Source organism: Amycolatopsis mongoliensis, from assembly GCF_030285665.1.
In the GTDB taxonomy this organism is placed as follows: Bacteria; Actinomycetota; Actinomycetes; order Mycobacteriales; family Pseudonocardiaceae; genus Amycolatopsis; species Amycolatopsis mongoliensis.
In genome coordinates, this window is the sequence record NZ_CP127295.1 from 5,053,456 (window position 1) to 5,165,017 (window position 111,562).

General features: G+C 72.0%; 115 protein-coding genes and 1 pseudogene (1 of these 116 cut by a window edge). 74 read left to right on the plus strand and 42 right to left on the minus strand.

Going from position 1 to position 111,562, the window contains the following annotated elements:
• Positions 1-78: 78 nt before the first annotated feature.
• Entirely contained in the window at positions 79-726 is a 648-nt protein-coding gene (locus QRX60_RS24675) for a DUF3043 domain-containing protein (RefSeq protein WP_286003146.1), read from the minus strand.
• Between the two features lie 146 nt (positions 727-872).
• Between QRX60_RS24675 and QRX60_RS24680 the strand changes: the two genes are divergently transcribed.
• Positions 873-1,250, plus strand: coding sequence for a HesB/IscA family protein (locus QRX60_RS24680; RefSeq protein ID WP_004562664.1), 378 nt, complete (start codon positions 873-875; stop codon positions 1,248-1,250).
• An 82-nt stretch (positions 1,251-1,332) separates the two neighbouring features.
• Here QRX60_RS24680 and QRX60_RS24685 read toward each other — a convergent pair whose 3' ends face one another.
• On the minus strand, positions 1,333-1,503 hold the full coding sequence (locus QRX60_RS24685) for a hypothetical protein (RefSeq protein ID WP_286003147.1): 171 nt from the start codon (positions 1,501-1,503) through the stop codon (positions 1,333-1,335).
• Positions 1,504-1,651: 148 nt separating this feature from the next.
• Here QRX60_RS24685 and QRX60_RS24690 point away from each other — a divergent pair, with 148 nt between their 5' ends.
• A complete protein-coding gene (locus tag QRX60_RS24690; protein ID WP_286003148.1) occupies positions 1,652-2,641 on the plus strand; it encodes a carbohydrate kinase family protein in 990 nt (329 codons plus the stop codon).
• Between the two features lie 55 nt (positions 2,642-2,696).
• Here the strand turns inward: QRX60_RS24690 and QRX60_RS24695 are convergent, their stop codons facing one another.
• Positions 2,697-3,236: an alpha/beta hydrolase gene (locus QRX60_RS24695; RefSeq protein WP_286003149.1), complete on the minus strand. Its 540-nt coding sequence runs from the start codon at positions 3,234-3,236 to the stop codon at positions 2,697-2,699.
• A gap of 67 nt (positions 3,237-3,303) precedes the next feature.
• Positions 3,304-5,238: an asparagine synthase (glutamine-hydrolyzing) gene (gene asnB / locus QRX60_RS24700; RefSeq protein WP_286003150.1), complete on the minus strand. Its 1,935-nt coding sequence runs from the start codon at positions 5,236-5,238 to the stop codon at positions 3,304-3,306.
• Positions 5,239-5,422: 184 nt separating this feature from the next.
• On the opposite strand from asnB, the gene ctaC reads away from it, so the two are divergent.
• Together ctaC and QRX60_RS24710 are read left to right on the plus strand one after the other, a co-directional pair.
• Positions 5,423-6,367, plus strand: coding sequence for an aa3-type cytochrome oxidase subunit II (ctaC, locus tag QRX60_RS24705; RefSeq protein ID WP_286003151.1), 945 nt, complete (start codon positions 5,423-5,425; stop codon positions 6,365-6,367).
• A gap of 32 nt (positions 6,368-6,399) precedes the next feature.
• Positions 6,400-6,825, plus strand: a complete 426-nt coding sequence (locus tag QRX60_RS24710; RefSeq protein ID WP_286003152.1) for a cytochrome c oxidase subunit 4 — start codon at positions 6,400-6,402, stop codon at positions 6,823-6,825.
• Here the strand turns inward: QRX60_RS24710 and QRX60_RS24715 are convergent.
• Positions 6,773-7,705, minus strand: a complete 933-nt coding sequence (locus tag QRX60_RS24715) for a DMT family transporter (RefSeq protein ID WP_286003153.1) — start codon at positions 7,703-7,705, stop codon at positions 6,773-6,775. The two genes, QRX60_RS24710 and QRX60_RS24715, sit on opposite strands and share 53 nt — an antisense overlap.
• Before the next feature lie 83 nt (positions 7,706-7,788).
• On the opposite strand from QRX60_RS24715, the gene QRX60_RS24720 reads away from it, so the two are divergent.
• Entirely contained in the window at positions 7,789-8,742 is a 954-nt protein-coding gene (locus QRX60_RS24720) for a GlxA family transcriptional regulator (protein WP_286003684.1), read from the plus strand.
• Positions 8,743-9,094: 352 nt separating this feature from the next.
• On the opposite strand, the gene trpD is transcribed toward QRX60_RS24720, so the two are convergent.
• From trpD to QRX60_RS24735, 3 genes are all read right to left on the minus strand, one after another.
• Entirely contained in the window at positions 9,095-10,129 is a 1,035-nt protein-coding gene (gene trpD / locus QRX60_RS24725; RefSeq protein WP_286003154.1) for an anthranilate phosphoribosyltransferase, read from the minus strand.
• Positions 10,130-10,134: 5 nt separating this feature from the next.
• A complete protein-coding gene (locus QRX60_RS24730; RefSeq protein WP_286003155.1) occupies positions 10,135-10,545 on the minus strand; it encodes a hypothetical protein in 411 nt (136 codons plus the stop codon).
• Between the two features lie 63 nt (positions 10,546-10,608).
• Positions 10,609-11,022, minus strand: coding sequence for a hypothetical protein (locus QRX60_RS24735; RefSeq protein ID WP_286003156.1), 414 nt, complete (start codon positions 11,020-11,022; stop codon positions 10,609-10,611).
• Between the two features lie 95 nt (positions 11,023-11,117).
• On the opposite strand from QRX60_RS24735, the gene ctaE reads away from it, so the two are divergent.
• The 4 genes from ctaE to qcrB all read left to right on the plus strand — a co-directional run bounded on the left by ctaE (position 11,118) and on the right by qcrB (position 15,442).
• On the plus strand, positions 11,118-11,741 hold the full coding sequence (gene ctaE / locus QRX60_RS24740) for an aa3-type cytochrome oxidase subunit III (protein ID WP_086681061.1): 624 nt from the start codon (positions 11,118-11,120) through the stop codon (positions 11,739-11,741).
• A gap of 61 nt (positions 11,742-11,802) precedes the next feature.
• On the plus strand, positions 11,803-12,621 hold the full coding sequence (gene qcrC / locus QRX60_RS24745) for a cytochrome bc1 complex diheme cytochrome c subunit (protein ID WP_286003157.1): 819 nt from the start codon (positions 11,803-11,805) through the stop codon (positions 12,619-12,621).
• Positions 12,618-13,772, plus strand: coding sequence for a cytochrome bc1 complex Rieske iron-sulfur subunit (gene qcrA, locus QRX60_RS24750; protein ID WP_286003158.1), 1,155 nt, complete (start codon positions 12,618-12,620; stop codon positions 13,770-13,772). The genes qcrC and qcrA overlap by 4 nt, the downstream gene beginning before the upstream one ends.
• Positions 13,769-15,442, plus strand: coding sequence for a cytochrome bc1 complex cytochrome b subunit (gene qcrB, locus QRX60_RS24755; RefSeq protein ID WP_286003159.1), 1,674 nt, complete (start codon positions 13,769-13,771; stop codon positions 15,440-15,442). Before qcrA ends, qcrB begins: the two co-directional genes overlap by 4 nt.
• A gap of 51 nt (positions 15,443-15,493) precedes the next feature.
• Here the strand turns inward: qcrB and QRX60_RS24760 are convergent, their stop codons facing one another.
• From QRX60_RS24760 to QRX60_RS24770, 3 genes are read right to left on the minus strand one after another with little or no spacing between them, the layout of a single operon-like run.
• Positions 15,494-15,679 carry a YdeI/OmpD-associated family protein gene (locus tag QRX60_RS24760; protein WP_286003160.1) on the minus strand — a complete coding sequence of 62 codons (186 nt, stop codon included), beginning with the start codon at positions 15,677-15,679 and terminating at the stop codon, positions 15,494-15,496.
• On the minus strand, positions 15,676-15,957 hold the full coding sequence (locus QRX60_RS24765; protein ID WP_284750247.1) for an Lrp/AsnC family transcriptional regulator: 282 nt from the start codon (positions 15,955-15,957) through the stop codon (positions 15,676-15,678). The genes QRX60_RS24760 and QRX60_RS24765 overlap by 4 nt, the downstream gene beginning before the upstream one ends.
• 41 nt (positions 15,958-15,998) lie before the next feature.
• Positions 15,999-16,736, minus strand: coding sequence for a maleylpyruvate isomerase family mycothiol-dependent enzyme (locus QRX60_RS24770; RefSeq protein ID WP_286003161.1), 738 nt, complete (start codon positions 16,734-16,736; stop codon positions 15,999-16,001).
• A 44-nt stretch (positions 16,737-16,780) separates the two neighbouring features.
• On the opposite strand from QRX60_RS24770, the gene QRX60_RS24775 reads away from it, so the two are divergent.
• Positions 16,781-17,686 (plus strand): MerR family transcriptional regulator, encoded by a 906-nt coding sequence (locus QRX60_RS24775; protein ID WP_286003162.1) that lies wholly within the window; start codon positions 16,781-16,783, stop codon positions 17,684-17,686.
• 399 nt (positions 17,687-18,085) lie between these two features.
• Here QRX60_RS24775 and QRX60_RS24780 read toward each other — a convergent pair whose 3' ends face one another.
• On the minus strand, positions 18,086-19,789 hold the full coding sequence (locus tag QRX60_RS24780) for a DEDD exonuclease domain-containing protein (RefSeq protein WP_286003163.1): 1,704 nt from the start codon (positions 19,787-19,789) through the stop codon (positions 18,086-18,088).
• A gap of 120 nt (positions 19,790-19,909) precedes the next feature.
• Between QRX60_RS24780 and QRX60_RS24785 the strand changes: the two genes are divergently transcribed.
• From QRX60_RS24785 to QRX60_RS24800, 4 genes are all read left to right on the plus strand, one after another.
• Positions 19,910-21,310, plus strand: coding sequence for an NYN domain-containing protein (locus QRX60_RS24785; protein WP_286003164.1), 1,401 nt, complete (start codon positions 19,910-19,912; stop codon positions 21,308-21,310).
• A 67-nt stretch (positions 21,311-21,377) separates the two neighbouring features.
• On the plus strand, positions 21,378-21,635 hold the full coding sequence (locus QRX60_RS24790; RefSeq protein WP_286003165.1) for a hypothetical protein: 258 nt from the start codon (positions 21,378-21,380) through the stop codon (positions 21,633-21,635).
• 425 nt (positions 21,636-22,060) lie between these two features.
• Positions 22,061-23,113, plus strand: coding sequence for a C40 family peptidase (locus tag QRX60_RS24795; RefSeq protein WP_286003166.1), 1,053 nt, complete (start codon positions 22,061-22,063; stop codon positions 23,111-23,113).
• 143 nt (positions 23,114-23,256) lie between these two features.
• A complete protein-coding gene (locus QRX60_RS24800; protein ID WP_286003167.1) occupies positions 23,257-24,414 on the plus strand; it encodes a glycosyltransferase family 4 protein in 1,158 nt (385 codons plus the stop codon).
• Positions 24,415-24,418: 4 nt separating this feature from the next.
• Here the strand turns inward: QRX60_RS24800 and QRX60_RS24805 are convergent, their stop codons facing one another.
• Positions 24,419-25,042 (minus strand): nucleoside/nucleotide kinase family protein, encoded by a 624-nt coding sequence (locus QRX60_RS24805; RefSeq protein ID WP_286003168.1) that lies wholly within the window; start codon positions 25,040-25,042, stop codon positions 24,419-24,421.
• A gap of 64 nt (positions 25,043-25,106) precedes the next feature.
• On the opposite strand from QRX60_RS24805, the gene QRX60_RS24810 reads away from it, so the two are divergent.
• The 11 genes from QRX60_RS24810 (at position 25,107) to QRX60_RS24860 (ending at position 38,549) form a co-directional block, all read left to right on the plus strand.
• A complete protein-coding gene (locus tag QRX60_RS24810) occupies positions 25,107-25,520 on the plus strand; it encodes an SRPBCC family protein (RefSeq protein WP_286003169.1) in 414 nt (137 codons plus the stop codon).
• A gap of 21 nt (positions 25,521-25,541) precedes the next feature.
• Positions 25,542-26,741: a cytochrome P450 family protein gene (locus QRX60_RS24815; protein ID WP_286003170.1), complete on the plus strand. Its 1,200-nt coding sequence runs from the start codon at positions 25,542-25,544 to the stop codon at positions 26,739-26,741.
• 92 nt (positions 26,742-26,833) lie between these two features.
• Positions 26,834-28,174, plus strand: coding sequence for a carboxypeptidase regulatory-like domain-containing protein (locus QRX60_RS24820; protein ID WP_286003171.1), 1,341 nt, complete (start codon positions 26,834-26,836; stop codon positions 28,172-28,174).
• A 73-nt stretch (positions 28,175-28,247) separates the two neighbouring features.
• Entirely contained in the window at positions 28,248-29,528 is a 1,281-nt protein-coding gene (locus tag QRX60_RS24825) for an adenosylmethionine--8-amino-7-oxononanoate transaminase (RefSeq protein ID WP_286003172.1), read from the plus strand.
• A gap of 217 nt (positions 29,529-29,745) precedes the next feature.
• Complete coding sequence (locus QRX60_RS24830) at positions 29,746-31,977, plus strand: bifunctional SulP family inorganic anion transporter/carbonic anhydrase (protein WP_286003173.1); 2,232 nt, start codon at positions 29,746-29,748, stop codon at positions 31,975-31,977.
• Positions 31,978-32,249: 272 nt separating this feature from the next.
• Positions 32,250-34,424: a bifunctional SulP family inorganic anion transporter/carbonic anhydrase gene (locus tag QRX60_RS24835; protein ID WP_286003174.1), complete on the plus strand. Its 2,175-nt coding sequence runs from the start codon at positions 32,250-32,252 to the stop codon at positions 34,422-34,424.
• Positions 34,425-34,666: 242 nt separating this feature from the next.
• Entirely contained in the window at positions 34,667-35,392 is a 726-nt protein-coding gene (gene bioD / locus QRX60_RS24840) for a dethiobiotin synthase (RefSeq protein WP_286003175.1), read from the plus strand.
• A 72-nt stretch (positions 35,393-35,464) separates the two neighbouring features.
• Entirely contained in the window at positions 35,465-36,478 is a 1,014-nt protein-coding gene (gene bioB / locus QRX60_RS24845) for a biotin synthase BioB (RefSeq protein ID WP_286003176.1), read from the plus strand.
• Entirely contained in the window at positions 36,465-36,671 is a 207-nt protein-coding gene (gene bsaP / locus QRX60_RS24850; RefSeq protein WP_286003177.1) for a biotin synthase auxiliary protein BsaP, read from the plus strand. The genes bioB and bsaP overlap by 14 nt, the downstream gene beginning before the upstream one ends.
• 209 nt (positions 36,672-36,880) lie before the next feature.
• On the plus strand, positions 36,881-37,477 hold the full coding sequence (locus QRX60_RS24855; protein WP_286003178.1) for a DUF2567 domain-containing protein: 597 nt from the start codon (positions 36,881-36,883) through the stop codon (positions 37,475-37,477).
• A gap of 43 nt (positions 37,478-37,520) precedes the next feature.
• Positions 37,521-38,549 (plus strand): M48 family metallopeptidase, encoded by a 1,029-nt coding sequence (locus QRX60_RS24860; protein ID WP_286003179.1) that lies wholly within the window; start codon positions 37,521-37,523, stop codon positions 38,547-38,549.
• A 1-nt stretch (position 38,550) separates the two neighbouring features.
• Here the strand turns inward: QRX60_RS24860 and QRX60_RS24865 are convergent, their stop codons facing one another.
• Positions 38,551-39,267 carry an LON peptidase substrate-binding domain-containing protein gene (locus tag QRX60_RS24865; protein ID WP_286003180.1) on the minus strand — a complete coding sequence of 239 codons (717 nt, stop codon included), beginning with the start codon at positions 39,265-39,267 and terminating at the stop codon, positions 38,551-38,553.
• Between the two features lie 40 nt (positions 39,268-39,307).
• Entirely contained in the window at positions 39,308-39,940 is a 633-nt protein-coding gene (locus tag QRX60_RS24870; protein WP_286003181.1) for an NUDIX hydrolase, read from the minus strand.
• Positions 39,941-40,051: 111 nt separating this feature from the next.
• Between QRX60_RS24870 and nadA the strand changes: the two genes are divergently transcribed.
• The 4 genes from nadA (at position 40,052) to QRX60_RS24890 (ending at position 44,855) form a co-directional block, all read left to right on the plus strand.
• Entirely contained in the window at positions 40,052-41,065 is a 1,014-nt protein-coding gene (gene nadA / locus QRX60_RS24875) for a quinolinate synthase NadA (protein ID WP_286003182.1), read from the plus strand.
• A complete protein-coding gene (locus QRX60_RS24880) occupies positions 41,062-42,711 on the plus strand; it encodes an L-aspartate oxidase (protein WP_286003183.1) in 1,650 nt (549 codons plus the stop codon). The genes nadA and QRX60_RS24880 overlap by 4 nt, the downstream gene beginning before the upstream one ends.
• On the plus strand, positions 42,708-43,601 hold the full coding sequence (nadC, locus tag QRX60_RS24885) for a carboxylating nicotinate-nucleotide diphosphorylase (protein ID WP_286003184.1): 894 nt from the start codon (positions 42,708-42,710) through the stop codon (positions 43,599-43,601). Before QRX60_RS24880 ends, nadC begins: the two co-directional genes overlap by 4 nt.
• A 78-nt stretch (positions 43,602-43,679) precedes the next feature.
• Positions 43,680-44,855, plus strand: a complete 1,176-nt coding sequence (locus tag QRX60_RS24890) for a S8 family serine peptidase (protein WP_408630245.1) — start codon at positions 43,680-43,682, stop codon at positions 44,853-44,855.
• Positions 44,856-45,167: 312 nt separating this feature from the next.
• Here QRX60_RS24890 and QRX60_RS24895 read toward each other — a convergent pair whose 3' ends face one another.
• The 6 genes from QRX60_RS24895 to QRX60_RS24920 form a co-directional block, all read right to left on the minus strand.
• Positions 45,168-45,542, minus strand: a complete 375-nt coding sequence (locus QRX60_RS24895) for a hypothetical protein (RefSeq protein ID WP_286003185.1) — start codon at positions 45,540-45,542, stop codon at positions 45,168-45,170.
• Positions 45,539-46,879 carry an alpha/beta hydrolase gene (locus QRX60_RS24900; RefSeq protein ID WP_286003186.1) on the minus strand — a complete coding sequence of 447 codons (1,341 nt, stop codon included), beginning with the start codon at positions 46,877-46,879 and terminating at the stop codon, positions 45,539-45,541. The genes QRX60_RS24895 and QRX60_RS24900 overlap by 4 nt, the downstream gene beginning before the upstream one ends.
• Before the next feature lie 74 nt (positions 46,880-46,953).
• Positions 46,954-48,255 carry a WXG100 family type VII secretion target gene (locus QRX60_RS24905; protein ID WP_286003187.1) on the minus strand — a complete coding sequence of 434 codons (1,302 nt, stop codon included), beginning with the start codon at positions 48,253-48,255 and terminating at the stop codon, positions 46,954-46,956.
• Positions 48,252-48,638 (minus strand): hypothetical protein, encoded by a 387-nt coding sequence (locus QRX60_RS24910; protein ID WP_284750598.1) that lies wholly within the window; start codon positions 48,636-48,638, stop codon positions 48,252-48,254. Before QRX60_RS24910 ends, QRX60_RS24905 begins: the two co-directional genes overlap by 4 nt.
• Before the next feature lie 98 nt (positions 48,639-48,736).
• Entirely contained in the window at positions 48,737-49,039 is a 303-nt protein-coding gene (locus tag QRX60_RS24915; protein ID WP_020644701.1) for a hypothetical protein, read from the minus strand.
• A gap of 17 nt (positions 49,040-49,056) precedes the next feature.
• Entirely contained in the window at positions 49,057-49,401 is a 345-nt protein-coding gene (locus QRX60_RS24920) for a WXG100 family type VII secretion target (protein ID WP_332845841.1), read from the minus strand.
• 216 nt (positions 49,402-49,617) lie between these two features.
• Here QRX60_RS24920 and QRX60_RS24925 point away from each other — a divergent pair, with 216 nt between their 5' ends.
• Positions 49,618-50,592 (plus strand): hypothetical protein, encoded by a 975-nt coding sequence (locus tag QRX60_RS24925; RefSeq protein ID WP_286003189.1) that lies wholly within the window; start codon positions 49,618-49,620, stop codon positions 50,590-50,592.
• A 31-nt stretch (positions 50,593-50,623) separates the two neighbouring features.
• Positions 50,624-52,087, plus strand: coding sequence for a class I adenylate-forming enzyme family protein (locus tag QRX60_RS24930; protein ID WP_286003190.1), 1,464 nt, complete (start codon positions 50,624-50,626; stop codon positions 52,085-52,087).
• Here QRX60_RS24930 and QRX60_RS24935 read toward each other — a convergent pair.
• Positions 52,084-52,560, minus strand: coding sequence for a nucleotidyltransferase domain-containing protein (locus tag QRX60_RS24935; RefSeq protein ID WP_286003191.1), 477 nt, complete (start codon positions 52,558-52,560; stop codon positions 52,084-52,086). The genes QRX60_RS24930 and QRX60_RS24935 overlap by 4 nt on opposite strands.
• Before the next feature lie 182 nt (positions 52,561-52,742).
• A complete protein-coding gene (locus tag QRX60_RS24940) occupies positions 52,743-53,447 on the minus strand; it encodes a S1 family peptidase (RefSeq protein WP_408630246.1) in 705 nt (234 codons plus the stop codon).
• 173 nt (positions 53,448-53,620) lie between these two features.
• Between QRX60_RS24940 and QRX60_RS24945 the strand changes: the two genes are divergently transcribed.
• Positions 53,621-54,112 carry a hypothetical protein gene (locus QRX60_RS24945; RefSeq protein ID WP_286003193.1) on the plus strand — a complete coding sequence of 164 codons (492 nt, stop codon included), beginning with the start codon at positions 53,621-53,623 and terminating at the stop codon, positions 54,110-54,112.
• On the opposite strand, the gene eccCa is transcribed toward QRX60_RS24945, so the two are convergent.
• A complete protein-coding gene (gene eccCa, locus QRX60_RS24950) occupies positions 54,113-58,039 on the minus strand; it encodes a type VII secretion protein EccCa (RefSeq protein ID WP_286003194.1) in 3,927 nt (1,308 codons plus the stop codon). It abuts the gene before it with no gap.
• 143 nt (positions 58,040-58,182) lie between these two features.
• Here eccCa and QRX60_RS24955 point away from each other — a divergent pair, with 143 nt between their 5' ends.
• The 6 genes from QRX60_RS24955 to eccD are packed head-to-tail and all read left to right on the plus strand — an operon-like array spanning position 58,183 to position 63,565.
• Positions 58,183-58,956 (plus strand): WXG100 family type VII secretion target, encoded by a 774-nt coding sequence (locus QRX60_RS24955; RefSeq protein WP_286003195.1) that lies wholly within the window; start codon positions 58,183-58,185, stop codon positions 58,954-58,956.
• Between the two features lie 31 nt (positions 58,957-58,987).
• Positions 58,988-60,043 carry a WXG100 family type VII secretion target gene (locus QRX60_RS24960; protein WP_286003196.1) on the plus strand — a complete coding sequence of 352 codons (1,056 nt, stop codon included), beginning with the start codon at positions 58,988-58,990 and terminating at the stop codon, positions 60,041-60,043.
• A gap of 3 nt (positions 60,044-60,046) precedes the next feature.
• A complete protein-coding gene (locus QRX60_RS24965) occupies positions 60,047-61,408 on the plus strand; it encodes a WXG100 family type VII secretion target (RefSeq protein ID WP_286003197.1) in 1,362 nt (453 codons plus the stop codon).
• Positions 61,408-61,878 (plus strand): hypothetical protein, encoded by a 471-nt coding sequence (locus tag QRX60_RS24970; RefSeq protein WP_286003198.1) that lies wholly within the window; start codon positions 61,408-61,410, stop codon positions 61,876-61,878. The genes QRX60_RS24965 and QRX60_RS24970 overlap by 1 nt, the downstream gene beginning before the upstream one ends.
• On the plus strand, positions 61,875-62,195 hold the full coding sequence (locus QRX60_RS24975) for a YbaB/EbfC family nucleoid-associated protein (protein ID WP_286003199.1): 321 nt from the start codon (positions 61,875-61,877) through the stop codon (positions 62,193-62,195). The genes QRX60_RS24970 and QRX60_RS24975 overlap by 4 nt, the downstream gene beginning before the upstream one ends.
• A complete protein-coding gene (gene eccD / locus QRX60_RS24980; RefSeq protein ID WP_286003200.1) occupies positions 62,195-63,565 on the plus strand; it encodes a type VII secretion integral membrane protein EccD in 1,371 nt (456 codons plus the stop codon). Before QRX60_RS24975 ends, eccD begins: the two co-directional genes overlap by 1 nt.
• A gap of 66 nt (positions 63,566-63,631) precedes the next feature.
• On the opposite strand, the gene QRX60_RS24985 is transcribed toward eccD, so the two are convergent.
• Positions 63,632-64,678: a type VII secretion protein EccE gene (locus QRX60_RS24985; protein ID WP_286003201.1), complete on the minus strand. Its 1,047-nt coding sequence runs from the start codon at positions 64,676-64,678 to the stop codon at positions 63,632-63,634.
• 142 nt (positions 64,679-64,820) lie between these two features.
• Between QRX60_RS24985 and eccB the strand changes: the two genes are divergently transcribed.
• The 3 genes from eccB to QRX60_RS25000 are packed head-to-tail and all read left to right on the plus strand — an operon-like array spanning position 64,821 to position 67,608.
• Positions 64,821-66,242, plus strand: a complete 1,422-nt coding sequence (gene eccB / locus QRX60_RS24990; protein WP_286003202.1) for a type VII secretion protein EccB — start codon at positions 64,821-64,823, stop codon at positions 66,240-66,242.
• A gap of 11 nt (positions 66,243-66,253) precedes the next feature.
• Positions 66,254-66,952 (plus strand): response regulator transcription factor, encoded by a 699-nt coding sequence (locus tag QRX60_RS24995; protein WP_286003203.1) that lies wholly within the window; start codon positions 66,254-66,256, stop codon positions 66,950-66,952.
• Positions 66,949-67,608, plus strand: coding sequence for a response regulator (locus QRX60_RS25000; protein ID WP_286003204.1), 660 nt, complete (start codon positions 66,949-66,951; stop codon positions 67,606-67,608). The genes QRX60_RS24995 and QRX60_RS25000 overlap by 4 nt, the downstream gene beginning before the upstream one ends.
• Positions 67,609-67,694: 86 nt before the next feature.
• Here the strand turns inward: QRX60_RS25000 and QRX60_RS25005 are convergent, their stop codons facing one another.
• Complete coding sequence (locus QRX60_RS25005; RefSeq protein ID WP_286003205.1) at positions 67,695-68,489, minus strand: carbon-nitrogen hydrolase family protein; 795 nt, start codon at positions 68,487-68,489, stop codon at positions 67,695-67,697.
• Between the two features lie 83 nt (positions 68,490-68,572).
• Between QRX60_RS25005 and hisD the strand changes: the two genes are divergently transcribed.
• From hisD to QRX60_RS25030, 5 genes and pseudogenes are all read left to right on the plus strand, one after another.
• The gene (hisD, locus tag QRX60_RS25010; protein WP_286003206.1) at positions 68,573-69,898 is read left to right on the plus strand and encodes a histidinol dehydrogenase; all 1,326 of its coding nucleotides are present in this window, start codon (positions 68,573-68,575) and stop codon (positions 69,896-69,898) included.
• Entirely contained in the window at positions 69,895-70,995 is a 1,101-nt protein-coding gene (locus QRX60_RS25015) for a histidinol-phosphate transaminase (RefSeq protein WP_286003207.1), read from the plus strand. Before hisD ends, QRX60_RS25015 begins: the two co-directional genes overlap by 4 nt.
• Positions 70,992-71,591, plus strand: a complete 600-nt coding sequence (hisB, locus tag QRX60_RS25020) for an imidazoleglycerol-phosphate dehydratase HisB (protein WP_286003208.1) — start codon at positions 70,992-70,994, stop codon at positions 71,589-71,591. Before QRX60_RS25015 ends, hisB begins: the two co-directional genes overlap by 4 nt.
• On the plus strand, positions 71,588-71,746 hold the full coding sequence (locus tag QRX60_RS25025; RefSeq protein ID WP_286003209.1) for a hypothetical protein: 159 nt from the start codon (positions 71,588-71,590) through the stop codon (positions 71,744-71,746). The genes hisB and QRX60_RS25025 overlap by 4 nt, the downstream gene beginning before the upstream one ends.
• Positions 71,747-71,964: 218 nt before the next feature.
• Positions 71,965-72,268: pseudogene (locus QRX60_RS25030) on the plus strand (nitroreductase/quinone reductase family protein).
• Between the two features lie 46 nt (positions 72,269-72,314).
• On the opposite strand, the gene QRX60_RS25035 reads toward QRX60_RS25030, so the two are convergent.
• A complete protein-coding gene (locus QRX60_RS25035; RefSeq protein WP_286003210.1) occupies positions 72,315-74,507 on the minus strand; it encodes an MMPL family transporter in 2,193 nt (730 codons plus the stop codon).
• Between the two features lie 205 nt (positions 74,508-74,712).
• On the opposite strand from QRX60_RS25035, the gene QRX60_RS25040 reads away from it, so the two are divergent.
• On the plus strand, positions 74,713-75,306 hold the full coding sequence (locus QRX60_RS25040) for a TetR/AcrR family transcriptional regulator (RefSeq protein ID WP_286003211.1): 594 nt from the start codon (positions 74,713-74,715) through the stop codon (positions 75,304-75,306).
• 173 nt (positions 75,307-75,479) lie between these two features.
• On the opposite strand, the gene QRX60_RS25045 is transcribed toward QRX60_RS25040, so the two are convergent.
• Together QRX60_RS25045 and soxR are read right to left on the minus strand one after the other, a co-directional pair.
• Entirely contained in the window at positions 75,480-76,013 is a 534-nt protein-coding gene (locus QRX60_RS25045; RefSeq protein WP_286003212.1) for an RNA 2'-phosphotransferase, read from the minus strand.
• Positions 76,014-76,046: 33 nt separating this feature from the next.
• Positions 76,047-76,508: a redox-sensitive transcriptional activator SoxR gene (gene soxR, locus QRX60_RS25050; protein WP_286003213.1), complete on the minus strand. Its 462-nt coding sequence runs from the start codon at positions 76,506-76,508 to the stop codon at positions 76,047-76,049.
• Between the two features lie 52 nt (positions 76,509-76,560).
• Between soxR and QRX60_RS25055 the strand changes: the two genes are divergently transcribed.
• Complete coding sequence (locus tag QRX60_RS25055; RefSeq protein ID WP_286003214.1) at positions 76,561-77,250, plus strand: thiamine pyrophosphate-dependent enzyme; 690 nt, start codon at positions 76,561-76,563, stop codon at positions 77,248-77,250.
• Positions 77,250-78,140, plus strand: coding sequence for a transketolase family protein (locus QRX60_RS25060; RefSeq protein ID WP_286003686.1), 891 nt, complete (start codon positions 77,250-77,252; stop codon positions 78,138-78,140). The genes QRX60_RS25055 and QRX60_RS25060 overlap by 1 nt, the downstream gene beginning before the upstream one ends.
• Here QRX60_RS25060 and QRX60_RS25065 read toward each other — a convergent pair.
• Complete coding sequence (locus QRX60_RS25065; protein WP_286003215.1) at positions 78,118-79,227, minus strand: hypothetical protein; 1,110 nt, start codon at positions 79,225-79,227, stop codon at positions 78,118-78,120. The genes QRX60_RS25060 and QRX60_RS25065 overlap by 23 nt on opposite strands.
• Positions 79,228-79,557: 330 nt before the next feature.
• Here QRX60_RS25065 and QRX60_RS25070 point away from each other — a divergent pair, with 330 nt between their 5' ends.
• Positions 79,558-80,127 carry an NUDIX hydrolase gene (locus QRX60_RS25070; RefSeq protein WP_286003216.1) on the plus strand — a complete coding sequence of 190 codons (570 nt, stop codon included), beginning with the start codon at positions 79,558-79,560 and terminating at the stop codon, positions 80,125-80,127.
• Here QRX60_RS25070 and QRX60_RS25075 read toward each other — a convergent pair.
• From QRX60_RS25075 to QRX60_RS25085, 3 genes are read right to left on the minus strand one after another with little or no spacing between them, the layout of a single operon-like run.
• Positions 80,113-80,643 (minus strand): NIPSNAP family protein, encoded by a 531-nt coding sequence (locus tag QRX60_RS25075; RefSeq protein WP_286003217.1) that lies wholly within the window; start codon positions 80,641-80,643, stop codon positions 80,113-80,115. The two genes, QRX60_RS25070 and QRX60_RS25075, sit on opposite strands and share 15 nt — an antisense overlap.
• A gap of 36 nt (positions 80,644-80,679) precedes the next feature.
• Complete coding sequence (locus tag QRX60_RS25080; protein ID WP_286003218.1) at positions 80,680-81,852, minus strand: acyl-CoA dehydrogenase family protein; 1,173 nt, start codon at positions 81,850-81,852, stop codon at positions 80,680-80,682.
• Positions 81,853-81,900: 48 nt separating this feature from the next.
• A complete protein-coding gene (locus tag QRX60_RS25085; protein ID WP_286003219.1) occupies positions 81,901-82,077 on the minus strand; it encodes a hypothetical protein in 177 nt (58 codons plus the stop codon).
• 171 nt (positions 82,078-82,248) lie between these two features.
• Here QRX60_RS25085 and QRX60_RS25090 point away from each other — a divergent pair, with 171 nt between their 5' ends.
• From QRX60_RS25090 to QRX60_RS25110, 5 genes are all read left to right on the plus strand, one after another.
• Complete coding sequence (locus QRX60_RS25090; RefSeq protein WP_286003220.1) at positions 82,249-83,112, plus strand: hypothetical protein; 864 nt, start codon at positions 82,249-82,251, stop codon at positions 83,110-83,112.
• Positions 83,113-83,144: 32 nt separating this feature from the next.
• Positions 83,145-83,762, plus strand: a complete 618-nt coding sequence (gene hisH / locus QRX60_RS25095; RefSeq protein WP_286003687.1) for an imidazole glycerol phosphate synthase subunit HisH — start codon at positions 83,145-83,147, stop codon at positions 83,760-83,762.
• 36 nt (positions 83,763-83,798) lie between these two features.
• Complete coding sequence (priA, locus tag QRX60_RS25100) at positions 83,799-84,536, plus strand: bifunctional 1-(5-phosphoribosyl)-5-((5-phosphoribosylamino)methylideneamino)imidazole-4-carboxamide isomerase/phosphoribosylanthranilate isomerase PriA (RefSeq protein ID WP_286003221.1); 738 nt, start codon at positions 83,799-83,801, stop codon at positions 84,534-84,536.
• A 73-nt stretch (positions 84,537-84,609) separates the two neighbouring features.
• The gene (locus QRX60_RS25105; RefSeq protein WP_286003222.1) at positions 84,610-84,960 is read left to right on the plus strand and encodes a DUF1330 domain-containing protein; all 351 of its coding nucleotides are present in this window, start codon (positions 84,610-84,612) and stop codon (positions 84,958-84,960) included.
• A gap of 40 nt (positions 84,961-85,000) precedes the next feature.
• A complete protein-coding gene (locus tag QRX60_RS25110) occupies positions 85,001-85,477 on the plus strand; it encodes a GNAT family N-acetyltransferase (RefSeq protein ID WP_286003223.1) in 477 nt (158 codons plus the stop codon).
• Here QRX60_RS25110 and QRX60_RS25115 read toward each other — a convergent pair.
• A complete protein-coding gene (locus QRX60_RS25115) occupies positions 85,461-85,847 on the minus strand; it encodes a PPOX class F420-dependent oxidoreductase (protein ID WP_286003224.1) in 387 nt (128 codons plus the stop codon). The two genes, QRX60_RS25110 and QRX60_RS25115, sit on opposite strands and share 17 nt — an antisense overlap.
• 13 nt (positions 85,848-85,860) lie before the next feature.
• The gene (locus QRX60_RS25120) at positions 85,861-86,004 is read right to left on the minus strand and encodes a hypothetical protein (RefSeq protein WP_286003225.1); all 144 of its coding nucleotides are present in this window, start codon (positions 86,002-86,004) and stop codon (positions 85,861-85,863) included.
• A gap of 155 nt (positions 86,005-86,159) precedes the next feature.
• On the opposite strand from QRX60_RS25120, the gene QRX60_RS25125 reads away from it, so the two are divergent.
• Positions 86,160-87,107, plus strand: a complete 948-nt coding sequence (locus QRX60_RS25125; protein WP_286003226.1) for a hypothetical protein — start codon at positions 86,160-86,162, stop codon at positions 87,105-87,107.
• On the opposite strand, the gene QRX60_RS25130 is transcribed toward QRX60_RS25125, so the two are convergent.
• Together QRX60_RS25130 and QRX60_RS25135 are read right to left on the minus strand one after the other, a co-directional pair.
• Entirely contained in the window at positions 87,097-88,077 is a 981-nt protein-coding gene (locus QRX60_RS25130; protein WP_286003227.1) for a hypothetical protein, read from the minus strand. The two genes, QRX60_RS25125 and QRX60_RS25130, sit on opposite strands and share 11 nt — an antisense overlap.
• Positions 88,074-88,571, minus strand: coding sequence for a SigE family RNA polymerase sigma factor (locus QRX60_RS25135; protein ID WP_286003228.1), 498 nt, complete (start codon positions 88,569-88,571; stop codon positions 88,074-88,076). The genes QRX60_RS25130 and QRX60_RS25135 overlap by 4 nt, the downstream gene beginning before the upstream one ends.
• A 304-nt stretch (positions 88,572-88,875) precedes the next feature.
• On the opposite strand from QRX60_RS25135, the gene QRX60_RS25140 reads away from it, so the two are divergent.
• Positions 88,876-90,507, plus strand: a complete 1,632-nt coding sequence (locus QRX60_RS25140; protein ID WP_286003229.1) for a hypothetical protein — start codon at positions 88,876-88,878, stop codon at positions 90,505-90,507.
• Between the two features lie 87 nt (positions 90,508-90,594).
• Here QRX60_RS25140 and QRX60_RS25145 read toward each other — a convergent pair whose 3' ends face one another.
• Positions 90,595-91,737: a phytase gene (locus QRX60_RS25145; RefSeq protein WP_286003688.1), complete on the minus strand. Its 1,143-nt coding sequence runs from the start codon at positions 91,735-91,737 to the stop codon at positions 90,595-90,597.
• Between the two features lie 256 nt (positions 91,738-91,993).
• On the opposite strand from QRX60_RS25145, the gene hisF reads away from it, so the two are divergent.
• The 5 genes from hisF (at position 91,994) to QRX60_RS25170 (ending at position 95,107) form a co-directional block, all read left to right on the plus strand.
• Positions 91,994-92,767 (plus strand): imidazole glycerol phosphate synthase subunit HisF, encoded by a 774-nt coding sequence (hisF, locus tag QRX60_RS25150; protein ID WP_286003230.1) that lies wholly within the window; start codon positions 91,994-91,996, stop codon positions 92,765-92,767.
• Entirely contained in the window at positions 92,764-93,141 is a 378-nt protein-coding gene (locus QRX60_RS25155; protein WP_286003231.1) for a hypothetical protein, read from the plus strand. The genes hisF and QRX60_RS25155 overlap by 4 nt, the downstream gene beginning before the upstream one ends.
• Complete coding sequence (gene hisI / locus QRX60_RS25160) at positions 93,138-93,500, plus strand: phosphoribosyl-AMP cyclohydrolase (RefSeq protein ID WP_286003232.1); 363 nt, start codon at positions 93,138-93,140, stop codon at positions 93,498-93,500. Before QRX60_RS25155 ends, hisI begins: the two co-directional genes overlap by 4 nt.
• The gene (locus tag QRX60_RS25165; protein WP_286003233.1) at positions 93,497-93,859 is read left to right on the plus strand and encodes a DUF1304 domain-containing protein; all 363 of its coding nucleotides are present in this window, start codon (positions 93,497-93,499) and stop codon (positions 93,857-93,859) included. Before hisI ends, QRX60_RS25165 begins: the two co-directional genes overlap by 4 nt.
• Positions 93,860-94,066: 207 nt before the next feature.
• Positions 94,067-95,107, plus strand: coding sequence for a DUF3592 domain-containing protein (locus tag QRX60_RS25170; RefSeq protein WP_286003234.1), 1,041 nt, complete (start codon positions 94,067-94,069; stop codon positions 95,105-95,107).
• Here the strand turns inward: QRX60_RS25170 and QRX60_RS25175 are convergent.
• On the minus strand, positions 95,083-95,688 hold the full coding sequence (locus QRX60_RS25175; protein ID WP_286003235.1) for a TetR/AcrR family transcriptional regulator: 606 nt from the start codon (positions 95,686-95,688) through the stop codon (positions 95,083-95,085). The two genes, QRX60_RS25170 and QRX60_RS25175, sit on opposite strands and share 25 nt — an antisense overlap.
• Positions 95,689-95,782: 94 nt before the next feature.
• On the opposite strand from QRX60_RS25175, the gene QRX60_RS25180 reads away from it, so the two are divergent.
• The 7 genes from QRX60_RS25180 (at position 95,783) to QRX60_RS25210 (ending at position 101,961) form a co-directional block, all read left to right on the plus strand.
• On the plus strand, positions 95,783-97,342 hold the full coding sequence (locus tag QRX60_RS25180) for an anthranilate synthase component I (protein ID WP_286003236.1): 1,560 nt from the start codon (positions 95,783-95,785) through the stop codon (positions 97,340-97,342).
• Between the two features lie 34 nt (positions 97,343-97,376).
• Positions 97,377-97,904 carry a Trp biosynthesis-associated membrane protein gene (locus QRX60_RS25185; protein WP_286003689.1) on the plus strand — a complete coding sequence of 176 codons (528 nt, stop codon included), beginning with the start codon at positions 97,377-97,379 and terminating at the stop codon, positions 97,902-97,904.
• A gap of 124 nt (positions 97,905-98,028) precedes the next feature.
• A complete protein-coding gene (trpC, locus tag QRX60_RS25190) occupies positions 98,029-98,838 on the plus strand; it encodes an indole-3-glycerol phosphate synthase TrpC (RefSeq protein WP_286003237.1) in 810 nt (269 codons plus the stop codon).
• A complete protein-coding gene (gene trpB / locus QRX60_RS25195) occupies positions 98,835-100,046 on the plus strand; it encodes a tryptophan synthase subunit beta (protein WP_286003238.1) in 1,212 nt (403 codons plus the stop codon). The genes trpC and trpB overlap by 4 nt, the downstream gene beginning before the upstream one ends.
• Complete coding sequence (trpA, locus tag QRX60_RS25200) at positions 100,043-100,834, plus strand: tryptophan synthase subunit alpha (RefSeq protein ID WP_286003239.1); 792 nt, start codon at positions 100,043-100,045, stop codon at positions 100,832-100,834. Before trpB ends, trpA begins: the two co-directional genes overlap by 4 nt.
• Before the next feature lie 33 nt (positions 100,835-100,867).
• The gene (locus QRX60_RS25205; RefSeq protein ID WP_286003240.1) at positions 100,868-101,245 is read left to right on the plus strand and encodes a MerR family transcriptional regulator; all 378 of its coding nucleotides are present in this window, start codon (positions 100,868-100,870) and stop codon (positions 101,243-101,245) included.
• Positions 101,246-101,304: 59 nt separating this feature from the next.
• Positions 101,305-101,961, plus strand: a complete 657-nt coding sequence (locus QRX60_RS25210; protein WP_286003241.1) for a peptidoglycan recognition protein family protein — start codon at positions 101,305-101,307, stop codon at positions 101,959-101,961.
• Positions 101,962-101,971: 10 nt separating this feature from the next.
• On the opposite strand, the gene QRX60_RS25215 is transcribed toward QRX60_RS25210, so the two are convergent.
• Together QRX60_RS25215 and QRX60_RS25220 are read right to left on the minus strand one after the other, a co-directional pair.
• Positions 101,972-103,204 (minus strand): hypothetical protein, encoded by a 1,233-nt coding sequence (locus tag QRX60_RS25215; RefSeq protein WP_286003242.1) that lies wholly within the window; start codon positions 103,202-103,204, stop codon positions 101,972-101,974.
• Between the two features lie 186 nt (positions 103,205-103,390).
• Complete coding sequence (locus QRX60_RS25220; protein WP_286003243.1) at positions 103,391-104,749, minus strand: type I glutamate--ammonia ligase; 1,359 nt, start codon at positions 104,747-104,749, stop codon at positions 103,391-103,393.
• 70 nt (positions 104,750-104,819) lie between these two features.
• On the opposite strand from QRX60_RS25220, the gene QRX60_RS25225 reads away from it, so the two are divergent.
• From QRX60_RS25225 to lgt, 4 genes are read left to right on the plus strand one after another with little or no spacing between them, the layout of a single operon-like run.
• A complete protein-coding gene (locus QRX60_RS25225) occupies positions 104,820-106,259 on the plus strand; it encodes an APC family permease (RefSeq protein ID WP_286003244.1) in 1,440 nt (479 codons plus the stop codon).
• Positions 106,256-107,392 (plus strand): amidohydrolase family protein, encoded by a 1,137-nt coding sequence (locus QRX60_RS25230; protein WP_286003245.1) that lies wholly within the window; start codon positions 106,256-106,258, stop codon positions 107,390-107,392. Before QRX60_RS25225 ends, QRX60_RS25230 begins: the two co-directional genes overlap by 4 nt.
• Complete coding sequence (locus tag QRX60_RS25235) at positions 107,389-108,561, plus strand: M20 metallopeptidase family protein (protein WP_286003246.1); 1,173 nt, start codon at positions 107,389-107,391, stop codon at positions 108,559-108,561. The genes QRX60_RS25230 and QRX60_RS25235 overlap by 4 nt, the downstream gene beginning before the upstream one ends.
• 15 nt (positions 108,562-108,576) lie before the next feature.
• A complete protein-coding gene (gene lgt / locus QRX60_RS25240; protein ID WP_286003247.1) occupies positions 108,577-109,617 on the plus strand; it encodes a prolipoprotein diacylglyceryl transferase in 1,041 nt (346 codons plus the stop codon).
• Positions 109,618-109,842: 225 nt separating this feature from the next.
• Here the strand turns inward: lgt and QRX60_RS25245 are convergent, their stop codons facing one another.
• On the minus strand, positions 109,843-110,631 hold the full coding sequence (locus tag QRX60_RS25245) for an SDR family oxidoreductase (RefSeq protein WP_286003248.1): 789 nt from the start codon (positions 110,629-110,631) through the stop codon (positions 109,843-109,845).
• A 311-nt stretch (positions 110,632-110,942) separates the two neighbouring features.
• On the opposite strand from QRX60_RS25245, the gene gltB reads away from it, so the two are divergent.
• Positions 110,943-111,562, plus strand: the 5' portion of a protein-coding gene (gene gltB / locus QRX60_RS25250) for a glutamate synthase large subunit (RefSeq protein ID WP_286003249.1). It continues 3,934 nt past the right edge of the window; only the first 620 of its 4,554 coding nucleotides appear in the window; the start codon lies at positions 110,943-110,945; its stop codon lies beyond the right edge, outside the window.

Here is a 111,562-nt window from a genome sequence, read left to right on the forward strand (position 1 = left end):
TCTGACGCAACGGATATCGCGGCCCGGACAGCAAGAAGCCGGGTGGAGGCTCGCTCCACCCGGCTTCTCGAAAACCGCTCAGTTCGGGATCGGATCGCCCGGCTTCAGCCGCGGCTTCGGCACCCGCAACCGCCGGATCTGGGACGCCCGGACGAACGCGTACCAGCCGATCGACCGGCCGCTCACCGCTTCCTTCGGGAACTTCTCCCGCGCCAGCTTCGCGATCTTGCGCCCGTTCACGAAGCCCTCGATCGCCATCACCAGCAGCATCGCCGTGCACAGCAGCGTGATGTACGACTGCACCTGGGGCAGCGGCACCAGCAGCGCCAGGAACACCAGGATCGCCAGCGGCATGAACAGGCCGAGCAGGTTGCGCCGCGTGTCGACCAGGTCGCGGACGTACGCCTTGACCGGCCCCCGGTCGCGCGGGAGCAGGTACTTGTCGTCGCCGGCCATCATGCGATCGCGGCGGAGCTTGGCCGCCGCACGGCGGTCTTCCTTCGTCTGGGGGTTCGACTTGCGCAGTTCCTTGTTGCGCTTCATCGCCTCGCGCATGGTGGTGGGCGGCGGCGCCACCGGGCCGCGCCGCTTCGCCTCCGCGTCACGCCGCTTCGGCGTAGCTTTGCCCTTACCGGGCGTGTACGACTTGCCGCTGACGTCGACGGCTTCGGTCGTCTCCGGCTCGTCGGCGGCGGTGTCTGTGGTGCTTCGGCGCAGGAACCTCACCTCACCAGGGTATTGCAGGCGTCACGCCGCCGTTCACCAGGTCGATCGATGTGCGACCATGGTGGGGGAACAGAACGGGCGCTCCGGGTGTTGAAGACGTCAGCACGAGGAGTATCCGCAGTGAGTTCGAACTTAGAGGGAGTGCCATGACGACCGCTGAGCACGCCGGCGCGACGCAGGCCGAGACCGCCGAAGAGACCCATGGCGTCACGCTGACCGACGCCGCGGCTTCCAAGGCGAAGGCCCTGCTCGAGCAGGAGGGCCGCGACGACATGCACCTGCGTATCGCCGTCCAGCCCGGTGGCTGCGCGGGCCTGCGCTACCAACTGTTCTTCGACGAGCGCACGCTCGACGGCGACCTGTTCCGCGACTTCGACGGCCTCAAGGTCGCCGTGGACCGGATGAGCGCGCCGTACGTGTCGGAAGCCGTCATCGACTTCGTGGACACGATCGAGAAGCAGGGCTTCACGATCGACAACCCGAACGCCACCGGCTCCTGCGCCTGTGGCGACTCGTTCCACTGAGTCCTCGGCAGCACGGCCCCAGCGCCACGTGAGAAGGCCCCGCCTCCGTTCGGAGGGCGGGGCCTTCTTCGTCGCTGCGGACCTACACGTAGGCGTCGAGCTCCGCCACCTGGGCGTGGCACGCCTCGTCGACCTCCCACGGCCGGGCCGTGACGGGGACGGGCGGGCGGCTCTCGGCCTGGAGCGTCGCCGGGATGAGCGCGCAGTCGGCGATCAGCTCGGACAGGGTCTCGGGTTCGGTGACGGCGTTCACGATTCGTAACGCTATTGATCCGCTCTCGACTGGAGAAGGAGTACCAGCCGGTAGTGTCGGCTGGGCGCGCGCGAACTACCCGGTTGGGTCATGACCCGGGGGTAACTTCGCGCCTTTTGCCGTGAGGTCGAGCACAAAGGAGCAGCCGGTGGCAGACAAAGCCAGGATCGCGGTGTCCGGCAGTATCGCGACCGACCACCTCATGCATTTCCCGGGCAGGTTCGCGGAGCAGCTGGTCGCCGAGCAGCTGCACCGGGTCTCGCTGAGCTTCCTCGCCGACGACCTGGTGGTCCGGCGCGGCGGCATCGGCGCGAACATCGCCTTCGGCCTCGGGGTGCTCGGCGTGCAGCCGGTGCTCGTGGGCGCGGTGGGCGCCGACTTCGCGGACTACCGGTCCTGGCTGGAGCGGCACGGCGTCGACACGTCCGGGGTGCACGTCTCGGAGGTCGCGCACACCGCGCGGTTCGTCTGCACGACCGACGAGGACCTCTGCCAGATCGCGACGTTCTACGCCGGGGCGATGGCCGAGTCCCGCAACATCGAGCTGCAGCCGATCGCCGAGCGCGCCGGCGCGCTGAGCCTGGTGCTGATCAGCCCGGACGACCCGGAGGGCATGGTCCGCCACGCCGAGGAGTGCCGCCAGCGCGGCTACCCCTTCGCCGTCGACCCGTCGCAGCAGCTGGCCCGGATGAGCGGTGAGCAGGCGCGTGCGTTCGTGGCCGGCGCGAAGTACCTGTTCAGCAACGACTACGAGTGGGAGCTGCTGCTCCAGAAGACCGGCTGGACCGAGGCCGACGTGCTCGACCAGGTCGGCCTGCGGATCACGACGCTGGGGGAGAAGGGCGTCGAGATCGTCGGCAAGGACTTCGTCGCCCTGCAGATCGGCGCGGTCCCCGAGCGCGCGAAGGCCGACCCGACGGGCGTCGGCGACGGCTTCCGCGCCGGCTTCCTGGCGGGTCTCGACGGCGGCCTCGCCGTGGAGCGCGCGGCCCAGCTCGGCTCGCTGATCGCGGTGCTGGTGCTGGAGACGGTGGGCACCCAGGAGTGGGTGTTCGACCGCGCGGACGCGCTGGCCCGCATCGGCGAGGCCTTCGGCCCGGACGCGGCGGAGGAGATCTCGGCGGTCCTGCCCGCCTGATCCCGGAAAGCCGTGAATGGCACATTGAGGGACTTAGTGTCCCTGAATGTGCCATTCACGGCTTTGGCCGGCCGCGAGGATCAGCCGGGCCAGTTCGGCCGGGCGGGACACGTGCGGGGGCCGGTCCCGCCGGCCGGGCGGGCAGCTCGGGCGGGTGGAACAACCGCAGCGTGCCGTGCGCCCAGGCGCGCACTTCGGCGGTGCAGTCGTGGAAGAGGAACCGGTCGGCCGGCGCCGGGTCGCGAGTGGGGTCGACGCCGATCCAGCCGGGGTGGACCAGCTCCGCGGCGCCGTCCGCGACCTCCTCGGCCAGGCTCCGGCCGCCCGTGAAGTCGGGGATGTACGCGCCCACCCACACCAGCCGGGACGCGCCGAGCGCCGCGCCGATCGCCGGGAGCAGCACCCCGGCGCCGGAGTGCGCGACGACCACCGGCCGCTCCAGCTCCGGCAGCTGCCGCCGCACCAGCGCGGGGAAGTCGGGTCCGTCGCCGTCGAGGAGGTGGACCGGATGCGTCCGGTGACCGGCCAGCTCCCGCTCCAGCAGCGCCCAGCCGCCGGGTCCCTGCGTCGTTCCGTGCACCAGCACGAAGTCCACTTCGACCACCCCCGCAAAGCGTCGAAGCCACCCTACGGACGCAGGGTGGCTTCGACGGGGAGTTCGCTCAGAGCTTGACCGGGTACACCGGCTCCGGGATCTCGGGTTTGATCCGGTGCTCGACGAAGATGCCGTGCCACAGCATGAACACGATCAGCGCCCACAGCTGGCGGCTGCGGTCCAGCTGCCCCGCCTTGTGCTCCTCCAGCAGGGCCAGGATCGCCTTCTTGTCGAGCAGCTCCTCGGTCTTCGAATCGGTGATGATGCCCTTGGCCCAGTCGTACATCTCGTTGCGCAGCCAGAGCCGGATCGGCACCGGGAAGCCGAGCTTGCGGCGGTTCAGCACGTGCGCCGGGATGATCTTGGCCAGGGCCTGGCGCAGCGCGTACTTCGTCGTGCCGTGCGCCAGCTTCTGGTCCAGCGGGATCGACGCCGCGACCTTGAACACCTCGGCGTCCAGGAACGGCACCCGCAGCTCCAGCGAGTTCGCCATGGTGACCTTGTCGGCCTTGACCAGGATGTCGCCGCGCAGCCAGGTGTAGAGGTCGACGTGCTGCATGCGGGCGACCGGGTCCCAGCCGCGCGAGACGTCGTACCAGGGCGCCGTGACGTCCTTGAAGCCGACGCCCTCCTGGTAGGTCTTCAGGACGTGGCGCAGCTGGTCGTCGCGGAAGTTGCGGGCGTTGCCGTAGTAGCGGTCCTCCAGCGGGAGCGCGCCGCGGCGCAGCAGGTCCTTGCCGCGGGTGCCCTCCGGGATCTTCGTGGACACCTTGCCGATCAGCTTCCGCATGCCGCCCGGGATCTTCTCGAACGGCGCCAGCGAGATCGGCTCGTTGTAGATCGTGTAGCCGCCGAACAGCTCGTCGGCGCCCTCGCCGGACAGCACCGCCTTGACGTACTTGCGGGCCTCGCGGGCGATGAACCACAGCGGGACCAGCGCCGGGTCGGCCACCGGGTCGTCGAGGTACCAGACGATGAGCGGCAGGACCTCCATCATCTCGTCCGCCGTCACCGTCCGGACCACGTGCTTCACGCCGATCGCGGCGGCCGACTCGGCGGCGACGTCGACCTCGGAGTAGCCCTCGCGCTCGAACCCGGTGGTGAACGCGATCAGGTTCGGGTTGTGCTCCTTGGCCAGCGTGGCGGTGGCCGTGGAGTCGATGCCGCCCGAGAGGAAGGCGCCCACGGTGACGTCGGGGTCGGAGATCATGTGCTTGCCGACCGAGTCGCGCATCACATCGGCGATGCGCTGGTGCAGCTCCTCGGCCTCGGCCTGGGTGTTCACCGGCTTCGCGGTGAACTGCGGGTGGAAGTAGCGGGTGAACGCCACCTCGCCGCCGGGGACCACCTCGAACGACGTCCCGGACTCGACGCGGCGGATCGCGGTGTGCAGCGACTCGGGCTCGGGCACGTACTGCAGGACCAGGTAGTGCTGCAGCGCCTTGCGGTCCAGCTCCTGCGCGACGCCGAGCGTGTCCGACAGCTCCAGCAGGCTCTTCTTCTCGCTGGAGAACGCCACCCCGCCGGGGCCGGCCGAGTAGAAGAGCGGCTTGATCCCGAACGGGTCGCGCGCGCCGAAGACCCGCTTCTCCTGGGAGTCCCAGATCATGAAGGCGAACATGCCGCGCAGCCGCTTGACCCAGTCGGCGCCCAGGTAGTGGAAGCCGGCGACGATGGCTTCGCCGTCACCCTCGGTCTCGAACTTCGCGCCGTGCTTCTCCGCCAGCTCGGCCCGCAGCTCCAGGTAGTTGTAGATCTCGCCGTTGAAGTTCATCGTGTAGCGGCCCGGCGCCTCCGGCGGCCCCCAGACCAGCGGCTGGTGGGAGTGCTCGACGTCGATGAGGGCGAGCCGGTTGAAGCCGTAGACGACCTCGGCGTCGGCCCAGGTGTCCTGCTCGTCGGGGCCGCGGTGGCGCTGGCAGCGCATGGCCGCGCCGACGGCGTCACGCGCGTTCGCCGCGCCGGTCTCGGTCGCGCAGATCAGTCCAAGCAGGCCGCACACGGGTACTCACACACCTTCAGGGTCTTCGCGGGGCTGGGAAGCGCCCAGTATGCCGGGCCGGCCGTGGCGAGTACCACGCGCGTCGAGGGTTACCCCTTGGTCAGCGCCGAGCGTGAACTCGGCTAGGCTCCGGCCTGTCACAAAGATCTGTCGTAGGAGGCTCTGGGTGAAAGGGCGAGGCGCAGTGGGACAACCCAAGCGCACCCTGGGGAAGCGGACCGTGCGCGTCGCCGCGCTGGCCGTGCTGGTCGCGCTGACCGCGACGGGCTGCTCCGGCGACGAGATCCTGCGGTTCGGCTGGCCGGTGGGCGTCACCCACCAGGCCGACCAGATGCGCACGCTGTGGACCTGGACCGTGGTGGCCGCGCTGGTCGTCGGCGCCATCGTGTGGGCCCTGATCTTCTGGACCGCGGCGTTCCACCGCAAGAAGAAGACCGCCGACGGCGAGCCGGAGGAGCTGCCCCGGCAGTTCCAGTACAACATCCCGCTCGAGCTGTTCACGGTCGTCGTCCCGACGATCATGGTCTGCGTCCTGTTCTTCTTCACCGCGACGACGGAGGACAGCGTCCTGAAGAAGGTCGACAACCCGGACGTCAAGGTCCAGGTCGTGGCCTTCCAGTGGAACTGGGAGTTCAAGTACGAGGACGCCAACGCGGCGAAGCCCGACGGCAGCGGCCAGGTCAGCACCGTCGGCTCCTCCGGCGAGATCCCGCTGCTGGTGCTCCCGGTCGGCAAGGTCATCCAGTACGACCTGCTCTCCACCGACGTCATCCACTCCTTCTGGGTGCCCGAGTTCCACTTCAAGCGGGACGTCTTCCCGAACCCGGACAAGAACAACCAGGACAGTTCCTTCCAGAACACGATCGACCGCGAAGGCTCCTTCGTCGGCCGGTGCGCGGAACTGTGCGGTACCTACCACTCGGTGATGAACTTCGAGGTCCGCGCGCTGTCGCCGGACAAGTACGACGCGTACATCGCGCTGCGCAAGCAGGTGAACCCGGCCACGGGCCAGACGTTCACCGCGTCCGAGGCGCTTTCGAAGATGAACTGCGGCGAGCTGTGCACCCCGCACGCGGTGACCACCCGGCCGTTCAACACCGACCGCACGGCGCGGACCGCGTCCAACTGACGCCGCAGCCACACAGGGAGTAGGAAAGACCCATGAAGGTCGAAGCGCGCATCTTCTTCATCGTGGCGGTCTTCGCCGTGATCATGGCGGGCGTGTACTGGGCGTGGGCCGTGCTGGACCCCCGCTTCGGAGGCAAGCCCGAGCCGGTGGGCATCGTCGCGCTGGTCCTGACCGGCGGCCTCGCGTTCCTCGCGGGCAGCTACATGCAGTTCGTCGCCCGCCGCATCGAGCCGCGTCCGGAGGACCGCGAGGACGCCGAGATCAGCGACGGCGCAGGCGAGCTGGGCTTCTTCAGCCCGGGCAGCTACTGGCCGGTCGGCATGGCCGCCACCGCGGCCCTCGCCGCGCTGGCCCTGGCGTTCTTCCACATCTGGCTGCTCGTCATCGCGCTGGTCGCGCTGCTCATCACGATCGGCGGGCTGGTGTTCGAGTACCACACGGGTCCGTCGCACGACTGATCGTCGTTTCCTTCCTTGACTGGCCGCGGCGCTGAGGACTCAGCGCCGCGGCCAGTACTGCGAGCATGCCCAGTGCCTCCGGCCAGGTCGGGCGGTGGCCGTAGAAGGCGACGTCCACCAGCACCGCGACCACCGGGTAGAGGTAGGACAGCAGCGCCACCGTCGTGGTCGGCAGCTTGCCGATGCTCGCGTACATCAGCACGTACATCAGTGCGGTGTGGACCGTGCCCAGCAGCACCAGCCACAGCAGCTCGCGCGGGGCCGTCGGCAGGGGCGTGACGAGTAACACGGGCGCCAGCAGCACCGCGCCCACCGTCGTCTGCACAGCCGCGAGCAGGTGGGGCCGGATGTGCTTCAGCTGCTTCGCGACGAAGGACGCGCCGGCGTAGAGCAGGGCCGCGCCGAGCGCCAGCCCGATCCCGGCGAGCTGCACGGGCTTGCCGTCCTCACCGTGGGCGGACAGCGAGATCAGGGTCACACCGCCGAACGCGATCGCGGCCCGGACCAGGTGGCTCTTGGCGACCTTCTCACCGAGGAACGCCGCCGCCAGGCCGACCAGGATCAGCGGCTGCGTGTGGTAGACGACCGTGCTGACCGAAATCGACGACAGCGCGTACGACGCGAACAGCAGCACCCAGTTGCCGACGAGGAACAGCCCGCCGAGGACGGCCAGGCCCAGGTCGCGCTTCGTGGGCCGCCAGGCAGGCAGCCAGCCGCGGGCGAGGCACCAGAGCACCAGCAGGGTCCCGCCGACGAAGCAGCGGGCGAATGCCACAGCCGGCGCGGCCGCGCCGCTCTCGAGGACGACGGCGCCGATCGTGCCGGACATCGCCATCGCTGCGGACCACTGGAGCAGCGGGCGGGTTTCGGAGTTCGTCATGGCGTCCAGGTTCGTCTCGGTTGCCGGCGCCAACCAGTGTCAGAGATGACAACGGCCGCAAAACTTGTGACATGCTGGCCGGCATGGACGTCAACCGGGTCGCGGTGGTGCTCGCGGAGCACGTTTCGCCGTTCGAGCTGGGCGTCGCGTGCGAGGTCTTCGGCACCGACCGCAGCGCCGACGGCATCGAGGGCTGGGAGTTCGGGGTCTGCTCGCCCGCGGGCGCTCCGGTGTCCAGCTGGTCGGGCTTCGGACTGTCCGGGCTGCGCGGGCTGGACTTCGCGGCGTCGGCGGACCTGCTGATCGTGCCGACGTGCGCGCCCCGGACGGCGCCACCGCCGTCTCCGGTGCTGGACGTCCTGCGGGACGCGGCGGAGCGGGGCGCGTGGGTGGCGGGGTTCTGCGCGGGCGTGTTCACGCTGGGCTACGCGGGCCTGCTCGACGGCCGCCGCTGCACGGTCCACTGGGTGTACGAGGCGGAGTTCCGCGACCGCTTCCCGACGGCGTCCGTGGACACCCAGGCGCTGTACGTGGACGACGGCGGGGTGCTGACGAGCGCGGGCACGGTGGCGGCGGTGGACCTGTGCCTGCACCTGGTGCGGCGGCTGCGCGGCGTCACGGCGGCGACGACCCTGGCGCGCCGGATGGTGGCGGCGCCGTTCCGGGCGGGCGGGCAGGCGCAGTTCGTCCAGGCCCCGGTCCCGTCGGTCCCGGACGATTCGGTGGTGGCGGAGGCGCTGGAGTGGGTGGAGCGCCGGCTGGACCAGCCGTTCACGGTGGCCGAGCTGGCCCGGCGGAGCGGAGTGGGAGAACGAACGTTCCTTCGCCGGTTCTCGGCGGCGACGGGGACGACACCGCACCGGTGGTTGACGGAGCGGCGCCTCGACCGCGCGCAGGTGCTGCTGGAGGAGGGGCGGCTGTCGGTGGAGGACATCGCGGTGGCGTGCGGATACGCCTCGGCGGCGGCGCTGCGGCACCAGTTCACCCGGCTGCGGGGGACGAGCCCGTCGTCGTACCGGACAGCGTTCCGCGGCTGAGGTTTACCAGCGCCCCAAGGCGGCCTTCGGTGCGTTCACCGCACCCAAGGCGGCCTTCGGTGCGTTAGACGCAACCAAGGCCGCCTTGGGGCGCTGGCGACTTGCCAATGACTGGGAGGGAGCGCACCGAACGCCACTTTGGGTGCGTGGCACGCACCGAACGCCACATTGGGGTGCTGGCGGCTTGCCAATGGCTGAGCCGAGCGCACCGAACGCCACATTGGGTGCGTGGCACGCACCGAACGCCACATTGGGGTGCTGGCGGCTTGCCAATGGCTGAGCCGAGCGCACCGAACGCCACATTGGGTGCGTCACACGCAACCAACGCCACATTGGGGCGCTCGGGTCGTGATCAGCTGAAGGCGATCCAGCGGTCCAGCAACGCCGCGGCAGCACCGGAATCGATGGCCTCGGCCGCGCGCGCCAGGCCGCCGCGCAGATCGTCCTCAAGGGCCCCCGAGAAGCCCGTGAACGCCGCCAAAGCCGCGGCCGCGTTGATCAGCACCGCATCCCGCACCGGCCCCGGCTTCCCGCCCACCAGTTCGCGCACCACTTCCGCGTTCGCCGCCGCGTCGCCGCCGCGCAGGTCCGCCGCCGTCGCGCGCGGGATGCCCAACGAAGCCGGGTCGAACGCCGTGCGGGTCACCTTTCCGTCCGACACCACCCACACCGACGACGTCGTGGTCGTCGTGATCTCGTCCAGGCCGTCGTCACCACGGACGATCATTGCGCGAGTCCCCCGGCGGGCGAACACCTCCGCCAGCACGTGCGTCTTGTCCTCGTACGCGCAGCCGATCAGGGCGCTGCCCGGCTGGGCCGGGTTCGTCAGCGGCCCCAGCAGGTTGAACGTCGTCGGGATGCCGAGCTCGCCGCGGACCGGGCCCGCGTGCCGCAACGCCGGGTGGAACGCCGACGCCAGGAAGAACCCCACGCCGACCTCGGTGAGGCTGCGCTGGACCTCTTCCGGCGGCAGGGAAATCGTGATGCCGAGCGCCTCCAGCACGTCCGCCGCGCCGGACTTCGACGACGCGCTGCGGTTACCGTGCTTGGCGACCGGGGCGCCGGCCGCCGCCGTGACGATCGTCGCCATCGTCGAGATGTTCACCGAGTTCGAGCCGTCGCCGCCGGTACCGACGATGTCGACGGCCGGGCGGTCCAGCTCGACCCGCCGGGCGTGCGCCAGCATCGTCGCCGCCATGCCCGCGATCTCCGAAGGCGTCTCGCCCTTCGCGCGCAGCGCCACCGCGAACCCGGCGATCCGGGCCGGGCTCGCCGCGCCGCTCATGATCTGGTCCATCGCCCACGCCGTGTCCTCCTCGGACAGGTCGACGCGTGCGACGAGCTGCTTGAGCAGCGGCGGCCAGGTGCGGGGGACCGGGGTGGTCACCGGGCTCAGCCGTTCACGACGGGGACCCGTCGCGCGCGCAGCACGTCGGCGACGGTCTCCGCGGCGGTCAGCGGGTCCAGCGGGTGCACCAGCACGGCGTCCGCCTGCGACCAGGTGGCCAGCCACCGGTCGTCCCGCCGCCGCACCGCCACCACGATCGGCGGGCAGTCGGTGATCTCCGCCTTGAGCTGGCGGCAGAGGCCGATGCCGCCGGTCGGCTGCGCCTCGCCGTCGAGGATCGCCAGGTCGACGTTCCCGGCGTCCACCTCGGACAGCACGTCCGCGATCCCGGCCGCCTCGACGTAGTCCACGCGCCCCAGGTCGGCGGCGGGCCGCCGGCCGACGGCGTTCACGATCGCTTCGCGCACCTCCGCCTTGTGGCTGAACACCAGGACCCGCATCGACCGCTCGCCCATTTGAGCACGCCTCCGTCTCGTCACCGCACGACTAGGGCCCGATCGTATCGGCAGAGACCGACATCACGCGGGCGCCTCCGGCTGGAGCGCGTCCCAGCCCAGTGCGTCGCCCCCGAGCCGCTGCGCCAGGCCCGCCATCCGGGACCGTTCCTGGGCGCAGTGCAGGGCGTCGAGGACCTGGACGCGGACGGCGTGCACCCGGGCCAGGTCGCCCGAAACCTCCTGTTCCCGCAGGTCGTAGCCGTCCTGGGCGAGGATCGACGCCGCTTCGGCGACCTTTCCCGGCGGCAGGAGCAGGTGGTGCCGCAGGACGGCCGGTGCCGTGCTGACCCAGGTGGGTGAACCGGCGAGCACGGCGGAGTCCGCGACGACCGGGTCGAAGGCCTCGGCGACGATCTCCAGTCCGGGCGAATCAGGCGTCAGACCGGGGGTTTCGCGCTTCTTGACCAGGTCAAGCAGCCGGTCGAGTAAACCCATGAGTAGCTCTCACCTTCCCGGGCATCCGGTGTGATCGGTTACGCAGACGGCTCGCCGTGGACCCACCCGGCGGAGCGGCGGTGCGAGAGGACATAATGCGACGCGTGACAACGGCAGCTCCCACCATCAGTCAGCGGGTCCACTCGCTGAACCGGCCGAACATGGTCAGTGTCGGCACCATCGTGTGGCTTTCCAGCGAGCTGATGTTCTTCGCCGGACTGTTCGCGATGTTCTTCACCGTCAAGGCGCAGAACTCGTCCGGCCAGTGGCCGCCGCCGCTGCACGGCGAGGAGTTCCACCTCAACGTGGCGTACGCGATCCCGTTCACGGTGATCCTCGTGCTGTCCTCGCTGACCTGCCAGTTCGGCGTGTTCGCCGCCGAGCGCGGCGACGTCTACGGCCTCCGCCGCTGGTACATCATCACGTTGATCATGGGCGCGATCTTCGTCGGCGGCCAGGCCAACGAGTACCACAACCTGGTCGAAGAGGGGATGACGATCCCGTCCGGGCCGTTCGGCACGGTCTTCTACCTCGCCACCGGTTTCCACGGCCTGCACGTCATCGGCGGGCTCATCGCCTTCGTGTACCTGCTCATCCGCACGAAACTGAGCAAGTTCACGCCCGCCCAGGCCACGTCGGCGATCGTCGTGTCCTACTACTGGCACTTCGTCGACATCGTGTGGGTCGGCCTGTTCGGTGTGATCTACCTCCTTCCGTAGACCCGCCCAGCCGCCACCACCTTCACCATCGGCCTGAACTGACAGCAAGGGTTGCCGCAAGATGACCACCAGCACCAAGTCCTCGGAGCGCCGCTACCGCGCGCGGTCGAAGCTGCGGAGGCGGTTCGCCGGCCTGCTCGCGCTCGGTATCGCGCTGGTGGGCGCCGGCGCCCTGTACGCCGTGTTCGCCCCGGAGCCGCAGACCGCGCAGGCCCAGGGCACGCCGGCGCAGCTGCGCCTCGGCGAGCAGGTCTACAACAACACCTGCATCGCGTGCCACGGCGCGAACCTCGAGGGCGTGCAGGACCGCGGGCCGAGCCTGATCGGCATCGGCGACGCCGCGGTGTACTTCCAGACCTCTTCGGGCCGCATGCCCGCCTCGCGCCAGGAGGCGCAGGTCGAGCGCAAGCCGCCGAAGCTGACCGAGGCCGAGATCGACGCGGTCGGCGCGTACATCCAGGCCCACGGCGGCGGCGTCCAGCGCCCCGCCGAGAAGGGCGAGGCCCTGCGCGGCTCCGACCCGGCCCGCGGTGGCGAGCTGTTCCGCCTCAACTGCGCTTCGTGCCACAACTTCACCGGCCGCGGCGGCGCGCTGTCCGCCGGCAAGTACGCGCCGAACCTGGACCCGGCCAGCGAAGAGCAGATCTACACGGCCATGCTCACCGGGCCGCAGAACATGCCGAAGTTCTCCGACCGGCAGCTGTCGCCGGAGGAGAAGAAGGACATCGTCGCCTACGTGAAGTCGGTGTCGGACGGCAACAACAACCCGGGTGGTAACGGCCTCGGCGGGGTCGGTCCCGCTTCGGAGGGCGTCATCGCCTTTATCGTCGGGATCGCCGCGCTGATCGGCGTGACGTTGTGGATTGGATCGAAGGCATGAGTGCCGAGGGGCCTAAGCCGCCGACGGAGGCGGAGCTGGCTGAGATGGACCGGGACCAGCTGGTGAAGCTGGGCGGCGAGCTCGACGGCGTCGAGATCGTCGAGTACCCGACCCCGTGGCCCGTGGAGGGCACCCGCGCGGAGAAGCGGGCCGAGCGCCTGGTCGCGTTCTGGTTCGGCCTGTCCGCGCTGGCCGGGATCGGCTTCGTCGTCTCGCTCATCTGGTGGCCGTGGCAGTACGAGGCGCCGGACAACGAGAGCGGCCACTTCTGGTACAGCCTCTACACCCCGATGCTCGGCATCACGCTCGGCCTGGCCATCCTCGGCCTCGGCATCGGCGTGATCCTGTACACGAAGAAGTTCGTCCCCGCCGAGGTCGCGGTGCAGCAGCGGCACGACGGCGACGGGCAGGGGTCGGCCGAGGTCGACCGCGCGACGATCCTCGCGCACCTGGCCGACGCCGGGAGCCGCAGCACCATCGCCCGCCGGTCGCTGATCAAGCGCTCGGCGATCGCCGGGGCCGGCGCGCTGGGCCTCGCGGCCGCGGCGCTGCCGCTGGCGTCCTTCATCAAGAACCCGTGGAAGGACACCGACAACCGGGCGTCGCTCTGGCACACCGGCTGGCAGCCGAACTTCCCGGGCGAGAAGGTCTACCTGCGCCGCGACACCGGCAAGCCGCTGGAGGAGGGCGAGGAGGTCAGCCTGGTCAAGGCCGAGGACCTCGACGCCGGTGCCATGGAGACGGTGTTCCCGTACCGCGACTCCGAGAAGGGCAAGCCGGAGCTGCTGGCCGCCGCGCTGACCCGGATCGACAACCCGGTCATGCTGATCCGCCTGCGCCCGACCGACGCTTCCAAGGTGGTCAAGCGGTCCGGCCAGGAGGACTTCAACTTCGGCGACCTGTACGCGTACACGAAGATCTGCAGCCACGTCGGCTGCCCGACCTCCCTGTACGAGCAGCGGACCAACCGCATCCTGTGCCCGTGCCACCAGTCGCAGTTCGACGCCCTCCACTACGCCAAGCCGATTTTCGGCCCGGCGACCCGTCCGCTGGCCCAGCTACCGATCACGGTGGACGAAGAGGGATACTTGATCGCGCGAGGCGACTTCATCGAGGCCATCGGTCCGGCCTTTTGGGAGCGTAAGTCATGAGTTCACTCACCACGCCGACCAAGGGCGCGAGTGCCGTGGAGCGGCACCTGGGCCAGGCCGTGGACAACGCCGACCAGCGGTACAAGCTGGCCAAGGGCCTGCGGCACCAGATGAACAAGGTGTTCCCGACCCACTGGTCGTTCCTGCTGGGCGAGATCGCGCTCTACAGCTTCATCATCCTGCTGCTGACCGGTGTGTACCTGACGCTGTTCTTCGACCCCTCCATGCAGGAGGTCGTCTACCAGGGCAGCTTCAAGAACATGCAGGGCCTGGAGATGTCGCGGGCCTTCGCCACCACCCTCGACCTGTCCTTCGACGTGCGCGGCGGCCTGTTCATGCGGCAGCTGCACCACTGGGCCGCGCTGATCTTCGTCGCGGCCATGGCCGTGCACATGCTGCGCATCTTCTTCACCGGCGCGTTCCGGCGCCCGCGTGAGGCCAACTGGGTGATCGGCGGCCTGCTGCTGATCCTGGGCTGCTTCGAGGGCTTCTTCGGTTACTCCCTGCCGGACGACCTGCTCTCCGGTACCGGTATCCGCGCGACGCTCTCGGGCATCGTGCTGTCGGTGCCGGTGATCGGCACCTGGATCCACTGGGCGCTGTTCGGCGGGGAGTTCCCCGGCGACCAGATCATCCCGCGCCTGTACACGCTGCACATCCTGCTGCTGCCGGGCATCATGCTCGCCCTGGTCGGGGCGCACCTGGCGCTGGTCTGGTACCAGAAGCACACGCAGTTCCCGGGCGTGCGCCGCAAGGAGACCAACGTCGTCGGCGTCCGGATCATGCCGTACTTCGCGCTCAAGGGCGGGGCGTTCTTCACGCTGGTCATCGGCGTGCTGGCGCTGATGTCGGGCCTGTTCCAGATCAACCCGGTGTGGAACTTCGGCCCGTACAACCCGGCGCAGGTGTCGGCGGGCTCGCAGCCCGACTGGTACATGGCCTGGGCCGACGGCATGCTCCGGATCTGGCCGGCCTGGGAGGTCTACCTCGGGAACTACACGATCCCGGCGGTGTTCTTCCCCGGCGCGATCGGCATGCCGATCCTGTTCGGCCTGCTGCTGGGCTACCCGTTCATCGAGCGGAAGCTCTCCAAGGACACCGCGCACCACAACCTGCTCCAGCGGCCCCGGGACGCACCGGTCCGCACGGCGCTGGGCGCGATGGCGCTGGGCTTCTTCATGGTCATCGAGCTGTCGGGCTTCAACGACATCATCGCCGACCAGTTCGACATCTCCCTGAACGCGACGACGTGGGCTGGCCGCATCGGCGTGCTCATCGTGCCGCCGATCGCCTACTACCTGACCTACCGGCTCTGCCTGGGCCTGCAGCGGGCCGACCGCGAGGTGCTGGAGCACGGCGTCGAGACCGGCATCATCAAGCGGCTGCCGCACGGTGAGTTCATCGAGATCCACCAGCCGCTCGGTGGCGTCGACAGCCACGGCCACGCGATCCCGCTCGAGTACCAGGGCGCCTCGGTGCCGAAGAAGATGAACAAGCTGGGTTCGGCCGGTCAGGCCGTGCCGGGCACGTTCTGGTCGCCGGACCCGGCCGAGGAGACCGTCGCGCTGCAGCGGGCCCACGGCAACGGGCACGGGAACGGGCACTCGATCACCCAGGGCGAACCGGGTGAGATCGAGAGCGTCGAGACCGCCAAGGGCTCGGACCACTAGCTCCACCCACGACGAAGGCCACCTCCTCCGGGAGGTGGCCTTCGTCGTGTTTCAGGCTTTGTCGCGCAGCCGGGCGACGGTCTTCTGAGCCCGTGAGACGCGCGTTTCGGGCTTCTTGGCTTCCACCACCCACCGGACGTATTCGCGCCGGTGTGAGGGCGGCAGGGCCTCGAACGCGGCCCGGGCGTCCGGCGCCGCGGCGAGGGCGTCGGCCAGCTCTCCGGGGAGCTCGCTCAATCCTCGGCGCCGATCGCGAAGGCCTGCTCGGTGTCGGCGCGGGAGTAGGACCGGAACGCGATGTGCGTGACGGTGTCCAGCACCCCCGGGACCTTCCCGATCCGGCCGGGGATGAGGTCGGCCAGCTCCTCGTGCGCGGACACCTTGACGGTGGCGATGAGGTCGACGTCCCCGGCGCACGAGTAGACCTCGCCGACGCCGTCGATGTCGGCGATCGCCTGCGCCGCGTCCGGGATCGCGTCCGCCTCTACCTGGATCAACACGATCGCGGTGATCACCTGGGTCCTCCAAGACTCGTCTGCGGGTGTCGCCCGCGATCCTAGGCCGCGGTGTGCGCCAGCCAATGGTCAGCCAGGGCGCGGTCACCGGTGATGGTGACGTCCTCGGCGGGCCGCCGCCGGGTGAGGACGAGCAGCAGGTCCTGGACGGGGCCGGCCAGCGTGACGTCGGCGGCGGTCGTTCCCCGGGCCCACCGGACGCCGCCGGGCTCGCGGGTGATCAGCCAGCCTTCGCCGTGTCCGGCACGGAGCTGGAGGGTCTGGCCGGTGCCGCACAGCTCGGCGAAGTCCGGCCGGAGGCTCGCCGTGACCGGGTTGGCCAGCATCTCGAGCCACTCGCTGATCGCGTCGGCCGCGAGGTCAGGGGCCACTTCGATGGTGGTTCCGGTGGTCAGCGCCGCGTCGGCGTGGTGGATCGTGGTGTCGTGGAGCATCCGGCGCAGCCAGAACCTCGCCGGCTGCTCGCCGAAGAACGTCCAGACCGGCGATTCGCCCGCGTCCAGGACGGATTTGGTGAGGTCGTCGGCGCCCTGGCGGAGCCAGTCGGTCCAGGTCGCCGGGGCGCCGGGGTCGGCGTCGAGCGGGTCGGGGACCGGCGACGGCCCGGACCGGACGATGTCGGCGGACCAGCGGTGGGCCTGGCCGATGTGGCCGACGAGCACCCGCAGCGGCCAGTCCGGGCAGGTGGGGACGCGGGCGTCCGGGTCGGCGCCGGTGACGGTCTCCGCGAACGCGGCGGTGCGGGCGTGCAGTGCCTCGGCGAGGCTGGTGGTGTCCATGGCCGTACCGTAGGAATTCCACCCGGCTGGAGGTTCGACGGAAGGTGACCGAAGACACACTCGGCATCGGCGACCTCGCGCGGCGGACGGGGGTGCCCGTCCGCACGATCCGCTTCTACTGCGACGAGGGGCTGCTGGAGCCCGCCCGCAGCGTCGGCGGCCACCGCCGGTTCGACGGGGAGGCGATCACCCGCCTGAACCTGGTGCGGCGGCTGCGCGGGCTCGGGCTGGGGCTGCGGTCGATCACCGACGTCCTCACGGGCCGCAGCTCGCTGGACGAGGCGGTGACCGCCGAGCGTGCGGCACTGGACCGCGAGGTGGCGACGCTGGCCTGGCGGCGTTCGGTGCTGCGCGCGGTGGAGGAGTCGCCGCCGGCGGACCGGGCGGCCCGGCTCGAGCTGCTGTCGGCGGTGCAGGACGGGTTCTCGGCGCACGAGGCGCTGGTCCGCCTCTGGCACCCGATGACGACGGGACCGATCCCGCCGGACACGGCCCGCATGTTCCTGGACATCAGCGCGCCGCGGCCGCCGGAGCAGCCGTCGACGGGGCAGGTGGTGGCGTACGCGTCGCTGGTGGTGCTGGCGGCGGACCGGACGCTGGCGGCGCACGTGCGGGCGAGCACGCTGGCCGGCCACGAGCGGGTAGCGGATTTGGGCTCGCTTCACGCGGAAGTGGGGGCGGCGTGCGAGCTGGCGTTCCCTTCGGTGGCCGCGGGGGATCCGCCATCGCCCGGGGCGGCGCTGGACCACTTCGTGGCGGCGCACGCGGCGGCGGTGGGAGCGGGGGACACCCCGGAGTTCCGCCGGACGCTGAACCTCCGGACGGCGCCGGACCGGGATGCGAGGGTGCGGCGGTACTGGCAGCTGGCGGGGGAGGTCACCGGCGAGCCCGCGCCGATGGGGGTCACGCACACGTGGCTGCTGGACGCTTTGGACCGCTCGGTCGCCTGAGCTGCCGCTCGGCCCGCCGGACTGGTTCCGGCGGCCCCAGCGCTCGACTCAGCCCGCCCGGGTCTGCGGCGGGTCCGGCCATATCTGGCGGGGGTGCCGTCGGAGCCGGCCCCGATCACACGAGTTGGGGCCCGGATCACGCGAGTTCCGGCCTCGCTAACGCGAGTTCTGCTTCGCTCACGCGAGTTCCGGCCCCGATCACGTGAGTTGCGGCCCTGAGCACGTGAGATCCGGCTCGGATCTCGTGAGATCCGGCCCTGATCACTCGAGTTCCGGCTTGGATCACGTGAGTTGCGGCCCTGATGACTCGTGTTCCGGTTTGGATCACGCGAGTTCCGTGGTCAGGTGGGCGGGGTGGGGCGGGGCAAGAGCCACCTGCCGTCGCCGACCCGGCCTGTCTCACCCCACGTGCTCCAGTGAATGCGCGGTCGCGACCAGGTCCAGCCATCCCCGCCACCCGGCCACCGCCGCCGGCTCCGCCCATGGCCTCGTGGTCCTCACCAGCCGGACCCCCGGGCGGGCCAGCCAGCGCAGCAACACCCCCACCTCTTCCGGTGGCGCGCCGTTCAGCGGGCCCGGGTCCGGCAGCACCGTCTCCGCCGAGGCCACCAGCGCCTCCACCACCGGCATCGGCGGCACTCCGCGCCGGGCCACTCCCGCCGAGGCCAGGCGGCCGTAGCGGATCACCGCCAGCTCCCAGCCGCCGTTGCCGTCCGGGGCCGCCGCGATCAGCTCCGCGATCGAGGCCAGCGCCGTCTGCCGGTGGGCCCGGCCCAGTGCGCGGATCAGGCCCGCCAGCTCGTCCCGGTGCCGGGCCGCCTGCTCGTAGTGCCTGCCCTCCGCCAGGCGCTCGACCTGGGCCGCCGCCACGTGCAGGGGACGGGGGTCGAGGCCCGCGATCAGCCCCGACACCGACTCGACCGCCGGGACGTACGCCTCCACGCTCTGCCGCCCCGCGCACGGCGCTCCGCAGCGCCCCAGCTCCGCGAGCACGCACGGGGTCCCGTTCGCCGTCCGGGGCGAGATCCGCTGCGTGCACGTCCGCAGCCCCGACGCCCCGGCCAGCGTGTCCGCCGTCGCCTTCGCGTCCGCCTGGTTGCGGAACGGGCCCAGCACCCCCGGCCGCGGCAGCCGGACCACCGACAGCCGCGGGAACGCCTCCTCCGTCAGGCCGATCCACCAGCCCTGGTGCCGGTTCTTCGACCGCCGGTTGTAGGCGGGCCGGTGCGCCGCGATCAGCCGCAGCTCCCGCACCTCAGCCTCCAGCGCGTGCGCGCACACCACGTGGTCGACGCGCTCGGCCAGCGCGACCATCTCGCGGATCCGGCTCCGCCCCTCCGAGCCCGTGAAGTACGTCCGCACGCGCCGCCGCAGGTCCTTCGCCGTGCCGACGTACAGGACCTCCTCCTTCGGCCCCTTGAAGAGGTAGACGCCCGGCGCCGACGGCAGGTCCGCCGCCAGGTGCCGCTTCGCCCGCTGGGCCACCGTGACCTCGGGCAGGTACCCCATCAGCTCCTCGAGCGAATGGACGCCGAGGTTGCCGACGCGCTCCAGCAGCCCGTGCAGCACGTCGACCGTCGCGCGCGCGTCGTCGAGCGCCCGGTGCGTCGGCCGGGTCCGCGCCCCGAACAGCAACGCCAGCGCCGTCAGGTTGTACCGGCCCACCTCGTCGCGCGGCACCACCCGCCGCGCCAGCCGCACCGTGCAGACGACCGTCAGCTTCGGCCACACGTACCCGTGCCCTTCGCACGCCGCCCGCATGTGCGACGTGTCGAACCCCGAGTTGTGCGCCACCAGCACCGCACCGCCGATGAACTCCAGGAACGCCGGCAGCACCTCCTGGATCGGCGGCGCGTCGTAGACCATCGCCTGCGTGATGCCCGTCAGCGACACGATCTGCGGCGGGATCACCATCCCGGGGTTCACGAGCGTCGCGAACTCGCCCAGCACCTCGCCCGCGCGCACCTTCACCGCGCCGATCTCCGTGATCCCCGACGGCCCCGGCGCGGCCCCGGTCGTCTCGAGGTCGAACACCACGAAAGTCGTGTCCCGCAAGGGAGTTCCGAGCTCGTCGAACGCGAGCTGTGCCTGGGTCGAACGCATGTGCGGGAGACTAGAGCCGACCACCGACATTTTCGGGTCCCGGGTGGCGGAGCCCCCGGTCGGGGCGCGGTCCGTGTGGCGCGCGGCGCGCGATACCGGGGTGGGGCCTACCCTGGACCAATGCACCCGCAGCCGCTCGTGCCGGAGCCGCCCGGGGACCACGATGGTCCCTCGGGTGTCGCGTCGCGCGCCGAGCCGGCGGAGGAGGCCGAGGACGCCGGGTCGGGGCGGCCCGAGCCCGCCACCTGGCCCGCGCTCCCCGAGCCCGTCCGAGACCGGATCGCCGAGCTCTCGGCGGCCGCCGTCGCCAAGCTGCCCGCCACCGACGTGCCCCGCCAGCTGCGGCCCGTCGCCAAGTTCGCCCCGGCCAAGCGGGCCAAGCTCGGCGGCGCCGCCCTGCTCACCGCGCTCGGCGAGTCGTCCCAGTTCCGCACCGCCGTCATCGAATGGCTGCGCGAGCACCGCACCGACGCGCTCGACCCCAACGCGGCCGACTCGGTCGCCGCGGCGGCCGCCGCCGTGCTGCTCGGCGAGTCCGGCGCCACCGGGCGGGTCCGGCTCGTCGCCAAGAACGCCGAGGAAAACGCCCTGCGCGCCGAACGCGACGCCGCACTGGCCCGCAGCCAGCGCCTCGAAGGCGAACTCACACAGCTGCGCCTCGAGCTCGCCGAGGCCAAGAAGGCCGCCGAGAACGCGCGGGGCGAGCGCGAGGGCGAAGTCGAGAAGCTCTTGAAGCGCCTTCGCGAGCAAGGCGTCCAGCTCCGCCAGGCCAAGGACGCGGCCGAAGCGGCGTCCGCCGAGACCGAACGCGGGTCCGCCGCCCGTGCCGAGGAGATCGCCGCCCTCACCGCCCAGCTCGACCGCGAACGCCAGCGCGTCGCGAACGAACGCGCCCGCGCCGAACGCGCGGTGGCCGACGCCGAAATCGCCCGCCAGTCCGCCCGCGAGGCCCGCGAGGCCGACGAAGTGCGGCTGGGGCTGCTCATCGACACCATCGACGGCGCGGTCACCGGCCTGCGCCGCGAGCTGGCCCTCGGCGCCCGCGGCGCCCGGCCCGCCGACATGGTCCGCGGCGCCAGCACCGGCACCGGCCAGGGCGGCAAGATCGCCGACGTGTCCACCTTGGACCGCTATCTGTCCCTGCCCAACGTGCACCTGATCGTCGACGGCTACAACGTCACCAAGACCGGCTACCCCGAGCTGGCGCTGGCCGACCAGCGCGACCGGCTGATCCACCAGCTGTCCGCACTGGCCGCGCGCACCTCGGCCGAGGTGACCGTCGTCTTCGACGGCGCGGGCGTGCTGTCGGTGCCGGCTTCGGTGCCCCGCGGCGTGCGGGTGCTGTTCTCCGACCGCGGGGTACTGGCCGACGACGTGATCCGCAACCTCGTCGCGGCCGAGCCCGCGGGCCGGCCGATGGTCGTCGCGACGTCCGACCGCGCGGTGGCGGACTCCGTGCGGGGCGGCGGTGCCCACCCGACGCCGTCCGCGGTGCTGGTCAGCCGCCTTTCCCGGGTGTGACCGACGGAAATTGTCGGTGGCGGCGCCTACCGTCCTCCTCAGTCAGTCACGACGTGAGGAGGAGCACATGAACGACACCCCCGAGCTGTCCGAAGTGGACGTCTCGCACATATCGGTTTCGGACATCGAAACCGTGGTGGTCGACTGCGACCGCTGCGTCGTCCGCGGCATCTCCTGCCACGACTGCGTCGTGAGCGTGCTGCTCGGCGCGCCGCCCGCCGTCGTGTGGGACGCGGCCGAGCGCCGCGCCCTGGACGCGTTCGCCGACGCGGGGATGGTGCCCCGGCTGCGGCTGGTCGAAGGACCCGTGCCGCGCACGGCCTGACGCGCCCGTTTCGTGTCGGCGCGCCGAGTGGTCGATCGGATCGGGTGAACGGTAGGTAGTCGAAACGGGCTCGGAAGAAACCCCAGCGTGTAACGCCCATCACATGTTTTCTCCGATGCTGGTCCGATGGTGTTTCGCGGCACTACGGAGAGTTTTTGCCCCCGGGGTGGTGGACGCGGTGGCGGTCTTTTCGTAACCTGTCCGAGATCTCGTGGCCCCCGGCCGTCGATGAGGCGGCGACGCGAGATCGCCGCCGGACGCAGCTTTGTCGGGAAGCTGGGAACCGGAACCACGACCGCATGCTGAACCTGTTGCAGAAGAACACGGCTCGCCTGCGGTGCGGGACAGCGGCGAAGAGGAAACCCCCGACCTCTTCGCGCCCCGGTCCCCTCGGCGGCCGAGACGCAAAGGAGACCCGCGCGACCGTGCAGTCGCATCCAGTAAGGCGCGTGGTTTCAGGTGCCCTCGCCGCGGCTTCGGTGATCACCCTCGTCACCTTGGCCCAGCCGTCGGCCACCGCCGCCCCCATCCCCGTCCTCCAGGCCCCGCCCACCGGTTCGGACGCCCTGGCCAAGTACCGCGACCTCGCGGCCCAAGCCGAAAAGCTCAACGAAGACCTGCTCAAGGCCCAGGACGACCTGAAGGCCAAGCAGGGTGAGCTCGACAAGGCCACCGGCGACGTCAACGCGGCGAAGGACCAGGCCGCCGTCGCGGCCGAGAACCAGAAGAAGTACCAGACCGAGGTCGACAAGTTCGCCGGCGCGTCGTTCACCAGCGGTGTCCAGCTGAACAAGCTGTCCGCCCTGCTGGCCGGGACGTCCACTCAGGACTTCCTCGACCGCTCCTCGGCGCTGGAGGTCATCGCGACCGAGAAGAACGGCGCGATGGGCAACCTCACCGGCGCCGTCCGGCAGGCCACCGATGCCGCCAACAAGGCTTCCGACGCGGCGAAGCGCGCGACCGACGCGCGTGACGCGGCGGCGAAGCTGACCGATGACATCAAGGCCAAGCAGAAGTCGCTGAACGACCAGATCGACCAGCTCAAAGCGGCCAACAAGAGCCTGAGCGCGATCGACAAGGCCGCCCAGAAGGACACCGGCGGCTCGCCCACCGGTCTCAAAGCGCCCACCGCGGCCGCCCAGACCGCCCTGGACGCGGCGCTGAGCAAGCTCGGCAGCGCGTACGTCTGGGGTGCCACCGGGCCGAGCACGTTCGACTGCTCGGGCCTGATGCTGTGGGCCTACAAGCAGGCCGGCATCACGCTGCCCCGGTCGAGCCGCGAGCAGTCCACCTTCGGCGCCGCGGTGCCGAGGGACCAGCTCCAGCCGGGCGACCTGGTGTTCTACTACTCGCCCGTTTCGCACGTCGGCATGTACATCGGCGACGGCAAGATGGTCCACGCGCCCGACACCGGGGACGTCGTGAAGATCTCGCCGCTGCAGAGCCAGTACGCGGGAGCGCGACGCCCGACGTCGTGACCCGCTGAGCAGCACGGGAAGGGGCGGTACCGCACACGCGGTGCCGCCCCTTCGCCGTGTCATCCGAGGCTCCGCCTCGGGCCGGGGGCTTCGCCACCCGGACCCCCGAACGAAGAGAGGTGGCGGCCGCTAGCCTCTGGGGCGTGCTCAAGACCCTGCTCGTGACCAACGACTTCCCGCCGCGGCCCGGGGGGATCCAGAACTACCTGAACTCCCTGGCCACCCGGCTGCCGGCGGACGACCTGGTCGTCTACGCGCCGTCGTGGGAGTCGCGGACGGGGTCGCACGAGGAGTTCGACGCCGAGGCGCCGTTCGAGGTCGTCCGGCACCCGACGTCGCTGATGCTGCCCACACCGGACGTTCTTCGCCGGGCGAAGCAGATCATGCGGACCCGGGACTGCGAAGCCGTCTGGTTCGGGGCCGCCGCACCGCTCGCGCTGCTGGGGCACGCGCTGCGCCAGGCCGGCGCGCGCCGCATCGTGGCGTCCACGCACGGCCACGAAGTCGGCTGGTCCATGCTCCCCGGTTCGCGGCAGGCGCTGCGGCGCATCGGGGACACCGTGGACGTCGTCACCTACGTCAGCCGCTACACCCGCGGCCGGTTCGCCGCCGCGTTCGGTCCGATGGCCGGGCTGGAGCTGCTGCCGTCCGGAGTGGACACCGAGCTGTACAAACCGGACCCCGCGGGCCGCGCGGAAATCCGCGCCCGGCACGGCCTGTCCGACCGCCCCACGATCGTCTGCGTATCCCGGCTCGTCCCGCGCAAGGGCCAGGACCAGCTGATCCGCGCGCTGCCGAAGATCCGCGAACGCGTGCCGGACGCGGCGCTGCTGATCGTCGGCGGCGGCCCCTACCGCAAGACGCTCGCCGGCCTGGTCACCAAGCTGGGACTCGACCGCGACGTCGTGCTCACCGGCTCCGTGCCGTGGGCCGAACTGCCGGCGCACTACGCCGCGGGCGACGTCTTCGCCATGCCGGCCCGCACCCGGGGCAAGGGCCTCGACGTCGAAGGGCTCGGCATCGTCTACCTCGAGGCCTCGGCGACCGGCCTGCCGGTGGTCGCGGGCAACTCCGGCGGCGCGCCCGAGGCGGTGCTCGACGAGGTCACCGGGCACGTCGTCGAGGGCCGGGACACCGGCCAGCTCGCCGAGACCGTGGCCAGCCTGCTGGCCGACCCGGTGCGCGCCCGGCGGATGGGCGAGGCGGGGCGGGCTTGGGTGACCGCGAACTGGCGCTGGGACACCATGGCCGGGCGGCTGTCCGGGCTGCTGGACGGCGACCCGGTGGCCGTCGTCCGCTGAGGCGTCACGGCGTGTAGAGCGCCGGGTGCCGCGGATCGTCGACGCGCACGACGACATCGGCCAGGGAGCTCGGGTCGACTTCCTCCTCGTAGCGCTCGTAGGCCGGCACCGCCCAGGCGTCCGGCACCCGGCGGCGCAGGGCGGCGGGGGAGAGCCACAGGTGCACGGCCAGGTCGAAGGCCAGGCCGGCGCCCAGCAGCAGCTCGCCGTCGAGGAGCACGACCCCACCCTCGGGGACCGGCACCCGCTCGGCGCGGGTCGCGCGGTCGCGCTCGGCGTCCCACAGCGAGGGCAGGACCTCGCCGGACCCGCTTTCCCCCAGCGGGTCGAGCACTTCGCGGCGGAGGGCGCCGACGTCGAGCCAGTCGGCGTAGCGGGCGTCGGGATCGGTGCGGCCGTGCTCGAAGCGCAGGGACGCGGGCCGCAGGAAGTCGCGCGCCGACACGCGCAGGGCCGCACGGCCGCGCAGGCGCAGCGGGTCGACCAGGGCATCGGCGAGTTCTGTGGTTTCCGTCGCACCCGCCGCGCCGTCGACGGCGACCGCGATCCGGTGCCGCCCGGTGAGCGCGTCGATGCGTTCGGTCAGCTCGTCGGCCAGGACTGCCGGGGAAATGGGGCGGTAGCGCACAGTCGGAGATCCTGCACCCGGGCCGGGGACGGGTTTTGTCGTACCCCGGTGGGAGGATGGGGACATGACTTCTTCAGTGGGGAAGACGGCCGATGTGGGGTGGAACATCGGGGTTTCGCGGACCTTGCCGTACGCGGCCGGCACGGTGTGGGACTTCCTGGTCAGCCGGGAGGGCGTCGCGATCTGGCTGGGGCCCGGCGTCGACCTGCCGAGGGAGACGGGCGCGGAGTACGAAACCGCGAACGGCACGGTCGGGGAGATCCGCAGCTTCGTCGAAGGTGACCGGGTGCGGCTGACGTGGCGGCCGAGCGACTGGGACCACGACTCGACGGTCCAGGTGCGCCTCAGCGGCTCGGGCGCGAAGACCACGCTGCGGTTCCACCAGGAATGGCTTTCGGGCGCGGAAGAACGCGAGGAACAGCGGGCATACTGGCAGGACGTGACCGAGCGCGTGGTGGCGGCACTCGCCGAGCGCTGAGGCTGACTGCAGGGGGCGGGTATGACGACGATCGAAGTGGCGGAGGATTTCGCGCAGGACGCGCACCTGTTCGCGGCGATGCTCCGCGCGGGCGGCCCGGTGCGGCGGGTCCGGATGCCGCGCGGCCTGGACTGCTACATCGTCACGGACTTCGCGCAGGCGCGGGCCCTGCTGGCGGATTCGCGGCTGCACAAGGACAACCGGCGCGCGTACGAGCTGTTCGAGGCGAAGCTCCCGGCCGGGGCGACGAACCAGGGCGGCTTCGGCGAAGCGCTCGGGCGGCACATGCTCAACACCGACCCGCCGGACCACTCGCGGCTGCGCAAGCTGGTCAACAAGGCGTTCACCGGGCGGACGGTGGCCCGGCTGCGGCCGCGGATCGAGGAGATCACCGCCGAGCTGCTCGACGCGCTGGCCGGGCGGGAGCGGGCCGACCTGCTGCCGTCGTTCGCCGCGCCGCTGCCGATCACGGTGATCTGCGAGCTGCTGGGCGTCGCCCCGGAGGACCGGAACGAGTTCTCCGCCTGGTCGAAGACGCTGCTGAGCTCGTCGACGCCGGAGGACGCGCAGCACGCGGCGCAGAGCATGCTCACCTACCTCACCGGCCTGGTCGCGCAGAAGCGCGCCGAGCCGGCCGAGGACCTGCTGTCGGACCTGGTGCACGCGAGCGACGACGGCGACTCGCTGTCGCAGGACGAGCTGATCGCGATGGCGTTCCTGCTGCTGGTGGCCGGGCACGAGACCACGGTCAACCTGATCGCCAACAGCGTCCTGGCGTTGCTGCGCGAGCCGGAGCAGCTGGCCCTGCTGCGCGCCGACCCGTCCCTGATGCCGGGTGCGGTCGAGGAGTTCCTGCGCTTCGACGGCCCGATCCACCTGGCCACGCTGCGGTTCACCGATGAGGCGGTCGAAGCGGGCGACGTGACGATCCCGGCGGGCGAGTTCGTGCTGATCTCGCTGCTGGGCGCGAACCGGGACGAAGAGCGGTTCCCGGAACCGGACCGCCTCGATGTCACGCGCGCCGCGGGCGGGCACCTCGCGTTCGGGCACGGCATCCACTACTGCGTCGGCGCACCGCTGGCCCGGCTGGAGGCGGAGATCGCGCTCGCCGGGCTGCTGGCGCGGTTCCCGGGCCTCGCGCTGGACGCGAAACCGGACGACCTCGTCTACCGGTCCAGCTCGCTGGTGCACGGATTGGAGGCGCTGCCGGTCCGGCTGTGACGTGCGTCACGTAGTAGCGGCCGGGAGGCTCCTTCGCGCGTGGAAGCGCCGAAGCCCGCGAAGGTGCGGGCCGGAGGTGAGGGGGAGTCACCTTGGGGATTCGACGCGCACTGGTGACACTGGCCGCGGTGCTCGTGGCGAGCGTGGGGTTCGCGGTCCCGGCGAGTGCGGCGGACTACGACCTGCGGGGCACCGCCGCGGTCGAAGGCGGGCCGTACCTGCCGGGGGAGCCGGTCACCGTGAAGTACACCGTGACCAACGCCGGCACCCGCGGGGTCTACTACTCGCACGGCATCGCCGATCACGTGGGCGGCACGCGCTTCTGGGTGGATTCGGGCTGGGGTGACCTCGGGCCGGGCGGGCTCGGGGCGAGCTTCGTGCCCGGCGAGACCCGGGAGTACCGGCTGACCGGTCACCTCACGGGCTCGCTCGACGGCGACTCCCGGTTCCGGCTGTCGGTGTCGCTGCTGGACGGCGTGACCCCGCCGCTGGCCCCGGTCGACGTGGTCGTGCCGGCGGCCGCGGGCACCACCACGATCGGCGGCCAGGCGTTCGCCGACGCGGACGAAGACGGCGTGGCCGACCCCGGTGAGGCGCTCGCCGGCGTGGACGTCCGGCTGAACGGGACCGAGACCCGCACGACCGACGCCGACGGCCGGTACTCGTTCGAGGACCTGCCGCCGGGGCGCTACGACGTCTACCCGGCCGGCGCGCCCGGAGGCTGGATCGTGGGCGGCGGCACGAGCGTGCGGGCCGACGGCACGACGCCGGTCGTCGAGGTGCCGCTGCGGGCGCTGCGCCCCTTGTCCGAGACGCTGCACGCGGAAGTCGCGCTGGACAAGGACACCTACCGCGTGGGCGACCCGGCGGTGCTGACGGTGCAGCTGGCCAACACGGGCTCACGCGTCATCTCGGGCGTGTACGGCGCTTGCGACCGCGGTGACATCGGCCGCGCCCTGGACATCACCCCGGCCGGCTGGGGCGAGCTCGACTACTTCGGCCCGGGCGCGACGATCCGGCCGGGGGAGACCCGGACGTTCCGGGTGTCGGGCACGGTCACCGAACGCGCGGGCCGCTGGGGCGTCCTCGAGCAGATCTGCGACTTCACCCGGGACGAGGCCTACCACGAGGGAACGCCCCAAGCCCGCGACACGGCGAAGATCCTCGGCCTGGACGGCACCAGCCGGGGCCGGATCGTCACCGAGACCGGCGAAGGCCTGGCCGGGCAGCCGGTGACGGCCACCGACATCGACACCGGCCAGGTGCTCACCGCGACGACCGACGCCGACGGGAACCTCACCATCGCCGGGCCCACCGGCCGCTACCGGCTGTCGGTGGCCGGTCCGTGGGTGCTGGTGGGGCAGCAGTGGGTGTACGTCGTGTCGGAGGCCATGAACCAGAACGGCTGGGTGTTCACGAGGCAGCCTGGCTGACCGAAGCGGGCTCCGCCTTCCTCCCCGCCACCGCCCTCACCGGAGGCGCTTCGCGCCCTGTTTTAATGCGGAGATGGACTCCGCCGGCCTGCTCGCCCTCGACGCCCAGCACGTCTGGCACCCGTACGCGCCGATGCCGGCGAAGGTGCCTTCGCTGCTGGTCACCGAGGCGAGCGGGGTCCGGCTGAAGCTCGCCGACGGCCGGGAGCTCGTCGACGGGATGTCGTCGTGGTGGTCGGCCGTGCACGGCTACCGGCACCCGGTGCTCGACGCGGCCCTCGCCGAGCAGGCCGGGCGGATGAGCCACGTCATGTTCGGCGGCCTGACCCACGAACCCGCGATCACGCTGGCGAAGAGCCTGGTGGACCTGACGCCCGAAGGCCTCGAGCACGTCTTCCTCTGCGACTCCGGCTCGGTTTCGGTCGAAGTCGCCGCGAAGATGTGCCTGCAGTACCAGCGTTCCCGTGGGTTGCCGGAGAAGCGCCGGCTGCTGACCTGGCGCGGCGGCTACCACGGCGACACGTTCACGCCGATGAGCGTGTGCGACCCCGACGGCGGCATGCATTCGCTGTGGCGCGGCGTGCTGCCCGAGCAGGTCTTCGTGCCGGCCCCGCCGTCCGGCTTCGACACCCCGCCCGATCAGGCCTATGTGGACACGCTGGCGGACGCGATCGCCGCCCACGCCGGGGAACTGGCCGCGGTGATCGTCGAGCCGGTGGTGCAGGGGGCCGGCGGGATGCGCTTCCACCACCCCGCCTACCTGCGCGCGCTGCGGGAGCTGACCGAGGCGCACGACGTGCTGCTGATCTTCGACGAGATCGCGACCGGCTTCGGCCGCACCGGCGCGTTCTTCGCCGCCGAGCACGCGGGCGTGACGCCGGACGTGCTCTGCCTCGGCAAGGCGCTGACCGGCGGCTACCTGAGCATGGCGGCGGCGCTGTGCACGCCGGAGGTCGCGGCGGGGATCTCCCGCGGCGCGCTGCCGGTCCTCGCGCACGGGCCGACGTTCATGGGCAACCCGCTCGCGTCGGCGGTGGCGAACGCGTCGCTCGGCCTGCTCGCCGGCGGCGCCTGGCGCCAGGACGTCAGCCGCCTCGAAAAGGGCCTGCTGGACGGCTTGGCGCCGGCCCGCGACCTCGGCTCGGTGGTGGACGTCCGGGTGCTCGGCGGCATCGGCGTGCTGCAGCTCGACCACCCCGTCGACATGGCGGTGGCCACCGACGTCGTCACCGCGCAGGGCGTCTGGCTGCGGCCGTTCCGGGACCTCGTCTACGCGATGCCGCCGTACGTTTCGACTGACGACGACCTGGTCGCGATCACCCGCGCGATGCTTGCCGTGGCGGAAAAGGCGTGAATTCAGCACATCGGGTGTGACCACGCGCACACCGAGACCCGAAGGTCTCTCATCGTCGCGCTCCGTGCCGGTGCGCGCTCCACACCACGCGATCGGCGGAGGTTCTCGAGCGACTTTCGCCTGAAAAGTCCGGGAAACCGAACCGGTCCGTACCGGGACAAACGCGAGAAATGCTTGCGTAGCGGACTTTTCGTCCGGTTTCGGCGATCCTGCGTCCATGATCGAGATCGTTCGCGGTGAACACGACACCGGACCCCCGAAGAACTTCCGCCCGTCCGAGAACCTCAAGCACGATGTCCTCGCCTCGATAGTCGTCTTCCTCGTCGCCGTCCCCCTGTCCCTCGGCGTGGCGTTCGCCGCCGGGGCGCCGCTGCTCTCCGGCCTGATCTCCGCCGTCGTCGGCGGGCTGGTCGCGAGCCTCTTCGGCGGATCGCCGCTGCAGGTCAGCGGCCCGTCCGCCGCTCTCACCGTGGTGCTGGCCGACACGATCGCCACCCACGGCTGGCCCGTCACCTGTGCGATCACCGTCGCCGCGGGCCTGCTCCAGATCCTCTTCGGCCTCACGCGCCTCGCCCGCGCCGCGCTCGCCGTGTCGCCGGCCATCGTGCACGGCCTGCTCGCCGGCATCGGCGTCACGCTCGTGCTCGGCCAGCTGCACGTCGTGCTCGGCGGCTCGGCGCAGGGCTCCGCGCTGGCCAACGTCCTCGCGTTGCCGCGGCAGATCGCCGCGCACCACGACCAGGCCGTGCTCGTCGGCGTCGTCACCCTCGCGGTGCTGCTGGCCTGGCCGCGGCTGCCGAAGGCCGTCCGCCGCGTGCCCGCGCCGCTGGCCGCCGTCGCGCTCGCCACCGGCCTGTCCGTCGCGACCGGCATGTCCCTGCCGCGCGTCGACCTCCCGGCCGGGCTGCCCACGCTGCACCTCGTCCCGCGGCTGCCCGACGGCGGCTGGGGCGGCTTCGCGGCCGCCGCGCTCACCATCGCGTTGATCGCCGGCCTGGAGAGCCTGCTGTCCGCGGTCTCGGTGGACAAGCTCCGCGGCGGCCCGCGCACCGACCTCGACCGCGAGCTCATCGGGCAGGGCGCGGCGAACGTCGCCGCCGGCGCGCTCGGCGGGTTCCCGGTCACCGGCGTCATCGTGCGCAGCATGACCAACTACGAAGCGGGGGCGCGCACCCGCGCGTCGGCGATCCTGCACTGCGTCTGGATCCTCGCCGCGTGCCTGCTGTTCACCGGCGTGCTGCGGCTGATCCCGCTGGCCGCGCTCGCCGCGTTGCTGGTCTACGTCGGCGCGAAGCTGGTGAACGTCAACGGGCTCAAGGAAGTCCGGCGCCACGGCGACCTGCCGGTGTACGCCGTCACGCTGGCCGGCGCGGTCGCCGTCAACCTGCTGACCGGCGTCGCGGCCGGAATACTGCTGGCGCTCGCGCTGATGCTGCGGCGGATGATCTTCTCCGGCATCCACGTCGAGAAGGACGGCGAACGCCACCGCGTCGTCATCGAAGGCGCGCTGACGTTCCTGTCCGTGCCGCGGCTGACCCGGGTGCTCGCCGAGGTGCCGCCGCACGCCGAAGTCCGGCTGGAGCTGCTCGTCGACTACCTCGACCACGCCGCGTTCGACTGCCTGCGCGGCTGGCAGCAGGCCCACGCCGGGCCCGTGACGGTCGACGAGATCGGGCACCCGTGGTTCGAACGCGGCAGCTCGGGCGCGCCGACCGTGCGCCGCAGCGTCGCCGCGCGGGTCGTGCCACGGTGGCTCGCGCCGTGGTCGGAGTGGCAGGCCGAGCACGTCGTGCTGCCCGCCCAGCGCACGGCCAGCTCCCTGCTGTGCCGCGGTGCTTCGGAGTTCCACCGCCGCACCGCGCCACTGCTGCGTGACACGTGGAGCGGGCTGGCGCACGGCCAGCAGCCGCACACGCTGTTCATCACCTGCGGCGACGCCCGGATCGTGCCGAACCTCATCACCACCAGCGGGCCGGGCGACCTGTTCACCGTGCGGAACATCGGCAACCTCGTGCCGCCGGCGGACGGCGACGACTCTTCGGTCGGCGCGGCGATCGAGTACGCGGTCGGCGTGCTCGGGGTCGCCGAGATCGTGGTGTGCGGGCATTCCGGGTGCGGGGCGATGAAGGCGCTGCTCGGCCAGGCGCCGGACGGCCTGGTCCAGCTCGGCAGCTGGCTGCGTCACGGCGAAGCGACCCTGCGGCGACGGAGCCGTGAGGCGCCGCTGCTGCTCGGCGGCGAACGGCCGGCGGCCGAGGCCGACCAGCTCGCGCTGCAGAACGTGGTGCAGCAGCTGGAAACCCTGCGCGGGTACCCGGTGGTCGCCGACGCGCTGGCCCGGGGCGGGCTCCGGCTGACCGGGATGTACTTCGACGTCGGCGCCGCGCAGGTGTCCCTGTTGGACGATGCGGCGCGCGGATTCGTCCCGGCGGGTGCGCTGGAGCACTGACGCCGAGAGCGCCCCAATGTGGCGTTGGTTGCGTCCGACGCACCCAATGTGGCGTTCGGTGCGTCTGACGCACCGAACGCCACATTGGGGCGCTGTGTCGGTGGGCGGAAAGCCTTGTGCCGTACGGGGTTTCACCTGTCACGCGACAGGTGGTTGATCTTGTGAACGGGACGTTAACGAGCTGTCCGATTTGTGACATCCGGGCTAAAAGTGGCGAGTTACTCACTCGAACGGGTGGTGCATAGCGGACATTTCACCTGATTTCCGGTTGCATGGTGATCATGAGACCCCTCGCCGTGCTCCGCCACGACCTGCCGGCCTCACTGGTCGTCTTCCTCGTCGCTGTCCCCCTGTCCCTCGGCATCGCGCTCGCTTCGGGCGCCCCGGTCGCCGCCGGGCTCGTCGCCGCCGTCGTCGGTGGCGTCGTCGCCGGTGCCCTCGGCGGCTCCGCGCTCCAGGTGAGCGGGCCCGCCGCCGGCCTGACCGTCGTCATGGCCGAAACCATCCAGACCTTCGGCTGGGCCGTCACCTGCGCGATCACCGTCGCCGCGGGTGCGCTGCAGATCCTGCTGGGGCTGAGCAGAATCGCCCGCGCCGCGCTCGCCATCTCGCCGGCCATCGTGCACGGCATGCTGGCCGGCATCGGCGTCACGATCGTGCTCGGCCAGCTGCACGTCATCCTCGGCGGCAAGGCCCAGAGCTCCGCGATCGAGAACATCGCCGAGCTGCCCGGCCAGATCGTCGCCCACCACGACTCGGCCACCCTGATCGGCCTGCTCACCATCGCGATCCTGCTGCTCTGGCCGAAGCTCCCGGCCGCCGTCCGGAAGGTGCCGGGGCCGCTGGCCGCGATCGCCACCGCGACGCTGGTCTCGGTGCTGGCCGGGATGACGCTGCCCCGCGTCGAACTGCCCGGTGACCTGCTCGACGTCCACCTCGTCCCGCAGCTGCCGGACGGCTGGGGCGGGTTCGCGCTCGCCGTCGTCACCATCGCCCTGATCGCCAGCGTGGAAAGCCTGCTCTCGGCGGTCGCGGTCGACCGCCTGCACACCGGGCCGCGCGCCAACCTGGACCGCGAGCTCGTCGGCCAGGGCGCGGCCAACATGGTTTCCGGTGCCCTGGGCGGGCTGCCGGTCACCGGCGTCATCGTCCGCAGCTCCACGAACGTCGCCGCCGGCGCGAAAACGCGGGCGTCGGCGGTGCTGCACGGCGTCTGGGTGCTGGTGTTCGTCGTCCTGCTCGCCGGGCTGATCCAGAACATCCCGCTGGCCGCGCTGGCCGGGCTGCTCGTCCACGTCGGCGCGAAACTGGTCAACCCCGAGCACCTGAGGACCGTGCTCACGCACGGCGACCTGCCCGTCTACCTGCTCACCCTCGGCGGCGTCGTCGTGTTCGACCTGCTCACCGGCGTCCTCGCCGGGATCGGGCTCTCGCTGGTGCTGATGCTGCGCCGCACGTTGTGGTCCGGCATCCACGTCGAAGCCGAAGGCGACAACTGGCGTGTGGTCGTCGAAGGCGTCCTGACGTTCCTCTCGGTGCCGCGCCTGTCGAAGGTGCTCGGCGCCATCCCGGCCGGGGTGCCGGTGCGGCTGGAGCTGGTCGTCGACTACCTCGACCACGCGGCGTTCGAAAGCCTCACCACGTGGCAGCAGGCGCACGAGCGCGCCGGCGGCACGGTGGACGTCGACGAGGTCGGCCACCCGTGGTTCGGCGAGGGCAAGGCGGGCCGCCCGACGCGGTCGCGGCTGGCCGCGAGCCGGGCGGTGCCGCGCTGGCTCGCTCCGTGGTCGGAATGGCAGGCCATGGAAGGCATCCCGGCCCAGCAGACCCGCCGCGGCGCGACCGAGTTCCACCGCCGCGCGGCCCCGCTGCTGCGCGACACGCTGTCCGGCCTCGCCGACGGCCAGCGCCCCCGCACCCTGTTCATCACCTGCGGCGACTCCCGGATCGTGCCGAACCTGATCACGACCAGCGGCCCGGGCGACCTGTTCACGATCCGCAACATCGGCAACCTCGTGCCGCCGGGGCAGGCCGACCCGTCGATGAACGCGTCGATCGAGTACGCGGTCGGCGTCCTGGGCATCGAGGAGATCGTGGTGTGCGGGCACTCGGGCTGCGGCGCGATGGCGGCCCTGGCCGACGGCCCGCCGCCGGGTCCCCTGGCGGTCTGGCTCCGGCACGCGGAGCCGAGCGCGCACCGCCTGGGCCCGGCCACCCTGGACGGAGCGGTCCCGGACCGCGACGGCGACCGCCTGGCGCTGCACAACGTGCTCCAGCAGCTGGAGCACCTGCGGGAGTACCCGTCGGTGGCGGCGGCCGAGGCGGCGGGGAAGGTGCAGCTGACCGGGATGTACTTCGCGGTGGGAACCGCGCAGGTGTACCTGTTCGACGCGGCGGAGCGGACGTTCCGCCCGGCCGGGGCGCCGGTGGTGGTGCCGGGCGCTTGAGGTTCGCTCGGGGCGGGCCGCGGATTGGGGTCGCGCTGCCGGCCCGGTCTGGCCTCGCTTGCTCGGCCCGCCCCCGCCCAGCGCCCCTCGGTGGGAGATTCGTCGTCCGGGGCCGTACCTGGGCCGGGCCCCACCGCCTCCCGCTGCAAACCCTCGCCGACCTGGGAGTCTTCGTCCGCCGACCCCGGTCATCCGGTGCCCGCGGTGCGCGGCCGTCCGTGGAGTCACTAAGTTGATGGCCCGTGACCATGCTGGTGATGACGGGGACCGGGACCGGGGTCGGCAAGACGATCACCACGGCGGCCATCGCCGCCCTGGCGGTGGCCGGCGGGCAGCGCGTCGCCGTCCTGAAACCCGCCCAGACCGGCGTCGGCCCCGATGAGCCCGGTGATCTGCAGGACGTTCTCCGGCTCGCCGGGGACCGCGTCACCACGCTCGAGCTGCGGCGGTATCCCGACCCCCTGTCGCCCGAGGCCGCCGCGCGCCGCAGTGGGCTTCCCGCGCTCGATCCCGGGGAGATCGCGCGGGCCGCGTCCGACCTCGACACCGCGCACGACCTCACCCTGATCGAAGGCGCCGGGGGCCTGCTCGTGCGCTTCGACAAGACCGGCTCCAGCCTCGCCGACGTCGCCTGGTCGCTCGGCTCGCTCGTGATCATCGTCGCCGAGGCGGGCCTCGGGACGCTCAACGCCACCGCGCTCACCGCCGAGGTCGCCACGAAACGCGGCCTCACCGTCGCCGGCGTGATCATCGGCTCGTGGCCGGCCGAACCGGACCTCGCGGCGCTGTCCAACCTCGAAGACCTGCCGGTCGCGGCCGGTGCGCCGCTGCTCGGCGTGCTGCCGGCCGGGCTCGGCGAGGTGTCCCGCGAGGAGTTCCTGTCCGCCGCGCGGGCCGGGCTCTCGCCGTGGTTCGGCGGCGAGTTCGACCCCGAGCTCTTCGCCGGCTGCGCTTCCGCCGGGAAGTGACCTGCGTCGCTGTCGCCCCCGGGCGCCTTCGTGCACGATGAGGGACGCTTCCACCACGACCAAGGAGACGCCGTGACCGCAGTCCCGGACACCGATGTCCTCGCCTACGCGCGCGAGCACGTCCTCGAGAACGGGGTCGGCCTGGGCGAAGCCGAAGTCCTCGAGGTGCTGCGGCTGCCCGACGACCGGCTGCCCGACCTGCTCGCCCTGGCGCACGACGTGCGGATGCGCTGGTGCGGGCCCGAGGTCGAGGTCGAGGGCATCATCAGCCTCAAGACCGGCGGCTGCCCCGAGGACTGCCACTTCTGCTCGCAGTCCGGTCGCTTCCCGACGCCGGTGCGCTCGGCCTGGCTCGACATCCCGAACCTCGTCAAGGCCGCCCGGCAGACCGCCGAGACCGGCGCGACGGAGTTCTGCATCGTCGCCGCCGTCCGCGGCCCGGACCAGCGGCTGCTCTCCCAGGTCCGCGAGGGTGTGAAGGCGATCCGCGAGGACGGCAACGACATCCAGATCGCCTGCTCGCTCGGCATGCTCACGCAGGAGCAGGTCGACGAGCTCGTCGAGATGGGCGTGCACCGCTACAACCACAACCTCGAGACGGCGCGCTCGCACTTCCCGGAGGTCGTCACCACCCACACGTGGGAAGAACGCTGGGACACGCTGCGGATGGTCGCCGAGGCGGGCATGGAGGTCTGCTGCGGCGGCATCATCGGCATGGGGGAGACGGTCGAGCAGCGCGCGGAGTTCGCGGTGCAGCTGGCCGAGCTGAGCCCGCACGAGGTGCCGATGAACTTCCTCATCCCGCAGCCGGGTACGCCGTACGAGCACTACGAGATCGTGGCGGGCAAGGACGCCCTGCGGACGGTCGCGGCGTTCCGGCTCGCGATGCCGCGCACGATGCTGCGCTTCGCCGGCGGCCGCGAGCTGACGCTGGGCGACCTCGGCGCGGAGCAGGGCATGCTCGGCGGCATCAACGCGATCATCGTCGGCAACTACCTGACCAACCTGGGCCGCCCGGCGAGCGCGGACCTGGAGATGCTCGACGAGCTCAAGATGCCCATCAAGGCCCTCAGTGACAGCCTCTGACGCACCCGCCTTCTGCGTCCACTGTGGACAGGAGTCGCCGGGTGGGGCGGACCACCCGGCGTGCCACAACCCGAGGACGGCGCTGGAGCCGCCGCGCTACTGCACGTTCTGCGCGCGGCGGCTCGTCGTCCAGGTGAGCCCGCTCGGCTGGACGGCGAAGTGCAGCCGCCACGGCGAGACGGCCGGCGGCTGAGATGCCGTGAATGACTCATTCATGTCGTCCGACGCCGTGAATGAGTCATTCACGGCGTGGGCGGAGCCGCCGGCGGTGACTGTCCGCGGCGACACGGCCAGCGGCTCACCGGCTCCACGCACCGACCGGTTACCCTCGGTCGCATCACGCTTGCCGGGGGCTCCGGATGCCAGGAGCCCCGATCGGCACAGTCGCAGGAGGGAGTCCGGGTGAGTGAGTCGTCGGGGCCCGCGCACCGGCCGTCGGCCGTCGCCGGCCCGTGGTCGGTGCCCGTGCTGTTCCGGGAGCGGCGGCCGCGAGTCGTCGTCAAGGCCGACCTGCTGCCCGCCGTGAGCGTGCTCGGCACCCTCAGCCTGCTGAGCTTCCCGCTCGCCTTCGCCTGGTCGCGGCTCGCGCCGCCGGAGCGCGTGCGCATCATCTCCGCCGACGGCACCCAGGGTGCCCTGGAGCTGGAGAGCTGGCACCGCTTCGACGACCTCGCCGTCTTCGGGCTGATGACGCTCGGGCTGGGGATCGTGGTCGGCGTCGTCGTCTGGCTGCTGCGCGAGCGCCGCGGGCCGGTCGTGTTCCTCGCCGCCGTCCTCGGTGTCGCCCTCGCGAGCGCGCTGGCCATGCTGCTCGGCGTCGGCTGGGCGAACAGCCACTACGCCATCGCGAGCCCACCGGCGCTCGGCTCGGTGATCGAACTGGCGCCGCGCCTGGAGTCGTGGTGGGTGCTGCTCACCGGCCCGCTCGGCGTGACGGCCGCCTACAGCCTGCTCGCCACCTGGAACGGCCGCGACGACCTCGGCCGCCGCCTCGGCTGAACCGCTCTCCCCTAAGCTGGCTCCCTCGACCACAGGGGGTTCAGTGACTGAAGACATCGAGGTTTCGCGGCACCACGCCGTCCGCTTTCCCGGCATCAGCCCGCGCGCTTACGAGCACCCGGTGGACCGGGGCGCGCTCGCCACATTGCGCGCCGTGCCCGGGTTCGCCCAGGTCGTCAAGACCATTTCGGGTTTCTACAACGAGCGCGGCGAGCGGCTGATGGCGCTCGCGTCGTCGATCCGCGTGGGGCCCAAGCAGTACCCCGAGCTCGATCGCCTGCGCCACGAGTGCGCCGAGACGCTCGACCTGCCGTCGGTGCCGAACGTGTTCGTCTACCAGGACCCCCGCATCCAGGCGGAGGCCGTCGGCATGGACGAGCCGTTCATCCGGGTCAGCACCGGGCTCGTCGACCTGATGAGCCACGAGTCGCTGCGGTTCGTGCTCGGGCACGAGATGGGGCACGTGCTGTCCGGGCATTCGGTGTACCGCACCATGATGGTGCGCCTGATCAGCCTGCAGCTGGCGATGTCGTGGACGCCGGTCAGCGCGCTCGGCATCCGGGCGATCATCGCGGCGCTGCGCGAGTGGTTCCGCAAGGCCGAGCTGTCGTGCGACCGCGCCGGGCTGCTCTGCGGCCAGGATCCGACGGCGGCGCTGCGCGCGCAGATCCAGGTCGCGGGCGGGATCGACCCGGCCCGGATCGACATCCCGTCGTTCCTGCAGCAGGCCGCCGAGTACGAGTCGGTCGAGGACATCCGCGACAGCTTCCTCAAGCTCAAATTCGTCGAGACGGAGTCACACCCGTTCGCGGTGGTCCGCGCGGCGCAGCTGCAGAAGTGGGCGGCGTCGGCGGAGTACCGGGGGATCCTGGCGGGCGACTACCCGCGCCGCGACGACGACACGCCGACGTCCGACTGGAAGGACGACCTGAAGTCGGCGGCCAAGTCGTACAAGGACTCGTGGAGCTCGTCGGCCGACCCGCTGACGAAGGTGTTCAGCGACGTCGGCGAGACGGTCTCCAGCACGGCGGGCAAGGTGTGGAGCAAGTTCGGCAACGGCTCCGGGGACTGACTCAGTTGAGGCTGGCGGGCTTGCCGAGGTCGGTGAGCTCGCCGGGCGGCAGCGGCACCGCGCCCAGCGTGTCGAGGAACCCCGCCTCCCGCGTCAGCAGCCGGCACGCGATGCGGAGCCGGCGCAGGGGGTGGCGTTCCTCCAGCAGCCGCTGGCGGTCCTCCAGCGGCAGCAGGCAGTCCGCGGCCAGCTGGTAGGCCAGCTCGGCCAGTTCGGTGTCCGCGTCGGGGGTGTGCCAGTCGTCGCTGCGCCACGCCGTTTCGCAGTAGCGCCGGTGCGCCGTGCGGGCGACCACCGCGAGGCGCTCGGCCATGTCCCCGGACGGCGCCACCGGGTCGTCGTCGACCCACTCCACGGAAGCGATCAGGTACGGCGCCGACACGCAGTCGAGGTCGGTCAGCCGGAAGCGGCGCTGGGCCTGCGTCACGACGTCGAACCGGCCGTCCGGCAGGCGCTTCGCCTCGCGCAGCACCGTGCTGCAGCCGATCTCGTACAGCTGGTCCAGACCACGGACCTCGCGGGTCAGGGACGACCGCAGGGCCACGACGCCGAACTCGCGTCCTGGCACCGTGCCGCTGACGAGGTCCGCCATCAGCTGCCGGTACCGCGGTTCGAAGATGTGCAGCGGCAGCTTGGTCCCCGGGAGCAGAACGGTCTGCAACGGGAACAACGGCAGCAAGGTCGTCGTCGCGTCGCTTTCCGATTCCGGCTCGGTCACGGGTCAACCGTAAGGGGAGAACGCGCTGGGCGCAGGATGGTCACCGGCTCGGCGGCTTGAACACCGCGAACGGGTCGGTGACCTGCATGCCCTTGCCGGCGAAGGAGAACAGCGCCGCCGGGCGCCCGCCCGCGCGGCCCGGCGCGGCCGTGTGACCAGTGGGAACCAGCAGGCCGCGCCGCGAGAGCACCCGCTGCAGGTTGGTCGCCGAGACGCGGTAGCCGAGCGCCGCGGAATACAGCCCGCGCAGCGCGGAAATCGTGAACTCGTCGGGCGCGAGCGCGAACCCGAGGTTGGTGTAGGAGAGCTTGGAGCGCAGCCGGTCACGGGCGCGCAGCACAATCGCCTCGTGGTCGAACGCCGTGCGCGGCAGCTTCGCGACGTCGTGCCACTCGGTGTCCTCGGGCACCTCGGGGTCGACGTCGGAGGGGACCAGCGCGAGGAACGCCGTCGCCACCACGCGCGGGCCGGGCACCCGGTGCGGGTCGCTGAACACCGCGAGCTGCTCGACGTGCTTGAGCTGCCGCACGTCGACCTTCTCCTTGAGCTGGCGCCGGATCGACGTCTCGACGTCCTCGTCGGGCCGCAGCCGCCCGCCCGGCAGCGACCAGCGGCCGAGGTGCGGGTCGAGTGCGCGGCGCCACAGCAGGACCCGCAGTGTGTCCGAGCGCACTTGGAGGACCGCTCCCAAAACCTCGTGGGCCAGGGGGGCCTGGGTGTTAAGATGACTTCGCACGGTTTTCGATTATAAGGCGAAAACCGGAGACAGGTCCAGGAGGGCCCGATGACCACCACGTTGGTTCCGGAAGGTCTCACCCCGTTCGGCGGGGTCGAGGCGAACGCGGCCTGGGCGGAGGAGGTGCGGCGCCTGGCGAAGCAGCGCGACGCGGTCCTGCTCGCGCACAACTACCAGGTCCCGGAGATCCAGGACATCGCCGACCACACCGGCGACTCGCTCGCGCTCAGCCGCATCGCGGCGAGCAGCGACGCGTCCACCATCGTCTTCTGCGGCGTGCACTTCATGGCCGAGACCGCGAAGATCCTCGCCCCGGAGAAGACCGTCCTGATCCCGGACGCGCGGGCCGGCTGCTCGCTGGCCGACTCCATCACCGGCGCCGAGCTGCGCGCCTGGAAGGCCGAGCACCCGGGCGCGGTGGTCGTCTCCTACGTCAACACCACGGCCGAGGTGAAGGCCGAGACCGACATCTGCTGCACGTCCTCGAACGCGGTCGACGTCGTCGCCTCCATCCCCGCCGACCAGGAGGTTCTCTTCCTGCCGGACCAGTTCCTCGGTGCGCACGTCAAGCGCGTGACCGGCCGGGAGAACATGCACATCTGGGCGGGGGAGTGCCACGTCCACGCCGGGATCAACGGCGCCGAGCTGGCCGAGCGCGCGGCCGAGAACCCGGACGCCGACCTGTTCATCCACCCCGAGTGCGGCTGCGCGACGTCGGCGCTCTACCTGGCCGGCGAGGGCGCCGTGGCGCCGGACCGGGTCAAGATCCTCTCGACCGGCGACATGGTCCACGAGGCCCGGGACACCCAGGCCAAGACCGTCCTGGTGGCCACCGAGATCGGCATGATCCACCAGCTCCGCAAGGCCGCGCCGGGCATCGACTTCCGCGCGGTGAACGACCGCGCGTCCTGCCGGTACATGAAGATGATCACGCCCGCCGCCCTGCTGCGCTGCCTGCGTGACGGTCTCGACGAGGTCCACGTCGACCTCGAAACCGCCGCCCGCGCGCGTGCCTCGGTGCAGCGGATGATCGAGATCGGGCAGCCTGGCGGCGGAGAATGACCACGCCGGTTAATGTCCCACGGGCGAAAACCCCGGTTTGGGAAGCTCGTGCGGACCTGGTCGTGATCGGCAGCGGCGTCGCGGGGCTGACCGCGGCACTGCGCGCGCAGGCCCTCGGGCTGCACGTCCTGGTGATCACCAAGGCGGCGGTCGAGGACGGCAACACGCGCTGGGCCCAGGGCGGCGTCGCCGTGGTCCTGGAAGACGAGCACGACCTCGACGATTCGGTCGCCAAGCACGCGGAGGACACCTTCACGGCGGGTGCCGGGCTGGTCGACGAGGCCGCCGCCCGCTCGATCCTCGACGGCGGCCCGGCCGCGGTCGCCCGCCTGCGGGCGGACGGCGCGAAGTTCGACGCCTCCGCGTCCGGGGACGGCCTGCTGGCCCGGGCCCGCGAGGGCGGGCACAGCGCGTTCCGGGTGATCCACGCGGGCGGCGACGCCACCGGCGCCGAGGTCGAACGCGCCCTGGTCGCGCAGGCCGGGCAGGCGCGGGTGCCGGTGCTCGAACACCACATCGCCGTCGACGCGCTGCGCACCCCGGGCGGCCGGGTCGCGGGTGTCACCGTGCTGGATCGCAACGGCGTGCCCGGGGTCGTCCGGGCGCCGGCCGTGCTGCTGGCCAGCGGCGGGATCGGGCAGCTCTACCAGGCGACGTCGAACCCGGAGATCGCCACCGGCGACGGGCTCGCGCTCGCGCTGCGGGCCGGGGCGACCGTGGCGGACATCGAGTTCGTCCAGTTCCACCCGACAGTGCTCTACACGCCGGGCGCGCGCGGCCGCTGCCCGCTGGTCACCGAGGCGGTGCGCGGCGAAGGGGCGACTCTGGTCGACGGCGCCGGCCAGTCCGTGATGCGCGGCGTGCACCCGCTCGGCGACCTCGCCCCGCGCGACGTCGTCTCGGCGGCGATCACCCGGCGGATGCTCACCGCGCCGGGCGGCGTCGACGACCACGTGTTCCTCGACGCCACCGGGATCGCCGGCTTCGCGCAGCGGTTCCCGACCGTGTTCGGGGCCTGCACGGTGCTGGGGTTGGACCCCGCGAAGGATCCGATCCCGGTGACGCCCGCGGCGCACTTCTCGTGCGGTGGCGTGGTGACCACTGTGGACGGACGCTCGTCGGTGCCCGGCCTGTACGCCGCCGGCGAGGTCGCCCGGACCGGTCTGCACGGCGCGAACCGGTTGGCGTCCAACAGCTTGCTCGAAGGGCTGGTCGTCGGGCAGCGTGTCGCGGAGGCCGTCGCGACGGACCTGGCCGCGGGTCTGTTGGCGGACCCTTCGCGAGGGCGGTTGGCTTCCTGGGCTGTCGCGCCGGCCGCGGACCGGGACGCGCTGCAGCGCGTGATGAGCCGGTACGCGGCGATCGGCCGGGACGCCGACGGGCTCGCCGCGGCGGGTTCGGTGCTCGACCTGTCGACACAGGACACTCCCTTGTGGACGCACGCGGCCGTCGAAGACGCGGCGCTCACCTTGGCGGCGCAGGCGTTGCTCGCCGCGGCCGTCCGGCGCACCGAGTCGCGCGGCTGCCACGTGCGGACCGACTTCCCGTCGCTCGACGACAGCTGGCGGCGCAGCCAGCTCATCCGGCTCAGCCCGTCCGGCCAGCCGGTGCTGGCCGACCCGATCCCCCTGGAGGGCGTGGCATGACTTTCCCGATCTCCGAACCGGTCCGGCGCCTGATCGCGGCTTCGGGCCTCGACGTCGACGACGTCACGCGGGTGGTTTCCACGGCGCTGGGCGAGGACCTGCGGTACGGGCCGGACGCGACGACCGCGTCGACGGTTCCGGCCGAGGCGACGGCCGTCGCGGAGCTGACTCCGCGGGTCGACGGCGTCATTGCCGGGCTGCCGGTCGCGCTGGCCGTGTTCGACATGGTGCTGGGCGACGGCTACGAAGTGCTGGCCGGGCGGGAGGACGGCGAGCGGCTGGTCGCGGGGGAGCCCGCGCTGGTGCTGCGCGGTCCCGTGCGCGGGCTGCTGACGGCCGAGCGCACGGCGCTGAACCTGCTGTGCCACCTCTCCGGCGTCGCGACCGCGACCGCCGCCTGGGTGTCCGAAGTGGACGGTACCGGGTGCGCGATCCGGGACTCCCGCAAGACGTTGCCGGGGCTGCGGCTGCTGCAGAAGTACGCCGTCCGGTGCGGCGGCGGGGTGAACCACCGGCTCGGGCTGGGTGACGCGGTGCTGATCAAGGACAACCACGTCGTCGCCGCGGGTTCGGTGACCGCGGCGCTGGCCGCGGCCCGGGCGCACGCGCCGGAACTGGCCTGCGAGGTGGAGGTCGACACGCTCGCGCAGCTCGAAGAAGCGCTGGCCGCGTCCGCCGACGAGGTGCTGCTGGACAACTTCACGCCGGAGCAGTGCCGGCAGGCGGTGGCGCGCCGCGACGAGGTTTCCCCGAAGACGCGGCTGGAATCCTCTGGTGGGCTCACCCTCGACCGTGGTAGGGCCTACGCCGAGTCCGGTGTGGACTATCTGTCGGTCGGCGGGCTGACCCACTCTTCACCGGCGTTGGATCTGGGCATGGACCTTCGCTGACGGGCCTTTCCCGGGTAAACTGGCGGTGGCGGAAGTTCTTTTCCGCCACCGTCTTTTCTTGTGCCTGGGGAGGTTCCCGTGCGGTTGCCGGCGGTGCTCGCGGTCGCGGGCGTCGTGACGCTGGGGTTGCCCGCGTCCGCCGTTGCCGCGCCCGCGGGGCAGTGCGCGAACCCGTCCGGCACCTACACCGGTGAAGTCCCGTGGGGGCAGCGGCTCGTCGACCCCGCGCGGCTCTGGCCGCTGACCCGGGGCGAGGGCCAGCTGGTCGCCGTCATCGGCACCGGCGTCGACGGGCAGAACACGCAGTTCGCGCCCGGGCAGCTCGAAGGCGGAGCCGGCACCGAACGGTCGGACTGCGACGGCCGCGGCACGATCGCGGCCGGGATCGTCGGCGCGCAACCGGACGCGTCGACGACGTTCGCCGGCGTCGCGCCCGGCGCGCACCTGCTGCCGATCCGGTACACGGAAGGCTCGGGCTCGTCGACGGCGGGCGACGGCGCCGGCGACCCGGGCGCACTGGCCGGCGCGATCGACAAGGCGGTGGACCGGCACGCGAGCGTGGTGCTGATCGCGGTGCCCGCGGCGTTCGACAGCCCGGCGTTGTCCGGCGCGGTCGCGCGGGCGCGTTCGGAAGGCGCGGTGGTGGTCTCGGCGGCGTCGGCGACCCAGCAGGGCGCGCGGTCCTACCCGACGGCGACGGCCGGAGTGCTGTCCGTCGGGTCGGTGAACCCCGCGGGCGAGCCGGTGCAGACGGAGGCGGGCGACTACGTCGGCGTCGCCGCGCCGGGAGCGGAGCTGGTCAGCACGTCGGCGGGAGCGGGCGGCGCGGTGGCGCACCGCTGGCCGGTGACCGACCCGGGACTGGCGGCGGCGTACGTCGCCGGCGTCGCGGCGCTGGTCCGGGCGTACCACCCGGACCTGACCGGCGACCAGGTCGTCACCCGGCTCGAGCTCACGGCGCACCGCCCGGGTTCGGGCGGCCACGACCCGCGGCTGGGGTGGGGAGTGCTGGACGCGTACGCGGCGGTGTCGTCGACGTTGCCGGCCGACGTCGCGCCGCCGGGCGCGGTTCCCGCTCCGGGCTCGGCACCGGCGGTGGTCCCGGCGGCGGCTCCCGCGCGCCCGGCGTCCGACGTCGCGGCGGGCACGATCGCCCTGGCGGGCGTGGCTCTCGCGGCCGCCGCCGGAGTGACGGTGGCGGCGGTCCGCCGGGCCCGGCGCCGGAACTGGCGCCCGTCCCGCTTCACGCCGTAACCGACCCTCCAGGTACGCGAGCCGACTGCCCAGGTACGCGAGATGCCCTTCAATCACGAGTGATGCCCGCTCAATCACGCGAGTTACGGGCCCAATCACGCGAGTCACGTCTCCGATCACGGGAGTTACGTGTGCCGGGACGGCGAACTCGCGTACCCGGAAGGTCGGTTCGCGTACCTGGAGGGTCGGTTCGCCGGAACTCGCGTGCGGGAAACCGGGACTCGCGTGATTGAAGGCGGAACTCGCGTGATCAGAGGGGGATCTCGCGTGATTGGAGGGGCATCACGCGTGATTGGGGGGGGGTCGACACGGTCAGGCGGGGACCGGGCGGGTTGAGCCGATGATCGCCACCGCGTGGCTCGCCCGGGCCACGTGGACCGTGAAGTCCGCGCCGTCGCGGCTGAACCTCGCGATCAGTTCGCGCGGGGTGCTGCGGTCGTGGGCCTGCCAGCCGCGCTGCTCCAGCGTCGGCAGGACCACTTCGGCCAGGCGGCGTTCCGGGTCTCCCGGGTGCTCGAGGCGGACGCCGTACTGCCAGCACCGGAGATTGCCGGGCCGGGTGGGGTCGCAGTCGAGCTCGCCGTTGACCGTCGGGTCCGCCGAGGGGCCGAACACCGCCGCCACGCTGTCGATCACGTCCGTCAGCTCGCCGGCCAGGCGGTCCAGCTCGGAAAGCTCCGAAGTCATCGCAGCACACCCCCGTCGTTGAGGAACTCGACGCCGTTCTCGAGGATGCCATGCGGGTCGAAACTCCCGTTGGGCGTGGTGGGCCCGGAAGTGATCACGCGGTAGATGTTCGTCCACGACTCCGAACCCGGCTTCAGCACGTCACTGTGCGAGGACAGGCCCCACAGCTGGTCGCCGGCAGCGTCCCGCCCGGTCTCCAGCTCCGTGACGCCGGGGAACGTGTCCGGGTCCGCGCCGTGCCCGATGCCGGTCCACTCCAGGCCCCACGCGTTGCCCTGGGCGATCTCGATCGGGTCGAGCGGCGCCGTCATCGAGAACCGCTGGACGCCCGCCTGGCTCGGCGGCAGGTCCGACGGCGACCACACGCCGTGGCCCATGCCCGCCGACTCGACGTGCAGGACGCGGTCGACGTCGAGCCCCTGCGTCTCGGCCAGCCCGACCGTCGCGCCGCCGTAGCTGTGCCCGATCGCCGTCAGCGTGACGTCGGAGCCCGCGTGGCTCGCGATCTCGCCGCGCAGGTCGTCGGTGAAGTGCTTGAGGTCGGGCGCCATCGTCTGCGCGTAGCTCGCGTCCGGGCCCTGCACCACCGGGTTCTGCGGGAACACGCCGTCGGCCCAGACGACCATCGCCGTGCGCCCGGTCGGGTCCGCGGCCACCAGGCTGCGCCCGAGGCCGGCGTAGGCGTCGAAGTTGGACATCTGCGTGTTGACGCCGGGGACGAACAGCCCGACGTTGCGCGTCCCCGGCTCGATGTGCCCGACCAGCTCGGCGATCCGGCCGTTGCCGGACGGGTCGAACTTCAGGATCTGCCGGTTGTTCGCGAGGATGTCCTCGTAGAGCTTGATCCTCGCCTGCGACCGCTTGATCTCGTCGGCGTCGGTGAGCCCCGCGAGCTTCGACCGCTCGGCGGTCAGCGCGTCGGCGACCTTCGCGCGGTTCTGTTCGATCGCCCGCGCCCACGCGCCCGTGTCGGCGGAACCGCCGATGCCGGCGGGGTTCCCGGCGGACGGCAGGGGATCTTCGGGCAGGAGCGCCCGGTACATCGCGGCGACCTGCGTGTCGGCCCGCCGGTACCCGGCCGCCGACTCGGTCAGTCCACTTTGGAGCTTCTTGGCGGACGAGACGCCGTCGCCGAGCTCGTGGCCCAGCTCCGTCATCGTCTTCTCGAACGTCTTGGCCGCGGCGGCGGACGCGCTGACGTGGCCGAACGCGGCGGCCGGGACCTTCTCGCCCGCGACCGCCGACTGGGCGGTGGAAAGCGCGTCCGCGCGGGTGCCGAACTCGGCCGCCACGATGTCGAGGCGGGCCGGGGCGACGCGATAGCCGGCAGCCGTCACGGCCCGCCTCCGTTTCGCAGCAGGGGTCGTGAGTGGTATTTCGGGTTAGAACCCGAAATACCACTCACGACGGGTCAGTACGCTTCCGGCTCTTCGCCGATCACCGGGGGAGCGACCGGGGCCGACTGACCCCAGACGTTCTCCGTCTCCACCAGCCACGCCGGGATCCGGCGCCCGGACCCCATGTCGCCGCCCCCGCCCATGCCCATCGGCATCATGGGCATCATCGGCATCGCGCCCTTGGCCGCCGCCGCGCCCGCGGCTCCGGCCGCGCCGCCGGCGAGCCCGCTCAGGGCGTTGCCCGCGCCGCCGTCGCCGGCCAGGCCCGAGTGCGCCGCCGGGCCGTCGGCGCCCCCGCCGATCCCGGCCCCGCCGGGGATACCGCCGGCACCGCCCAGGGAAGGCGCGTCACCCCCGCCGATCGGGATGCCGCCACCGGCACCGCCCTCGACGCCGGCACCGCCGCCGCCGAGCTTCGTGCCGGGCGCTTCTTCCTTGCCGTCCTTGGGGTCCTTGCCGGTGGCCCACGACGGCACCTTCGGCATGATCGACCCGAACCGGCCGAACGCGGCGGCCGAAGCCGCGGCGAGCCCGGCGGTGAACATGTCGCCGAACAGCGGGTTCGACGTCGGCACGGTGCCCGGGCCCTGGGGCATGTTCGTGGAGGGCAGCGGGTGCCCGTCGATCGGGGTGACGACGACGCCGGGATCGGTGACGCCGTTGCCGACGAGCCCGGGCGAACCCACGCTCCCGGCACCGCCGCCGGCCGGCGGGGTGGTGGGCGTCTGCACGGCGTTCGGCGACGCCGGGATCGACTCCTCGGCGGTGCTGTACTCGCCGGCCAGCTCGGTCATCACGGCGATCGCCCTGCCGTGCGCCGACCCGGCCGCGTCGGCCGCGGACTGCTGGGCCTCGACGTTCGCGATGGCCTGCTGGCGCTGCTGCGCCGCGGCCTGGATGACGGCGGGCGAGGAGTCCGGCGGCAGCAGCGGCGGGTTCACCGCGAGCGCGACGTCGGCGGGGGAGACGTCCGGCACCGAGACCGGCGGCGGCATCTCCTTCTTGGCCTTCACCAGCGCGTCGGCGGCGTCGTCGAGCATCACGTTCATCGCCTCGGCGGTCTGCGCCACCTTGGAGATGCCGTTCGCGAGGTCGACGATCATGTGCTGGTACTGGTCGGCGGCGCCGCCGGTCCACTGGTCCTTGAACTCGGTGAGCTCCGAGTTGAGGTTGTGGGCCTGCTCGTGCAGGTGCAGCGCGGCGGACTTCCACTTGTCGGCGGCGTGCCGCGCGCTGTTCGGGTCGCCGGCCTGAAGCATCGCGTACAGCTGCTGGTGGCTGTACGCGGCGAAGTTCGTGTGCGCGGTGTTCGTCATCCCTTGCGGCTCCCGTCCGAGTCGCCCAGGCCGAGCAGGCCGAGCACGGGGTCGAGCAGGCCGGTGACGGCGCCCGAGGTGTGGAGGTCCCCGGCGACCGCCTCGTCGGCGTTCTGGTAGCCGTCGGCGACCGTGGTGGTGACGTCCTGCGCGAACCCGATCGCGCTGCGGACCTGGTCGAGCAGGCCCTGCATCTCCGAGACGGCGGCGCGGTGGGCGTCGGCCAGCGACCCGGCCTCGCCGAACTCGCCGAACAACAGCGGCTCCTCGCCGAGGGTGAGCAGGAAGTCGTTCGGTTTGGCCATCGCGTGGATCTGGGTCTCCAGCTCCCGCACGAAGTCCTTCAGCGATTCCAGGTGGACGTAGTACGACTGGTCGTGCATCGGGTCCCGGCTCTCTCGTCGCACGTAAGGAGGGAAAGCCGGTCGGCCGGTGCGAGCGGGGGGTTTCCCGCACCGGCCGACCGACGTCTGGGCGCGGTTCAGCCCGCGAACAGTCCCTGGTTGCGGTTCTCCAGCGACTGCTGGAGGTCGTGGGCCTCGCCGACCTTGCCGCCGAACTGGGCGATGATGGCGACGATGTCCGCGGTGGCCTGGCGCAGCCGGGTCTCGGACTGGCGGGCCGCGTCACCGGCGGAGCTGCCGGAGGCGTACCAGGTCGCGGTGATCGGCTGGAGGTTCTGGTGCAGCTGCTCCAGCTGCGAGGTGAGCGCCTTGGCCTTGGCGGCCAGGGACGCCGAGCTGTGCTGCAGCGCGGCGAAATTGATTTCGACGACGTCGGCCATCGATCTGTCCTCTCAGGTCAGGGGTTGAGGCGGGGGATCACGCCCGAGCCCTCGAGGGTGTTGCCGACCCCCTGGAAGCTCTGGTGGACGTCGGCGTCGCCGCGGCCGTAGTTCTGGTGGCTGGTGTGGACGAGCTGCGACATGGTGTCGAGCTCCTTCACCGCGACGCTCATCTTCTCCTGGAGCCGGCGCTGCAGGTCCCAGAACGCCACGGCCTGGTCACCCTTGTAGTTGCGCAGCGCCTCGGTCAGCTCGGACTCCAAGCTGGCCATCGTGGACTTGGCGTTCGTCGCGGTTTCCTCGAAACCCTGGACGGCGCGCGTCATGGCAGCGGAATCTGCCTGGAATCCCGGACTGGACATCGACGGGCCACCTCCTTCCTGAAGCGAATACCCCTGGCGCGGTGGTCCGCGCGGTGTGAATGTCACGCTAGAAAAGAGGAAGGTGTGGTCAAACGGCACAACTGCCGGTCGTACTGACGGCACTATTACCCACAGGGCGACGGTAGGGGCCGCCCCACCTCCGGACGGGGGCGCGCTCCAGTGCCCGTGACCGCCGGCCCGGCCAGGCTGTATGCCATGGCAGACAAGGGAAATCCGCTGGTCACGCTCCGGTCGTGGCACCGCCCGCTGGTGGTGCTCGCCGGGGTGATGGGGGTGCTGTGCGCGGCGTCGCTGCTCGGGCTGCTGCTCGATGATCGCACACTGGTCAATGCGCCGATCTGGCTCAAGCCGTTCAAGTTCTCGGTTTCGGTCGGTGCGTACGCGCTGACGCTGGCCTGGCTGCTGACGCACGTGCGCCGCGGCCGGCGGGCCGGCTGGTGGTTCGGCACGGTCTTCGCCGTGGGCATCGGCCTCGACGTCGGGCTGATCGTGGTGCAGATGATCTTCCGCGGCGCCACCCTCCACTTCAACAAGGCGACCCCGGCCGACGTCGCGATCAACAACGTCGTCGCCGGTGGCGCGTACGCGGCGTGGCTGATGACCGCCGCGGTCGTCGTCCTGCTGCTCTTCCAGCGCCTGCCGGACCGGGCACTCACCTCGGCGCTGCGCTGGGGGACCGGCCTCGCCCTGGCCGGGATGGGCGTCGCGATGCTGATGTTCTCGCCGAGCCCGGCCCAGCAGGCGGTGCTCGACGCGGGCGGCAAGCCCTCGACGTTCGGCGCGCACTCCGTCGGCGTCGAGGACGGCGGCGCCGGCCTGCCCGTGGTCGGCTGGAGCACCACCGGCGGGGACATGCGGATCCCGCACTTCGTCGGCATCCACGGCCTGCAGGTGCTCCCGCTGGTCGCGGTCGGCCTCCTGCCGCTCGCCCGGCGGTACCCGGTGCTCGGCTCCGACGTCGTCCGCCGCCGGCTGGTCCGCACCGCGGGCGCGGGCTACGCGGGCCTGCTCGTGCTGCTCACCTGGCAGGCCCAGCGCGGCCAGTCGATCGTGCACCCGGACTTCGCCACCCTGGCCGCCGCCACGGCGCTGGTCGCGGCGGTCGCGGTGGCGGGCACGCTCGCGGTGCGGCCGTGGGTTTCTGCCGAAATTCTGAGATCCGCCCGGTAGACCCGGACGCCCCGGGCGAGAGGCGGTCGAGATGGTCCACCCGCAGGCACTGCTGGACGAGCTGGGGCGCGCCCCGGAGGTTCCCGCGTTCGAACACGGCTCGCGCGTCACGTCGCGTCGCGAGCTGCGGGAGCTGGTCGGCCGGTTCACCGCGGGCCTGCGGGCGGCCGGGCTGGGGCCGGGTGACGGCGTCGGCATCGCCACTGCCGTCACCCCGGAGGGGTTCGCCGTGATCGTCGCCGCGCACGTGCTCGGCTGCCGGGTCGTCGGGGTGCGGCCCGGCCTGCCCGTGCCGCAGCTGCGGCACGTCGTGGGCGACATCGGCGCCCTGGTCGTCGACGCCGCGTCCGAGACGCCGGAGCTGCTCGGCACGGTCGCCGGCCTGCCGATCCTGCGGGTCGGGCCCGAGCTGCTCGCGGCCTACGAGGAGCCGGTGCCGCGGGGACGGCCCGGCGACATCGCGACGGTCGTGTTCACCAGCGGCAGCACCGGCGTGCCGAAGGGCGTCGCCTACAGCTACCGCGCGCTGACCGAAGGGCGGGTGTGGCGGGCGCCGGTGCCCGGCTCGGCCCACGAGCGGCTCGGTGCCGGGTTCGGGCGGTTCCTGCTCTTCGGCACGCTCACCAGCGCGGTGATGCTGGAGCAGCTGGGGGTGTGCCTGCTCGCCGGCGGGACCGCGGTGGTCCCGGAGGAGCTGCCGGACTTCCCGTGGGTGCTGTCGCGGCTGCGGATCACCGCGGCGCTGATGACCGTGCCGCGGCTGCACCAGGTCCTGGACGTGCTGCGCACCGAGGACGTCGACCTGAGCGGCCTGCGGACGCTGGTCGTGGCGGGCTCGCCGGTGCCGCCGCACAAGCTGGCCGAGGCGGGCGAGCTGATCGGGCCCGCGATGCACCACGCGTACGGGCAGACCGAGACCGGGATGCTGACGATCTGCGGCGCCGGTGAGGGCCCCGGATCCGTCGGGAAGGCTTGCGACACCGTCGAAATCGAGGTCCGCGACGCCGCGGGCACGCCCTTGCCCGCCGGTGCGGAAGGCGAGATCTGGGTGCGGACGCCGTCGGCGCTGGCCGGGTACTGGCGCGACGAGGTCACCACCGCGGAGGTGCTGCGCGACGGCTGGGTGCGCACGCAGGACCTCGGTTCGCTGGACGCCGCGGGGTACCTGCACCTGTCCGGCCGGGCCCGGGACGTCGTGATCGTCAACGCGGTCATCCACTACACCGGGCCGATCGAGCGGGCGATCGCGGCGCACCCGGACGTGGACCAGGCGTACGTGGTTTCGGTGCCGGACGAGCGGACGGGCGAGGCGGCGCACGCCTTCGTGGTCCCGGTCCCCGGCCGGGAACCGAACCTCGACGCGGTGCGCAAGGCCGTGGCGGCGGAGCTGGGGGAGGCGGCGGTGCCGGCGCGGTTCAGCTTCGTCGGCGCGGTTCCGATCGCGCCGTCCGGGAAGCCGGACAAGGCGGCGCTGCGGGCGTCCGTCGTGGACTAGAAGTGGGTGCGGACGCCGAAGGCCTCGCGGAGGTGGCGCATGTCCGCGAGGTCGTGGGCCGCGGGCGCGTACCCCTGGTGGAAGAAGACCTGCTGGGCGACCGAAACGCACGGCACCTCGACTCCGCCGACGCGTCCGGTGACGAAACAGCTTGCGGGATAAGGAAAAGTCCCGTCCGGGGCGGCTTGGACGGCCGAACCGTCGTCCGCGAAGACGAGCGGGTGCAGGTCCAGCTCGGACTCGCCGTCGGAGAGCACGAAACGGACCGGGCGGAGGTCGAGGGTCTCGTGGTAGCCGAGGGCTGCCAGCGCTTCGAGGACGGCGTCTTCCTGGTCGAGGCGGTGGAGCAGGTCGAGGTCGCGGTGCTCGCGCGTTTGCCGGCCCAGCAGGGCATCGATACCCCAGCCGCCGGCGAGCCACACTTCGGCCGGGCGGACCGCGTCGAGCACGCGCAGGACCGTGCCGGCGTCCATCACTTCCCGGCGCGCAGGTCGGTGATCACCTTGGCGACGCGCCGCTGCCGGGTCTGCTCGAACCGCGCCCGGGCCTCGTCGTCTGAGTACGGAACTTCACGAAGCGAGTATGCCCGCCGAAAGCCGTGAAGGCCTCCTTACCGGCGCTTACAGCCGGGAAGGAGGCCTTCACGGCTTTCTCCTCAGACGCCGGCCGTGGTGCGGATCCAGCTGCGGCTCGACGCGATGCTCGCGTAGTTCTGCGTGCCCTGCGGGTTCGAGCCGGAGTTGTTGCCCGTGGAGCACACCCCGACCTGGGCGCCGTTGTAGAGCTGCGGCCCGCCCGAGTCGCCGTGCCACGCCGAGCCGTCGACGCCCTGGCTGGCGATGGCCGTACCGCCGAACGCGTCCGTGCTGGTGCCGGTGACGCGCACGTTGGCGGTCTTGAGGGTGCTCGACGGCGGGCTGGTGCCCTGCGTGCGGCCCCAGCCGTAGATCTGGTTGGTCGACCCGGTCGGCGGGTTCCCGGTACCGAGCTTCATGTAGGTCGTGTTCACCGCCGTCGTCAGGTGCAGCAGCGCGATGTCGCCGTTGGGCGAGGCCTTCTGCTGGTCGACGTTCGCGTTCGTGCCCTGCTGGAGCGTCACGTTGCCGACCTTGACGTGCATGCCCGGGGAGTTCAGGCAGTGCTGCGCGGTGAGCACCCACTGCGGGGCGATGATCGTCCCCGAGCACTCGAAGCCGCCGTACGTCGTCACGTTGTTCCAGTAGATCTGGGCGCCCCACGGCGCGGAGGAGACGGTGCTCCCGCCGATGATGTCCTGCTGGGCGTCCGCAACCCCCGCTGAGACCATGCTCAGCGCCGCGGCGGCAGCACCCACCGCGGCAACAGCCCTTGACATTCGCATGAAAATGCCCTTCGGCCAGGTGATCCGGATGTCGGCCCCGAAACCGGGCGACGAGCACAAAAGTAGGTTCGTGGGAGGTTCTCAGGTACCTACCGAAGTCGGTAACTTGCCGACGGTGACCGCTGCCGTGGTCCGGGAAGCCGGCAGCTAAAGTCCCCCGCGAGGGGGAAACGATGTCCGCACCACACCACGATCCCGAGCTCTTCGACGAGCTGATGCGCGAGGAACGACGCCGGCGACCGGGCAACCGCTACGTGGCCGGGGCGCTCGTTTTCGGCCTGCTGACGCTCGTCGGCGTGCTCTCCTACCGAGCCACCAGGACCGCGCCCGGCGACCAGCTGCCCGAGGGCACGGCGCACGGGCTCGACGTCACCGCGGGCCAGTGCTTCTGGTCCCCGACGGGCTCGGGCGAGGTCGACGTGCTGCTGACTCCCTGCGCCGATCGCCACACCGCGGAGGCGTTCGCCGTGCTTCCGCTCGCCGAGGGTTCGCTGTCCGGCATCGACGAGCCCTACCAGCGGACGCTGGACCGCTGCACCGCCGTCGCGCACCCGATTCCCGGTGCACGCGTCCAGGTCATGACCCCGAACAGCTGGACCGGCGGCAAGCAGCGCGCGGTCTGCTACTACCGCTTCGCCACCGAAATGACCGCGCCCGTGCGGTGATCAGCTTTCCGCCGGCTTGGTCCACGCCACCTGGACCAACCCGGTGCCGTGCCGGCGGGAGACCAGCGTGCCCCGGCCCGGCGGCTGCGGCGACGGCTTCACGTCGGCCAGCAACGCACCTTCGTCCTTCGTCCCCGACATGATCAACCCCGGCGACCCCAGCTCCCGCAGCCGCTGCAGCACCGGCTCGAACAACGCCCGGCCCGCGCCGCCGGAGCCTCGCACGATGATCACGTGCAGGCCGATGTCGCGGGCCTGCGGGAGGAACTCCAGCAGCGGCTGCAACGGGTTCCGGCCGACCGTGGCCACCAGCTCGTAGTCGTCGACCAGCACGAACAACTCGGGCCCCCGCCACCACGAGCGGTTGCGCAGCTGGTCCGGCGTCACCGAAGGACCGGGCAGCCGGTTGCGCATCGCGGTCGCGCACTCGGTGATCAGATCCGTCAGCTTGCCCTCGGCCCCCGCGTAGCCCAGCAGGTGCGGCTCCGGCACCGCGCCGAGCAGGCCGCGGCGGTAGTCCGCGACGATGATCGCCGCCTCGTCCGGCGTGTACGCCGACGTGATGCCGTGCGCGATCGCCCGCAGCAGCGAGCTCTTGCCGGACTCGACGTCGCCGAACGCCACGAAGTGCGGGTCCGCCGCGAAGTCCAGGCACACCGGCCGCAACGTCGACTCCGCGATGCCCAGCGTGACCTGCTTGCCCGGCGCCGCGGGCAGCGTGTCCAGCGGCACCTCGGGCGGCAGCAGGCGGACCTTGGGCGCGCGCGGCCCCTTCCACGCGTCCGAGATCCGGCGCACGAGGTCGACGCCGCCCGCGCCGATCGTCTCCGGGCGCTGGTCGCCGTCGATGCGGGGGAGCGCCGCGAGGAAGTGCAGCTTCTCCGCGGTGATGCCGCGCCCGGGCCGGTCGGCGGGGACGTTCACCGCGACCTTGCGGTCGATGGAGGAGTCCATCGGGTCGCCGAGGCGCAGCTCGAAGCGCGTGCCGATCGCGTCGCGCAGCTGCGCGCGGACGCCGATCCACTGGTTGAGCGAGACGATCACGTGGATGCCGAACCCGAGCCCGCGCGCGGCCAGCCCGGTGATCTGCTCCTCCAGCTGCTCGTACTCCTGCCGGATCGTGGTCCAGTTGTCCACGAACAGGAACACGTCGCCGAACTCGCGGCCGTCGGTGCTCTCGGTGAACTCGCCGCGGCGCTGGCGGAACGTCGTGATCGACTCGATCCCGTTGGCGGAGAAGAACTCCTCGCGCTGTTCGAGCAGCGTCGTCAGCTCGGCGACGACCCGGCGGCAGCGCTGCGCGTCGCGGCGGGTGGCGTACCCGGACGTGTGCGGCAGCCCGGCGATCGGCGCCAGCGAGCCACCGCCCATGTCGAGGATGAAGAACTGCACCTCGGCCGGGGTGTGCGTCAGCGCGAGCATGCCCGCGATGTCCTTCATCAGCGTGGACTTCCCGCTCTGCGGCGCGCCGACGATCAGCGCGTGCCCGCCCGCGCCGGAGAAGTCGGCCCACAGCATGTCCCGGCGCTGCTCGAACGGCTTGTCCACCAGCGCGACCGGGATCGTCAGCTTCCCGTTGCCGCCCCAGCCGAGCGGGCACAGGCCGCGCGCGGCGTCCTCGCCCAGCGGCGGCAGGAGCTGCTCCAGCGTCGGCGGTTCGGCCAGCGGCGGCAGCCAGATCTGGTGCGCGGACGGCCCGCGGCCCTCCAGGCGTGACAGCATCGCGTGGATGATCGTCTCACCGGTGCCGTCGGCGGCCGGCGCGTCCGAGATCTCGGTCGTCACCGGGATCTCCACCGGGGCCAGCGAGAACGGCAGCACGCCGAGCTCCTGCCCGTCCTCGCGCACGACCGTGCTGCGCGGCGGCAGCTCACCCGAGACGTAGGCGGCCTTGAGCCGGATGAGCGTGTCGGTGTCGGCCTTCAGGTACGCCGAGCCCGGCACCGGTGGCAGGTGGTAGGCGTCGGCGACCCCCAGCACGGCGCGGCTTTCCGACGCGGAGAACGTCCGCAGCCCGACGCGGTAGGACAGGTGTGAATCGAGCCCGCGCAGGCGGCCCTCCTCGAGCCGCTGCGACGCCAGCAGGAGGTGGATGCCGAGCGAGCGCCCGAGCCGGCCGATCGCCACGAACAGGTCGATGAACTCCGGCCGCGCGGACAGCAGCTCGCTGAACTCGTCGATGATCACCAGCAGCGACGGCAGCGGGTCGAGCGCCGCGCCGTCCGCGCGGGCCTTCTCGTAGTCGCGCACCGACGCGTAGTTCCCGGCCGCGTGCAGGAGTTCCTGGCGCCGCAGCAGCTCGCCGTTCAGCGCGTCGGCCATGCGGTCGACGAGCGCGAGGTCGTCGGACAGGTTGGTGATGACGGCGCAGGTGTGCGGCAGCCCGGTCATCCCGGCGAAGGTCGCGCCGCCCTTGAAGTCGATCAGCGCCAGGTTCAGCGTCTCCGACGAGTGCATCACGGCCAGCGCCGTCACCAGCGTCCGCAGCAGCTCGCTCTTGCCCGAGCCGGTCGCGCCGATGACCAGGCCGTGCGGCCCCATCCCGCCCTCGGCCGACTCCTTGAGGTCCAGCTCCACCGGCCGGCCCTCCGGGTTGACGCCCAGCGGGATCCGCAGCCGGTCGCGCGCCGCGCGCGGCGCCCACGTCACGGTGGTGTCGGTGTCGCGCGGGTCGCCGATGCCGAGCAGCCCGGACAGCCCGAACGTCGCCGACATCGGCTTCTCGCCGACGACGGCGGCCGGGGTGTGCAACGGCGTCAGCATCCGGGCCAGCGCCTCCGCGGCGCCGCGGTCGAGGACGTCCGGGCGGCCGAGGAACCCGAGCCGCTGCTCGGTGGCGTCGCCGACGACCATGCCCAGCGAGTCGGGTGCGGTGTGCAGGCTCAGCAGCCGCTCGGTCGAGAAGGTCCGCGGGTGCTCCTGCCCGATCTCGAGGACCGTGACGCCGAGCCTGCCGTCTTCGCCGATCAGCCGGGGCTCGCCGTGGGCGTTGCCGCCGTCGACGACGACCACCAGGTGCGGCAGGTCGAGCTCGGCCGCCGCGCGCCGGCTGAACGCCGGGCGTTCGCCGAGGTCCGCGCCGAGCAGCTCGGCCAGGCCGGCCGCCGAGTCGGCGGCCAGCCGCCGGGAGCCGACGGCGTCGGTGGCACCGGCCGCGGTCGCGTGCGGCAGCCACTTCGCCCATTCCCAGTCGTGCTGCCGGTCGACCGGCACGCACAGCGCGATCCGCAGGTCCGAGGGGGAGTGGAAGGTGACGAGCTGGCACAGCAGCGCCCGCGTCAGGCCGAGCACGTCCGGCCGCCGTCCCGCCACGGTGACCGCGGCGAACGACCGCAGCGACAACGCGACCGGCAGGCCGTCGACCGTCGAGTAGGTCCGGATGAAGTGCTTGAGGCTGGTGGAGGACACCGGGTCCAGGTCCTCCAGGGGCACGGTCTGCGGTGCCTTCAGCGGCGTCGCCAGCCGCTGCGGCCCGGTGCCCGCGCGCACCTGCGCGAACTGGCCGTCGGTGCGCCGCCGGTCCCACAGCTTGCCGGTCTCGACGTAGGCCCAGAGGTCGGCGGGGTCGGGCTGGACGGCGACCATCGCGGCGCGCTGGCCGTCGGCGATGTCCCGGACCTGGGCCCGCAGACCGGACAGGTACCGCTGGTAGTCGCGGCGTTCGTCGTTGATCTGCGCCTTCTTCGCCATACCGCCGCGGCCCAGGGACATCACGACCATGCCGCCCATGGCACAGATGAACAGCGCGCCGAAGACGTAGGTCATCACGCCGCCGTCGCGTCCGATGTAGACGAACGACATCGCGCCCATGCCGAGCATCATCGGCAGGAACATCATCAGCTGCATCATCCCGCCGGACGAGCTCTTCGGGAGCATCGGCGGCGACTGCAGCACGATCTCGGTCGGGCGCTCGGGCGAGAGGCTCATGGGGTAATGCTCCAGCGGATCGAGGAGGTCCTGACCGGTATTTTGGCCACTTGCCGACCCGTCGCGGTGGGTACTTTTGCCGTCCGCCCGCTTCCGCGGCCGAACTTACGCTCTGCCGAGCAGCCACCCGCGGAAGGAGAGCCATGGCCGGCGAGTACCGGGCTGAGCCCGAGGCGATGCGCTCGTCCGTCGGCAACGTCGGAGGCATCATCGCCCACGGCATCAACGCCGTGGCCGACCTCGAACGGCTCGTCGTGGCCCCGACGTCGTTCGCGGGCTTCGGCAGTGCCGTCGCCGCCGCGAACGCGGCCCTGCACTCCAGCCAGGTCACCGCCGTCCGCACGCTGCTGCAGCTGCTGCAGCAGGTCAACGGGCTGGTCAAGGCCAGCGCCGACGCCTACCAGGCGGCCGACCAGGCCGCCGCGGCCGGCTACGGCGGGGGCCACGACGGGTCCACGACGCCCACGTCGTCGATCTGGGGGAGCTCGCACGCTTCGGAGCTCGCCACCCTGGCGATCAACGACAGCGCGGGCGCCCACGGCGAGCCGTCGTCGGTCGGCAACGTGCTGCGCTACCTGGGGGACGCGCAGCTCGGCCGGCTCGGGGACCACCCGATCACCGACGCGCGCTTCCACGGCGTCGCCGACTTCAACGACTGGCTGGCCGGCGACGCCGACAACCAGGCGCGCGTCGGGCTCATCGAGGTCTACGCCGGCACCGCGCGCACCTTCTCCGACGTGCCCGGCGGCGTGCACAGCGGCGACGTCGTGGTCGTCGAGCCGCTGCTGTTCTCCGACCGCCAGCCGGTCATCGGCGTCGCCGGCGACGGCGGCCGCCTCTACAACCACGGGCTCCTCGACGCCCGCATCGGCGGGCTGGCGAAGGTCAGCGTCTACCGGCCCGCCTCCGTCGTCTGATCGTCCGCTCCTTGAGAACTTGCGAGGTCCGATGCTGACTTTCCCGAACTCCAGCGCGATGGACGCGACCGCGTCCTCGGGCGGGCCGATCACCATCCTGCCGCAGATCGTCACCGGCCAGCCGGAGCAGATCGCGAAGCACGTGCTCGACCTGGTGAAGAAGGCCGAGCAGTTCCTGAGCATGTACACCGAGCTCACCAAGGCCGCCGACCAGCTCGGCAAGATCTGGTCGGGCGCGGCGAGCGAGTCGGCGCTGAAGAAGATCACCGAATCGCTCGACCAGCTCACGAAGATCATCAACGTCGTGCAGAAGGGCGCCGAGTTGCTCGGCGTCTCCGGCACCCTGATCAAGACCGCGCAGGAGGCCTACCGGGCGGTCGTGTCGGCGGTGAACCCGACGGTCGCGTCGCTGATGTCGAACTGGTGGACCTACGGTGCGGCGGTCGCTTTGTCGACCGCGACCAGCGCGTCGCTGCGTGCGTTCATCACCTCGATCGGCGCGCTGCTCAAGGCGCTCGGCGCGGTGGACCTCGCCCAGCAGGTCACGCAGCTCGCGCAGGTCATCGGCGAGATCGAGAAGCTCTTCCACCACGACTCCGGCAGCTCGGGCGCGACGACACCGTCGATCGGGAACACCCCGGTCACGGCGCCCCAGGCCCCGCCGTCGGTGGCAAGCCCGGCCGGGCAGCAGGCGGTGGCGGGCGGGAGCGGCGGGGGGATCCCGCAGCAGCCTTCGTTCACCGACTACACCCCGCCCGCGCTCGCCACCGGCGGCGGTTCCACCGGCACGAACGGCGCGTCCGTGCCGGTGACCGCCAACGGGACCCCGCTGGACCCCTCGAACAGCTGGATCCCGGTCGACCACGCTTCGACGACGCCGGCCACCGGATCGGTTCCCCCCACCCCGGCTCCCGCTCCCGCTCCTTCGGCGGGTGGTGCCGACGAGGTCGTCATCCACACCAACCTGACCACCGGGGAGTCCACTGTGGAGGCTCCGGGTGGCCAGGACTTCGACCTCGACATCGACCTGGACTTCAACGGGAAGCACTTCAGCCAGCACGTCGGCTACGACGCGGCCGGGAACTAGCCGATGTGGGGCTCGGGGGTCGTCGACGCGTCGGGGGTGGTCAGCTCCGTGCTGTCCGGCTACCGGCAGGTCCTGGTCGAGTGCCGGAGACGGGTGACCGGTGACCCCGGTGCCCTGAGCGCGGCGTCGCAGCGGGTCGCCACCCAGGCGTCGACGGTCTCGGGCAAGGCGAAGGAGATCGACGACTCCGCCAAGACGCTGCACGCGGACTGGGACGGCGACGCCTACACCGCGTTCGCGACCGCGGCCGGGAAGCTGGGCGAGGAGCTGACCGACGCCGCCACGAAGCTCGACGACCAGGCGAAACGGCTCTCGACGGCGGCGCAGCTCGTGCAGTCGGCGAAGGCCGCGGTCGACTCGGTCATCGCCCAGTTCGACCAGTACGCCCAGCAGCTGACCGCGCAGGCGCGCGCGGTGAACTCGGGCTCGGTCGGCGCGTTCATCCAGGCCGCGCGGCAGCTGGGGGAGCAGAGCGTCCAGGCCGCCCGCCAGGTCGCCGACGAGTTCTCCGACGCACTCGCCGAACTGTTCCCGCCCGAGGGCACCCAGCGGCTGGAGTACAAGCTGGGCAAGAAGACCGCAGGCCCGCTGGGCTGGCTCAACGGCAGCCCGCTCGACGGGCGCAAGCGGCCGCGGGACGCGCCGTCGTGGTTCAAGAACTCGGGCTGGAAGAAGCTCACCTGGGACGGCTTGGAGGGCACTCGCGCGCCGAAGAAGGCGGACACGCCGTTCGGCCAGCCGAAACCCGAGGGGCTCAAGGACAAGCTCGGCAACAACACCGAGATCACCTACTACAAGTTCAAGCACGAGCAGGACGGGCTCACCCCGGAGTACGACGGCAAGATCACGTCGAAGGGCTGGGACGTCGGCGCGTCCGGGCACACCGAGCTGGCCGCGGTGAAGGAAGAGCTCGAAGCCAAGGGGGACTGGGGCGTCTCGTCGGCGCACGCCAAGGGCACGGTGTTCGCCGGCGGCGAGGCGAGCGCGTCCGGCACCATCGGCGCACACGGCGTGGGCGCGCACGCGAACGTCTTCGCCGGCGGGAAGGTCGAGGGCGAGGTCGCCGCGGACGTCGCCGGCATCGGCGTCGGCGCCAACGGCACGCTGCAGTACGGCATCGGCGCGCAGCTCGACGCCCAGGCCGTCTACGACGCCGGGCACCTCAAGGTCAACTTCAAGGCGGGCGCCGCGCTCGGCCTCGGCGCCGGGGTCGGCGCGAAGATCGACATCGACCTGCCGAAGCTCGGCCACACCATCACCGAGTACGGCGGCGCGGCGGCCGACTACGTCGGGACCGCGGCCCACGACGCCGCGAATGCCGTCGGCTCCGCTTGGGACGACGCCGTTTCCTACGTGGGGCTGTGATGACCCTTCCCCTGGACTTCGTCATCCCGGACGGCTGGACGGCCGTCGACCCGGGCGACTCGGGCGCGGTGTTCGTCGCCGTGCACCCGGTGCCGGGCGAGGAGTTCACGCCGAACATCACGGTCAGCGTCCAGCAGCGGCCGGACGAGGCGTCGATCGACGCCATCGCCACCGAAGCCGTCGAACGCCTTTCGCGCACGCTGGCCGGGCTCGAGGTGCTGAGCCGCCGCGACGTCGGCGCCCCGGCCGCGCCCGGCGTCATGCAGCTGCTGCGCCTGCGCACCGGTGAAGGCGCGGAGCTGATCCAGACCCAGGTGCACCTGACGGTTCCCGGCCCCACGCCGGCGGACCGGCTGGTGCTCGAGCTCGCCTGCACGGCCGCGCCCGCGACCGCGCGGCGGCTCTCACCCGGTTTCCAGCGGTTCGTGGGCAGCGTCCGCGTCCGCCAGCACGAAGGGATGCAACAGTGACCGATCCGTACGCGGTGCCGGACATGGACGAGCTGCTCGCGCAGGTGCGCAAGCAGACCGAGGAGGTCCAGCGGATCCAGCGCACGGTCGAGGCGATGGAGATCAAGGCGCACTCGCGGCAGAACGAGGTCACCGTCACCCTCCGCGGCGACGGGCGCTTCACCTCGATCGACATCGACCCCCGCGCGATCCGTGAGTACGACGCCCGCAACCTCTCGGAAATCGTGCTGGAGGCGGTGAACGCCGGCCTGCAGAAGCTCGCCGAGGCGTCGAACGCCAAGTTCGCCCCGGTGATCTCGGCCGCGAAGAACGTCTGATGACCGCGTCTCTCACGGGGACGACCCGCCGGGTCACGGTGGTCACGCCGAGGGCCCGCGTGGACGTCGCCCTGCCGCAGCAGTCGACGTTCGCCGAACTGGTGCCGCAGCTGGTGCGGCTGGCCGGAGCGTCCGGGCAGGCATCGGCCGAACACCCCGGCTGGGTGCTTTCCCGGCTCGGCGGCGCGCCACTGGCCCTCGGCCTGAGCGTCGCGGCCGCCCAGATCCGGGACGGCGAAGTGCTCCACCTGACCCCGCGGGAACGCCCGCGGGGTCCGCTGCTGTTCGACGACGTCATCGACTCGATCGCGAGTGTCGCCGATTCCTCCGGCGGCTGGGGGCCGTCGGTCGCGCGGCGGTCCGGGCTGGTGGCCGCGGTCGTGCTGCTGCTGGCCGGCGGGCTGCTGGTGCAGGCCGCGGCGTCCGGCAGCGTCCTGGCGCCGATCGGGACCGGGCTGCTGGCCCTGGTGCTGCTCCTCGGCGGCGGCGCGCTGAGCCGCGCCTACGGGGACGCCGAAGCCGGCGCGGCCGGCGCGGTGGCCGGCGTCGGCGTCGCGCTCCTGGCCGGGATGTCCGTCCTGCCACCGCATCCGCTGTTCTCGCTGTCGGCGGGACCGCTGGCGGCGGGACTGGCCGCGGTGACGGTGTACGGCGTCCTGGCGGCGGTCTCGGTGGCCGACCGGTTGCCGTGGTTCGTGGCGATCACGGGCGCGGCGGGCTTCGGCGCGGTCACGACGGGCGTGGTCCTGCTGGCGGGCGTCCAGCCGGTGTCGGCCGCGGCGGTGGTCGCGGTGCTGTGCACGGCGCTGGCGGCGGTGGCCCCGATGCTCTCGCTGCGCCTGGCCCGGTTGCCGCTCCCGCGGGTCCCGGACGACATGGCGGCGTTCCGCGCGGACGAACAGCCGTCGCTGGGGACCGAGATGATCGGCCGGACGTCCCGGGCGCAGGCCGTGCTGACGGGCGTGCTGGTGGGTCTCGGCCTGGTGGTCCTGGCGTCGTCGGTCGTGCTTTCCACGGGTGGGCCTTGGGAAGCCGGCCTGGCGGGGTTGCTGGGCGTGGCCTGGATCCTGCGATCCCGGTCGTACGCGGGCCGCGTCCAGCGCCTGGTGCTGGTCTGCTCCGGCGTGCTCACGCTGGTGTGCGCCGGGGTGTGGCTGGTGGCTTCGGGCAACCGCACGGTGGTCTTCGCGGCGGGCGGCGCGGTGGTGCTGGCGGCGGTGGTGTGCCTGGTGTACGCGACGCGGGTCGCCCGCGGGCTGCGTTCGCCTTACTGGTCAAGGCTTCTGGACGTTTCGGAGTTCCTGGTGCTGCTGTCGCTGGTGCCGTTCGTGGGCATGATCGCGGGGGTTTACGAAGCCGTCCGCGGCTGACCGTCGCAAGTCCGTGAATGGCACATTGAGGGACTCTAAGTCCCTCAATGTGCCATTCACGGACTTTCAGCTGTCCAGGGCCAGCGGGAGCGTCTGCCGGACGGCGGCACCGTGCCGCCCGTGCAGCGGGATCGACGCAGCGGGGGCGGGCACCGGAGAACCCGGCCGAGCCCCCACCCGGACCGTCACTTCGGCCTTCTCCCGCCCCCCGGCCGTCCGCGTCAGCGTGTAAGAGGTCGCCGTGAAAGCCGCGCCCGGCACCGCGAAGTCCACCGTCCGGGCCGACCGCGGCCGGAAGCACCTCTGCGCCGCGTCGCCCCACGTCCACGACTTCCAGCGGTCCGGTGGCGCGGAAGCGGCCCCCTGGACGCCCAACGCCACCCGAAGCTCCTTCGCCAGCTCCCCCGCCTCCAGCACCGTGCTCTGGTACCCCGCCTCGGCCAGCGCCCCCATCAAGCTCAACGCCGCCGACGCCGTGCTCCGCAGCGCCCCGAGGTCACCGCCACCACGGGCCAAGGCCGCGACCGGGGCGAGGTCCGGCCGGTAGCGGACCGCGAGCCAGCGGACCCGCAGCACCTGCTCGCCGTGGGGAATGGCCCACGTCAGCAGCTGGGCCGACGCCAGCGGGACGTCCGTGCGCCGGTACGCCGAGCGCAGCGCCTCCACCAGCGGTCCCGGTGCTCCCGGCCCCTGCGTCAGCCGGACCAGCGCGCTCCACCCGCCGTCGACCTCGGCGACGCCGAAGCGGTTGCCCGCGCGGTCGACGTGCTGGCGCACCTTCACCGGCCCGGCCACGCACAGCAGCGGATCGGGGCTGTCGCGGCGCGTGTCGTGGCGCCGCAACCGGAACGCCGTCCAGGTCAGGGCCCAGCCCGCCAGGTGCCGTCCGGCGAAGCGCACCGACGTCAGCAGCACCACGAGCCCGGCCGCCACGCTGATCCCGATCCGCACCGGCTGCGAGACGGCGTCGACCATCCACGCGAGCAGGACGGCGATCCCCGCGATCTCCCACAGCGCGGCCTGCAGCGGCCGGATCGGCAGCAGCCAGGGCAGCGGCGTGGACGCGGGCCGCGGCGGTGCCGGGCGCACGGCGCCGGCGGTTTCGACGGACACGGGCTCCCCTTTCCCCGGGTCCCCGACGCTACTGCCTCCCCGGATACCGCGTGGGCGTAAAAATTACCCTCCCCGTCGGCCACCCGGGTGCCTAACGTCGAGCACTCGGAGGGACGACGCACACAGCCGGGGGCTAAGCAGCGTGTGGACGCAGCGGGACCAGATCCAGGCGTACCAGTTCCTCCGCCGCAGGCTCGTTTCCGCCCTCGTCGCCGCGGACGCCAACCACCCCGTCTCACCCAGCCGCCGGCTCGTGCTCGGCACCGTGCTGGGGCTCGTGGCCGCCCTGCTCGTCACCGCCGTCTTCGGCATCATCGGCCTGCTCAACCCCTCCGGCGGCAAGGACTGGCTGGCCGGCGGCAAGGTGATCGTCGAAGAGGGCACCGGCGCCCGGTTCGTGCTCGGCGCCGACGGCGTCCTGCACCCGGTCCTCAACTACGCCTCCGCGCGGCTGCTGGCCGGCGGCAACGGCGACGCGACCGTGTCCGTCTCCTCCGAGAACCTCGGCAAGGCCGGCCGCGGCACCCCGATCGGCATCCCGGGCGCACCGGACTCCGTGCCCGCTTCGGGTGCGCTCGTGACGACCCCGTGGACGAGCTGCAGCCGCACCACCCAGGACGCTCCGGCGTCGGCCGAGCCGCGCACCGCCGTCCTGCTCGCCGCGCCCGCGTCCGGGGTCGAGCTGCCGCGCGATCAGGGCGTGATCGTCCGGCTGCCCGGGGGCGACCGGTTCCTGCTCACCGGCGGCCGCCGCTACAAGCTCTCCGACGAGGCCGCGACCGCGCTGCAGTTCGACAGCTACCCGACGATCGCGGTGTCCGCGCGGTGGATCGACACCGTCCCGGCCGGGCGTGACCTGACCGCGCTGCCGGTCGACGGCGCCGGCGCGCGGGGCCCGTCGGTCGGCGGCCGCGACACCCGCGTCGGCGAGGTCCTCGCCGTCGTGGACGCGATGGCCGCGCCCGGCTCCGCGACGTCGTACTACCTCGTCCGCCGCGAAGGGCTCGAGCCGGTCGGGCAGACCGAAGCGAGCCTCCTGGTGACGACGGGGGCCAACGCGGCCGCCTATCCCGGCACGCCGGCGCCGGTGGACGTCCGCGCGGCCGACGTCGCCGCCGCGCCGAAGGTCGCCGCGCCCCGCGCCGGGGGCGCCGACCCCGCCGCCTTCCCCGACCGCATTCCCGGCAAGGCGCCGATCACCGGCAACTCCGTCGCGTTGTGCATCCAGGGCAGCCGGTTGCTCGTTTCGGCCGAATTCCCGCTTTCCCCTGGCGCCAAGGCAATCCAGGTCGCGACGAGGACCGAAGCACGGGTGGCGGACGAGGTGTACGTACCTCCGTCGGGGGGAGCCGTCGTCGTCGAATCCGGCTCGGCCACCACGTACCTGGTGACCGACACGGGCCGGAAGTACCCGGTGGTGAACGCGCAGGCGCTGGCCTCGCTCGGCTACGGAGGCGTGGCCAGGTCACCGGTCACAGGTAGTTTGCTGGCATTGGTGCCGATGGGCCCCGCGCTGGACCCGGCCACGGCCGGGCGGCCGGCCCCGTCGGGTGGAACGGGGTGAAAGTCGTGCAAATGACAGAAGAGCGTTCGACCGAAGACGACGTACTGGGACCGGGGCGGGTCCGGGTCGCGGTCATCGAGGACCACCCGCTGTACCGCGTCTCCGTCGAGCGGGTGCTGGCCGAGGCGGATTTCGTCGAGCTCGGCGCGGTGGTCGACTCGGTCGCGCGGTTCCACGTCCACCGGCAGCCCGCGGGCAGCGTGGTGCTGCTGGACCTGGGCCTCCCGGGCGTCGCCGGGGCGGCGGCGGTCCTGGAGGTCTGCGAACTCGGGCACCACGTGCTCGTGGTTTCCGCGCAGGCGGAACCCGAAGTCGTGCTGGGGGCGATCGCCGCGGGGGCGCGCGGCTTCCTCTCCAAGGACGTCGACGCGGACGAGCTGCTGATCGCGATCAAGACGGTGGCTGACGGCGGCGCGTACGTCTCCGCGGTGGTCGCCGGGATGATCATGAAGGACAACGCGGACCGGCCGGCCGTCTCGGCCGACGTCGAGCTGTCGCCGCGTGAAGAGCAGGTGCTGCGGCTGGTGGCGGCGGGGGAGCGCGACGTCGACATCGCGCTGATCCTCGGCATCGGCGTCCGGACCGTGCGGGGCTACCTCGACCGCATCCGCGACAAGACCGGCGAACGCCGGCGTCCGGGCCTGGTCAAGGAGGCCATCCGGCGCGGCCTGATCGGCGGATCCGGCCCGCGGCGCGGCGGCCGCAAATGAGCGACGACGACCAGGCACCGGCCAAGGCGCCCCGGCGGATCCACGTCGGGGTCATCGAGGACCACCCGCTCTACCGGTACGCGCTCACCCGCGTGCTCACCGAGGCACCGGACATCAAGCTCGGCGCGGTCGCCGACTCGGTGGCGCGGTTCGCGGTCCAGGACCAGCCGGCCGGCAGCGTCGTGGTCCTCGACCTGAAGCTCCGGGGCGTCCAGGACGCGGCCGCGGTCCTGGAAGTGGGGCAGATGGGGCACAAGGTGCTGGTGGTGTCCGCGCACGCGGAACAGCCGGAGGTGCTCGGCGCGATGCAGGCGGGCGCGAAGGGGTTCCTGTCGAAGGACGTCGACGGCGACGAGCTCCTGCGCGCGATCCGCACGATCGCCGACGACAACGCGTACGTCTCGCCGACGCTGGCCGGGATGATCATCCAGGACAGCGAAGAGCGGCACGCGGGGCCGAAGATCGTGCTGTCGGAGCGCGAGAAGCAGGTGCTCCGGCTGGTGGCGGCGGGGGAGCGCGACGTCGACGTGGCGGAGATCCTCAACATCAGCGTCCGCACGGTCCGGTCGTACCTGGACCGCATCCGCGACAAGACGGGCGAGCGCCGCCGCGCGGGCTTCGTCCGAGTAGCGATCCGCGAAGGCCTGCTCCGCTGACCCTTGAAGCGTCACTTTCCCTAGGAAAGATGCGTCCGAGGGGGCCCCGGGACGCATCTTTCCTAGGGAAAGCTCCACTTTGCGTTTCAAAGGCGGCGGTTGGCCAGGGCGCCGGTGGCTGCTCGGGCCTTGGCTGACACCGCCGCGTCCACGTCGACCAGCAGCGTCTCCGGGCCTGCTCCCGCGGCCGCGTGCACCCGGCCGAAACCGTCCGCGACCAGTGAGTAGCCGATCCCGGTCGGCGCCTTCGGGTTCACCGAGAGACCCGTCGCCGCCGGGTCGGCCTGGCCGCACGCCAGCACCCAGCACCCCGAATCCAGGGCCCGCGCGCGCACCAGCACCTCCCACTGCTCGCGCTTGCCCTCGCCGGCGCCCCAGGACGCCGGCAGCAGCACGACGTCGGCACCGTCGTCGGCCAGCGCGCGGAACAGTTCCGGGAACCGCACGTCGTAACAGGTCGCGACGCCGAACACGATGCCGTCGTGCTCGAACGTCAGCGGCGCGGCGCCCGGCGCGACCGTGTCGGACTCGGCGAAGCCGAACGCGTCGTAGAGGTGGATCTTGTCGTAGCCGCGGTGCTGCCCGCCGCCGGTGACCAGCAGCGTGTTGCGCACCCGACCCTCGTCCGCCGGAGTGAACATCCCGGCGACGACCACCACGTCGTGCTCGGCGGCGACGGAGGCCACCGCGGACGCCCACGGCCCGTCCAGCGCTTCGGCGACCGGCTCCAGCGGACGCCCGAACCGGGCCATCGTGGCCTCGGGGAACACGACGATCCGCGCGCCGTCCGCCACCGCGGCCTCGACCCCGGAGCGAATCAGCTTCAGGTTCGCCTCCGGGTCGTCACCCGAGTTGACCTGGCACAACGCGATTCGCGCCACCGCTGCCTCCTGCATGCTGGGATCTGCCGTCACCGGGGAGTATCGCTGAAAACCCCTTCGGCGTGACCTCGTACCCTGGGGGCATGTTGAACCGCACCGACCTGCGCGGGCAGGTCCCGACCGCCGCCGAACTGCGCGCCACGCTGCCCCGCGCCGAATACGACGTGGACGCGGCGCTGCATCACGTGCGCCCGGTGGTCGAGGCGGTCCGTGACCGCGGTGTCGAAGCCGTCCTCGAGTACACCGAGAAGTTCGACAAGGTCCGCCCCGCGTCCGTGCGGGTCCCGCGAGCGAAGCTCACCGAAGCCCTGGCGCAGCTCGACCCGCAGGTGCGCGCCGCGCTGGAGGAGTCGATCACCCGCGCCCGCAAGGTGCACGCCGAGCAGCGCCGCACCGACGTCACGACGACCGTCGTCGACGGCGGCACGGTCACCGAGAAGTGGGTGCCGGTCGAGCGCGTCGGGCTGTACGCCCCGGGCGGGCTGGCCGTGTACCCCTCGACCGTGGTGATGAACGTCGTCCCGGCGCAGATCGCCGGCGTCGGCTCGCTGGTCGTCTGCTCGCCGCCGCAGGCCGCGTTCGACGGCCTGCCGCACCCGACCATCCTCGCCGCGGCCGAGCTCCTCGGCGTCGACGAGGTCTGGGCGGCCGGCGGCGCGCAGGCCGTCGCGCTGCTCGCGTACGGCGGCACGGACACCGACGGCGCCGAGCTCGCCCCGGTCGACATCGTCACCGGGCCGGGCAACATCTACCTCACCGCGGCCAAGCGGCTCCTGCGCGGCCTGATCGGGATCGACGCCGAAGCCGGGCCCACCGAGATCGCCATCCTCGCCGACGAGACGGCCGACCCGGTGCACGTCGCCGCCGACCTGATCAGCCAGGCCGAGCACGACCCCCTGGCCGCGAGCGTGCTGGTGACGACGTCGCCCGAGCTCGCCGACGCCGTCGACAAGGAGCTGGTGAACCGCGTCGCGGCGACGAAGCACACCGAGCGCGTCGCCGAAGCGCTGGCCGGCAAGCAGTCCGGCGTGATTCTCGTGTCCACAGTGGACGACGGTCTGCGCGTCGTCGACGCCTACGCCGCCGAGCACCTGGAGATCCAGACGGCGGACGCGCGCACGGTCGCGACCCGGGTCCGCAACGCGGGCGCGATCTTCGTCGGGGCGTACGCCCCGGTGTCGCTCGGCGACTACTGCGCCGGGTCCAACCACGTCCTGCCCACCGGCGGGTTCGCCCGCCACTCCTCGGGTCTGTCCGTGCAGAGCTTCCTCAAGGGCATCCACGTCGTGGACTACTCCGAGGAGGCGCTGCGCGAGGTCGCCGGCCGCGTCGTCGCGCTGGCCAACGCCGAGGACCTGCCCGCGCACGGCGAGGCCGTCACCGCGCGCTTCGGAGGCGAGGCCCGATGACCATCGGCGAAGAGGTCACCCTGGACGCGCTGCCGCTGCGCGAAGACCTGCGCGGCAAGACGCCGTACGGCGCGCCGCAGCTGGACGTCCCGGTCCGGCTCAACACCAACGAAAACCCGTACCCGCCGCCTCCCGAGCTGGTCGCGGACGTGGCCGAAGCCGTCCGCGCGGAGGCCGCCGAGCTGCACCGCTACCCGGACCGTGACGCGGTGGCGCTGCGCCAGGACCTGGCCGACTACCTGAGCGTGTCGACGCGGGTGGTGCTGTCGGAGGCGAACGTCTGGGCCGCCAACGGGTCCAACGAGGTGCTGCAGCAGATCCTGCAGGCCTTCGGTGGTCCCGGGCGCAGCGCGCTCGGCTTCGAGCCGTCGTACTCGATGCACCCGATCATCGCGTCGGGCACGCGCACCGAGTGGGTCCCGGCGCCGCGCCGCGCCGACTTCACGCTCGACACGGCCGCGGCGGCCTCGGTCATCCGGGAGCGGCGGCCGGACATCGTGTTCGTCACCAGCCCGAACAACCCGACCGGTGGTTCGATCCCGCTCGACGAGCTGCGTGCGGTGCTCGACGCGGCCACCGGGATCGTCGTGGTCGACGAGGCGTACGCGGAGTTTTCGTCGCAGCCGAGCGCGGTGGGGCTGCTGGCCGACTACCCGGCGAAGCTGATCGTGTCGCGCACGATGAGCAAGGCGTTCGCGTTCGCGGGCGGCCGCCTCGGCTACCTGGCCGCGGCCCCGGCGGTCGTCGACGCGCTGCAACTGGTGCGCCTGCCGTACCACCTTTCGCGGCTCACACAGGCGGCCGCGCGGGCGGCGCTGCGGCACGCGGACGCCACTTTGGACAGTGTGCACAAGCTCGCCGCGGAACGTGACCGCGTCGTGGAGGCCTTGGCGGGCCTCGGGTTCGACCCGGTGCCGAGCGACTCGAACTTCGTCCTCTTCGGACCGTTCGCCGACCCGCAGGCCGCTTGGAAGTCCTATCTGGACAGGGGAGTGCTGATCCGCGACCCCGGTATCCGGGGGCACCTGCGCGTGAGTATCGGCACCCCGGAGGAGAACGACGCCTTCCTCGAGGCGAGTAAGGAAGTTTCCCGATGACCCGGATCGGCAAGGTCGAGCGGACCACCAAGGAGTCCTCGATCGCCGTGCAGCTGGACCTCGACGGCACGGGCGAGGTGGAGATCTCGACCGGAGTGCCGTTCTACGACCACATGCTGACGGCGTTCGGCGTCCACGGCTCCCTGGACCTCAAGGTCGAGGCGACCGGCGACGTCCACATCGACGCGCACCACACGGTCGAGGACACGGCGATCGTGCTGGGCCAGGCGATCCGCCAGGCCCTGGGCGACAAGAGCGGAATCCGCCGGTTCGGCGACGCGTGGATCCCGATGGACGAGACCCTCGCCCACGCGGCGATCGACGTGTCGGGGCGGCCGTACTGCGTGCACGTGGGCGAGCCGGAGCAGTTCACCACCTTCACGATCGGCAACAACTACCCGTTCGTCCTGACGCGCCACGTGTTCGATTCGCTGTCGTTCCACGCGCAGATCGCGCTGCATGTGCGGGTGATCCACGGCCGCGATCCGCACCACATCGCGGAGGCGGAGTACAAGGCGGTGGCGCGGGCCCTGCGCGCGGCGACTGAGCCGGACCCGCGCGCGGCCGGCATTCCTTCCACGAAGGGCGTTCTGTGAGCAAGGAAGTCGTCGGAGTCCTGCTGCTCGCGCTGAGCGGGTTCCTGGTGGGCGGGGTCTACTCGACGTGGAAGACGGCCAAGTTCATGGCGGGGGTGCTGGGCATCGCGGCCCTGCTCGCCATCGGCGGCGCGATCTTCTGGTTCGCCAGCTAGTGTCGCGCGTCTGAGGTTCGTTGACAGCGGCCCGGCCCTGCGCGCCGAAGTGGCATCGGGTGCATCGGACCTGGATCTGCCGAGGTCGCTGTGGCTGGTCCGGCGACATGAATGAGTCATTCATGTCGCCGGACGAGGTGAATGACTCATTCATGTCGTCGCGGGAGGGGCTGCACGGGCCGACAAAACCCGTGGCGTTCCCGATCCTGCTGCTGACCATGACCGGGGCGCGCACCGGACGGCGGACAACGGTCCCGCTCGGCTTCGCGGTCGATGACGCGGGCCGCGTGTTCGTGGTCGCCTCCAAGGCGGCATCCGGCCTGGTTCCACAACGTCCGAGCCAACCCGGCGGTGACGGTCGAACTGGGCGACGGGTCCTACGAGGCCCGTGCGGTCGTGACGACGGGCGAGGAACGCGACCGCCTCTACCGCACGGTGTCCGACGGCACGTCGGCCTACGAGCGGAACAACGACCGGGTGTTCCCGGTGATCGTCCTCGAAGGCGGTCCCGCCCCGGCCTGACACCGGAGAAAGGCCCCCTCGGGTGAGGGGGCCTTTCTCCGGTTCGCTAGCGGCTCGCGCCGACCAGCTCGCGCTCGTCTTCGCCCGGCGCGTCGAGGTGCTTGGTGAGCTTCTCGCCCTCGACGTCGACGTCCGGCAGGATCCGGTCCAGCCACTTCGGCAGCCACCACGCGCCGCGGCCGAGCAGCGACATCACCGCCGGCACCAGCGTCATCCGGACCACGAACGCGTCCACCAGCACGCCGAACGCCAGCGCGAAGCCGATCGACTGGATCAGCGCCGACTCGGCGAGGACGAACCCGGCGAACACGCTGATCATGATCAGCGCCGCCGCGACGACCACCCGGGCGCCGTGGCGGAAGCCGGTGACCATCGCTTCCTGCGGCTCCGCGCCGTGGACGTGCTCCTCGCGCATCCGCGTCACCAGGAACACCTGGTAGTCCATCGCCAGCCCGAACAGCACGCCGATCAGCAGGATCGGCAACATGCTCATGATCGGCCCGGTCGACTTGACGCCGAGCAGGTCCGTCAGCCAGCCCCACTGGAACACCGCGACCACCGCGCCGAACGTCGCCGCGACCGAGCCGAGGAAGCCGATCGTCGCCTTCAGCGGCACCACGACCGAGCGGAACACCAGCATCAGCAGCACGAACGCCAGCCCGACGATCAGCGCGAGGTAGGGCAGCATCGCGTCCGACAGCTTCGCCGAGACGTCGATGTTCGCCGCGGTCTGCCCGGTGACGGCCAGCTTCGCGCCGGTCGCGTTCTCCAGCACGCCGGACTCGGCGCGGATCGCGGCGACCAGATCTTCGGTCTGGGTGCTGCTCGGCCCGCTCTTCGGGATCACCGTGAGCAACGCCGTGTCACCGTTCTGGTTGACCCGCGGCGGGGTGACGGCGGCGACGTCGGGCAGCTTCTGGATGTCGGCCGCGGCCTGGCCGAGCGCGGCCTGGCGGTTGACGCTGGCGCCGGTGTCGACGACGACCAGCAGCGGCCCGTTCGAGCCCTCGCCGAAGCTGCGGCTGGCGATCTCGTACGCCTTGCGCTGGGTCGACTCGGGCGCCGCCGTGCTGTCGTTGGGCAGGCCGAGCTGCATGCCGAGCGCGGGCAGCGCGACGACGGCCATCCCGGCCACCGCGACGAGCAGCACCGGCCACCGGTGGCGGGCGACGAACCGCGCCCAACGCTCGCCGTGCGTCGTTTCGACCGGCTTGCGGCGCAGCCGGATGCGGCCACCGGCGACCCGGTGCCCGGCGAAGCCGAGGATCGCGGGCAGCAGCGTCAGGGCGATGAGCACCGCGACCGCGACGGTGACCGCGGCGGCCACGCCCATCTGGCCGAGGAACGGGATGCCGATGACGGTGAGACCGGCCAGCGCGATGATGACGGTCAGCCCGGCGAACACCACGGCCGAGCCGGCGGTGCCGGTGGCGCGGCCCGCGGCCTCTTCGGGGGCGCGGCCGAGGCTGAGTTCGTGCCGGTAGCGCGAGACGATGAACAGCGCGTAGTCGATGCCGACGGCCAGCCCGATCATCAGCGCCAGGATCGGCGTGTTCGAGTTCAGCTCCAGGAACCCGGAGGCGAGGAAGATGCCGCCCATCCCGGTGCCGACGCCGATGAGCGCGGTGAGCAGCGGGATCCCGGCGGCGACCAGCGAGCCGAACGTGATGATCAGCACGACGGCGGCGACCGCGACACCCAGGCCCTCGGTCGCGCCGGTTTCGGGAATGCCCTGCACGGCGTCGCCGCCGAACTCGACGGTGAACCCGGCGGCGCGGGTGGCGCTGGCCGCGTCGAGCAGTGCCTGGCGGTCACCGTCGGTGAGTTCGTAGGCCTTCGCGCCGTAGCTGACCTGGGCGAGTGCGACACGCTTGTCGGGTGAGATCGACTGCGCCTGGAAGGGGTCCACGACGACGGCGACCTTCGGCGCGGTCTTCAGCTGCCCGACCAGGGACTCGACGGCGGCCTTGCCCTTCGCGTCGGTCACGGTGGTCCCGGCCGGCGCCTCGATGACGACGCGCGCGGTGGCGCCCCCGGCATTGGCCTGCGGGAACTTCTCGGTCAGCTGGTCGATCGCGCGCTGCGACTCGGTGCCGGGGATCGTCACCGAGTTCGACAGCTGGCCGGACAGCGTGAGGGCGCCCAGCCCGAGTGCCACGAGGACGGCCGCCCAGACGGCGGCGACCAGCGCTCGCCGTCGGAAGGACAACCGGCCGAGCCGGTACAGGAAGGTCGCCACGAGTCAGCTCCGTTTCGCCCGAACGGGGTCGGTTCACTCAATCCGGTTACCCGCCACGCTAGCCGATCGGCAAGGAGAACTCCAAGCCGATCGGCAAGTATGTGACTTGCCGAACAGCAAGGTTTACCCCAGCCGATCGGCTAGGAGCTGGTTTGCCGATCGACAGGGAGTGACGTACGCTCCGACGGCTCGCTGAGGAGGAAGAATGACCGCCGGCCCGGCCGAGGACACCCGGACCCGACTGCTGCAGACCGCGCTGCGGCTGTTCACCGAACACGGGGTCGAGGGCACGTCGCTGCAGATGATCGCCGACGCGCTCGGGGTCACGAAGGCGGCGGTCTACTACCACTTCAAGACGAAGGCGGAGATCACCGAGGCGGTGGCCGAGCCCGGCGTCCGTGACCTGGACGAGCTGGTGCTGCGCGCGGCCGCGCAGAAGCGCCGCGGCGCGCAGGTGGACCTGCTGCTGGAGGGGTTCGTCGACCTGGTGATCCGGCACCGCGCGCTGGTGGCGCTGTTCTCGAGCGACCCGGGCCTGGTCCGCGCGATCGAGAAGTCGGCGCACGGCGGCATGGAGGGCTTCGGCCAGGCGCTGCTGGGCATCCTGTCGGGCCCGGACCCGACCCCGGCGGCCCGGGTCAACGCGATGGTGACGCTGACGGGCCTCGCGATGGCCGGCGGCTCCCCGGACCTGGCCGGCCTGGGCGACGACGAGCTGCGCACCGAACTGCTGGACGTGGGCCGCCGCCTGCTGGGCCGCCCCCGCCGCCGCGGCCTCACCCCCGTGTCGACCGCCTGATCACGCGAGTCGTCCCGCGAATCACGCGAGTCGCGCGTTCAATCACGCGAGTTCCGCCTTCAGTCGCGAGTCATGTGCTCAATCACGCGACTTCGGTCCCTGACCACGCGAGTTACGTGCTCAATCACGCGAGTTCGGTCGCCGATCACGCGAGTCGTTCGTCTGGGTGCGCTTCAGCCGATGCGGTGGAGGTACTCGGGCGGCACCGACGCCGTCAGCCAAACGCCGTTCGCGCTCACCTGGAACGTGTGCCCCGCCTCGGTCATCCCTGCGGCGTCGACGCGCAGGAGCACCGGCTTGCCTCGGCGCGCACCCACCGTTCGCGCTGTGTCGAGCGTCGCCGAGAGGTGGACGGCGTGGCGGTTCATCGGGCGCAGCCCCTCGCGCAGGATCGCGTCGAGGAACTTCGCCACCGTGCCGTGGTAGAGCACGTCCGGCGGGACCGCGTCCGCGAGGCCGAGGTCGACCGAAACGCTGTGGCCCTGGCTCGCGCGGATGCGAGTGCCGGTCTCGTCGAAGGCGAAGCGGCGCTTGTTGTTCGTCTCGACGACTTCGTCGAGCTGCTCACGGGTGATCTTCAGCGCACGCAGCAGGGTGTCGACGTCGGCCCAGCCGTCGGGGCTGAGGGTGAGGCCGATGGCCGCGGGATCGTGGCGCAGGTGCAGCGACAGCCGCTTGGAAATGCGGATCGTTTCTTTCTCGTTCATTGCTTCCCCAGGATCCCGCGGCGGGCAAGCGATTTAGATGCCGCCCTCGACCGCCGGACGCAGTTTGCTGGCTCCCGGCCCGAAGCGCGCCAGTTCGTCGTCGTTGTTGTAGAGCGCGCAGCTGCGCAGCGACAGGCACCCGCAGCCGACGCAGCCGGTGAGCCGGTCGCGAAGCCGTTGCAGGGCGTCGATCCGCGCGTCGAGCTCGTGCTGCCAGTCGCGGGACAGCCGCGCCCAGTCGGCCTTCGTCGGGGCGTGGTCGGCGGGCAGTGACGCCAGCGCCGTGCTGATGTCCTCCAGGGAGAGGCCGACGCGTTGCGCGGCGCGGATGAACGCGATCCGCCGCAGCACCGAGCGCGAGTACCGGCGCTGGTTGCCCGCTGACCGCTCCGAGCTGATCAGCCCCTTCTCCTCGTAGAACCGCAGTGCCGTGTGCGGCACCCCGCTGCGGTCCGCCACCTGTCCGATGCTGAGATGTTCAGCGAGCCTCGTCACCAGCTCAGGCTATCCTTGACTTCAAGTTTAGTCGAGGTTGCATCGTTGGAGTATGACCACTGCGACCGAGCCGGGCTACGCCGAGCTGCCGCGCCTGATTTCACTGATGACCGGCGACGACAAGCACCAAGCCGCCGCGGAGTCCACTGTGGACGTCCTGTGGGTGCTCTACGACCGCGTGCTCGACGTCACCCCGGCCACCTTCCGCGAGCCGGGCCGTGATCGTTTCCTGTTGTCCAAAGGACACGGCCCGATGGCTTACTACGCCGTGCTCACCGTGAAGGGCTTTCTCGGCGAAGCCGAGCTGCCGACGTGGTCCGACGCGCTGTCGCGCCTCGGGCGCCACCCCGACCGGCGGCGCGTACCCGGAGTCGAGATCTCGAGCGGCTCCCTCGGCCACGGCCTGCCGATCGCGCTCGGCACGGCGCTGGGCCTGCGTGCCCGCGAGCTGAGTTCGAAGGTCGTGACGCTGATCGGCGACGCCGAGCTGGACGAGGGCTCGAACCACGAGGCGATCGTCGTCGCGGCGCGCTTCGGCCTGGAAAACCTGACGACGGTGGTGATCGACAACCAGTCGTCGACGCGCGGCTGGCCGGGAGGCATCGCGCGCCGCTTCGACGTGGAGGGCTGGGAGACGCGCACGGTGTCCGGCCGCGACCACGCCGCGCTGTACGAGGCGTTCACCGGCGCCCATCCCGGCCGGCCGCTGGCCGTGGTCGCCGTCGTCGAACCGAAGGGCTGATCTCCGTGAGGGAAACGTTTTTGAAGGCGACCGAGGAAATCCTGGACGCGGACCCGGACGTGGCGATCGTGCTGGCGGACATCTCGGCGGCCCAGCTGGCCGGCGCCGCGCGCAGGCACCCGGACCGGGTGATCAACGTGGGGATCCGTGAGCAACTGCTGGTCAGCACGGGCGCGGGCCTGGCGCTGGCGGGGTTGCGGCCGATCGTGCACACGTTCCCGTCGTTCCTGGTGGAGCGCGCGTTCGAGCAGATCAAGCTGGACTTTTCGCACCAGGACGTGGGCGGGGTCCTGGTGTCGTACGGAGCGTCGTACGACATGCCGGCAGCGGGGCGGACACACCAGTCGCCGGGTGATGTGGCTTTGATCGATTCCCTGCCGGGGTGGACGGTGCACGTGCCGGGTCACGCTGTCGAAGCCCGCCGGTTGCTGCTGGAGTCGATCCCCGGCGACGGGCGCGTCTACCTGCGGCTTTCGGCGCAGTCGAACGCTTCCCCGCACCTGGGCGTCGGCTTCACCCGGCTGCGGTTCGGGTCGTCGGGTGTGGTCGTGGCGGTGGGGCCGGTGCTGGATCGGGTGCTGCGGGCGTGTGCGGGCCTGGATGTCACGGTGTTGTATGCATCGACGATCCGGCCTTTCGATGCTGCTGGTCTTCGGTCGGCGGTGCTCTCGGCTTCCGGTTCGGTCGTTCTCGTGGAGCCTTATTTGGCGGGGACTTCGGCTTTCTGGGTTTCGGAGGCGTTGGCGGACTTGCCGCATCGGTTGCGGTCGCTGGGGGTTCGGCGGGACGTGGAGGTCCGGACTTATGGCGGGACTGGCGACCATGATCTGGCGCATGGGTTGGACGCGGGGTCGTTGAGGCTGTCGATCAGGGATTTCCTGGGGGAGTAGGAGGAGCGGCATCAGAGCCGGAGTCGGGATGTTTGTAGCGGACGCTGACCCTGCGATCCTGGTCCATCAACTTCATGAGCTTCTCGTTGTTCCAACGCTCCTCCACACTGTTGCGCGGAAGTTCGGTGTGGAGACTTTCGTAAAGCTTGAAGCGATTGAGATCCACGACAGTGGCCATGATGGTCATGTAGTCGGCAGCGGATGCCGCTGTGGCGCGGTAAGCCAGCCAGCTGAACGCATACGGGACCAGGGCAACGAGTAACCACAGGCCATCAGTTGCGAGGAAGCCGCACGTCATCACGGTGGCAACCATGAAGACCACGCAGAGTCGCACGGTCATATCGAACTGCTGGCGAGCATCTCGTAGGTGGTCCAGATGTCGTTGCTCGGCTACGAGGGAGAAGTGCTGGGCAGTGAGGATGACGTCGAGCCCGTACTGCTTGCCCACGCGGTCCTCTGCGCCGCGCAACACATTGCCCAAGCGTGTGGGCATCGTTCTGGCGATGGTCGGATAGGAGCGAATGACCCCGAACAATGCGTCCTCTGCGGCCCGCAACCCTGCGAAATTCGCGCCTGCGACAGAATCGAAAACCTCGTTGCGGCGTGCTTCTCTGGTCTGGGCATCCCAAGCCCGTGGGTCTTCGTCGTAGAGGTCCTGCAGAAGCCGATCGAGTCCTGCAATGCGGCGTCGGCGAAGCGCTTTTCTCCGATTATCGAGCAAGTCCAAACGGCGGCGGTGGCGGCCGATCCGCCAGCGCAGCACCAGTCGCGCAGGCCCCGAGCTACCCCAGTAACCTTCGAGCAGCCGGGTCATCCCGAACTGCAGCGGGTTCAGGACCAAGCCGACGATCAATGACGCCAGCAAGATCCACAGCAGTGCTCCGGCATAGCTGCTCGGAGTCCAGCCGGACAGCGCTGTGCTCAGTTGCTGCAGGTCCGGCCGGCCGCGCCAGGAGTTGCTCGTGATCAAAACGGCGCCCCACAGTACCAAGAACAAGGACGGGATCATTCCCACGATCCCGAAGTAGCGGCCGACCCGGGTGCCGACGGACGTCGCCGCGTCGGTCAGCGAGGTGCTTGCGGTCATCGGGACTTCGCCGAGGGGTTGAAACCGCATTTCGAACAGCTACGACCACCGTGGTTGTTCTTCTTGACCCGCCCCTTGCAGCGAGGTCGCGGGCATGGCTGATCGTCGTCGACGGGTTCAGGGGCGCGCTCGCGATCGCCGGGTTGTCGGTAGCTCGGATTCTCATAGCGGACCAAGGGCGTGGTCCGGGCTGTGCCGAACATCAGCCGTAGCAGGCCCATGGCCCTCACCCCGCCCTCCAGGATCCGACCATGTTAGGTCAGCATTCAGGCTCCGTCGACAAGGTGAGGCGAGGTGGTGATGGGCTTTTCGCCCTGGGCGGTGCCCGCTGTGGGGATCGTCGTGGTCGCCGTCGCCGGGGTGTTCGGGGCGCTGTGGGCCTGGCTTGCCGTGGGGGTTCTCCTCGTGGTGGGGGTGGGCGGGCTCGCGTGGGGAGTGCTTCGGGAGCGCCGGACCGATAGCGTGGCCTCCATGGGGTCCAGCATTCGGCCGATCGCGCTCGGCCTGATCCGGCGGCGCGATCAGATCCTCGTCTTCGAGGGGCGCGATGACGTCAAAGGCGAGACCTACTACCGGCCACTCGGAGGTGGGGTCGAGTTCGGGGAGCGCAGTGACGACGCCCTCGTGCGCGAGTTCCGTGAGGAGCTCGACGCCGAGATCGTCGTCAAAGAACGGCTCGGGGTGCTCGAGAACGTCTTCGCCTGGCGCGGCAACCCCGGGCACGAGATCGCCTTCATCTACGAAGCCGAGTTCGTCGACCCCGAGCTGTACGCCAGGGACGCCATGAAAATCCTCGACGACCCCGCCACCGCCGGCTGGGTCGACCTCCGGGACTTCCGGGACGGCGGCAAGATCCTCTACCCCCACGGGCTCACCGAACTGCTCTCATCGGAGCACTGACCGCGCGGTCGGCTCCAGCAACTCGGACCCGGGTGCCGCCGATCGGCTGAAGGACACCGTGAACGGCCCGTCCGTCCGGACCGGCAGCTGCGGGAAGTCGTTCGGCGACGGCTCCGTCTCGAACACCGCGAACGCCGACGGCGACGCACCGAAGGAGAGATACACCCCCGAGCCCGGCGGCGGGGAAGCGAGACCCCGAACCACCGGACGCAGCAACAGCACGTCGTCCGAGTCCACCATCGTCGCGTTGGCCGCGGAGCGGTGTTCCTCCCACACCGGCCCGAAGTAGAACGACTCGAGAGCCGCACGGCGGGCAGCCATGGAGCGGAAGCCCCGCAGCCACACGAACTGGTCCGGCGAGGCCGGAGAGTGGAACAGTCCGAACAGGTGCGCCCCGGCCGCCTCCTGCGGCTCGACGAACTCGCGCTCGAACAGCGAGATCAGCTCGTCGCGCCGCCCCGGGTGCAACGTGTAGCGCCGCAGCTCGAGCACCGTCTCGAAATCACCGAAGGTCATGCCCGCAGACTAAAGAGCCCCACCGACAAAAACCGCTCAGCGGAAGGCCGCCAGCCCCGTCACCGCCTGGCCCAGCGACAGCGCGTGCATCTCCTCCGTGCCTTCGTACGTCAGCACCGTCTCCAGGTTCGCCATGTGCCGCATCACCGGGTACTCCAGCGAAATCCCGTTCGCCCCGAGCATCGACCGCGCCGTCCGGGCGACGTCCAGCGCCGAGCGGACGTTCGCCATCTTCCCGAAGCTCACGTGGTTGTGGTGCAACGACCCGGCGTCCTTCAGCCGCCCGATCTGCATCGCCACCAGACCGGCCCGGTTGACCTCGACCAGCAGGTCGGCGAGCTTGCGCTGCGTCAGCTGGAACCCGGCCAGCGGCTTGCCGAACTGCGACCGCGACAGCGTGTACTCCAGCGCCGACTCGTAACAGGCGCGAGCCGCCCCGACGACGCCGAACAAGATCCCGTAGCGGGCTTCGTTCAGGCACGACAGCGGCCCGCGCAGGCCCCGGACCTCCGGAAACGCCGCCGACGCCGGCAGTCGGACGCCGTCCAGGACCAGCTCCGCCGTCAGCGAGGCCCGCAGGGACAGCTTGTGCTTGACCTCGTTGGCCGTGAACCCCGGCGTCGACGTCGGGACGACGAAGCCGCGGATCCCGTCGTCGGTCTGGGCCCAGACGACCGCGACGTCGGCGACCGTTCCGTTGGTGATCCACATCTTCGTACCCGACAGCACCCAGTCCGACCCGTCGCGCACCGCCCGCGTCCGCATCGAGCCCGGGTCGCTGCCCGCGTCCGGCTCGGTCAGCCCGAAGCAGCCCAGCGCGTCGCCGGTGGCCATCCGCGGCAGCCACTCCTGCCGCTGCTCCTCGCTGCCCCACTTGTGGATCGCGTACATCGCCAGCGAACCCTGCACCGACACGAAGCTCCGCAGCCCCGAGTCGACGGCTTCCAGCTCGCGGCACGCGATGCCGTACGCGACCGCGCTGGTGCCGGCGCAGCCGTAGCCCTCCAGGTGCATGCCCAGCAGCCCCAGCGAGCCGAAGCCCTTGGCCAGCTCGGCGGCCGGCAGCGCGCCCGATTCGTACCAGTCCGCGACCCGGTCCAGCAGGTTGTCCTTCGCGTACGCGCGGACGGCGTCGCGGATGGCGCGTTCCTCCTCGGCGAGCCCGGCGTCGAGGTCGAGGAAGTCGTGCGGATCAGGGGTGCGGCTCATGAGGGCTCCCGGGGGACGCGTCGATGCGGCCCCCGCAGGAAACCACAGTCAGGCGTCTGTCCTCCGCGTGGCGTTCGTCACGCGGGCAGCAGACGCGGCCGGGGTGCACCGCGACCGGATCTGCTGGCGGGGGATCAGCAGTTCGCTGAACTGCGGAAACGGCACGCTCTCGATGTCTTCGCGCCAGGCGTGCAGCATCTGGGACAGCAGATCGTCCTCGGCCATCTTCGCCTCCCTGGCGTCCGGTCGTGCCGGGATCAGCCCACACGATCGGGTGACTTGATACCCAGCGACCGGGACGCCCAAACGTCCTTCTCCAAGATTCTTCCGGCCGGTCAGTCCTCCGTGGCAGAATCTCGTCGCCGCCGCCCAGGCCTCTACTCCCGAGGAGCGCACATGCGCGCACTGCGGACGGCAAGTCTGCTCGCCCTCACCACCGCCACCCTGCTCGGCGCCACCGGCGTGGCCACCGCCCGCGACGCGCACTGGTGCCAGGTCGGGCACACCACCGCCGAGAACCGGGTCAGCGGCGAGGGCATCACCACGCTGCGGCTGCCCGGCCACGCCCCCGAGATCGTCTACCGAAACGGCGCCACCATCCCGCAGCCGCTCAAGGACGAGGGCTGGGGCCACGTCGGCGACCCGGACTCGCTGCGCGGCTACCTCTTCGACGTCTACCAGGACACCGTCAGCCCCACGCCGGCCACGAAGATGTACCTGGTCACCCAGCCCGACGGGACGACCACCGAGTTCGTCCACCCGTTGCAGGCCGACGAGCCCGCCGCGAACGCCAACGCCGAGGTCGCGGCCACCCCCGACGGCCAGTGGCTGGTCTCCGGCCCGCTCGGCGAGATCGACCGCCTCTACGTCTCGCCGACGCCGTTCCTCAACCCCCGCGCCCCGAAGCAGGCCGGCGACCTCCCCGTCGCCGCGCGCATCCACCTCGACCACCACATCCGCAGCGCCCAGGGCTGCGACTTCGTCGGCCCGACCCGCCTGATCTGCGCCACCAGCGACCCGTACAACGACCTGTACCCGACGAACCTGCAGCTCCTGCAGATCGACCTGCCACGGCCGCTGAACGGCCACGACGTCACCGCCAACGTGCACGAAATCGGCCAGGTCCCGCTGGTCAGCACCTGCACCGGCACCTTCACCCCGGAGGGCGTCGACTACGACGCCGGGGTGCTGCGCGTGGAGGTCGTCCCGCCGGCGCCGTGCAACACCGTGACGGACGTCTATTCGTTCGAGCGCCGCTGACGGCGACGGCTACGCTGGGTGGCGTGTCTCGTGTGGTGATTCTCGACTACGGTTCCGGCAACCTCCGCTCCGCCGAACGCGCCGTGGCGCGCGCCGGGGCCGAAGTCGAGGTCACCGCCGACCCGCATGCCGCGCTCGAGGCCGACGGCCTGGTCGTGCCCGGGGTCGGCGCGTTCTCGGCGTGCATGGCGGGACTCCTGGACGTCAAGGGCCACCGGATCATCGGCAAGCGCCTCGCCGGCGGCCGTCCCGTGCTCGGCATCTGCGTCGGCATGCAGATCCTCTTCTCCCGCGGCGTCGAGCACGGCGAGGAGACCGAGGGCACGGGGGAGTGGCCGGGCGTCGTCGACCGGCTGAACGCGGACGTCCTGCCGCACATGGGCTGGAACACCGTGCGCGCGCCGGCGGACTCGCAGCTCTTCGCCGGCCTCGACCCGGACGAGCGGTTCTACTTCGTCCACTCCTACGCCGCCCGCAAGTGGGAGCTCGACGGCCTGGCCGGCCAGGAACCGAAGGTCACCTGGGCCCACCACGGCGAGGACTTCGTCGCCGCGGTCGAGAACGGGCCGCTCTGGGCCACCCAGTTCCACCCGGAGAAGTCCGGCGACGCCGGCGCGCACCTGCTGCGCAACTGGCTCGCGACCCTCTGACCGGGTGACGCGCGTCTCCGCCCTAGAGTTACCGGCGTGACTTTCACGCTGCTTCCCGCCGTTGATGTGGCCGATGGCCAGGCCGTGCGACTCGTCCAGGGCGAGGCCGGCACCGAGACCTCCTATGGCAGCCCGCTGGAAGCGGCGCTCGCCTGGCAGCGCGACGGCGCCGAGTGGATCCACCTGGTCGACCTCGACGCCGCCTTCGGCAAGGGCAGCAACCGCGAACTGCTCGCCGAAGTCGTCGGTCGGCTCGACGTCCAGGTCGAGCTCTCCGGCGGCATCCGCGACGACGCCTCGCTGAAGGCCGCGCTGGCCACCGGCGCCCGCCGCGTCAACCTCGGCACCGCCGCGCTCGAGGACCCGGCGTGGACCGCCCGCGTGATCGGCGAGTACGGCGACCGCGTCGCGATCGGCCTGGACGTGCGGATCACCGAGGCCGGCCACCGCCTCTCGGCCCGCGGCTGGACGTCCGACGGCGGCGACCTGTGGGAGGTGCTGGAGCGCCTGGACCGCGACGGCGCGTCCCGCTACGTCGTCACCGACGTGAGCAAGGACGGCACCCTGCGCGGCCCGAACCTCGAACTGCTGCGTGACGTCGTCGCCCGCACCGACGCGCCGGTGATCGCCTCCGGCGGGGTGTCCAGCGTGGACGACCTCGTCGCGCTGGCCGGCCTGGCGTCCGACGGCGTCGAGGGCTCGATCGTCGGCAAGGCCCTCTACGCAGGTGCTTTCACGCTGCCCGAGGCCCTCGCCGCGGTCGCGAAGGTCTAGCGTTACCTCCGGCGTAATCGACGCCGCGCGCCCGGCGCGTCAGGATTCCTTACCGGACAACGGAAGGAACGCCATGACCGCTTACGGACTCGCCCACCTGCGCCCGCCCGCCGTGCTGCCCGAGGACGTCTTCCGCTACCTGGAGCGCATCCAGGCGACGCTCGACCCCTTCGGCGGCCGGTTCGTCGTGCACGGCGCGCCCGTGCACGTCATGGAGGGGGAGTGGCCCGGCGCGCTCGTGATCATCGAGTTCCCGGACCTCGCCGCGGCGCACGAGTGGTACGACTCGCCCGCGTACCAGGAGATCCTGCGGTTGCGCGCCGACCACATCCCCGGTGACCTGGTGCTCGTGGAAGGCTGCGGTCCGGACCACGACTCGGCCGCCATGGCCGCGGCGATGCGCGCGGTGGGTGTGCCCCGATAAGGGGCTGACAGCGGCCGCCGGGGGCCGTAGGTTGCCGCGGGTGGAGGAGATCGTCACCCAGCTCGAAATGACCGCCGCCGAACAGCTCAACCCCGCGCCGGTCGTCGACGGTGTCGCGCTCGAAGCCACCGGACCGGGACCGGCCATCCGCGACCTGCACGTCCGGATCGGGACGCCGTACCGGTGGCCGAGTGCGTCCCGATCGGACGGAGACTGGGCGCGCTGGCTCGCCGAACCGGGCCGGCGGTACCGGCTCGTCGAATACCGCGGCGAGGTCGCGGGCGCCGCCGACTTCGAGCCGCAACCCGGCGGCGACGTCGAGATCACCACCTTCGGCCTGCTGCCGGAGTTCGTCGGCAAAGGCCTCGGCGGCTACGCGCTCACCCTCGTCGTGGCCGACGCGTGGGCCCTGCCGGGCGCGCGTCGCGTCTGGTTGCACACCTCGACGCTCGACCACCCGAACGCGCTGCCGAACTACCTGCGGCGGGGCTTCCGCAGCTTCAGCCGTCCAGCTTGACCGCGATCCCGACCGTCCGGTCCGCCGGGCCGCGCAGCTTCGAGAAGAACATCGTGACCCGCCCGACGATGCCGTACTTGCGGGCGATCGCCTTCCGGACGCGTTCGGTCTCCGCCAGGTCCAGCAGCCGGGCCTGTCCGCTCACCACGGCGCCGTGCGTCTTCTGCCCGCGCAGGTCGCACGCCTGGACCTCGACCCGGCCGCCGTTGCGGATGCGCTTGACCTTCCCGGCCTTGCGCTCCGACCAGAACACGAGTTCGCCGGCGTCGCCGGCCACCCAGATCGGGGTCGGCACGGCCCGGCCGTCCTTGCGGAACGTGGTCAGGACGACGTAGCGCTCGGCCGCGAGCCGGTCCGTTTCGGATGCCATGGCACCACGGTAGTCACGGCGTCCGGCGCCGCGGCGTCGCCGCGCCGAGCACCAGCAGCGCGCAGCACGCCGCGAGCGCCACCCGGACGACGGCGATCGAGCAGAACGCCGGTGCGCAGCCGAAGAGCAGGCCGAGCCGGCCGAGGGGGAGCGTCATCAGGCCACCGCGCCGGCTCCGCAGCCCGGTGCCCGCCGGGAAAAACGCATAGCCCGTTCGCTGCACGAACCCCACACGACCGGCGGAAGCGTCTCGGCGCCAGTGTCTGAAACGCTTTGCGGACTGGGGTTTTCCCTGACCTGAAGGGAATGGCGATGGCCGTCACGCAGCAGGTACCGGTACATCCGCAAGCACAGTTCTTCGGCGCGGGGCCGTATCCCGCGCGCCGCGCCGCGATCGCTGTCATCGCGATCCTCGCCGGGTTCGCGCTCACCGCGCTGTGGTCCGCGCCGTTCGTCGACTCCGTCATCGGCGACAGCGTCGCGAACGGGCTGCTCGGCTACGACGCGAAGGCCACCCCGATCAGCGGGGTCCTCGCCGGGACGCTGTTCGCGTTCGTCTCCGGCCTCGCGGGTTCCTTCACCGCCTGCAACATCGCCGCCTTCGGCGCGGTCGCCCCGCTGGTCGGCGGCCAGGCCGGGGAGAAGCGGCGCTTCGCGACCACGCTCAAGCCGCTGGGCTGGATCGCCGCGGGCATGCTCACCGTGTCGGTCGTCTACGGCGTGATCGTCGCCCTGGTCGGCACGCGGATGCCGCAGTTCTCCACCGCGACCGCCTCGGGCCTGACCCCGCGCAGCATCCAGTCCATGATCGCCTTCGGTGTCGTCGGCCTGGTCTTCCTGGTCATGGGCCTGATCGCGCTCGGCATCGTCCCGAACCCCGCCAAGGGATTCGTCGCCCGTCACCCCGCGGCGCCGCTCGTCCTGATGGGCGCGCTCATCGGCGGGTTCCTCATCGGACGGCCCTACCCGCTGTTCCGGATCATGTTCCGCAGCGCCGCCGAGCAGCACGACGTCTTCTACGGCGCCGCCGCGTTCGCGCTGCAGTCGCTCGGCAACATCGTGCTCATGGGCGTGCTGTTCCTGCTCCTGACGCACGCCACCGGCGGCCGCGTGCAGCGCTGGCTGGCCGCGAAACCCGCCCGGATCGCGACGGTGACCGGCGCGGCGCTGCTCGTCGGCGGCACGTTCACGCTGCTCTACTGGGACGTTCGCGTGCTGGGCCGGCTCGGGATCATCTGGTTCCCCACGGTCAGCTGGTAGCGCGGCCGAGCCACCGGTAGTCGGGCGAGGGGTCGAGCTGGACGCCGTCGGCGACGGCGACCAGCACGGCCTCCGGCGCCGGTCCGGCCACCGTCAGCCAGCGCCCCGACGGCAGCCGGACCGCGACCATCGCCGCTTCGCCGTTCTTCGGCGTCAGGAAGAACCCCTGGCCACCGCGCACGGTGACCGGGGTGGCGCCGTTCACGCCGGGGGAGCCCGCGCTCGCCGTGACGCGGACCGCGGGCACCGACGGGTGCGCGGGATCGGCCGCGGTCAGCTCCGTGCTCGCGTCGTCCGGGCCGGTGCCCCGCACCGCGGCCGACCGTTCGGCCAGTCCCGCCGGGAGCGCGCCGAAGCGCAGCTCGCCGCGGACGCCGACGGGTTCGGTGGTGACGCCCTCGGCGATCCGCTGGGCGACCGCGCGGGCGTCCGGCACTCCGCCGACCCGCACGGTGAGCACGTGGGTGTCGTCGGCCAGCCAGGTGAGCAGCGCGTCGCCGCCGGTGTCGCCGGTGACCATGGCGACCCGGCCGTGCACCAGGATCTGGTCGTGGACCGACGCGATCCGCAGTGCCGTCCGCGACCACTCGGGGTCGGCGGTCGAGTACGCCGACAGTGCGATCTCGGCCGGACCCGCGAACCACCGCCGGACCTGCGGCGCGGTGCCCGGGCCGCCCTCGCGGTACTGCTCGGTGAAGCCGTCGGGCAGCCGTCCCGGGCTGTAGCCGAGCACCGGGCGGCTCGCGGCCGGGGCCGGGTCGGACTTCGTGAACGCCTGCGTGCCGGCGATGACCCCCGCCACCACCACGACCACGGCGGCGGCCACCAGCGCGAGCCGTGCGCCCGGCCGGTGCTTGCGGCCGGCCCGGGCGAGTGCGTCCCGGACCGCCTCGCCGTCCGGGGCGCGGGCGGCGAGGCGGTCGAGGCTCTCCCGGATCAGCGTCTCGGTCTCGTGCTCGCTGCGGGTCATTCGGGGGCTCCGGTGGTGAGGACTTCGGGGTGCGGGGCGGTCCGCAGGGTGGCGAGGGCGCGGGAGATCTGGCTGCGCACGGTGGAGGTGCCGCAGCGCAGGACGGCGGCGATTTCGGCGTCCGAGTAGCTCTCGTAGTAGCGCAGGACGATCGCCGCGCGCTGCTTGCGGGGCAGCGTCTCCAGGAGGCCGAGCATGGCGTCCCGCTCGTCGTAGGCGGCCGACGGGTCGGCGGACGGCGGGCCGAGCGCGTCGAGGACGTCGTGGCTGCTCGGCACCATCCGCCGCACCGCCCGGCGGCGCCACGACAGGTACTCGTTGGTGATCATCCGCCGGACGTAGGCCGGCGCGGCGTCGATGCCGTCCCAGCGCTGCTGGGCGCGCAGCAGCACGTCCTGGACGATGTCCTGCGCCAGGTGCGGGTCGCTCGTCAGGACGGTGGCGTAGCGCAGCAGCCCGTCCAGCCGCTCCGCCACGAACTCTTCAAAGCGCACACGCGTCCCTTCCGTCACCTCTTGGACGTGTGAGCGGGCCGGGGTGATGCACGCGGGTGCGAAGTTTTCTCGGGCGAGTTCACCTGTTCGGCCCAGCTCGCCGTGGTCGCGGTCACAGTTCGCGTTCTTCGAGGGGGCTTGGCGGATTTCGCGCCGTCGGCGTTCACCGGCTCGGGTGATCATCGGCTTCGGTGCGTTCCCGGCCTTCCCGGGTGACCCGGCCGCCTCGGGGCCGCCCGGGAAAACCTGTCGGTGCCCCGTGCTTTCCTGGATCCGGGAGGAAAAGGCGGGGAAGGAGGGGGCGATGACGAAGGGGAAGCTGACGACGGGCCTCGCCGTCGTGGCGGTGCTCGTGGCCGCCTTCGTGATCGGGCCGTTCGCGGTGTTCACCGGGGCGGTCTGGGGGCTGGTGGCGTTCTGCCGCGAGTACGCGCGGCGGTGCGCGGCCGAGGACGTGCGCGGTGGTCCGGGGCTGCGGTACCACCTGGCCGCGTTCGGGGTGCTCTACCTCGTGCCGGTGGGCGTGGCCGCGACGTCGTACTTGATGCTTTCGGCGTACCTGCAGTGGTTCGCGGACACGTCGAGCACCGGCTGGCTGATTTCCCTGCAGCGGTTCTTCGAGGCGGTCTCGCAGTACTTTTCCGGGCACCTGAAGCTTTCGGAGTTCTCGGTGTTCGCCGCGCTGATCGGTGTCTACCTGCTGACCTGCCTGCTGCTCGCCCGCGGCGACGGGGGCCGGCGGACGCGCGTCGCGGCCGGCCTCGGCCGGACCGCCGACCTCTACACGAAGTACAGCGGCCCCGCGGCCGCCGGGCTCGCGACGCTGGCGTCGCTGTCGTTGTTCGGCATGCAGCTCGGCGTGCCGGCCACCGACCTCCAGGTGAAGTTCAAGGTCGCCCAGCAGGGCTACGCCGACGTGACCCGGAAGATCGAGGCGGGCCTGGCCCAGCGGGTGGCCGGGCAGCTGTACGGCAAGGTCGAAGCGGCGTTCCCGCAGGCGTACCGGGACGCGCTGGCCGGTCGCCGCACGGAGCTGGCGGGCCTGGTCGACGGGGCGCGGACCAGTGCCGCGGCCGCCAAGTCGGGCTACGACGTCAGCCTGCCGGCGGTGGACGACGCCGTCCGCGCCGAGGCGGTGGCCGAGGCGAAGGTCGACGCGCTCGAGCCCGAGCTGCGGGTCGGCGAGGCTCGGCCGCGGGACGCACCGCCCGGGATCACGCCCGAGCAGGTGGCGGCCGCGCGGGCGGTCGTCGACGCGCGGCCCGCCGAGCCGGGCATCGACCTCGTCGCGGACAGCCGGAAGAAGGTGAGCCTGCAGGTCGAAAAGGTGGCGAGCGAACGGATCGTGGCGCTCACGAAGCCGGTGACGGACGCGGTCCCGATCCTGGAACCGCTGGTGCAGGCGTTCGCCGAGGCGGCCGACAAGACGCTGCAGGACCGGCTCGGCCGGGCGTACGACCGGCTGGCCGACATCGCGCTGCGGGCCCCCCGCGACTTCGGTGCGGCGGTCGACCGCGAGGCGGCGGCGCTCGTCGACCACACCGACGTGACCCGGCCGGTGGCGGCCGCGACACCGCGGGCGGAGGAGGTGACGAGGGCGTTCCAGGCGACGGTGTCGGCGCTGCGGGCGGCGCCGGGGCAGCTCGACCGGAAGGTGACGGAGGTGATCGAGGCCCGCACGCCGCCCCCGTCGCTCGACCCGTCGGGCCGGTTGCGGCTGACGTTCCCGGAGCTGGAGCCGCTGCGCCTGCCGATGCCACCCCTGGACTACTACCGGCTGCCGTCGTACCCGTACTCCTCCGACCTCGGGCGGTACGGCTACGGAACGCCCCGCTACACCCCGCCGGACACCTTCCGCGTGCCCCCGGAGATCGCACGGATCCCGCGGATCGCGCCACCGCCGAGGGTGAGCATGCCGCGGATCTTCGTCTGGTGACCTCGGCCCGGGGCACGCCCCGGGCCGGTCGTTGCGGCCGGAAGCCTTCCGTGGCGGCCCCCGCCCGGCTCCTCCGGCGCGCGGCCCCTACCGCGGAATGACCTGCTCCAGCGGTACGAAGGCGAACCCCGTGGCCGCCTGGTCTCCCACCTGCGGGCGGCGCTCGCCGTCGTGGACCACCAGCAGCCCGTGCGGGAACCGCCGGCCCAAGTACGCCGTGCTGATCGCCGACCCGTCCGAATGCTCCACCGAGTCCGTGCCGCGGCCCGCCACGATCCGCAGGTCCCGCGTCCGGGGGCCGTACACGACGAACCGGGAGTCTCCCTGGCTGGAGGCGAACAGCTCGCCGTGCGCCACCGCCAGGCCTTCGGCGTCCGCGGTCAGCCACCGGCCGCCGAAGCCCGGGCCGGCGCCGTCCGGCACGCACTCCTCGGTGACGGCGTCCCAGTGCGCCGGGACGCCGTACGAGCGCACCCGGTCGACCAGCTCGGGGCGCCCGAACCCGGCCGGGCTCAGCGGGATCCGCCAGATCCCGACGTCCTCCTGCGCGGTGTAGAGCGTGCGGCCGTCGAGCACCGAGCCCTCCAGCTGCGGCCGCTCGCCCGGCTCCTCGCACGGCGACCAGGAGGCGCCGTTCGGCAGCCGGAAGGACGGCGGCAGGTCGATCGTCGCGAGCCGGGCCGTGCCGACGCCGCCCGGCCGGTCGACCAGCCGCAGCAACGCCACCCGCGTCTCGTGGCGGCGGGTCACCGCCACCCAGCGGATCCCCGTGACCGGGTCGCGGCCCGCCGCCAGGCCGTACGCGGTGCGCTGTTCGTCCACTTCGGACTCCGGGAACACCCGGGCGGCGGCCGGGTCGGTCACGTCCCGCAGCACCCCGGCGCCCGCGGCCGAGCCGCGCGGGTCGATCCGGTACACCCGGATGCGGTCGCGGCCGCGGTCGCTGACCACCGCCAGGTCGCCCACCACGTCGACGTTGTTGAACCGCCCGCCCGGGCCGGCCGGGACGAGCTGCAGCGTCCGGGCGTCCAGGTCGAACGCCGCCAGCCCGCCCTCCTTCAGCGTCCCGAGCACGACGCTGCGCGACGGGTCGTGCGGGTGGACCCAGATCGCGGGGTCGTCGGCGTCGGCGGGCTCGGCGAACGCCTGCGTCTGCACCACCGGCGCGGGATCGCGAGGCGCGGCGGAGGCGGGAACGGCGGTCAGCAGGGAGACGGCGGCCACGGCCACCGGAAGAAGTCTGCGCACGCGCGGCAAACTAGACGAATCGGGTGGCCAGGACGTGAACATGCCGTGATGAGCAACTCCCGGCTTCCGGCTTACGGCGGGCGCCGGGAACGCCCGCACCAGCCGTTCGCCGAGCCCCGAGCGCGGACCGTCGCACCCCAGCTCGGCGAACCGGTGCCGCGCCGCGTCGAGGATCTTCCCGCGCGCCCCGCCCGTGCCATTGCCCGAGCTGGGAACGCCCTTGACTACGCTGGTGGCCATGTCTGTCGCGGTGCGGGTGATCCCCTGTCTCGACGTCGACGCGGGCCGGGTCGTCAAGGGCGTCAACTTCGCCGGCCTCCGCGACGCCGGCGACCCCGTCGAGCTGGCCCGGCGCTACGACGCCGAGGGAGCCGACGAACTGACGTTCCTCGACGTCACGGCGTCCTCCGGGGACCGCGAGACCACCTACGACGTGGTCCGCCGCACCGCCGAGCAGGTGTTCATCCCGCTCACCGTCGGGGGCGGTGTCCGCAGCAACGAAGACGTCAACCGGCTGCTGCGCACCGGCGCGGACAAGGTGAGCATCAACACCGCCGCGATCGCCCGTCCGGAGTTCCTCCACGAGGCCTCCCGCCGGTTCGGTGCCCAGTGCATCGTCCTGTCGGTCGACGCTCGCCGCGTCCCCGGGGGCGGCGAGCCGACCGCGTCCGGCTTCGAGGTCACCACGCACGGCGGCCGCCGCGGCACCGGCATCGACGCCGTCGAGTGGGCCGCGCGCGGCGAGGAGCTGGGCGTCGGCGAGATCCTGCTGAACTCGATGGACGCCGACGGCACCAAGAACGGCTTCGACCTCGAGCTCATCGAGCTGGTCCGCAAGGCCGTGCGCGTCCCGGTGATCGCGAGCGGGGGAGCGGGGGCGGTCGAGCACTTCCTGCCCGCGGTCCGCGCCGGCGCGGACGCGGTCCTGGCGGCCAGCGTGTTCCACTTCGGACAGCTGAAGATCGGCGACGTCAAGGACGCGCTGCGCGAAGGCGGGGTCGAGGTCCGATGAAGTCCTGGCAGGCACCCGTCGAGGTCAAGGTCGTCGCCGCCCTGCTGATCGGCCTGCCGGTCGCGTGGGCGCTGCTCGACCTGATCCCGGTGCTGAGCGCCGGGTCGAGCCTGGAGATCTACCGGATGCCCGCGCTCGCGCTGATCCTCGGCGGCGTCGTGACGACCGGTCTCGTGCTCAAGATGGGCAGTGCCCGCATCGGCGGGCTCGTCGTCACCGTGGTGTTCGCCCTGCTGCACGCGTTCCTGCTGCTCGGCGCCGCGCTGTGGTGGAACAAGCTGTTCTCCGGCCTGTCCTTCGCCGGGTACGGCTACGCGTTCGTCCTGTTCAACTCGATGCCGGTGAAGCGGCACACCCTGGGAGTACGGGCATGACCCTGGACACGGCCGTCTCGGCGCGCCTCAAGCGCAACGCCGACGGCCTGATCGCCGCGGTCGTCGTCGAACACGCCACTTCGGACGTGCTGATGATGGCCTGGATGAACGACGACGCGCTCGCCGCCACCCTCGCCACCCGCCGCGGCACGTACTGGTCGCGCAGCCGCCGGAAGCTGTGGGTCAAGGGCGAGACGTCCGGGCACTACCAGCACGTCCGCGAGGTGCGGATCGACTGCGATGGCGATACGGTCCTGCTGCGCGTCGACCAGACCGGCCCCGCCTGTCACACCGGCACGCACACCTGTTTCGACACCGAGGAGCGCCTGCTCCTGGCCGACGAGAAAGAGCACGCGTGACAATCGTCGCCGACGTCCTGGTCGGGCTGGTCGCCCTGATCCACGTCTACATCGTCGTCCTGGAGATGGTCCTCTGGACGACACCGCGCGCCCGCGCGGCCTTCGGCACCACCGAGGAGTTCGCGAAGGAGAGCGCGCCGCTGGCCGCGAACCAGGGGCTGTACAACGGTTTCCTGGCGCTCGCGCTCGTGTGGGGCTTGATCGCGAGCGACCCGACGGGCTTCCAGCTCAAGCTGTACGGAATCGTCTGCGTGATCATCGCGGGCCTCTACGGCGCGGCGACGGCGAACAAGCGGATCCTCTTCGTGCAGGTGCTGCCGGGCACCCTGGCGCTCATCGCGCTCCTGCTCGCGCGCTGACCCGAAACCCCGGCCTCGGGGACGAAACCCGTCGGTTTCCCGGATGGGCGAACGGCGTCAGCGATATGCGCCGCCCCGCCGTTCCGTCCCGCATCCGGATGGCTTCGGCCTGCTCACTTGCACGCCGGGCGCGGCCGCCCGGTTGCCTTGGTGCCTTGTGCCCTTTCTCGCAGCATCGCCGCCGTCCGGCGGTTCTACGCTCGGCTGATGGTGCACGAGAGACGGCGGACCGGCTGGCTGGTCCTGACCGTGGTCGCGGTGCTGGTCTTCCTGCTCTTCGCCGCGGGCACGACCTACTCGCTGCTCGCCCCGGACTACGTCTTCGAGGACGGTGAGCTCGCTGGCGAGGCCGCCATCCTGAGCGGATCGCTGGCGCTCGCCGCGCTGGGCGGGTACCGCCTGCGGGCCGCCGACCGTCGGCTGCGCACCCTCCTGGCCGACTACGGCGCGTGGCTGCCCGCACGGGACGCCACCAACGGCGAAGGCCGGGTCGACCTCGATGCGGAGACCGCGCGCCTGCGCCGGACCGCCCACCGCGCGGCGGGGCTGGCCCTGGCTTGGGCCGTCGTGTTCGGGAGCGGGCTGGCCGGGGTGATCGCGGCGGACCGGTCCGCCGCGGACCTGCTCGCCACCGGCGTCCGCGTCGAGGGCGTGGTGCTTTCCGTCCACGACCCGGTGAAGGGCACGCCGTCGATCTTCGTGCGCTACCACTCGCCGGGCGTGTCCTGGACCGAAGAGATCGCCCGGGACTCCGGGCGCGGCTACCACGTCGGTGACGTCGTGACCGTCGTCTACGACGCGGGCGATCCCGAACACGTCCGCACCACCGACGAAGCGAACGAGAACGTGCTTCTCGTCGGCTTCAGCGTCATCCCGCTGCTCGCCGGCTTCGGCGGCCTTCCGTTCGCGCTCACGGCCGCGGCCGGCTGGCGGCGCCGGGCCCGCGCGGCGGCCCGGACCGGGTGGCGGGTCGCGAGGGTGACCGTCGTGCCCTCCCTCGACCGCCGCGGGCGCATGCCGGAGGTCCGGGTGCACTACCGCGACGGCAGCGGGATCGTGCTGCGCTGCGCGCGGTCGACGCACGGCCCCGGCGCCCTGGCCGGCCAGGAGGGCCGCCGCGCGTGGATCGGCGGCTGGGGACGGCAGATGGTCGTGCTGTTCCCGTTCGGCCCGGTCGCCCCCGGTCCGTACGCCGTGCCCGCGTACGCGATCGGGATGCGCACTCAGCCGATGTCGCCGGTGAGGTAGCGCTGCAGGGTCGGCGCCACCGCCCGCACGAGGACCTCGACCTCTTCGGTGACGAACGGCTCGAACTTGGCCACGTACCGGATCATGCCCATGCCCACCATCTGGGACGCGCAGAGCGTCATGCGCAGCGAGACGTCGTCCGAGCCGATCGACGAGATCAGCGCGGTGAAGAACTTCTGGAAGAAGTCGCGCAGCACGTGGCCGGCCTGCTCGTGGCCGGTGACGCTGCGGATGAGCGCCACGAACACCCCGCCGCCTGCGCCGTCCCAGCGGGTGATGAAGGTGCGGACGATCCGTTCGCCGAGTTCGTCGTCCGGGCCGTCGCGGAGGATCGCCAGCAGCTCGAGCGGGTCGAACGGGAGCTTGAGCACCGCCTGGGCGAAGAGGCCTTCCTTGCCGCCGAACCAGTGGTTGACCATGGCCGCGTCGACGCCCGCGCGGGTGGCGATCGCGCGCACGGTCGCCCCGTCGTAGCCGTTCTCCGCGAACACGGCCCGCGCGGCTTCGATCAGCGCCGTTCGGGTGTCCTGGCCGGCGGGGCGCCGTCCGCGGCGTCGCGAAGTAGGCTCGGTGGTGCTCACATCCCCATCATGACTCACGTCCACCCTGAATTCAACATCCATTGAATTCAGGGTCTGGCAAAACCCCTCCGGGGGGTGCAGCACAATGAGGGTCATGGTCAGCACCTCGAGCAGCAAGTCCGGTCCCGGCTCGGTCAGCCCGTCCCGTGCGGACTTCCGCGCCCTCGCCGAGAGCCGCCGCGTCATCCCGGTCGTGCGCCGGGTCCTCGCCGACGGCGAGACGCCGATCGGGGTGTACCGCAAGCTCGCCGCCGACCGGCCGGGCACGTTCCTGTTCGAGTCCGCGGAGAACGGCGCCTCCTGGACGCGCTGGTCGTTCATCGGCGTCCGCAGCCCGGCCGCGCTCACCGTCCGCGCCGGGAAGGCGGTCTGGACCGGCACCCCGCCGGTCGGCCTGCCGTCGGAGGGCAACCCGCTCACCGTGCTGCGGGAGACGATCGAGGCGCTGCACACCGAGTCGCTGCCCGGGCTGCCGCCGCTGACCGGCGGCATGGTCGGCTACATCGGCTACGACTCCGTGCGCTGGCTGGAAAAGCTGCCGGAGCTGGCCGAGCGCGACCTCGACATCCCCGAGCTGACGATGCTCCTGGCCACCGACCTCGCGGCGTTCGACCACCACGAGGGCATGGTCACGCTCATCGCGAACGCCGTCAACTGGGACGACTCGCCCGAGCGCGTGGACGCGGCCTACGACGACGCCGTCGCCCGGCTGAGCGCGATGACCGAGCAGCTGCAGGTGTCCGCGCCGGCCACGGTGGCCGCGTTCGACCGGCCCGCGCCCGAGTTCACGCGCAAGCGGTCGAAGGAGGACTTCCACGCGGCGGTCGAGAAGGCCGTGGAGGCGATCAAGGCCGGCGAAGCGTTCCAGATCGTGCCGTCGCAACGGTTCGAGATCCCCACCGCCGCCGACGCGCTCGACATCTACCGCGTGCTGCGGACGTCCAACCCGAGCCCGTACATGTACCTGCTGCGGCTCGAAGGCTTCGACATCGTCGGCTCCAGCCCGGAATCGCTCGTCACCGTGCGGGACGGCCGCGCGACCACGCACCCGATCGCGGGCACGCGCTGGCGTGGCGCCGACCCGGAGGAGGACGCGCAGCTGGCCAAGGACCTCCTCGCCGACGAGAAGGAGCGCGCCGAGCACCTGATGCTCGTCGACCTCGGCCGCAACGACCTCGGCAAGGTCTGCAAGCCGGGGACCGTGCGCGTCGTCGACTTCTTCCAGATCGAGCGCTACAGCCACGTCATGCACATCGTGTCGACCGTCACCGGTGAGCTGGCCGAGGGCAAGACGGCCTTCGACGCGGTCACGGCGTGTTTCCCGGCCGGGACGCTGTCCGGCGCGCCGAAGGTCCGCGCGATGGAGCTGATCGAGGAGCTCGAGCCGGTCCGCCGCGCGCTGTACGGCGGCGTCGTCGGCTACCTCGACTTCGCCGGCGACGCGGACACGGCGATCGCGATCCGCACGGCGCTGGTCAAGGACGGGATCGCGCACGTCCAGGCCGGCGGCGGGGTGGTCGCCGACTCGGTGCCGGACTACGAGGACACCGAGTCGCTGAACAAGGCCAGGACGGTGCTGTCGGCCGTGGCCGCCGCGCAGACGATGGCGGCGGCGGGCTCCCTCGACCCGGCCGCGGACACCGCCCATGTCTGAGTCGCCGGAAAAGCCGTCCCGGCGTCCACTGTGGATGATCGTGGTCGCGCTCCTGCTCGGCGCCCTCGCGCTGTGGGGTGCGTCACGGCTGACGTGGTTCGCGGAGTTCCGCGACGGCGGCGTCCGGGGGACCGTGCTCCACCGCGAGACCGGCGAGCAGCGGGCGACGGCGCTCGTGCCGCTGGCCCTGCTCGCCCTCGCCGGCGTGGCCGGGGTGATCGCGACCGGCGGCTGGGCGCGGCGCGTGCTGGGCGTCGTGCTCGCGCTGGCGGGCGTCGCCGCGGTCTGGGCCGGGGTGGCCGGGGTCCGGTTCTCCGGCTACGCGGACGGGCTGCCCGTCACCGAGATGCTGCTGGGCCGCGGCCTGGCTGTGCTGGGGGGAATGCTCGTCGCGGCCGGCGGGTTGGCAGCCGTCAAGGGCGCCGGGACGGCCGCGCGGCTGGGGGCCAGGTACGCGGCTCCGGCCACGCGCAAGAAGGCGCGTGACCCGGACGCCGAGCTGTGGGAAGCGCTGTCGGAAGGAGAAGATCCGACGGACGTCCGGGGGAGGCATTCGGAGTAACGCGCGCACCCGGAACCGGGCGCTCCAGATGCGGGGGTTAGCATCGTTTCGGCGGGAAGGGGAAGGTTTTTGTGAGCGACCTTGCGAATGAATCCGTGAGCGCGTACCCGGGCGGGGGCGCCCGGTGACCGTGCTCGAAGACATCGTCGCCGGCGTGCGCGAGGACCTCGCGGCACGCGAGTCCGTGCTGCCGTTCGACGAGCTGAAGATCCGCGCGGCGGCCGCCCCGGCGCCCCGCGACGTGATGTCCGCGCTGCGCGAGTCCGGCATCGGCGTGATCGCCGAGGTGAAGCGGCGCAGCCCCTCCAAGGGTGACCTGGCCGACATCCCCGACCCCGCGGCACTGGCGAAGGACTACGAAGACGGCGGTGCGCGCGTGATCAGCGTGCTCACCGAGCAGCGCCGCTTCGGCGGCTCGCTGGCCGACCTCGACGCCGTGCGCGCCGCGGTCGACATCCCGATCCTGCGCAAGGACTTCGTCGTCAGCCCCTACCAGGTGCACGAGGCCCGCCTGCACGGTGCCGACATGGTGCTGCTGATCGTCGCCGCACTGGAGCAGAACGCGCTCGTCGCGCTGCTCGACCGCGTCGAGTCGCTCGGGATGACCGCGCTGGTGGAGATCCACAACGCCGAGGAGGCCGACAAGGCCCTCGAGGCGGGTGCCAAGGTCATCGGCGTCAACGCGCGCAACCTGCACACCCTCGAGGTGGACCGCGACGTCTTTTCGCGGCTGGCCCCCGGCCTGCCGATGGACGTCTACAAGGTCGCCGAGTCGGGTGTCCGCGGGCCGGGCGACCTGATGTCCTACGCCGGCCACGGCGCCGACGCGGTGCTGGTGGGCGAAGGTCTCGTCGCTTCCGGTGACCCGAAGGGCGCCCTGGTCAAGCTGGTCACCGCCGGTTCCCACCCCGCCTGCCCGAGGCCGTCGCGGTGACGGAGAAGCACGACAAGCACGACCCGGACGAGCGCGGCTACTACGGCCCGTACGGCGGGCGGTTCATGCCGGAGGCGCTGATCGGCGTCGTCGACGAGGTCGCGACCGAGTACGAGAAGGCCCGGCACGACCCGGGGTTCCTGAACGAGTTCAACCGCCTGCTGAAGGACTACGCCGGCCGCCCGTCGCTGCTCACGGAGGCCAAGCGCTTCGGCGAGCACGCCGGCGGCGCCCGGGTGTTCCTCAAGCGGGAGGACCTCAACCACACCGGCTCGCACAAGATCAACAACGTGCTGGGCCAGGCGCTGCTCACCAAGCGGATGGGCAAGAAGCGGGTCATCGCCGAGACCGGCGCGGGCCAGCACGGCGTCGCGACGGCCACCGCGTGCGCGCTGCTCGACCTCGACTGCGTCGTCTACATGGGCGAGGTCGACACCGAGCGCCAGGCGCTGAACGTGGCCCGCATGCGGCTGCTCGGCGCCGAGGTGATCCCGGTCAAGACCGGTTCGCGGACGCTGAAGGACGCGATCAACGAGGCGCTGCGCGACTGGGTCACCAACGCCGACACCACGCACTACCTGTTCGGCACGGCGGCCGGCCCGGCGCCGTTCCCGGCGATGGTCCGCAACTTCCACCACGTCATCGGCACCGAGGCCCGCGAGCAGATCCTCGAGCAGGCCGGCCGCCTGCCCGACGTCGTCGCCGCGTGCGTCGGCGGCGGGTCGAACGCGATCGGCATCTTCTCCGGCTTCTACGACGACCCGTCGGTGCGGCTGGTCGGCCTGGAGCCGGGCGGCGAGGGCATCGAGGGCAACCGCCACGGCGCGACGCTCACGAAGGGCTCGCCGGGCAACCTGCACGGCGCGATGACGTACCTGCTGCAGGACGAGGACGGCCAGACGGTCGAGTCGCACTCGATCTCGGCCGGGCTGGACTACCCGGGCGTCGGCCCGGAGCACGCGTGGCTGAAGGACACCGGCCGCGCCGAGTACCGCCCGATCACCGACGCCCAGGCGATGGACGCGTTCAAGCTCCTGTCCCGCACCGAGGGCATCATCCCGGCGATCGAGTCGGCGCACGCGCTGGCCGGCGCGCTGGACCTGGGCCGCGAGCTGGGCCCCGAGGGCCTGATCGTGGTGAACCTGTCCGGGCGCGGCGACAAGGACATGGACACGGCGGCGAAGTGGTTCGGACTGGTGAACGAATGAGCGGCCTCGACGACCTCTTCGCCACGACGCGCGCGGAAGGCCGCGGGGCCCTGATCGGGTACCTCCCGGCGGGCTTCCCGACGGTCGAGGGCTCGAAGGACCTCATCGCGGCCACGATCGACGGCGGTGCCGACCTGATCGAGGTCGGCGTCCCGTACTCGGACCCGGTGATGGACGGCCCGACCATCCAGGCCGCGTCGGTGACCGCACTGGACAACGGCTTCCGCCTCAAGCACGTGTTCGAGGTCGTCGAGTCGATCTCGGCGCGCGGCGGCCGCGCGGTCGTCATGACGTACTGGAACCCGGTGCACCGCTACGGCGTCGACCGCTTCTCGCGGGACCTCGCCGCGGCGGGCGGGCTCGGCCTGATCACGCCGGACCTGATCCCGGACGAGGCCGGCGAGTGGATGACCGCGTCGGAGGCCCACGGCCTCGACCGGACGTTCCTGGTGGCGCCGTCGTCGTCGGAGGAGCGGCTCGCGAAGACGGCCGCCGCCTCCTCGGGGTTCATCTACGCGACCGCGGTGATGGGCGTGACCGGTGCTCGTGACCAGGTCGGCGCGGGTGCGGAGACGCTGGTCCGCCGCACGCGGGCGCACACGTCGCTCCCGATCGGCATCGGCCTCGGCGTGCGTTCGGGCGACCAGGCCGCCGAGGTGGCGTCGTTCGCGGACGCGGTGATCGTGGGCTCGGCCCTGGTCACGGCGGCGGCCGAGGGCCCCGCGGGGGTTCGCCGGCTGTCGGAGGAGCTGGCCGACGGCGTGCGCCGGGCGGTCGCCACCGCTTGACCCGGAGTGCACTCCAGGTGTCACTCTGGGTCGGTGACGTCCTACACCCCGGCCCAGGTGACCGAAAAGACCGGTTTCACGATCGACACCCTGCGCTACTACGAGCGCATCGGCCTGCTCCACCACGTCGGCCGCACGGCCGGCGGGAGGCGGGTGTTCACCGAGCAGGACGTGGCGTTCCTGCAGCTGCTGCGCTGCCTCCGCTACACGGGCATGCCGGTGGCGGAGATGCTGCGGTTCGTGGAGCTCCTGCGTTCCGGTGAGGCGACGCGCGAAGAGCGGGTCGACGTCCTGCGCGAGCACGAGCAGCGGGTGGCGGCGCAGATCGAGCGGCTGCGGGAGCACCAGGACCACATCCGCTTCAAGATCCAGCTGTACAGCGGCGCGGAGGAGCTGGCCTCGGCGGGCTGACGGCCGGACCTTCGGGCCTTTGTACGAAAGCTGTACGCCGCCACGGGAGAGTCCGCGGCATGGACCTCGCACACCTTCCGCGGCGCAGCTTCCTCCGCGGCGCCGCCGGCCTGGCCGTCGCGGGCGCCGCCGGGCTCCTGATCCCCAGCGCCGCGCGAGCCGCCACCGAACCGCGGATCTACAGCTGTGCCGAGTGGGGTGCCCGGCCGCCCGCCGACGCCCTCACCACTCTCGACCACCCCGCGAACCGCGTCCTCATCCACCACATCGCCTGCCCCAACAGCACCGACTACTCTCTCGCGCACGCCTTCCAGGTCGCCCGCGACGACCAGCACGACCACATGGACAACAACGGCTGGTCCGACACCGGCCAGCACTTCACCGTCAGCCGCGGCGGGTACCGGATGGAAGGCCGGCACGGCAGTCTCGACGCCCTGCGCGGCGGCACGACCATGATCCAGGGCGCCCACTGCCCGGGCCAGAACACCAACGCCATCGGCATCGAGAACGAAGGCACCTACACCAGCGTCGAGCCGCCCGAGGCGCAGTGGGCGTCGCTGGTCGTCTTCTGCGCCTACATCTGCCGCCAGTACGGCATTCCGGTCGACGAGATCAAGGGCCACCGCGACTACTACAACACCGAATGCCCCGGCGACCGCCTCTACGCGAAGCTTCCGCAGCTGCGTGAGGAGGTCGCCGGGGCGCTGGCCGGGTAGGCCCGCGGCCTCAGCCGTTCTTGAGCGTGTCCAGCGTCCGGACGGCGTCGGTCGCCGCCGCCTGGTCGGCCGGGTCCGGTTCGGCGGCCGCGGCCGGGTGGGCCGAGGCCGCCGGGCGGGTGCACCCCAGTTGCTGCAGCGAGCCCTGGAGCCGGTCGGTCAGGAACTTCAGCAGGCCGACGCCGTCGGCCGGGGACGGTGCCGCCCGCAGCAGCCGGCGGTCGGTGGTGAGCCGGTCCAGCCCGGCCGTCCGCAGGGAGCGGCAGTACGCCCGGGTACTGGCGGAGCGCCGGTCGAGCGGGGGCTGGTCGACGCCCGCGCGGTACAGGTTCGCCTTGGCCGTGCTGGGTTTCCCGTCGACGAGCGTCATCGGGTCGCCCGGGGGCACCAGCGCGATCGGCGCGCGCTGCCCGGCCGCTGCCTGCAGTTCGTTGAGGGCGAGCGACGTCGCGGGCCGGCCCCCGTCGGTGAGGTCCGGTGCCGTGAACGGCGTGCAGCCCAGTGCCGGGTCCACGAACGCGTCGAGCAGCCGGTTGTCGCTGCCGTTGGCGAGCGTCGCGGGTTTCCCGAGCGCGCGGGCGTTGGCCGCGGTGGCCTGGGCCGTCCGGCCGTCGCGCGTGGCGAGGTAGGTCGTGGTGACGTTGTCGCTCTGGTCCTGGTCCACCAATGAGAAGTCACGCACCGACGGGCACGGCCGCCCGTCCTTCGCCCGGCCCAGCGGCGGGATCCGCAGCTTGCCGGCCGCCACTGCTTTGTTGGCCGCGTCGAAGAACGCCTGGGCGCCGCAGAAAGCGACCTGGCCGAACAGCGAGCGCCCCAGGCCGTTGACGCACCGGCCCGCCCGGAGCGCGCCCGGGCTGCCGCCGAGGGTCAGCGTGTCGCCGTTGAACCCGAACCACAGCCCGACGACGGCGCCGCGGGGCAGGGCCGGGACGACCGGGGGCGCGGCGGGCGCCCGGCCCGCGTCGACGACGAGCGGGTGGTACACCGACAGCTTGCCGGTCGCGGGGTCGAGGATCGTCGCCTCGGCGAACGCACCCTGCGCGTCCACCGGTTCGTGGCAGGCGCCCAGGCGCGGATCGGTCGCACTGAGCTGGTACGGCGTGGCGAGGCCACGCGCGGACAACGGGTCTTCGGGCACCTTGAGGGTGCAGCCGGGGTTCGGGGTCGCGGGCGGCGGCGCCGGGGTGCGCGGTGCGGCCACCGCGATCCCGACCGCCCCCAGCGACGCTGCAGCCACCACGACGGTCACCTTGAGCTTCCAAGGCTTCTGCCGGTGGCGGGGACGCGCGTCTGGCATGGACTGTGCCTTCTTTCGGCCTCCTCACCTCACCCGGTGCGGGACGCTAGCACAGATAACGACCTGATCACAGAACGATTTCCGGCACGAATGCCGCATTCGAGACGAATGGTTTCCGGTGAAAAGATCTCAATGGAGGTAGCGCATGAGCGCGCACAGCTCGTCGGGCGGCAGGGAGCCCAGGCGCGAGATCTCCCCGCGGCGCACGTCCATCAGCGTCGTCGCCAACTCCGCGCCGAACGCCGACGTCAGCGCGGCGTCCGCTTCGAACGCCGCGACCGCGTCCGCCAGCGAAGTCGGCAGCCGCGTCGCGGAAGGCAGCGTCCCGGGGTCGACGTCGACCGGCCCCGGCAGCGACTCCTTCACGTCCAGGCCGGCGAGGCCCGCGAACAGCAGTGCCGCCACCACCAGGTACGGGTTCGCGGTCAGGTCGAAGCACTTGACCTCGAAGTTCGCCGCGCGGTCGCGCTGCCCGGCCGGGCCCTGCACCAGCCGCAGCGGTGCCTCGCGGTTCTCCAGGCCCCACACCGAAAACACCCCGGCCCAGTGGTGCGGCTGGAGGCGCAGGTAGCTGACCACCGACGGCGCGCCGATCGCCAGCAGCGCCGGCAGCCGCGAAAAGATCCCGGCGCCGAACGCCTCCGCCGTCGGCGTCAGGCCGAACCGGCCGTCGCCACCGGCGCAGAGGTTCCGGTCGCCGTCCCAGAGGCTCAGGTGCACGTGACCGCCGTTGCCGACGCCGCCCGGCTCGAACTTCGGCGTGAACGACGCGCGCAGCCTGTGCCGGTCGCTCACCATCCGGATCGTCTCGCGCGTCAGCACCGCGACGTCCGCCGCGCGCACCGGGTCGTCCGGCGACACCGACAGCTCGAACTGCCCGGCCGCGTATTCGGGGTGGATCTGTTCCACCGCCACGCCCTGGGCGGACAAAGTGGACACCAGCGCGCGCAGGTAGTCCGCCTGCGCGGAAAGCCGCGCGAAGCCGTAGGCCGGGCCCGCCGTGGCCGAGCGCGGGTCGTCCGGCGCGTCCGCCGCCGTGACCACCCACTCGATCTCGAAGGCGGTCCGCACGTTGTAGCCCAGCGATGCCAGCCGGGCCGTCGCGGTCGCGGCCAGCGCCCGTGCGTCCTGCGGGTGCGGCTCGCCCTCCTGGTCGTACCTCCGGGCCGGGGCCCACGCCCAGCCCGGCTGCGCGGCCAGCGGCACGAGCGCGTCGAGGTCCGGGTGCAGCCGCAGGTCGCCGACCGGGCCGCGGGAGTACTCGCCGTCGGTGATGTCGTCGGTGGCCAGGAAGAAGTCGAACGAGTTCGACGCGCCGACGCCCCAGGCCGCCGCCGACCACAGCCGGTCCACCGGGACGGCCTTGACCCGCGCGATGCCGCTGTTGTCCACGAAGGTCAACGCGACGAGCTCGACGCCGGCCGCGCGCAGGCCGTCGGCCCGGAGCGCGCCCTGCTGTGCGAGTTCTGCCCGATCGAGCTGGCTCATCCTGCTCCCGTCGATGTTCACTTGAGGCTGCACCGGAGGCTGGTTCCCACGAGGAAAAGAGGTGGAGATCGTGTCAGACACCGTCGAAACCCGTCCAGGGCTGCGCCGCTCCCTCTCCGTCTGGCAGGCCGTCGGCTTGTCCGTGGCGTTGATGGCACCCAGCATGGCCGCCAACATCAACCCCCAGCAGACCGCGGCCGCCGCCGGCCGCGCCGTCCCGCTCGCCTTCCTGCTTTCGGCGGTCGGCGTCCTGCTGGTCGCGTACGGCTTCGTCAAGCTCTGCCAGTATTACCAGCACGCCGGTTCGGTGTACGCGTTCGTCGGCGCGACGCTCGGCCCGCGCGCCGGGGTCGTCTCCGGCATCGGCCTCCTCGGCACGTACACGTTCTACGCCGTCGTCACGAGCTCGGCCGCGGGCACGCTGGGCACCGCTTTCCTCACCCAGGCGGGAATCTGGCCGGACCCGCCGTCCTGGGGGCCGTTCGTGCTGACGGCGGTCGCGCTGATCGGCTCCTGGCTGCTGTCGGTGGCGCCCGCGCGCCGCGGCACGAGCACGCTGCTCGCCGTCGAAGGTGCGACCATCGCGGTGATCCTGCTGGTCACGGTGGTGATCCTGGTCCGGCTGCTCGCCGGGGACGCCCCGGGCGACGCCCGGTTCACCCTGGACGTGTTCACCTTCACCCCCGACGCCGGGCTGTCCGGGGTGTTCGTCGGTGCGGTGTTCGGCTTCCTGTCCTTCGCCGGGTTCGAAGCCGCCGCGACGCTCGGCGAGGAGACCCACGACCCGAAGCGCAACATCCCGCGCGCGATCCTCGGCACGGCGATCTTCGGCGGCGGCTACTTCGTCGTGGTCACCGCGGTCGAGATGATGGCGTTCGGCACGGACGCGACGGCGTTCCACGATTCGCCGTCCCTGCTCGGCGACCTCGGCAGCCGGTACGCGGGCGCGTGGGTCGGCGACGTGATCAGCGTCGGTGCCGCGATCAGCGCGTTCGGCTGCTGCCTCGCGTGCGTCGTCGGCGGTTCGCGGCTGCTGTACGCCCTCGGGCGGGACGCTTTCGGCGGCCGCGGCATCGGCCGGACGTCCGGCCGGGGCACGCCGGTCGCCGCGGTCAGCGCCGTGACCGGTGCGGCGGTGCTGATCATCGGAGTCTGCGCGCTGTTCTTCGGCGCGACGGCGTCGGACACCTTCGCGTGGTCCGGCTCGATCGGCACGCTCGTCCTGCTGGTGATCTACCTGCTCACGACCGCCGGCGCGATCCTGCTGCTGTTCGTGAAGCGCCGGATGCGCGTGCCGGTGTGGCACCTGGTGTTCCCGATCGGGGCGCTCGCGGTGCTCGGGTACACCGTCTACGTCAACGTCGTGCCGTACCCGGCGGAGGGGCCCGCGCGGTGGTTCCCGGTGGCCGCCGGGGCCGTGCTGGTGCTGGCGGTGATCTTGGTCCTGTCCGCACCGGGCTTCGCTCGTAGGGTGGGGGAGAGGCTCACCGAAGTGGACGGAGGCGCATGACCGACCTGCTCCCGTTCGTCGCCGACCTGCCGCTGGTGGACCACCACTGCCACGGCGTCGTCACCGGCGACGTGGCCCGTGCGGACTTCGAGGCGATGCTGACCGAGGCGGACACGACGTCGCCGCTCGGCACGAGCCTGTTCGACTCGCTCATCGGGCTGGCCGTGCGCGAACGCTGCGCGCCCGTGCTCGACCTGCCGAAGCACGCCCCGGCCGAGGCCTACCTCGAACGCCGCGCCCGGCTGGGCGCGGCCGAGGTGGCGCGGCGGTTCCTGCGCGCCACCGGCACCACCGACTTCCTGCTGGACGGCGGGTTCCGGCCGGACTCGCTGACCACGACCGGCGAGTTCGCGGAGATGGCGGGCGGCCGCGCGCACGACGTCGTCCGGCTGGAACAGGTGGCCGAAGCCGTGATCCGCGGCTCCACCGCGGCCGGGTTCGCCGCGGACTTCGCCGGCGAGCTGGGGAAGCGTGCCGCGACCGCCGTCGGGCTCAAGTCGATCGCGGCCTACCGCGTCGGGCTCGAACTGGCGGGGGAGCGGCCGTCCCCGCCGGAGGTCGAAGCCGCGGCGGGGCGCTGGCTCGCGCGGATCGAGGCGGGCGAGCCGGTCCGCCTCGCCGACGAGGTCCTGCACCGCTTCCTGGTGTTCACCGGCCTCGACCTCGGCCTGCCGGTGCAGTTCCACGTCGGGTACGGCGACGCCGACGTCGACCTGCACCGCTGCGACCCGCTGCGGCTCACCGGGCTGCTGCGGGCGACCCGCGACCGCGGCGTACCGATCCTGCTGCTGCACAACTACCCGTTCCACCGCAACGCCGCCTACCTGGCGCAGGTCTTCGAGCACGTCTTCGTCGACGTCGGCCTCGCCACCCACAACGCGGGCTTCCGCGCGCCGGCGATCCTGGCCGAGCTGCTGGAGATCGCGCCCTTCGGGAAGGTCCTCTTCTCCACCGACGCCTTCGGCCTGGCCGAGCTGTACCACCTGGGCACGTCGCTGTTCCGCCAGGGACTTTCGGACTTCCTGCGCGCCGCGCTGGCCGCCGACGCGCTGTCCGAAGTGGACGCCGTCCGGCTGTGTGCTTTGGTGGGGCACGAGAACGCGAAGAGGATCTACCGCTGGGAGCACGTGTGAACGACCTTTGGGACCGGTGGACGCGGGCGATCGAGGACGAGCTGCCCGCCGCGATCGAGCTGAGGCACGCGGTGCACGCCGACCCGCGCGGCTCCGGCGACGAGGAGGACACCGCCCGGCTGGTGGCCCGCGCGCTCGGCGCGGGCGACGGCACCCGGGTCGCCAAGACCGGCCGAGCGATCCCGCTGCCCGGCGGCGGCGACGGCCCGGCCGTGGCGCTGCGGGCGGAGCTCGACGCCCTGCCGGTGCTGGAGGGCACCGGCGTGCCGTGGGCGTCGGAGAACGGCCTGATGCACGCGTGCGGCCACGACGTCCACCTCGCCGCACTGGTCGCGGTCGGCCGCGCGGCGGTGCGCGTCGGCGTCCCCCGGCCGATCCTGGCGCTGCTGCAGCCGCGGGAGGAGACGTCGCCGCCCGGCGCGCTCGACGTCGTCGAGTCCGGCGTGCTGGCCGAGGCCGGGGTGGACACGGTGATCGGCGCGCACGTCCAGCCGCGGCTCGCGCAGGGCGTCGTCGCGGCGGTGCCCGGCCCGGTCAACGCCTCGACCGACGAGTTCGAGGTGACCATGTACGGCCAGGGCGGCCACGCCGGCTACCCGCAGCTGCTGCGTGACCCGATCCTGGCGCTGTCGCAGCTGGTCGTGAGCCTGCAGCAGCTCGCGTCGCGGCGGATCGACCCGGTGTTCGGCGCGGTCTGCTCGATCGGCCGGATCCAGGGTGGCGCCGCGGCCAACGTCGTGCCGACCAGCGCGAGCGCGTTCGGCTCGCTGCGCCTGATGCGGGAGAAGGACCGGGAGCGCGCGCTGGAGGCGCTCGAGGAGATCGTGCACGGCACGGCGAAGGCGCACGGCTGCACCGCCGAGCTGGAGATCAGCCCGTGCGAGCCGGTGCTGGCCAACGACCCGGTGCTGGCGACGGGCGCACAGCGCCGGCTGGCCCACGCCGGCGTCACCGTCGACGACCAGTTCCGGTCGTTCGGCGCCGACGACTTCGCGCACTACTGCGGCGGCGGGACGCGTGGCCTGATGCTGTTCGTCGGCCTCGGCGACACCGCGGGCGTCCCCAGCCTCCACGACGACCAGTTCCTCCCGCGCGACCACGCCGTCGTCCAGGTGGCGCACGCGCTGGTGGCGGGCTACCTGGCCGCTGTGGATGTGACGGCGGGCTAGCGCTACGGTGACCCGGTGATTTCCGCCTACCTCGCGACGATCCCCAGCCCCGACCGCGGGGTGTGGCACCTGGGACCGATCCCGATCCGTGCGTACGCCCTGTGCATCATCGCCGGCATCATCGTGGCGATCTGGTGGGGGGAGCGGCGCTGGGCCGCCCGTGGCGGCACCAAGGGCACGGTCATCGACGTCGCCGTGTACGCCGTGCCGTTCGGCCTGGTCGGCGGCCGGTTGTACCACGTGATCACCGACCCCGAGCTGTACTTCACCGAGGGCAAGAACCCCTGGAACGCGTTCGCGATCTGGGACGGCGGCCTCGGCATCTGGGGCGCCGTCGCCCTCGGCGCGGTGGGCGCGCTCATCGCGTGCCGGCGCAAGGGCGTCCCGCTGCCGGCGATGGCGGACGCGATCGCCCCGGGCATCGTCGTCGCGCAGGCCATCGGCCGCATCGGCAACTACTTCAACCAGGAGCTCTACGGCGCGCACACGGACCTGCCGTGGGGCCTGGAGGTCTACCAGCGCTTCAACCCGGACGACCCGAACAACCTGCTGAACGGCGTGGCGACCGGCCACATCCCGCTGCCGGAGAGCCCCGTCCACCCGACGTTCCTGTACGAGCTGATCTGGAACCTGCTGGTCGCGCTGCTCGTGGTGTGGGCCGACCGGCGCTTCAAGCTCGGCCACGGGCGGGCGTTCGCGCTGTACGTCGCGGGGTACACGGTGGGCCGCGGCTGGATCGAGATGATGCGGACGGACACCGCGAACCACATCCTCGGCCTGCGCGTGAACGTGTGGACGTCGATCCTGCTGTTCGCGGGCGCGGCGGCGTACTTCGTGCTCGCCGGGAAGCGCGGGCCGCGGGAGGCACCGGAGTCCCTGCGGAGCAAGGACGCGCCCGGGCCGGAGGAGACGCCGGTCGAGGAGCCTTCCTCGGAAGACTCGGCCGCGGTGGAGGAGCCCGAGCACGCGAAGGTGGCGGCAGAGGCTCCGGCGTCGGCGGAGAAGCCCGCGGAGGACGCACCGGCCGAGGAGCCGAAGAAGACCGACGAGAGCTGACCGCTCGAGCTTTCCGAAGGCCATCACCGGGACACCCGGTGGTGGCCTTCGGCGCATCGGCCGAGGACTGGCCCACCGAGGAGGAACCCCCTGGCCGGAGGCCGACGAGGTCCGGCCTCGCTCCGTGACCCCGTCCGGCACGGTCCCGAGCGCCCCAACGCCACTTTGGGTGCGTCGGACGCACCGAACGCCACATTGGGTGCGTCCCACGCACCGAACGCCGGGTCAGCCGAGGTCGGGCAGGCCCAGCTCCAGGTTCGGGGTCTGCAGCCCGCCGTCGACCTCGAGGATCTTGCCCGTGACGTACCCGCCGGCGCGCGAGGCCAGGAACACCACCGTCGCCGCGATGTCCTCCGCCTCGCCGATGCGGTGCAGCGGGGTGGCGGCCTCCATCTTCTCCTTCAGCTCCGGGTTGCCGACCACGATCTCCAGCGCCGACGTCGCCACCGAACCCACCGAGATCGCGTTCACCCGCACCCGCGGCGCGAGGTCCGCCGCCGCCAGGCGCGTGTAGTGGGCCAGAGCCGCCTTCGCCGTTCCGTACGCCGCGAAGCCGCGGCCGGACAGCCGGCCCATCACCGACGAGATGTTGACGATCGAGCCGCCCGACTCCACCAGGGATGGTGCCGCCGCCACCGTGAGCGCGTGCGCCGTCGCCACGTTGAAGCGGAACGCCTCCTCCATGAACTCCGCGGTCGTCTCCAGCAGGGGCCGCGGGTACGTGCCGCCGACGTTGTTGACCACCAGGTCGAGCCGGCCGAACTCCGCCACCGCCGTCGAGGCCAGCGCCGCGGCCGCGGCCGGGTCGGAGAGGTCGACGGGAACGGGAACAGCACGGCGGCCCGCGGCGGAAACCCGCGAGGCGACCTCCGCGAGCTGGGATTCGGTGCGGGAGGCGATGACCACGTCGGCGCCCGCTTCGGCGAGGGCCACGGCCGTGGCCGCGCCGATCCCTCGTCCCGCGCCGGTGATCACCGCGACCTGGTCGGTGAGCTTGAACCGATCGAGGATCATGCGGCGAAATGTAACACGTTCTAGTGAGCGGCCACACAATCCCGGCGTGCCGCGTCGGGCCCGTCACGTTAGGCTTGACGAGAGTTTCCGGGCCGTATACTTAGCAGAGCGAACTACCGGGAACCCATCAGGAACTACGTCGTTCCACGCAGCCAGATCGTTACCGTCCGACGTCGCTCGGGGCGCTCTGAACAGGTGCTGGCATGTTTCCCAGGTGTTAAAGTCGCGCTAACAAGCGGGCCATCGTCGTCCCGTGCGCTCCCCGGCCGGTAGCCCGGCCCCGCACGACAGACGACGAAGGAGGTCCCTTCATGATCTTCTCCGCCATGCCCGGCAAGCAGGGTCTTTACGATCCGGAGACCGAACAGGACTCCTGCGGTGTGGCCATGGTGGCCGACATCCGCGGGCGCCGCTCCCACGGCATCGTCACCGACGGCCTGGCCGCGTTGACCAACCTCGACCACCGCGGCGCCGCCGGTGCCGAACCGACCAGCGGCGACGGCGCCGGCATCCTGCTGCAGCTGCCCGACACGCTGCTGCGCGCCGAAGCCGGCTTCGCCCTCCCCGAACCCGACGAGCACGGCAACCACGCCTACGCCGCCGGCATCGCGTTCCTCCCCGAAGACGCCGAGCAGCGCCGCAAGGCCGTCGAGCTGGCCGAACGCATCGCCGTCGAAGAAGGACTGGAAATCCTCGGCTGGCGCGAGGTCCCGGTGGACGCCGACCGCGCGGACATCGGCCCGACCGCCCGCTCGGTCATGCCGCACTTCGCCATGCTTTTCGTGGCGGCCGAAGGGAAAGCGGGCATCGAGCTCGACCGCCTGGCCTTCTGCCTGCGCAAGCGCGTCGAGCACGAAAGCGCGAACTCCGGCTGTGGCACGTACTTCCCGTCGCTGTCCTCGCGGACGATCGTCTACAAGGGCATGGTGAC

Coding starts and splice junctions, on each gene's coding strand:
- QRX60_RS24945 (WP_286003193.1), top strand. CDS start 53,621: ATGTCCGCACCACACCACGATCCCGAGCTCTTCGACGAGCTGATGCGC.
- hisB (WP_286003208.1), top strand. CDS start 70,992: ATGACCCGGATCGGCAAGGTCGAGCGGACCACCAAGGAGTCCTCGATC.
- QRX60_RS24955 (WP_286003195.1), top strand. CDS start 58,183: ATGGCCGGCGAGTACCGGGCTGAGCCCGAGGCGATGCGCTCGTCCGTC.
- QRX60_RS25115 (WP_286003224.1), bottom strand. CDS start 85,847: ATGGCATCCGAAACGGACCGGCTCGCGGCCGAGCGCTACGTCGTCCTG.
- QRX60_RS25080 (WP_286003218.1), bottom strand. CDS start 81,852: ATGAGCCGCACCCCTGATCCGCACGACTTCCTCGACCTCGACGCCGGG.
- QRX60_RS25140 (WP_286003229.1), top strand. CDS start 88,876: ATGACGAAGGGGAAGCTGACGACGGGCCTCGCCGTCGTGGCGGTGCTC.
- QRX60_RS24835 (WP_286003174.1), top strand. CDS start 32,250: ATGGTGATCATGAGACCCCTCGCCGTGCTCCGCCACGACCTGCCGGCC.
- QRX60_RS24970 (WP_286003198.1), top strand. CDS start 61,408: ATGACCCTTCCCCTGGACTTCGTCATCCCGGACGGCTGGACGGCCGTC.
- QRX60_RS24680 (WP_004562664.1), top strand. CDS start 873: ATGACGACCGCTGAGCACGCCGGCGCGACGCAGGCCGAGACCGCCGAA.
- QRX60_RS25120 (WP_286003225.1), bottom strand. CDS start 86,004: ATGACGCTCCCCCTCGGCCGGCTCGGCCTGCTCTTCGGCTGCGCACCG.
- QRX60_RS25015 (WP_286003207.1), top strand. CDS start 69,895: ATGACCATCGGCGAAGAGGTCACCCTGGACGCGCTGCCGCTGCGCGAA.
- QRX60_RS24810 (WP_286003169.1), top strand. CDS start 25,107: ATGACTTCTTCAGTGGGGAAGACGGCCGATGTGGGGTGGAACATCGGG.
- QRX60_RS24935 (WP_286003191.1), bottom strand. CDS start 52,560: ATGGACGCCGGCACGGTCCTGCGCGTGCTCGACGCGGTCCGCCCGGCC.
- QRX60_RS24925 (WP_286003189.1), top strand. CDS start 49,618: ATGGCAGACAAGGGAAATCCGCTGGTCACGCTCCGGTCGTGGCACCGC.
- QRX60_RS24920 (WP_332845841.1), bottom strand. CDS start 49,401: ATGTCCAGTCCGGGATTCCAGGCAGATTCCGCTGCCATGACGCGCGCC.
- nadC (WP_286003184.1), top strand. CDS start 42,708: ATGACTTTCCCGATCTCCGAACCGGTCCGGCGCCTGATCGCGGCTTCG.
- QRX60_RS25230 (WP_286003245.1), top strand. CDS start 106,256: ATGACCGACCTGCTCCCGTTCGTCGCCGACCTGCCGCTGGTGGACCAC.
- QRX60_RS24930 (WP_286003190.1), top strand. CDS start 50,624: ATGGTCCACCCGCAGGCACTGCTGGACGAGCTGGGGCGCGCCCCGGAG.
- QRX60_RS24735 (WP_286003156.1), bottom strand. CDS start 11,022: ATGGGTTTACTCGACCGGCTGCTTGACCTGGTCAAGAAGCGCGAAACC.
- QRX60_RS24720 (WP_286003684.1), top strand. CDS start 7,789: ATGGACGTCAACCGGGTCGCGGTGGTGCTCGCGGAGCACGTTTCGCCG.
- QRX60_RS25040 (WP_286003211.1), top strand. CDS start 74,713: ATGACCGCCGGCCCGGCCGAGGACACCCGGACCCGACTGCTGCAGACC.
- QRX60_RS24730 (WP_286003155.1), bottom strand. CDS start 10,545: ATGGGCGAGCGGTCGATGCGGGTCCTGGTGTTCAGCCACAAGGCGGAG.
- QRX60_RS25220 (WP_286003243.1), bottom strand. CDS start 104,749: ATGAGCCAGCTCGATCGGGCAGAACTCGCACAGCAGGGCGCGCTCCGG.
- qcrA (WP_286003158.1), top strand. CDS start 12,618: ATGAGTGCCGAGGGGCCTAAGCCGCCGACGGAGGCGGAGCTGGCTGAG.
- QRX60_RS25245 (WP_286003248.1), bottom strand. CDS start 110,631: ATGATCCTCGATCGGTTCAAGCTCACCGACCAGGTCGCGGTGATCACC.
- trpA (WP_286003239.1), top strand. CDS start 100,043: ATGAGCGGCCTCGACGACCTCTTCGCCACGACGCGCGCGGAAGGCCGC.
- QRX60_RS24965 (WP_286003197.1), top strand. CDS start 60,047: ATGTGGGGCTCGGGGGTCGTCGACGCGTCGGGGGTGGTCAGCTCCGTG.
- QRX60_RS24910 (WP_284750598.1), bottom strand. CDS start 48,638: ATGCACGACCAGTCGTACTACGTCCACCTGGAATCGCTGAAGGACTTC.
- QRX60_RS24880 (WP_286003183.1), top strand. CDS start 41,062: ATGACCACGCCGGTTAATGTCCCACGGGCGAAAACCCCGGTTTGGGAA.
- QRX60_RS25125 (WP_286003226.1), top strand. CDS start 86,160: ATGGCCGTCACGCAGCAGGTACCGGTACATCCGCAAGCACAGTTCTTC.
- QRX60_RS25130 (WP_286003227.1), bottom strand. CDS start 88,077: ATGACCCGCAGCGAGCACGAGACCGAGACGCTGATCCGGGAGAGCCTC.
- hisF (WP_286003230.1), top strand. CDS start 91,994: ATGTCTGTCGCGGTGCGGGTGATCCCCTGTCTCGACGTCGACGCGGGC.
- QRX60_RS24960 (WP_286003196.1), top strand. CDS start 58,988: ATGCTGACTTTCCCGAACTCCAGCGCGATGGACGCGACCGCGTCCTCG.
- QRX60_RS25185 (WP_286003689.1), top strand. CDS start 97,377: ATGATCGTGGTCGCGCTCCTGCTCGGCGCCCTCGCGCTGTGGGGTGCG.
- nadA (WP_286003182.1), top strand. CDS start 40,052: ATGACCACCACGTTGGTTCCGGAAGGTCTCACCCCGTTCGGCGGGGTC.
- QRX60_RS24825 (WP_286003172.1), top strand. CDS start 28,248: ATGGACTCCGCCGGCCTGCTCGCCCTCGACGCCCAGCACGTCTGGCAC.
- ctaE (WP_086681061.1), top strand. CDS start 11,118: ATGCGACGCGTGACAACGGCAGCTCCCACCATCAGTCAGCGGGTCCAC.
- QRX60_RS24785 (WP_286003164.1), top strand. CDS start 19,910: ATGCACCCGCAGCCGCTCGTGCCGGAGCCGCCCGGGGACCACGATGGT.
- QRX60_RS24830 (WP_286003173.1), top strand. CDS start 29,746: ATGATCGAGATCGTTCGCGGTGAACACGACACCGGACCCCCGAAGAAC.
- QRX60_RS25170 (WP_286003234.1), top strand. CDS start 94,067: ATGGTGCACGAGAGACGGCGGACCGGCTGGCTGGTCCTGACCGTGGTC.
- QRX60_RS25085 (WP_286003219.1), bottom strand. CDS start 82,077: ATGGCCGAGGACGATCTGCTGTCCCAGATGCTGCACGCCTGGCGCGAA.
- QRX60_RS24995 (WP_286003203.1), top strand. CDS start 66,254: ATGACAGAAGAGCGTTCGACCGAAGACGACGTACTGGGACCGGGGCGG.
- QRX60_RS24940 (WP_408630246.1), bottom strand. CDS start 53,447: ATGCGAATGTCAAGGGCTGTTGCCGCGGTGGGTGCTGCCGCCGCGGCG.
- QRX60_RS24915 (WP_020644701.1), bottom strand. CDS start 49,039: ATGGCCGACGTCGTCGAAATCAATTTCGCCGCGCTGCAGCACAGCTCG.
- QRX60_RS24780 (WP_286003163.1), bottom strand. CDS start 19,789: ATGCGTTCGACCCAGGCACAGCTCGCGTTCGACGAGCTCGGAACTCCC.
- QRX60_RS24815 (WP_286003170.1), top strand. CDS start 25,542: ATGACGACGATCGAAGTGGCGGAGGATTTCGCGCAGGACGCGCACCTG.
- QRX60_RS25045 (WP_286003212.1), bottom strand. CDS start 76,013: ATGAACGAGAAAGAAACGATCCGCATTTCCAAGCGGCTGTCGCTGCAC.
- QRX60_RS25210 (WP_286003241.1), top strand. CDS start 101,305: ATGGACCTCGCACACCTTCCGCGGCGCAGCTTCCTCCGCGGCGCCGCC.
- QRX60_RS24895 (WP_286003185.1), bottom strand. CDS start 45,542: ATGACTTCGGAGCTTTCCGAGCTGGACCGCCTGGCCGGCGAGCTGACG.
- QRX60_RS25090 (WP_286003220.1), top strand. CDS start 82,249: ATGCGCGCACTGCGGACGGCAAGTCTGCTCGCCCTCACCACCGCCACC.
- QRX60_RS24790 (WP_286003165.1), top strand. CDS start 21,378: ATGAACGACACCCCCGAGCTGTCCGAAGTGGACGTCTCGCACATATCG.
- QRX60_RS24715 (WP_286003153.1), bottom strand. CDS start 7,705: ATGACGAACTCCGAAACCCGCCCGCTGCTCCAGTGGTCCGCAGCGATG.
- QRX60_RS25180 (WP_286003236.1), top strand. CDS start 95,783: ATGGTCAGCACCTCGAGCAGCAAGTCCGGTCCCGGCTCGGTCAGCCCG.
- qcrC (WP_286003157.1), top strand. CDS start 11,803: ATGACCACCAGCACCAAGTCCTCGGAGCGCCGCTACCGCGCGCGGTCG.
- qcrB (WP_286003159.1), top strand. CDS start 13,769: ATGAGTTCACTCACCACGCCGACCAAGGGCGCGAGTGCCGTGGAGCGG.
- QRX60_RS25065 (WP_286003215.1), bottom strand. CDS start 79,227: ATGACCGCAAGCACCTCGCTGACCGACGCGGCGACGTCCGTCGGCACC.
- QRX60_RS25075 (WP_286003217.1), bottom strand. CDS start 80,643: ATGACCTTCGGTGATTTCGAGACGGTGCTCGAGCTGCGGCGCTACACG.
- QRX60_RS25155 (WP_286003231.1), top strand. CDS start 92,764: ATGAAGTCCTGGCAGGCACCCGTCGAGGTCAAGGTCGTCGCCGCCCTG.
- QRX60_RS24710 (WP_286003152.1), top strand. CDS start 6,400: ATGAAGGTCGAAGCGCGCATCTTCTTCATCGTGGCGGTCTTCGCCGTG.
- eccCa (WP_286003194.1), bottom strand. CDS start 58,039: ATGAGCCTCTCGCCCGAGCGCCCGACCGAGATCGTGCTGCAGTCGCCG.
- hisI (WP_286003232.1), top strand. CDS start 93,138: ATGACCCTGGACACGGCCGTCTCGGCGCGCCTCAAGCGCAACGCCGAC.
- QRX60_RS25000 (WP_286003204.1), top strand. CDS start 66,949: ATGAGCGACGACGACCAGGCACCGGCCAAGGCGCCCCGGCGGATCCAC.
- eccD (WP_286003200.1), top strand. CDS start 62,195: ATGACCGCGTCTCTCACGGGGACGACCCGCCGGGTCACGGTGGTCACG.
- QRX60_RS25055 (WP_286003214.1), top strand. CDS start 76,561: ATGACCACTGCGACCGAGCCGGGCTACGCCGAGCTGCCGCGCCTGATT.
- hisD (WP_286003206.1), top strand. CDS start 68,573: ATGTTGAACCGCACCGACCTGCGCGGGCAGGTCCCGACCGCCGCCGAA.
- QRX60_RS24770 (WP_286003161.1), bottom strand. CDS start 16,736: ATGGACACCACCAGCCTCGCCGAGGCACTGCACGCCCGCACCGCCGCG.
- QRX60_RS25105 (WP_286003222.1), top strand. CDS start 84,610: ATGACCGCTTACGGACTCGCCCACCTGCGCCCGCCCGCCGTGCTGCCC.
- QRX60_RS24905 (WP_286003187.1), bottom strand. CDS start 48,255: ATGACGAACACCGCGCACACGAACTTCGCCGCGTACAGCCACCAGCAG.